102 protein-coding genes, 1 tRNA gene and 3 pseudogenes (1 of these 106 running past the window's edge) are annotated in these 114,917 nt (G+C 60.6%); 29 read left to right on the top strand and 77 right to left on the bottom strand.

The window, feature by feature from the left end; genetic code table 11:
- Positions 1-646: the final stretch of a CshA/CshB family fibrillar adhesin-related protein gene (locus MNBBLIKP_RS17685; RefSeq protein WP_140420491.1), read on the top strand. 1,217 nt of this gene lie to the left of the window's left edge; only the last 646 of its 1,863 coding nucleotides appear in the window; the start codon falls outside the window, past its left edge; the stop codon is at positions 644-646.
- Between the two features lie 587 nt (positions 647-1,233).
- Here MNBBLIKP_RS17685 and MNBBLIKP_RS00750 read toward each other — a convergent pair.
- Entirely contained in the window at positions 1,234-1,803 is a 570-nt protein-coding gene (locus MNBBLIKP_RS00750; RefSeq protein ID WP_176399595.1) for a DUF4402 domain-containing protein, read from the bottom strand.
- 77 nt (positions 1,804-1,880) lie between these two features.
- On the opposite strand from MNBBLIKP_RS00750, the gene MNBBLIKP_RS00745 reads away from it, so the two are divergent.
- Both MNBBLIKP_RS00745 and MNBBLIKP_RS00740 read left to right on the top strand, forming a co-directional pair.
- On the top strand, positions 1,881-3,785 hold the full coding sequence (locus MNBBLIKP_RS00745) for a sensor histidine kinase (RefSeq protein ID WP_176399594.1): 1,905 nt from the start codon (positions 1,881-1,883) through the stop codon (positions 3,783-3,785).
- Positions 3,778-4,401, top strand: a complete 624-nt coding sequence (locus tag MNBBLIKP_RS00740) for a response regulator (RefSeq protein ID WP_088306603.1) — start codon at positions 3,778-3,780, stop codon at positions 4,399-4,401. Before MNBBLIKP_RS00745 ends, MNBBLIKP_RS00740 begins: the two co-directional genes overlap by 8 nt.
- A 21-nt stretch (positions 4,402-4,422) precedes the next feature.
- On the opposite strand, the gene MNBBLIKP_RS00735 is transcribed toward MNBBLIKP_RS00740, so the two are convergent.
- Genes MNBBLIKP_RS00735 through MNBBLIKP_RS00715 form a run of 5 tightly spaced genes read right to left on the bottom strand, consistent with a single transcriptional unit; the run spans position 4,423 to position 8,510 of the window.
- Positions 4,423-5,046, bottom strand: a complete 624-nt coding sequence (locus MNBBLIKP_RS00735) for a hypothetical protein (RefSeq protein WP_088306602.1) — start codon at positions 5,044-5,046, stop codon at positions 4,423-4,425.
- Complete coding sequence (locus MNBBLIKP_RS00730) at positions 5,043-5,315, bottom strand: hypothetical protein (RefSeq protein ID WP_088306601.1); 273 nt, start codon at positions 5,313-5,315, stop codon at positions 5,043-5,045. Before MNBBLIKP_RS00730 ends, MNBBLIKP_RS00735 begins: the two co-directional genes overlap by 4 nt.
- On the bottom strand, positions 5,306-5,986 hold the full coding sequence (locus tag MNBBLIKP_RS00725) for a TadE/TadG family type IV pilus assembly protein (protein WP_088306600.1): 681 nt from the start codon (positions 5,984-5,986) through the stop codon (positions 5,306-5,308). Before MNBBLIKP_RS00725 ends, MNBBLIKP_RS00730 begins: the two co-directional genes overlap by 10 nt.
- Complete coding sequence (locus MNBBLIKP_RS00720; RefSeq protein ID WP_088306599.1) at positions 5,986-6,576, bottom strand: TadE/TadG family type IV pilus assembly protein; 591 nt, start codon at positions 6,574-6,576, stop codon at positions 5,986-5,988. The genes MNBBLIKP_RS00725 and MNBBLIKP_RS00720 overlap by 1 nt, the downstream gene beginning before the upstream one ends.
- On the bottom strand, positions 6,573-8,510 hold the full coding sequence (locus MNBBLIKP_RS00715) for a TadE/TadG family type IV pilus assembly protein (RefSeq protein ID WP_088306598.1): 1,938 nt from the start codon (positions 8,508-8,510) through the stop codon (positions 6,573-6,575). The genes MNBBLIKP_RS00720 and MNBBLIKP_RS00715 overlap by 4 nt, the downstream gene beginning before the upstream one ends.
- Before the next feature lie 330 nt (positions 8,511-8,840).
- Between MNBBLIKP_RS00715 and MNBBLIKP_RS00710 the strand changes: the two genes are divergently transcribed.
- A complete protein-coding gene (locus MNBBLIKP_RS00710; protein WP_088306597.1) occupies positions 8,841-9,152 on the top strand; it encodes a PilZ domain-containing protein in 312 nt (103 codons plus the stop codon).
- Positions 9,153-9,917: 765 nt separating this feature from the next.
- Here MNBBLIKP_RS00710 and MNBBLIKP_RS00705 read toward each other — a convergent pair.
- Positions 9,918-10,193: an HU family DNA-binding protein gene (locus tag MNBBLIKP_RS00705; RefSeq protein ID WP_088306596.1), complete on the bottom strand. Its 276-nt coding sequence runs from the start codon at positions 10,191-10,193 to the stop codon at positions 9,918-9,920.
- Positions 10,194-10,833: 640 nt separating this feature from the next.
- Between MNBBLIKP_RS00705 and MNBBLIKP_RS00700 the strand changes: the two genes are divergently transcribed.
- Complete coding sequence (locus MNBBLIKP_RS00700) at positions 10,834-11,220, top strand: single-stranded DNA-binding protein (protein WP_088306595.1); 387 nt, start codon at positions 10,834-10,836, stop codon at positions 11,218-11,220.
- Between the two features lie 109 nt (positions 11,221-11,329).
- On the opposite strand, the gene MNBBLIKP_RS00695 is transcribed toward MNBBLIKP_RS00700, so the two are convergent.
- The gene (locus MNBBLIKP_RS00695) at positions 11,330-11,557 is read right to left on the bottom strand and encodes a DUF6437 family protein (protein ID WP_254912866.1); all 228 of its coding nucleotides are present in this window, start codon (positions 11,555-11,557) and stop codon (positions 11,330-11,332) included.
- Between the two features lie 340 nt (positions 11,558-11,897).
- Between MNBBLIKP_RS00695 and MNBBLIKP_RS00690 the strand changes: the two genes are divergently transcribed.
- Positions 11,898-12,134, top strand: coding sequence for a hypothetical protein (locus tag MNBBLIKP_RS00690; protein ID WP_088306593.1), 237 nt, complete (start codon positions 11,898-11,900; stop codon positions 12,132-12,134).
- 27 nt (positions 12,135-12,161) lie between these two features.
- On the opposite strand, the pseudogene MNBBLIKP_RS00685 reads toward MNBBLIKP_RS00690, so the two are convergent.
- The 3 genes and pseudogenes from MNBBLIKP_RS00685 to MNBBLIKP_RS00675 all read right to left on the bottom strand — a co-directional run bounded on the left by MNBBLIKP_RS00685 (position 12,162) and on the right by MNBBLIKP_RS00675 (position 13,957).
- Positions 12,162-12,915: pseudogene (locus MNBBLIKP_RS00685) on the bottom strand (IS5 family transposase).
- Between the two features lie 74 nt (positions 12,916-12,989).
- Positions 12,990-13,211 carry a hypothetical protein gene (locus MNBBLIKP_RS17680; protein ID WP_140420490.1) on the bottom strand — a complete coding sequence of 74 codons (222 nt, stop codon included), beginning with the start codon at positions 13,209-13,211 and terminating at the stop codon, positions 12,990-12,992.
- A 74-nt stretch (positions 13,212-13,285) separates the two neighbouring features.
- Positions 13,286-13,957, bottom strand: a complete 672-nt coding sequence (locus tag MNBBLIKP_RS00675; protein ID WP_176399593.1) for an XRE family transcriptional regulator — start codon at positions 13,955-13,957, stop codon at positions 13,286-13,288.
- Positions 13,958-14,434: 477 nt separating this feature from the next.
- On the opposite strand from MNBBLIKP_RS00675, the gene MNBBLIKP_RS00670 reads away from it, so the two are divergent.
- Complete coding sequence (locus MNBBLIKP_RS00670) at positions 14,435-14,944, top strand: DUF4402 domain-containing protein (RefSeq protein ID WP_176399592.1); 510 nt, start codon at positions 14,435-14,437, stop codon at positions 14,942-14,944.
- A 569-nt stretch (positions 14,945-15,513) separates the two neighbouring features.
- On the opposite strand, the gene MNBBLIKP_RS00665 is transcribed toward MNBBLIKP_RS00670, so the two are convergent.
- From MNBBLIKP_RS00665 to MNBBLIKP_RS00650, 5 genes are all read right to left on the bottom strand, one after another.
- Complete coding sequence (locus tag MNBBLIKP_RS00665) at positions 15,514-16,218, bottom strand: hypothetical protein (protein ID WP_140420489.1); 705 nt, start codon at positions 16,216-16,218, stop codon at positions 15,514-15,516.
- 35 nt (positions 16,219-16,253) lie between these two features.
- Positions 16,254-18,635, bottom strand: a complete 2,382-nt coding sequence (locus MNBBLIKP_RS00660; RefSeq protein ID WP_176399591.1) for a TcfC E-set like domain-containing protein — start codon at positions 18,633-18,635, stop codon at positions 16,254-16,256.
- A 173-nt stretch (positions 18,636-18,808) separates the two neighbouring features.
- Positions 18,809-19,300: a hypothetical protein gene (locus tag MNBBLIKP_RS17875; RefSeq protein WP_176399590.1), complete on the bottom strand. Its 492-nt coding sequence runs from the start codon at positions 19,298-19,300 to the stop codon at positions 18,809-18,811.
- A gap of 128 nt (positions 19,301-19,428) precedes the next feature.
- Positions 19,429-20,016, bottom strand: a complete 588-nt coding sequence (locus MNBBLIKP_RS00655) for a hypothetical protein (RefSeq protein ID WP_140420488.1) — start codon at positions 20,014-20,016, stop codon at positions 19,429-19,431.
- 175 nt (positions 20,017-20,191) lie between these two features.
- On the bottom strand, positions 20,192-20,446 hold the full coding sequence (locus MNBBLIKP_RS00650; RefSeq protein WP_140420487.1) for a hypothetical protein: 255 nt from the start codon (positions 20,444-20,446) through the stop codon (positions 20,192-20,194).
- 516 nt (positions 20,447-20,962) lie between these two features.
- Here MNBBLIKP_RS00650 and MNBBLIKP_RS00645 point away from each other — a divergent pair.
- Both MNBBLIKP_RS00645 and MNBBLIKP_RS17870 read left to right on the top strand, forming a co-directional pair.
- Complete coding sequence (locus tag MNBBLIKP_RS00645) at positions 20,963-21,511, top strand: hypothetical protein (protein ID WP_088306585.1); 549 nt, start codon at positions 20,963-20,965, stop codon at positions 21,509-21,511.
- A 557-nt stretch (positions 21,512-22,068) separates the two neighbouring features.
- Positions 22,069-22,233 carry a hypothetical protein gene (locus MNBBLIKP_RS17870; RefSeq protein WP_176399589.1) on the top strand — a complete coding sequence of 55 codons (165 nt, stop codon included), beginning with the start codon at positions 22,069-22,071 and terminating at the stop codon, positions 22,231-22,233.
- 34 nt (positions 22,234-22,267) lie between these two features.
- Here MNBBLIKP_RS17870 and MNBBLIKP_RS00635 read toward each other — a convergent pair whose 3' ends face one another.
- Entirely contained in the window at positions 22,268-23,290 is a 1,023-nt protein-coding gene (locus MNBBLIKP_RS00635) for an AraC family transcriptional regulator (RefSeq protein ID WP_140420486.1), read from the bottom strand.
- A 150-nt stretch (positions 23,291-23,440) separates the two neighbouring features.
- Between MNBBLIKP_RS00635 and MNBBLIKP_RS00630 the strand changes: the two genes are divergently transcribed.
- The 5 genes from MNBBLIKP_RS00630 to mobF all read left to right on the top strand — a co-directional run bounded on the left by MNBBLIKP_RS00630 (position 23,441) and on the right by mobF (position 33,059).
- Positions 23,441-25,714 (top strand): penicillin acylase family protein, encoded by a 2,274-nt coding sequence (locus MNBBLIKP_RS00630; RefSeq protein ID WP_088306582.1) that lies wholly within the window; start codon positions 23,441-23,443, stop codon positions 25,712-25,714.
- 739 nt (positions 25,715-26,453) lie between these two features.
- Positions 26,454-26,816 (top strand): single-stranded DNA-binding protein, encoded by a 363-nt coding sequence (locus MNBBLIKP_RS00625; protein ID WP_088306581.1) that lies wholly within the window; start codon positions 26,454-26,456, stop codon positions 26,814-26,816.
- Between the two features lie 556 nt (positions 26,817-27,372).
- Entirely contained in the window at positions 27,373-27,699 is a 327-nt protein-coding gene (locus MNBBLIKP_RS00620; protein ID WP_140420485.1) for a hypothetical protein, read from the top strand.
- Positions 27,696-30,044 carry a type IV secretion system DNA-binding domain-containing protein gene (locus tag MNBBLIKP_RS00615; protein ID WP_088306579.1) on the top strand — a complete coding sequence of 783 codons (2,349 nt, stop codon included), beginning with the start codon at positions 27,696-27,698 and terminating at the stop codon, positions 30,042-30,044. The genes MNBBLIKP_RS00620 and MNBBLIKP_RS00615 overlap by 4 nt, the downstream gene beginning before the upstream one ends.
- A gap of 36 nt (positions 30,045-30,080) precedes the next feature.
- Positions 30,081-33,059, top strand: coding sequence for a MobF family relaxase (gene mobF / locus MNBBLIKP_RS00610; protein ID WP_088306578.1), 2,979 nt, complete (start codon positions 30,081-30,083; stop codon positions 33,057-33,059).
- Between the two features lie 15 nt (positions 33,060-33,074).
- Here the strand turns inward: mobF and MNBBLIKP_RS00605 are convergent, their stop codons facing one another.
- The 3 genes from MNBBLIKP_RS00605 to MNBBLIKP_RS00595 are packed head-to-tail and all read right to left on the bottom strand — an operon-like array spanning position 33,075 to position 33,903.
- The gene (locus tag MNBBLIKP_RS00605; protein WP_254912865.1) at positions 33,075-33,275 is read right to left on the bottom strand and encodes a DUF6961 family protein; all 201 of its coding nucleotides are present in this window, start codon (positions 33,273-33,275) and stop codon (positions 33,075-33,077) included.
- The gene (locus tag MNBBLIKP_RS00600; protein ID WP_088306637.1) at positions 33,266-33,691 is read right to left on the bottom strand and encodes a hypothetical protein; all 426 of its coding nucleotides are present in this window, start codon (positions 33,689-33,691) and stop codon (positions 33,266-33,268) included. Before MNBBLIKP_RS00600 ends, MNBBLIKP_RS00605 begins: the two co-directional genes overlap by 10 nt.
- Before the next feature lie 14 nt (positions 33,692-33,705).
- Positions 33,706-33,903, bottom strand: coding sequence for a S24 family peptidase (locus MNBBLIKP_RS00595; protein ID WP_176399588.1), 198 nt, complete (start codon positions 33,901-33,903; stop codon positions 33,706-33,708).
- 689 nt (positions 33,904-34,592) lie between these two features.
- On the opposite strand from MNBBLIKP_RS00595, the gene MNBBLIKP_RS17675 reads away from it, so the two are divergent.
- Both MNBBLIKP_RS17675 and MNBBLIKP_RS00590 read left to right on the top strand, forming a co-directional pair.
- A complete protein-coding gene (locus tag MNBBLIKP_RS17675) occupies positions 34,593-34,772 on the top strand; it encodes a hypothetical protein (protein WP_140420484.1) in 180 nt (59 codons plus the stop codon).
- A 522-nt stretch (positions 34,773-35,294) separates the two neighbouring features.
- Positions 35,295-35,891: a response regulator transcription factor gene (locus tag MNBBLIKP_RS00590; RefSeq protein WP_088306576.1), complete on the top strand. Its 597-nt coding sequence runs from the start codon at positions 35,295-35,297 to the stop codon at positions 35,889-35,891.
- A gap of 204 nt (positions 35,892-36,095) precedes the next feature.
- Here MNBBLIKP_RS00590 and MNBBLIKP_RS00585 read toward each other — a convergent pair.
- A protein-coding gene (locus MNBBLIKP_RS00585; RefSeq protein WP_088306575.1) for an IS5 family transposase occupies positions 36,096-36,862 on the bottom strand; the annotation gives its coding sequence in 2 pieces (ribosomal slippage) (positions 36,096-36,550 and positions 36,550-36,862; 768 coding nt in all).
- Positions 36,863-36,898: 36 nt separating this feature from the next.
- On the opposite strand from MNBBLIKP_RS00585, the gene MNBBLIKP_RS00580 reads away from it, so the two are divergent.
- Positions 36,899-37,195, top strand: coding sequence for a hypothetical protein (locus MNBBLIKP_RS00580; protein WP_088306574.1), 297 nt, complete (start codon positions 36,899-36,901; stop codon positions 37,193-37,195).
- Between the two features lie 96 nt (positions 37,196-37,291).
- Here MNBBLIKP_RS00580 and MNBBLIKP_RS00575 read toward each other — a convergent pair.
- From MNBBLIKP_RS00575 to MNBBLIKP_RS00565, 3 genes and pseudogenes are all read right to left on the bottom strand, one after another.
- Positions 37,292-38,043, bottom strand: a pseudogene (locus MNBBLIKP_RS00575) (IS5 family transposase).
- Positions 38,044-38,380: 337 nt separating this feature from the next.
- On the bottom strand, positions 38,381-38,746 hold the full coding sequence (locus MNBBLIKP_RS00570) for a VanZ family protein (protein WP_254912864.1): 366 nt from the start codon (positions 38,744-38,746) through the stop codon (positions 38,381-38,383).
- A 223-nt stretch (positions 38,747-38,969) separates the two neighbouring features.
- The gene (locus MNBBLIKP_RS00565; protein WP_088306573.1) at positions 38,970-40,007 is read right to left on the bottom strand and encodes a peptidase M48 family protein; all 1,038 of its coding nucleotides are present in this window, start codon (positions 40,005-40,007) and stop codon (positions 38,970-38,972) included.
- Between the two features lie 986 nt (positions 40,008-40,993).
- Between MNBBLIKP_RS00565 and MNBBLIKP_RS00555 the strand changes: the two genes are divergently transcribed.
- Both MNBBLIKP_RS00555 and MNBBLIKP_RS00550 read left to right on the top strand, forming a co-directional pair.
- Complete coding sequence (locus MNBBLIKP_RS00555) at positions 40,994-41,674, top strand: hypothetical protein (RefSeq protein WP_088306571.1); 681 nt, start codon at positions 40,994-40,996, stop codon at positions 41,672-41,674.
- A 505-nt stretch (positions 41,675-42,179) separates the two neighbouring features.
- Entirely contained in the window at positions 42,180-42,413 is a 234-nt protein-coding gene (locus MNBBLIKP_RS00550; protein ID WP_088306570.1) for a hypothetical protein, read from the top strand.
- Here MNBBLIKP_RS00550 and MNBBLIKP_RS00545 read toward each other — a convergent pair.
- Genes MNBBLIKP_RS00545 through MNBBLIKP_RS00460 form a run of 18 tightly spaced genes read right to left on the bottom strand, consistent with a single transcriptional unit; the run spans position 42,400 to position 60,384 of the window.
- Complete coding sequence (locus MNBBLIKP_RS00545; protein ID WP_088306569.1) at positions 42,400-45,120, bottom strand: conjugal transfer protein TraG N-terminal domain-containing protein; 2,721 nt, start codon at positions 45,118-45,120, stop codon at positions 42,400-42,402. The two genes, MNBBLIKP_RS00550 and MNBBLIKP_RS00545, sit on opposite strands and share 14 nt — an antisense overlap.
- A gap of 33 nt (positions 45,121-45,153) precedes the next feature.
- A complete protein-coding gene (locus MNBBLIKP_RS00540) occupies positions 45,154-46,584 on the bottom strand; it encodes a conjugal transfer protein TraH (protein WP_088306568.1) in 1,431 nt (476 codons plus the stop codon).
- A 10-nt stretch (positions 46,585-46,594) separates the two neighbouring features.
- A complete protein-coding gene (locus MNBBLIKP_RS00535) occupies positions 46,595-47,404 on the bottom strand; it encodes a conjugal transfer protein TraF (protein WP_441339258.1) in 810 nt (269 codons plus the stop codon).
- Between the two features lies 1 nt (position 47,405).
- Entirely contained in the window at positions 47,406-49,118 is a 1,713-nt protein-coding gene (locus MNBBLIKP_RS00530) for a conjugal transfer protein TraN (RefSeq protein ID WP_088306566.1), read from the bottom strand.
- On the bottom strand, positions 49,115-49,855 hold the full coding sequence (trbC, locus tag MNBBLIKP_RS00525) for a type-F conjugative transfer system pilin assembly protein TrbC (protein ID WP_254912863.1): 741 nt from the start codon (positions 49,853-49,855) through the stop codon (positions 49,115-49,117). Before trbC ends, MNBBLIKP_RS00530 begins: the two co-directional genes overlap by 4 nt.
- 14 nt (positions 49,856-49,869) lie before the next feature.
- A complete protein-coding gene (gene traU, locus MNBBLIKP_RS00520) occupies positions 49,870-50,895 on the bottom strand; it encodes a conjugal transfer pilus assembly protein TraU (RefSeq protein WP_088306564.1) in 1,026 nt (341 codons plus the stop codon).
- Positions 50,892-51,497: a type-F conjugative transfer system protein TraW gene (traW, locus tag MNBBLIKP_RS00515; RefSeq protein ID WP_088306635.1), complete on the bottom strand. Its 606-nt coding sequence runs from the start codon at positions 51,495-51,497 to the stop codon at positions 50,892-50,894. Before traW ends, traU begins: the two co-directional genes overlap by 4 nt.
- A gap of 32 nt (positions 51,498-51,529) precedes the next feature.
- Positions 51,530-52,096 (bottom strand): S26 family signal peptidase, encoded by a 567-nt coding sequence (locus MNBBLIKP_RS00510; RefSeq protein ID WP_254912862.1) that lies wholly within the window; start codon positions 52,094-52,096, stop codon positions 51,530-51,532.
- Complete coding sequence (locus MNBBLIKP_RS00505; protein WP_088306634.1) at positions 52,056-52,475, bottom strand: TrbI F-type domain-containing protein; 420 nt, start codon at positions 52,473-52,475, stop codon at positions 52,056-52,058. Before MNBBLIKP_RS00505 ends, MNBBLIKP_RS00510 begins: the two co-directional genes overlap by 41 nt.
- A complete protein-coding gene (locus tag MNBBLIKP_RS00500) occupies positions 52,472-52,864 on the bottom strand; it encodes a hypothetical protein (protein WP_088306562.1) in 393 nt (130 codons plus the stop codon). The genes MNBBLIKP_RS00505 and MNBBLIKP_RS00500 overlap by 4 nt, the downstream gene beginning before the upstream one ends.
- Before the next feature lie 28 nt (positions 52,865-52,892).
- Entirely contained in the window at positions 52,893-55,439 is a 2,547-nt protein-coding gene (gene traC / locus MNBBLIKP_RS00495) for a type IV secretion system protein TraC (protein ID WP_088306561.1), read from the bottom strand.
- Entirely contained in the window at positions 55,439-56,185 is a 747-nt protein-coding gene (locus MNBBLIKP_RS00490) for a conjugal transfer protein TraV (RefSeq protein ID WP_254912861.1), read from the bottom strand. The genes traC and MNBBLIKP_RS00490 overlap by 1 nt, the downstream gene beginning before the upstream one ends.
- A gap of 5 nt (positions 56,186-56,190) precedes the next feature.
- Positions 56,191-57,057: a DsbC family protein gene (locus MNBBLIKP_RS00485; RefSeq protein WP_088306559.1), complete on the bottom strand. Its 867-nt coding sequence runs from the start codon at positions 57,055-57,057 to the stop codon at positions 56,191-56,193.
- On the bottom strand, positions 57,054-58,409 hold the full coding sequence (locus MNBBLIKP_RS00480) for a TrbI/VirB10 family protein (RefSeq protein WP_088306558.1): 1,356 nt from the start codon (positions 58,407-58,409) through the stop codon (positions 57,054-57,056). Before MNBBLIKP_RS00480 ends, MNBBLIKP_RS00485 begins: the two co-directional genes overlap by 4 nt.
- Complete coding sequence (locus MNBBLIKP_RS00475; protein ID WP_088306557.1) at positions 58,402-59,151, bottom strand: type-F conjugative transfer system secretin TraK; 750 nt, start codon at positions 59,149-59,151, stop codon at positions 58,402-58,404. Before MNBBLIKP_RS00475 ends, MNBBLIKP_RS00480 begins: the two co-directional genes overlap by 8 nt.
- Entirely contained in the window at positions 59,148-59,723 is a 576-nt protein-coding gene (locus tag MNBBLIKP_RS00470) for a type IV conjugative transfer system protein TraE (RefSeq protein ID WP_088306556.1), read from the bottom strand. Before MNBBLIKP_RS00470 ends, MNBBLIKP_RS00475 begins: the two co-directional genes overlap by 4 nt.
- Positions 59,724-59,736: 13 nt before the next feature.
- Complete coding sequence (gene traL, locus MNBBLIKP_RS00465; protein WP_088306555.1) at positions 59,737-60,024, bottom strand: type IV conjugative transfer system protein TraL; 288 nt, start codon at positions 60,022-60,024, stop codon at positions 59,737-59,739.
- 30 nt (positions 60,025-60,054) lie between these two features.
- The gene (locus tag MNBBLIKP_RS00460) at positions 60,055-60,384 is read right to left on the bottom strand and encodes a hypothetical protein (protein ID WP_088306554.1); all 330 of its coding nucleotides are present in this window, start codon (positions 60,382-60,384) and stop codon (positions 60,055-60,057) included.
- Positions 60,385-60,744: 360 nt separating this feature from the next.
- On the opposite strand from MNBBLIKP_RS00460, the gene MNBBLIKP_RS00455 reads away from it, so the two are divergent.
- Positions 60,745-61,191 carry a helix-turn-helix domain-containing protein gene (locus MNBBLIKP_RS00455; RefSeq protein WP_140420483.1) on the top strand — a complete coding sequence of 149 codons (447 nt, stop codon included), beginning with the start codon at positions 60,745-60,747 and terminating at the stop codon, positions 61,189-61,191.
- A gap of 435 nt (positions 61,192-61,626) precedes the next feature.
- Here MNBBLIKP_RS00455 and MNBBLIKP_RS17865 read toward each other — a convergent pair whose 3' ends face one another.
- From MNBBLIKP_RS17865 to MNBBLIKP_RS17670, 4 genes are all read right to left on the bottom strand, one after another.
- Positions 61,627-61,794 carry a hypothetical protein gene (locus MNBBLIKP_RS17865; protein WP_176399587.1) on the bottom strand — a complete coding sequence of 56 codons (168 nt, stop codon included), beginning with the start codon at positions 61,792-61,794 and terminating at the stop codon, positions 61,627-61,629.
- 96 nt (positions 61,795-61,890) lie between these two features.
- Positions 61,891-62,760: a 3-hydroxyacyl-CoA dehydrogenase NAD-binding domain-containing protein gene (locus MNBBLIKP_RS00450; RefSeq protein ID WP_088306552.1), complete on the bottom strand. Its 870-nt coding sequence runs from the start codon at positions 62,758-62,760 to the stop codon at positions 61,891-61,893.
- Between the two features lie 72 nt (positions 62,761-62,832).
- Entirely contained in the window at positions 62,833-63,774 is a 942-nt protein-coding gene (locus MNBBLIKP_RS00445; RefSeq protein ID WP_088306551.1) for an IS1595 family transposase, read from the bottom strand.
- An 8-nt stretch (positions 63,775-63,782) separates the two neighbouring features.
- A complete protein-coding gene (locus MNBBLIKP_RS17670; protein WP_140420482.1) occupies positions 63,783-64,268 on the bottom strand; it encodes a hypothetical protein in 486 nt (161 codons plus the stop codon).
- 90 nt (positions 64,269-64,358) lie between these two features.
- On the opposite strand from MNBBLIKP_RS17670, the gene MNBBLIKP_RS17665 reads away from it, so the two are divergent.
- Complete coding sequence (locus MNBBLIKP_RS17665) at positions 64,359-64,700, top strand: hypothetical protein (RefSeq protein WP_140420481.1); 342 nt, start codon at positions 64,359-64,361, stop codon at positions 64,698-64,700.
- Between the two features lie 535 nt (positions 64,701-65,235).
- Here the strand turns inward: MNBBLIKP_RS17665 and MNBBLIKP_RS00440 are convergent.
- Complete coding sequence (locus tag MNBBLIKP_RS00440; RefSeq protein ID WP_088306550.1) at positions 65,236-65,442, bottom strand: hypothetical protein; 207 nt, start codon at positions 65,440-65,442, stop codon at positions 65,236-65,238.
- Positions 65,443-65,826: 384 nt separating this feature from the next.
- Between MNBBLIKP_RS00440 and MNBBLIKP_RS00435 the strand changes: the two genes are divergently transcribed.
- Together MNBBLIKP_RS00435 and MNBBLIKP_RS00430 are read left to right on the top strand one after the other, a co-directional pair.
- Complete coding sequence (locus tag MNBBLIKP_RS00435; RefSeq protein ID WP_088306549.1) at positions 65,827-66,453, top strand: hypothetical protein; 627 nt, start codon at positions 65,827-65,829, stop codon at positions 66,451-66,453.
- 887 nt (positions 66,454-67,340) lie between these two features.
- Positions 67,341-67,760 (top strand): hypothetical protein, encoded by a 420-nt coding sequence (locus MNBBLIKP_RS00430; RefSeq protein ID WP_088306548.1) that lies wholly within the window; start codon positions 67,341-67,343, stop codon positions 67,758-67,760.
- Positions 67,761-67,792: 32 nt separating this feature from the next.
- Here MNBBLIKP_RS00430 and MNBBLIKP_RS00425 read toward each other — a convergent pair whose 3' ends face one another.
- The 13 genes and pseudogenes from MNBBLIKP_RS00425 to MNBBLIKP_RS00375 form a co-directional block, all read right to left on the bottom strand.
- A complete protein-coding gene (locus MNBBLIKP_RS00425; protein WP_140420480.1) occupies positions 67,793-68,062 on the bottom strand; it encodes a hypothetical protein in 270 nt (89 codons plus the stop codon).
- A 138-nt stretch (positions 68,063-68,200) separates the two neighbouring features.
- Positions 68,201-68,713, bottom strand: a complete 513-nt coding sequence (locus tag MNBBLIKP_RS18195) for a hypothetical protein (RefSeq protein ID WP_254912860.1) — start codon at positions 68,711-68,713, stop codon at positions 68,201-68,203.
- Complete coding sequence (locus tag MNBBLIKP_RS00415) at positions 68,710-69,228, bottom strand: JAB domain-containing protein (RefSeq protein ID WP_254912870.1); 519 nt, start codon at positions 69,226-69,228, stop codon at positions 68,710-68,712. The genes MNBBLIKP_RS18195 and MNBBLIKP_RS00415 overlap by 4 nt, the downstream gene beginning before the upstream one ends.
- Before the next feature lie 50 nt (positions 69,229-69,278).
- Positions 69,279-69,746: a hypothetical protein gene (locus MNBBLIKP_RS17860; RefSeq protein ID WP_176399585.1), complete on the bottom strand. Its 468-nt coding sequence runs from the start codon at positions 69,744-69,746 to the stop codon at positions 69,279-69,281.
- A gap of 39 nt (positions 69,747-69,785) precedes the next feature.
- Positions 69,786-70,118 carry a hypothetical protein gene (locus tag MNBBLIKP_RS00410; protein ID WP_088306545.1) on the bottom strand — a complete coding sequence of 111 codons (333 nt, stop codon included), beginning with the start codon at positions 70,116-70,118 and terminating at the stop codon, positions 69,786-69,788.
- A gap of 35 nt (positions 70,119-70,153) precedes the next feature.
- Positions 70,154-70,672 (bottom strand): LuxR C-terminal-related transcriptional regulator, encoded by a 519-nt coding sequence (locus MNBBLIKP_RS00405; RefSeq protein ID WP_176399584.1) that lies wholly within the window; start codon positions 70,670-70,672, stop codon positions 70,154-70,156.
- Positions 70,673-72,027: 1,355 nt separating this feature from the next.
- Positions 72,028-72,242, bottom strand: a pseudogene (locus tag MNBBLIKP_RS18190) (IS5/IS1182 family transposase); the annotation flags it as partial.
- 423 nt (positions 72,243-72,665) lie between these two features.
- Complete coding sequence (locus MNBBLIKP_RS00400; protein ID WP_088306543.1) at positions 72,666-73,964, bottom strand: spinster family MFS transporter; 1,299 nt, start codon at positions 73,962-73,964, stop codon at positions 72,666-72,668.
- Entirely contained in the window at positions 73,961-74,869 is a 909-nt protein-coding gene (locus MNBBLIKP_RS00395) for a TauD/TfdA family dioxygenase (protein WP_140420478.1), read from the bottom strand. The genes MNBBLIKP_RS00400 and MNBBLIKP_RS00395 overlap by 4 nt, the downstream gene beginning before the upstream one ends.
- Positions 74,866-76,494 (bottom strand): thiamine pyrophosphate-requiring protein, encoded by a 1,629-nt coding sequence (locus MNBBLIKP_RS00390; protein WP_088306541.1) that lies wholly within the window; start codon positions 76,492-76,494, stop codon positions 74,866-74,868. Before MNBBLIKP_RS00390 ends, MNBBLIKP_RS00395 begins: the two co-directional genes overlap by 4 nt.
- Before the next feature lie 15 nt (positions 76,495-76,509).
- The gene (locus MNBBLIKP_RS00385) at positions 76,510-77,457 is read right to left on the bottom strand and encodes a TauD/TfdA dioxygenase family protein (RefSeq protein WP_088306540.1); all 948 of its coding nucleotides are present in this window, start codon (positions 77,455-77,457) and stop codon (positions 76,510-76,512) included.
- A gap of 71 nt (positions 77,458-77,528) precedes the next feature.
- Complete coding sequence (locus tag MNBBLIKP_RS00380) at positions 77,529-79,976, bottom strand: TonB-dependent receptor (protein WP_088306539.1); 2,448 nt, start codon at positions 79,974-79,976, stop codon at positions 77,529-77,531.
- 140 nt (positions 79,977-80,116) lie between these two features.
- Complete coding sequence (locus MNBBLIKP_RS00375; protein ID WP_176399583.1) at positions 80,117-80,884, bottom strand: IclR family transcriptional regulator; 768 nt, start codon at positions 80,882-80,884, stop codon at positions 80,117-80,119.
- A gap of 79 nt (positions 80,885-80,963) precedes the next feature.
- On the opposite strand from MNBBLIKP_RS00375, the gene MNBBLIKP_RS00370 reads away from it, so the two are divergent.
- A complete protein-coding gene (locus tag MNBBLIKP_RS00370) occupies positions 80,964-81,374 on the top strand; it encodes a nuclear transport factor 2 family protein (RefSeq protein ID WP_088306632.1) in 411 nt (136 codons plus the stop codon).
- On the top strand, positions 81,371-82,750 hold the full coding sequence (locus MNBBLIKP_RS00365; RefSeq protein ID WP_088306537.1) for an MFS transporter: 1,380 nt from the start codon (positions 81,371-81,373) through the stop codon (positions 82,748-82,750). The genes MNBBLIKP_RS00370 and MNBBLIKP_RS00365 overlap by 4 nt, the downstream gene beginning before the upstream one ends.
- Here MNBBLIKP_RS00365 and MNBBLIKP_RS00360 read toward each other — a convergent pair.
- Genes MNBBLIKP_RS00360 through MNBBLIKP_RS00350 form a run of 3 tightly spaced genes read right to left on the bottom strand, consistent with a single transcriptional unit; the run spans position 82,735 to position 85,334 of the window.
- Positions 82,735-83,193 carry a DUF3237 domain-containing protein gene (locus MNBBLIKP_RS00360; RefSeq protein ID WP_088306536.1) on the bottom strand — a complete coding sequence of 153 codons (459 nt, stop codon included), beginning with the start codon at positions 83,191-83,193 and terminating at the stop codon, positions 82,735-82,737. The two genes, MNBBLIKP_RS00365 and MNBBLIKP_RS00360, sit on opposite strands and share 16 nt — an antisense overlap.
- A 5-nt stretch (positions 83,194-83,198) precedes the next feature.
- Positions 83,199-84,851, bottom strand: a complete 1,653-nt coding sequence (locus MNBBLIKP_RS00355; RefSeq protein WP_088306535.1) for a CocE/NonD family hydrolase — start codon at positions 84,849-84,851, stop codon at positions 83,199-83,201.
- Entirely contained in the window at positions 84,852-85,334 is a 483-nt protein-coding gene (locus MNBBLIKP_RS00350) for a DUF3237 family protein (protein ID WP_088306534.1), read from the bottom strand.
- 82 nt (positions 85,335-85,416) lie between these two features.
- On the opposite strand from MNBBLIKP_RS00350, the gene MNBBLIKP_RS00345 reads away from it, so the two are divergent.
- On the top strand, positions 85,417-85,872 hold the full coding sequence (locus MNBBLIKP_RS00345; protein WP_140420477.1) for a MarR family winged helix-turn-helix transcriptional regulator: 456 nt from the start codon (positions 85,417-85,419) through the stop codon (positions 85,870-85,872).
- A 462-nt stretch (positions 85,873-86,334) separates the two neighbouring features.
- Here the strand turns inward: MNBBLIKP_RS00345 and MNBBLIKP_RS00340 are convergent, their stop codons facing one another.
- Positions 86,335-86,814: an IS110 family transposase gene (locus MNBBLIKP_RS00340; RefSeq protein ID WP_088306532.1), complete on the bottom strand. Its 480-nt coding sequence runs from the start codon at positions 86,812-86,814 to the stop codon at positions 86,335-86,337.
- 130 nt (positions 86,815-86,944) lie between these two features.
- The gene (locus MNBBLIKP_RS00335; protein ID WP_088306531.1) at positions 86,945-88,096 is read right to left on the bottom strand and encodes a hypothetical protein; all 1,152 of its coding nucleotides are present in this window, start codon (positions 88,094-88,096) and stop codon (positions 86,945-86,947) included.
- 29 nt (positions 88,097-88,125) lie between these two features.
- On the opposite strand from MNBBLIKP_RS00335, the gene MNBBLIKP_RS00330 reads away from it, so the two are divergent.
- Entirely contained in the window at positions 88,126-88,557 is a 432-nt protein-coding gene (locus MNBBLIKP_RS00330) for a TonB-dependent receptor (protein WP_176399582.1), read from the top strand.
- A gap of 4 nt (positions 88,558-88,561) precedes the next feature.
- Here the strand turns inward: MNBBLIKP_RS00330 and MNBBLIKP_RS00325 are convergent, their stop codons facing one another.
- The 9 genes from MNBBLIKP_RS00325 to MNBBLIKP_RS00285 form a co-directional block, all read right to left on the bottom strand.
- Positions 88,562-91,012 carry a TonB-dependent receptor gene (locus tag MNBBLIKP_RS00325; RefSeq protein WP_254912859.1) on the bottom strand — a complete coding sequence of 817 codons (2,451 nt, stop codon included), beginning with the start codon at positions 91,010-91,012 and terminating at the stop codon, positions 88,562-88,564.
- 73 nt (positions 91,013-91,085) lie between these two features.
- On the bottom strand, positions 91,086-91,781 hold the full coding sequence (locus MNBBLIKP_RS00320; protein WP_088306530.1) for a response regulator transcription factor: 696 nt from the start codon (positions 91,779-91,781) through the stop codon (positions 91,086-91,088).
- Positions 91,778-93,049: a sensor histidine kinase gene (locus tag MNBBLIKP_RS00315; protein ID WP_088306529.1), complete on the bottom strand. Its 1,272-nt coding sequence runs from the start codon at positions 93,047-93,049 to the stop codon at positions 91,778-91,780. Before MNBBLIKP_RS00315 ends, MNBBLIKP_RS00320 begins: the two co-directional genes overlap by 4 nt.
- A 528-nt stretch (positions 93,050-93,577) precedes the next feature.
- Entirely contained in the window at positions 93,578-94,942 is a 1,365-nt protein-coding gene (locus MNBBLIKP_RS00310; RefSeq protein WP_254912858.1) for a M24 family metallopeptidase, read from the bottom strand.
- Positions 94,943-95,586: 644 nt separating this feature from the next.
- Positions 95,587-95,790 carry a hypothetical protein gene (locus tag MNBBLIKP_RS17655; RefSeq protein WP_140420475.1) on the bottom strand — a complete coding sequence of 68 codons (204 nt, stop codon included), beginning with the start codon at positions 95,788-95,790 and terminating at the stop codon, positions 95,587-95,589.
- A 113-nt stretch (positions 95,791-95,903) separates the two neighbouring features.
- On the bottom strand, positions 95,904-97,259 hold the full coding sequence (locus tag MNBBLIKP_RS00300; RefSeq protein WP_088306527.1) for a sensor histidine kinase: 1,356 nt from the start codon (positions 97,257-97,259) through the stop codon (positions 95,904-95,906).
- Entirely contained in the window at positions 97,259-97,909 is a 651-nt protein-coding gene (locus MNBBLIKP_RS00295) for a response regulator transcription factor (protein WP_088306526.1), read from the bottom strand. The genes MNBBLIKP_RS00300 and MNBBLIKP_RS00295 overlap by 1 nt, the downstream gene beginning before the upstream one ends.
- 224 nt (positions 97,910-98,133) lie before the next feature.
- Complete coding sequence (locus tag MNBBLIKP_RS00290) at positions 98,134-105,843, bottom strand: beta strand repeat-containing protein (RefSeq protein WP_176399580.1); 7,710 nt, start codon at positions 105,841-105,843, stop codon at positions 98,134-98,136.
- Positions 105,844-105,863: 20 nt separating this feature from the next.
- Positions 105,864-107,567 carry a ShlB/FhaC/HecB family hemolysin secretion/activation protein gene (locus MNBBLIKP_RS00285; RefSeq protein WP_217896636.1) on the bottom strand — a complete coding sequence of 568 codons (1,704 nt, stop codon included), beginning with the start codon at positions 107,565-107,567 and terminating at the stop codon, positions 105,864-105,866.
- A gap of 576 nt (positions 107,568-108,143) precedes the next feature.
- On the opposite strand from MNBBLIKP_RS00285, the gene MNBBLIKP_RS00280 reads away from it, so the two are divergent.
- Positions 108,144-109,904: an alpha/beta fold hydrolase gene (locus tag MNBBLIKP_RS00280; protein WP_088306523.1), complete on the top strand. Its 1,761-nt coding sequence runs from the start codon at positions 108,144-108,146 to the stop codon at positions 109,902-109,904.
- A gap of 624 nt (positions 109,905-110,528) precedes the next feature.
- Here the strand turns inward: MNBBLIKP_RS00280 and MNBBLIKP_RS00275 are convergent.
- The 3 genes from MNBBLIKP_RS00275 to yghU form a co-directional block, all read right to left on the bottom strand.
- Positions 110,529-111,824, bottom strand: coding sequence for a tyrosine-type recombinase/integrase (locus MNBBLIKP_RS00275; protein ID WP_176399578.1), 1,296 nt, complete (start codon positions 111,822-111,824; stop codon positions 110,529-110,531).
- Positions 111,825-111,985: 161 nt separating this feature from the next.
- A tRNA-Gln gene (locus tag MNBBLIKP_RS00270) sits at positions 111,986-112,060 on the bottom strand.
- A gap of 174 nt (positions 112,061-112,234) precedes the next feature.
- On the bottom strand, positions 112,235-113,077 hold the full coding sequence (yghU, locus tag MNBBLIKP_RS00265) for a glutathione-dependent disulfide-bond oxidoreductase (RefSeq protein ID WP_088306521.1): 843 nt from the start codon (positions 113,075-113,077) through the stop codon (positions 112,235-112,237).
- A gap of 123 nt (positions 113,078-113,200) precedes the next feature.
- Here yghU and MNBBLIKP_RS00260 point away from each other — a divergent pair, with 123 nt between their 5' ends.
- Entirely contained in the window at positions 113,201-114,847 is a 1,647-nt protein-coding gene (locus MNBBLIKP_RS00260; protein ID WP_088306520.1) for a M20/M25/M40 family metallo-hydrolase, read from the top strand.
- The last annotated feature ends 70 nt before the right edge of the window (positions 114,848-114,917 follow it).

The following is a 114,917-nucleotide window of genomic DNA, read 5'->3' as shown; positions in this document are numbered from 1 at the left end:
ACCTCAATTTCAAGGCACGCCTGGCGTTATATACTCGTTTTCGGAAGCCGGGGCGGGCTCGACAAGCCTCACCCAGTATACGTCGACCATGAGTTGTTCCAATGCAGCTGCATCCTCTACAACCTCTCTACCAGCCGCCCCTGGGGGTGTCGTCACGCCGCAGATGGGCGACGTGATAAACTGCACGATCCTCAATACCAAACGGGCCACGAATGCGACGCTTGTTGCGAGCAAGGCATCACTCGCGTCGTCAGATCCTGTGAACGGAACCACCAATCCAAAGGCCATTCCCGGAGCAGTGATTCTCTATTCGATTACTGTGCAAAACACCGGGCCAAATCCAGTCGATACTAACAGCGTGTTCATTATCGACTCCTTGCCACCGCAAATCGCCGTCGGATCGGCGGCGGCACCAAGTTTGACGCAAGGAACAACCTCGAGCGGGTTGACGTTCACACCCAGTACCGATGTCCGCTACTCCAATGCTGGCAGCGCACCTTCAAATTTTACGAGCTGCACATACTCCCCGGTTGCGGCCTACGATCCTGCGATCAAATATGTCTGCATCAATCCGAAGGGCGCGATGGCCGGCTCCTCGGGATCGCCACCTAGCTTTACCGTCTCGTTCCGGACCCAGATTCAGTAGGTTGGCCTGTACCCTGCCGAACCGGCGCTGTAGTTTCGATTTCGTACATGGCCAGATGGCGTCGGCGCGGCGGTTCCTCAGGCCCAACGTAGCCGTTGACGTGCCTGGGTGTGCCCGGCAGCGGCGCCAGACACCTCAATCTCGGGTCGCCTGATCGTGCGGGAGCGGACCGAGCCGATTGCCCAGCTTGGCAGACCAGTTATCATCGTCGAGACCGTTACCGACGGCATGCCCGACGATCTACTCAAAGTGACGCTGCCCTTCAGCCTCGCCCATGCTCGGGTCTGGATCGCAGCCTGGGCCGAGAACCGCAACCGGGAAAGACGCACACATCCCTTCGCAAAGTAACACTGGCGGCGCTCGGCGTTCGCTTCAGGACCGATTAGACATGGGGCAACTTCGCTGCGCTCTGCGGGTTCCGCTACACGGTCCACTGCTCATACAACGCTCATGCGCAGCAAAGCGGCTCGGCGCTAAATCCCAGCTGGAGAAATGCTGGAGGTCACGCCTGTCGACCGTCAGTTTTGATCAGGGATGTCCTTGCTCGGTCATTGCCGAAAGCTACCCTATCCAAAGGGAGCCAGATTCTACTGGTAGTTGAGCGTCACGCTGAAGCTGCCTGTGTAAAGGCCAGGCGTTTGCCGGGCTTTGACCCGTAAGGTGGCACCGACTGGGAATGCGAACATTCCGGTTTTTGAGCCAATCCGGAACGCCAGAGGAGCCGTTGTCAATTGGGCGGTCGGGGTGCTGCCAATGATAAAGGTGTCAAACTGCATAGTCTCTGATCCGCCAACGCGCCGAACGACAGGCGTGTTGCTGTTGACCGAGATTGAGACGGTCTGGTTTAGAAATCCGTATCCCGAAAACGCAGCTGGTTGCGCCCCTGTCCCAGCAAGGCGAACGCCGCCCGTTGCCGACCGCGAGCCTGCAGGAGTAACCGTGACAGTCCCCGCCGCGGTGCCGGCAACAATCTTCCCGAAATTGAGGTCATCGGTTTTAACCAGGCTAAGCCGGGTTACGATTATGGCTTCGGCCCTGCCTGTGACAGAAACGCGTTCGGCGTGGGCGGCAGTAGAGGATCCGAGGACAAACAACGCTGCAGTGGATGCGCGGAGCGCCCGGAGGAACGAGCCCAGGTTGGCAATGCGAGTCATCATCGACCAGATGTGCAACAAAGCGTGTCCCCGAACATTCGGGATGGTATATATCGTTCCATAGTAAAAGAACTGTTCACATGGCCGACACCGCAACTCGCAGTCAGCCCCCTGGAATCTCATTGCGTCCCGGATCGGCAGATTGGCAGGCAATTTCTAGGGTCGCCTCGCACAAAGGTCGGACTGTTCGAGATTATCTTCCTGATCTAAAGTTATATATCGTTTGGAATTTCAACAGATTGCGAAACCCCGACGTTCAAACCATCAGCCTTGACGAAAAATCGGCACCACGAAAGATCGCCTCCGATGCGCGTGATTTAGGGAATGTGCTCAGTATGATTGATAGCAATCTGGCGCAAAAAACCGGATGGTTGATAGCGCTTAGCCGAGTCCTGATTGCGGTTCTGGTTGCGTTGCTGTCCATCACCGACCCGACCGATGAAACCATGCATATTCAATGGGACAAGCCGGACGACATTTGGGCGTTTGCCTATTTAGGTGTCGCTATCTCTATACTGTTTGTATTCCATCTTGATCGGAAACTGAGCTTCCGGCTCAGGAAGATGATCCTGGCGATCGACATTGTCTATTATCTAGGCGCCATGGTGGTAATCGAGCCGATGGAATCCGGCTACTTCGCCGCCACTTTTGCTATCCTCGCCTTCCTGATTTTGTCGGCAAACCTGAGTTGGAGTTGGCGACACGGCTTATCGATCCTGGCTTTCGCGAACATTGTTTGCCTTTTGATGATCGCGGAAATGCATTTCTCGGGTATGATTGTGGACGAGCGGAGCCTGATCAGGCGGCAGGCCTATCTTATTGGCCTCTCGCTATTTCTCCTGTTGACCTCGGTTCGGTTCCGGAATGTAAATGTGCCGCGTTTCGAATATCCAGGTGGCGCAAGTTGGGCGTCACAAATGGACGCAGCAATCAGATATGCAATGCAGCAGATCGGAGCCAGGGGCGGAGCAATTTGCTGGGTGAACTTCGGTCAGCCTTCCTGCGCTGTCCGAACAGCTGGATCATTGCACAACGCCTGCAATGCTTGTGAGGATTGTAGCGGAGGCTTCTCTCATTCGGTCGATCAAGCGACCCTGTTCGACCTACATCGCGAGTTCGCCGTGACAACCATGGAGAATCGAGCACTGACAGAATTGCCATGTGATCGACTGGACGGAGAATTTCTCACCCGATTTGGTGTCCGGACCGGAATATTTATCCCCTTGCAGGGAGTTACGGGTCGGGGGCGTATTCTCCTCGCCGACATTAGCGTGCTTGCAGCCGAACAACTCAGTCTCGCCGCAGCGATTGGTCAGGAACTCCAGCAGTTTTTCGATGTAGTTGGATTTCACCGGTCGTCAGAGGAGTTGGCGCTGTTGAAATTGCGTCAGTCAGTGGCACACGATCTTCATGATTCCGTCGCGCAATCGCTTGCTGGGGTTCGGTATTGGCTGCAATCGATCAGGCCCGGATCGGTCAACACCGAACTCGCTGCTGACCAAATAAGCCAAATTGCCGAGGCTCTGGGTGAAGAGCAAAACGGTATCAAGCTGATGATGGATCGCCTGCAATCGGCAGAGACAGACCACCAACACGTCGATTTGATTGAACGACTTTCAGTGACAGCTCACATTCTTGGCAGGCTATGGCAAATAAAGGTTGAGATCCAGTCCGATGGTACGGGGATTCGGGTGCCGGAATCAGTTGGATTCGATCTGACACAATTCTTGCGTGAAGCCGTGGCTAACGCTGCCAAGCACGGGCGTGCAAACGCATTTGAAGTGCTGGTCGAGAGAACAACAGCTGGCTTTGAGTTCCGGTTCATCGACAATGGCAACGGCTTCAAGGGACTCACTTTGATCGATCAGCCTTGGTCACTTTCACAAAGGGCAAAGGATATGGGCGCGACAATTGAAGTGCGAAGCGATCCGGGGCATACGGCAATTACCTTACGGCTTCCAAACACCAGGATGGGCAATGGCTAGAATTCTAATCGTCGATGACCATGCTTTTTTCCGGCGAGGACTTGAAGCAGCACTGGTCAGCCGTGGTCATCAGATCGTTGGATCGATCGCGGCTGGGGAAGACGCACTTGAAGCGCTCTCGACCGTTGAAACCGATATGATCTTGCTGGATTTGAAGATGCGGAGTCTGGACGGAGTCGCTGTTCTGCAAGCGATGCGAGCCCGCCAGGATACGAGACCAGTCATTGTCCTGACCGCGCAATTGACAGATGAGGCGCTCGTGGGCCTGATGCGATCCAGCGTTAACGGAATCGTGTTTAAACACTGTTCGGAAGAGCGACTGTTTGAGGCGATCGAAGCCGTTTCGAAGGGATTGCGCTTTGTGGATGGCAGTCTCGTCGACAAGGCATTTGCGTTGAACGCCAAAGGTTCTTCACTTCGAGCGGGCGCGGCGCTCAGTCAGCGTGAGCAACAGGTGGCTGATTTGGCAGTGCTGGGTCTGCGGAACAAGGAAATCGCTGATCGGCTGAAAATGTCCGAGGCGATGGTCAAATTGTACCTACACAAGGTCTTTCAAAAGCTAGGCGCCAGCAACCGAACTGAGCTGGCGGCATTGCGGAACAACACCCTATCCTGATTTTCTGCGATCCCGAACCGTTCAAGCTGCGAGCCCGTCACGACATTGTATGGCCTGACCTGTGGCCCATTCATGGCACCATTCGATCGCCGCGGCTGCCCGTTCTGCTTCGGCCCGAAGCTGCGGATCGAGCAGGACGTGGTCATTGCGTAAGACTGCCTGGGCCAACGCATTTTCCTTGCGAATGCGCTCGAAATAGTCAGCCAGAGTGATCTCTGTTGCGAGATAGGCCTGAAAGAATTCTTCAAGCCGGGCCTCAATCTCGGCATAGTAGTTTTCGGGAAACTCCGCTGCGGCCCGATTGCTGGCCGATTCCAGCTCGCTTAGCGTCAACAGTTTACGGCTGCGGCCTAACTTCGCCTTGTCAGTGATCTGGTCCTGAACGAATTTTTCCGCTGGTTCAGTCCGATCGCGTTTGTGTGGCAAGGGAAGTCTGAATGAAACGATGCGCTCCCCATCCGCCTCACGGGGACCTGATTGTTTCGACGGCACCGCTTTCGGCTGGGCGGCTGGCCGCTTGAACGGGTTTTGCATGCTGATCAGCGGGGCACCGGCGTTAATCATGCCAACAAGCTTCGAAACCAGGAAGATCAGGCAGATCACCAGACCAATCTGGAAGGCCGCAAGGGCGATCAAGCCGCTCAATTTCGTGCTCCTGGAATCAAATGCATCGCGGCATTGGCTTCATCTTTCGCCCGGTTGCATAGTCTCTCCGCTGCGAATTTGGCACGATCAGGAACCTGCGAATACTCCTGCACGATCAAGGCTGCATGTAGCTCGCCTACACAAGCACTGTGCGATCCAAACTGTGAAGCATAGGCCCAGCCAGCGCATCCCACGCTGGACAGGGCCAGCCCGGCCATCACCAGCCGCGCGATAGGCATCTTCCTGTCCTTCCATGGAATCAGGCGCATGTTGATTTCCCCCCACCGCCGGTCACGCCGGTTACATTGGATGCACGCAGGTCGCGAATATCACGCACCAAGTAGGCCGCTTCCTGCTTGAAGCGCATCTTCTTGATGAACATGGTGCCAAACAGGCCTTTGTAATCGTAGAACACTTCAACGAACATCACGGCCTGGTTGGTTGTGGGTGATGTGACCTTGTTGACGCCGCTGCCCATGCTGACGAGGGCAGGGCCGTTCAGTCCGTTGTTGCTTGAATCGTTACCATAGTCCGAATTGACTTTGAGGTCCCCGAAACACCGCTGCCAGTGGATGAACTGCTTACCTGTGGCTGGATCCTTTTCGAGGCTGGATAGGATAACCCTGCCGTTTTCTTTCAGGTTGAAGCGATCGCCCATCTTGTCAGCACCAACCATAACTGAATCGATGTCGGCCTCAGTCACAGTCGGGGCAACCGAATTGTTGTTGGTTTGCTCGAGCCGAGAACCGGCATCCGCTACTGCAAGCGAAACCTGGCTGATCTGCAGATTGACCATGGCCATGTAGCCGATTTCAGTTCCCATCATACCCACGGCTGTCATGATCGGCAGGATGAGCGCAAATTCGATGGCGGCAGCCCCCGACGCGTCGGAAGAAAGTTTGCGTACCAGCGATTTCACCTGACTTGACTTGACGCGCATCAGCAAATTCCCGCCGTCGAGCCATAGCCAGTCTGATTGGCAAAGGGCTGGTTCTTCTTGATGGCAGAGGCTGTCAGGCTGCGCTCGTTCCAATGGCCTGGCATAAGCGGCACTTTGAACGTCGGCTCATAGTTGACGGTCACTTCATAGACGACAACGTCGTCAGCGCCGCCGTTGCCATCTTTGCCGATATCTGATTCCCATTCTCCGCTTCCGTTTTCATCGACATAGGATTCGCCCGAACTGCAGGTGCCGTCATTGTTGGCATCGTTCCATTTCTCGGGGCGGCCAATGTCCGCATAATCGTTGTAGCTGGTCCGTTTGGACTCGAATGTGGCACCGGGCAGGATCGGGCCGATCTGTTTTTCGACCATTGCATCTGCATAGCCAAGATCCGTCACTTCCAGCGATGAATCTCGTGCGGCTTTCTGTACTGCGCCGTTCAGCACCGAGATCGCGTAAGCTTCCTGGCCTGCGTCGAAAATGCCGATCAGCAGAGTCAAAAAGACGGGCGCAATCAGTGCGAACTCGGTCGCGGAAACGCCAGCCTTGTCCCGGGCCAGTGCGGTTGCTGCGTTGCGCCATTTCATGACAGCACCCGCAGTTCACCGACTTGCTTCGCAATGGTCTGAAACGCCGAATTCAGTTCGGTGGCAGTGTTGGCGGTGAACGAACTGTTCGGCGATGCGCAATAGGCCAGGTCTGACGTGAGGCCGGAGGTGAATCCGATTGCCCAAACCCGGATTCCCTTTGCCTTCGCCGCGTCGCAGATTGCCCTGAACCGCAAACTATGACGACTGGTTGCCTGGGATAAGGAGCCGTCGCTGGTCACCCGTCGATCGAGGAATTCAATTCCATACGACTGATAGGTGGTGTTGGCCGGCTCAAGCAGCCCGTCGGTCATAAAGATGATATGCCGCGTCACATTGCCGCCATTGGCCGGTTCGGCGTTGACGGTGTCCTGGAAGATCCCGTCTGGCGAGCTTAAGCGAGCGCCCCACAACATGCCAATGTCCAGGTAAGTGTTACCCTGTGCGGTTAGCGAATCAGCGTAGCTGTTGAACTGCGATTGCTCCATCGTCTGCAGGACCTTAGCGGCCGGCACGCAGTAGGAGGTGGCAGTATTGCTGTTGGTCGTGGAACTGACGACGTTCGTGGTGTTTCGGTTATAGGCAACCTGACGCCAAAGTGGTGCCCATTTCGTCGATTCATCGCTCGTCGGGGCGGAATCAATGTCCAGGTCCAGCGCATCACTGGGATTCATGCCGTTAAGTACGGAATAGCTGATGCTCGATGCAGCAGATGTCTGCCGCTCCTCGATGCAACCTTCCCAGGTCGATGTTACGTTCGTGCCGTTGGAACCTGTCTGCGTCACGACCGGCTGAAACGTCTTCAGGGTGCTGGTGTCGTACTGGACCGGCTTATATTCCCAACGATCAAACACCACGCTGGTCACAGTCGTATAGATAGGATCGCTTGTTTCATATGAATAACTATTAAACGTACGGTTCGAATAATAGTAAAATACGCGATACCGGCTGCCGCTTCGTTGGCAGATGTAGGTGGTCATACGCTGTGGCTGACGGGTTACACGGGTTACGACCTGTTGTCCCGCACCATTGGTGATGGTTGTGGTACTGGTCGTGGCAGAGCCATTGTTTGCCCAAGGGACATCGGCGGGTCGCGCACTGTTACAGGAATTCAATGATGTATAGTTCGTGCTGCTATACTGGCTCGTCGAGGAATTCGCTTGCGACGTGTAGTCACTCGGTGCGCTGGTAACGACCGCCGTATCCCAGCCATTGAACACCTGCGAGGTGATGGTTTTGGTGATCGGTGCACGCGACTGGATTGTCCAGTGGTCGGTAATGTAATCCGGGTCGAGGTCATACAACAATCGACCGGTGTTGACCGTGGTACTGAACGGGACAAACGAATAACGGACCCGAGCATTGCTACCCTGCACCGCCGTATCAACGGTCGTGTAGAAATTCTTCATCGCGGTTTTCAAGGCGCTTAGCCGGGTCCCTGTCCCGAGCGAAGTGCCCATTGAGCCAGTGACGTCGAGAACCATCGTGATGTCGCTGTTGCCAACCCCCATCGTCGAAGCGCAGTTCGCGCGCAACGTCATGTCTTCGACACCGAACAATTGCATCATGAGCATCGGCATCCGGGTGCTGGCTTGGCCGCCAATCGAGTTTCCGGCCGTATCGCCCTCGCTCAAAAAAGTGGTATGCGTTGTGCCCTGTTGAGCGGGATCAAAGTTGATATCGAAATAGGTCTGCGCCTGGGCTTTCGCGGTGGAGTCATAACCATTGGTCGTAACAGCCTTGCGCCCAGCCAGGACGGCAGAATCGCAAGCATTTTGAAGCCGGTTCTGGACCTTGTAGCCTCTGCTGAGATCCACGCCGCCGCCGACGATAGCCGACATCACAATGATGCCGGCAACGGCGATCGGCAACACATTTCCAGATTCGTCCCGGAGCAAGGTATGCAAGAGGGCTTTTGCCCGATATGCGCTCATCCCTCATCACTCCGTGGCTTACCAGCTGCACAGCCGGTATCTCGAATGCCAAGTTGCTGGGGGTGGGCCCGGCAAATGGCTATATCGGGCGATATAATTTACTTCGCTTAACGATACGTAAATCGATGGAGTCGCAGGGGAGCTTCCGCAATCCTGGCGAAAGCCTCGACGCACGAGCCGGGTTAGACAGCGCCTTATCTGGTCGGCTTGGAATTCAGGATCATTCGCGCAAATTAGGGTAAAATATATCATTTTGCCCTAAATTGCGATCACGCATGTTTGCGGATTACCTTTAACCAAAGATATATAAATCAAGGCTAAAATCGAAGAATGTTACCGCGTCATGAACTGCGATCTCAGATATGTTGGCAAGTCCAAATCCGCGCCGAAAGCGGGTTGAGGAGCTTTGGCATGATGGTCGATCTTTCGGCCAATGGCTGCTGCATCCAAGTTCAGGGTAAGCCTCCCAGGGTCAACTCCAAGATCATTGTCAGGCCTGATGGGCTCGACGGGCTGAAGGCGAACGTCAAATGGGTGTCGAACTATCAGTGCGGAGTAGTGTTCGAGCGACCAATCTATGGCCCGGTGCTGGAGCATTTCCTCCGCAAGCACGCGGCCTTTGCAGCATTGGTTACGCTCTGAAGAGAAGGGCTCGAGTAGTCTGGTGAATGTTCCAACTGGCTGCATCGCGGCGTTGATGCCAAGCGACCCAGCCGCAGTTCAACCTTCGCTGTCCGTTGGCTGAATTTCTCTATGAGCGCATCATTTTATATCGGGCCCAAACTCCGAGTCTCAGCAATCTCGAAAAGCCACCCAGCTTCTTTCATCCTGGGGGAGCGGTTCACGGCAAACCCTCCAGGCCAACGCCCTGGCAGGGCGGAGGTCGGTGTGTTCCCAAGACGCCAGAGCGCGCAGGCTGCCGATCGAGGAGCGCAATTTACCTGCGGAAGCTGCGCACATGCGACATCGTCATGCTGGCCAGGCGCTTGATGCCGTGCTCGATTTGGAACGCGGCATACCGCTTAACCAAAAACGCCTCGACCGTTCTGCGATCCGGTCGAGGCGAAGTTGATCATATGCGGCCACCGCCAGACGGGCTCTGCAGTGGTGTACAGATCATGGCCAAAACTACCTAATATCGGGTAAATGCCCCTCGAGTAGTTTGAAACGGGGCTGGGTGTTAGTGTACGCGCGGATCCGGATGGCCTGACCAGCGAGGCACAGGTCAGCTGTAGCATGGTGCGGCTACCCGAGAGGCCGATATCCAGGTTCGGCGATGAGCGCGATTCGCTAGACGCAAAGACCCCATCCGCGGCCAAGTTGGAATACCTACAAGGGGCGGTGGTTTTGGTCTGGCCCGCTTCGAACTGAGCGTTCAAGGCGCTACAAGCAGCGCGTCTTGGAGCGTCAACCGTTGAGTTTGTCTTTGACAGCATTGGCCGCTGCGAAAGTCAGCTTTCTTGCGGCAGCAATCTGAATGGCAGCGCCGGTTGAAGGTTTGCGGCCTTCACGGGCCGGCGTCGCCTTGACCTTGAACTTGCCAAATCCATTGAGCGCGACCTCTTCGCCATTGGCTGCAGCGTCCGCAATCGCTGCGAACACGGCGTCAACCTGCTTGCGCGCTTCGGCCTTGGTAAGGCCGTTGTCAGCGGCACGCTTGTCGGCAAGATCACTGTTGTTCATGAAAATGTCCCTCAGGTTTATGAAGCGCTGAGACCTGGCCATTCGCCCGGGCGCAGGTCCAATGATTGCCGGGAACGTCTGCACATATCAGCGGCGTCTTCTGCCCGTTCTAGTCGAGTGACTTGCCTCAGGCGATTCTGCATTGACCCTCACGGACAACGCTCGTGTGAGCGCAGGAGTGGGCCGCCATTCCTAGGAGAGATGGTCTGCTGGGGCCGCTATTGGCTATGCTCCCTGCCAAACATTGCCAGAACGACCTCCGCTCGGTGTCGTCGTAAGCCACTCCATTGCCTCAGTCCCGGTCTTGAGCACTTGGCCGGTCTGGCACCGAGCCTGTTGCATGAACTGCGCACCGTTGATGAGGGGAGCATTGGCGATGCCGAGCCGCAGAACGGAGCGAGTCAGCACCCCGGCTCAACTATCCAGCTGCAACCCGGCTTCATGCGACCCTGCTCTTGAAACAACCCCCGGTCGAGCCGCAACCCGGATCAGGTCCGGCCGTGTTGCCGCCCTTAAGGGCGGCTGCCCGCACCACCCGGACCATATCCAGGTTCCCCTTCGGTGCGTTCGCCCGGGGGCCGCTTCTTCACTTGGGTTCGCAGCCGGGATCACCCCGGATTGCTCGATCAGGAGAAGTGCAATGACCAATCTCGTTATTCTCGTCGGCCGTATCGCCCGCGATCCCGAAACCCGCACCACCGGCGGCGGTACCAACATCACCTCGATCTCGCTCGTTACCGACCGGCCTGCCCGCAAAGAGGGCAAGACCTTCAAGGATGAAAACGGCTACACCGCCAAAGATAGCGAATTTCACCGCGTCACCTGCTTCAATGGTCTCGGTCAGAACGTCGCCAAATACTGCACCAAAGGCCAGCTGGTAACCGTCGAAGGGCGCATCCACTACACCCAGTGGGAAGACCAGAGCGGCACCAAGCGCTACGGCTGCGAGATCATCGCAGACAAAGTCGACTTCCTCACCAAGGGGCGCCCGGGTGACCACGAAGGTGCCCCCGACATCGAAGACTGAAGCGCAGTCCATCGATCGGAGTGAGGCCCCGGCGGTGCGAGCCGCCGGGGCCTTTGCCTGTCCAGGGGCCATGGCGGGCGCGCGGGGCATCGAACCCCGCGTGCCCGCCTCAGGACGCTTTGGACGGGGAGGCTAGGCGTTTGAGGCTCTCGTCGATCCCCAGAGTCGCCAACTGACGCATCAACTGCCTGAACTGCGCTGGCTCAAACGTCTCTGCACCGCATTCGAGCAGTACCCTGCCGAGTTCGGTCGCTGCACTTTCACGCAACCTCGTCTCCTCGGCCGCGAGCTCTTCGCGTTGGCGCTGCACCTTCAACAGCGCATCGCGTGCGCTCACTTTGGACCGGGCCATAGACTTACCTTTCGTTGGCCGTTGGTCCCCTCCTGCTGGGCGTTTTTGCAGGTCGGGCGCTTGTAGGAAAACGGTTTGTTGGAAAAGTGCGTGCGATCCGGAGAGGGGGAGGGCTCTCTCGCGAGAAGGCCGAGTGTGATGGCGGCTTGGGGGCCGCATCAAGGACGACGGGGCCCCACCATTTTTATCGCGGCTGCGCCGCGAGAAAAATCGTTGCCCCCTTCGCCGCTAACGCGGCCGCGTGTCCCACACGGTCCCTGACCCGTCCCGTCGCCACCATCGCAAACGCCCCTGATGCGAAGCATCGAACATCAGGAGACTTGCCATGATCGTAGTTACTGTCCATTCGTCCATGCCGCCAGAATTTGACCAGGCAGCGTACCTGGCCGCGCTGGATCGGGCCCATGCCCGGTCCTACCACAGCTACTTTACTCAATACGTTCTGACCGACGATGAAGCGGGGTTCGTCGCAGTCGACGAGGGTGACTACGGGGCACTGGCACCCAGGTTGTATGACCGGGTCATCGAGGCCGTACAGAGCAAACTCTGCGATGAAGACTAGGCTGCCGCCAGACTCAGGAATCATGGATTACAACAAGGAGCAGATGGTAGCGGCGCTGGAGATTGCCAACAGGAAGGTGTGTGGGCAGCGGTCGTATCGGGTGGCTATGCGCCTCCAGTCCTTGATGCGGCCGAAGACGTTTTCGATCTTGTGGCGCTGCGTGTAGAGGGTCTTGTCGTAGTCGATCTGGACCTTGCAGTTGGCGCGCGGCGGGATGCAGGGCGTGATGCCGCGCTCGGTCAGGGCGGCGCTGAACCAGTTGCTGTCGCAGCCCTTGTCGCGGAGCAGATGCTTGGTCCTGGGCAGCGCGTCGAGCAGCAGAAAAGCGCCCTTGCGGTCGCTCATCAGCCCTTCGGTGATCAGCCGGATGATTTGCCGCCCTTCGCCGTCGCAAACGGCGTGGAGCTTGGAAGTCAGCTCGCCTTTGGTGCGCCCGATACGTCTGGGAAAAGCCCCCCCTTTAGGAGACTTGGCGCGGTGCGGTGCGCCTTCAAATGGGTGGCGTCGATCATGATCCGGTCGGGTTCGCCGGCCTTGCCCTCCAGCTCGGCGAAGATGCGGCTGAACACGCCCAGCCGGCTCCAACGGACAAAGCGGTTGTAGATCGTCTTGTGCGGCCCGTAGCTTTTGGGCGCATCGCGCCACATCACCGGTGCTTGATCACGTTGGCGATGCCCGAAACGGTCCGGCGGTCATCGACCCTCGGAATGCCATGCGCAAGCGGGAAAAACGGCTCGATCCTGCGCATCTGCGCCTCGCTCAACACAAACGGAACATCCATCGCCAGCAGCTCCTTGACGCTGGCGTTGAATCAACCAATCATGCCTCATGCAAGCGGTCTAAGAGGTCCTGAGCCTAGCGATGGCTGGCCAGAAAGAAACGAGCAGGCTCTTGCGCCAGCTGCACGCCGACTTGATCGCTTGTGCCGAGGGGCTGCGCTATCCGGCCCGTCTGCAGAAAAGCGTGGGTACGGCAAACCTGCATATCGCTGCCGAACATATCGATCGGGCGGTTGAGGCGATTCATTGCCGGATCGAGGAGGTTGGCCCTCCAAATTGATGGTGCGGGAACGGACATTCCGCCGCGCTTGACCGCGCCTTGCAAGCCGATCGCCAGCCGTGAAGCGGCTGTGCAGCGGACAGGGAACCCTATCAAAGTGCCCGAAAGTGCGCGATCACCCGGCCGATGATCCGAACCGCCGCGCGCGGAGCCAGTTCATCGGCGATCGCCGGATTGTCGCAGGACAGCCGGATGCCCGCCTCGGGCATATGGCGCAGGCGGGCAAGGAAGGGGGTGCTGCCCGATATGCAGGCCCAGACCTGTCCCCCTCGCTTCACATGGATCTGGGCCGTATCGATCAGCACCAGGTCCGCGGATTGGATCGTGGGGGACATCGTCTCCCCCAGGTTATCCATGTAATAGATCAGATTGGTCGGTGCCTTGGAGTACCTGTGCAGTTGCGAGCGCATGATGACAATCGGATCCGGGATTTCCTCCCGCTGGACTATTAGCGATTTCGAGACCAGCATTGCCTCGATCGGATCGATCTTGACGAGATCATTCGGGGATTGGGCGCTGTCCTGCAGGACTGCCGGTGAATCATAGCGCATTCCGGCCGGATCCGGGTCGTCAGTCTGCCCCATCAGGTAGTCCGTGGTCGTGGAGAGAACACGGGCAATCTTTGCCAGACTCTGCGTGCTCCTGGTTTCCTGCTGGAGCAAGCGCCAGATACTGGTTGGCGTCACGCCGACCCGCCGAGCCATTTCACTTTGCGAGATGCGTTGCGCTTCCATGAGTGCGCGCATGCGGTCACGTCTGAACATCTGGACTCCTTCAGCCAGCGGGCAACCCGAACTGGCATTCGCAGACAAGCTTAACATGATCAGCCGGTTCGTCGAGCCGGTCGGCAAAGCCGGGCAGGCATTATACGGGCTTCCTCCCTGGATCGCTGCGGCCCGGAACTATTCCCTCAATCACAGCGCGTTACGCGGCGGTCCGGGACGGCATAAGTGAATGCCTTTGGCCGCGGCGCGATGGCTGCGAAGCAAAGGTGTACTGGTAGCTAGCTTGCCTTGTGGGCCGCCAGTTCGGCGGAGCCGCGACCCCGTGCACCAGACCTGACAAGAGCGGAGCCAAGCGGGAAAGTTAACACTGAGCCTTGCTGTGTAAACCATACCGGGCAGTAAAGTTTGAACACCGTGGTTCTACATAGGGTCCTGCGAATGGGGGCAAGCCGTCCATTCCAGTGGCGCTTTACGGCGCTGCATCGATTGAGAATGCTTGGAAGGGACCTAATTATCATGCGTAATTCGCTTCGTCTTGCTGTTGTCGGCGCCGCTCTGGGCGTGCTGTCGTTTGCTTCGGCCGCTAACGCTGCCACGACTGCAACTGCGACCGCAACCGCGGAAGTGCTCAGCACCCTGTCGGTGAGCGCCGACACCGCGCTCGACTTTGGCCAGATCGCTGCCAACACCGGCGGCACCGTCACCGTCAACGCTGACTCGTCCGTTTCCAAGACCGGCGCGCTGGTTTCGACCGGCACCCGTGCTCCCGCCACTTTCACCGTGGTTGGCAGCAAGGGCGCGATCGTTGCGCTGACCCTGCCGAGCTCGGCCGCTACGCTGACCCGTTCGGGCGGCACCGAAACGATGAGCCTGTCGGGCTGGAACAGCAACCCGAATGGCGCTTTCCAGCTGGATGCGACCACCGGTTCGTCGACCTTCTCGGTTGGCGGCACGCTGACCGTGGCGAGCGCCCAGGTAGCTGGCGTTTACAGCGGCACCTTCGACGTTTCGGTCGAATACCAGTAACGTGCACCCGTCTTCGGACGGATGAACAGCAAGGGCCGCATCCGCAGCGCGGGTGCGGCCCTTTCGCTTGCACTGCCTTTGCGCTGCCCTTGCACCGGCAAGGACTTGAGCACCTGAATGACAATCCTGGCGCTCGTATCATTGCGGGCAGGTACTCAGATTGAAGGCAATCGCGGTCGAGGCGATGCAGGTCGGGCCCGGCAGCATGAGCGGTCACCTGGAGCAGCTCGTGCCTGCTGCCAATGCGGCCGGCTCTGACGGTAAGCCTCAATGTGGCCCTACCGGTTAATGCCCTGCCATTTGCCTGCCACCCCAAACAGTGAGGATGTGCTCTCAGCACTGGTCGAGATGCTCGCCCCCATGGTCCGTCGGCGCGCATAGGGTAAGACTATGGCACGGAAACAATGGTAATTTCAGTGCAGCCATGGCTGGCGAAGATCGGTGTGGCTGCGTTTTGCATCACACCCGGCAGCCCTCTGGCACAGCTAGGCTTCACCTAAAGACGATCATGGCGCCCGAGCCGGGATGGCATCCATAGCCAACACGGACCGCGCAGTGGGCGCCGGTCGCTAATAGGAACGCCGGACGACTGATTTTCCGTCCGAAAGGCTGTATTCGACCTGACCTGAGCCGGGCAGGGCAACGCTCCAGCGGGCGTGCGGATAGAGCCGGGTCGAAGGAAGATCGGTGCACTGGTTGGTGGACGGCGCGCATTGTTTGCCGTCGAAGATCTCCTGGGCTGCGTTGCTGAAATTTTCGAACACCAGCGTTTGCCTGTCGCGGGTGGCCTTGACCTCCCCGCTCTTGGTATCGGCTCTGACCAGCACAAGCATATCATAGCCGAGCAGGACTTTGAGGCCAGTCGGGCGCTCGCCCAGATCTCCGGCGACAGGCTTGACCGCTACCCTGTAAATGCGCTCGGCATGATCGCGCGGAGCAATGGCCGCAATCCGGATAATCCGGCGCTGCTCCGGTTCGAGAACAAGCCGCTGCGGGCTTACCAGGATGCCGGCCTTTTCCGGGTCCGGCTCATGTACGCGCCGCTCATCGGGGAGACCTGGCTCGAGGATCTGGTCCGCCTCGACCGTGACATAGGCGCGCAAGGTGCCAGCATTCCAGATCTCGATATCACGGTAGTCCTGCTCGCCTGCCTGAAAGTCGACGATGACCTGGCTCAGGACAATATCAGCCGAGGCCATGCCAGGAAGCAAGGCACCGGACAAAGTGAGCGCCAGGCACAAGCGTTTCACACCAGACCCGTTTTGCTTCATCATCTACTCGCTCTGTCTATCGTCCCGCTCAAGCGGACCTATTCAACAGCGGCAATGACCGCCGGTCGTTGCCGCACTGTGAGATCGGGACCGCAAATTCGGGTACCCAGTCTTACGTAAGGCCCCTTATCGAATTCGCGCGGAAGAACAACCTTGCAGTTCGATCGGCCTGCCATGCTGACGTTCAGTTCGGCACCAGGCTCCGCTTCGATCTGGAAATAGCCCCTGTCGTCAGTCTGGACCGCGAGGGAGCCGAGCCGGACAATTGCATTGGCGAGCGGATGGCCATCGCTGCCCGTCAAGCGGCCAAATACCGGGGTGACCGCGCTCGCTTGCCATTTGAGGCTGGATACGGTGCCAGGGAAAATCGTCACTTCGTAACTGTTGGCGTCGGCCTGGACCCTTACGGTTCCAGTCGGCCTCAGTCGGACGTCGTAGGCGCGATAGGCCGGCAGCACGATCAGTTTGCGCGCACCTGCGCTCACCAAGCCTGAGGGAATCTCATTGACGAGAACTTCGAACTGACCGGTTTTGCTCCGCTCGCTGATGGCAACCATCAGCGCGCCGTCGCCGCTCGCTGCGTTGCTGAGGCCGACGCTTCGCCCGGCCATGGCCAGGACCGATTGCAGGCCGAGGCTGTATTGCAAGGGTGCGCCTGCCCCACCGAAGCCCTTTATCATTTGCGCATCCACGGTAACCGGCTTGGTTTGCAGCTTGGCATTGAGAGCAAGGGCGACCTGCTGATCGTTCCGCTCCAGCGAGCCGCCCAGTTCGAGCTCCCGCTCATCGCTGACAAGTGTGCTTGAGCCTGAGATCCCAGCAACCAGGCGCGCGGCATCGCTTGCCGAAGCACTGGTCCCACGGCCGCCGACCCAGCCTTGAACCGACGAATTGCGCGAAAAGAGCTGGAGAGTGAAGCCCGCGTAGAGCGAACGCCGGCTGCGCGAGATATGGCCGTCCGTCTGGAAGGTCAGCTGCATTCCGCTGCGTTTCACAATGTCCCACCGCAGGCTTGGTCCGAGGTCAAAATCGACCGGGCTGTTGGCGTCCTTGCGCAGGTTCGCAGCAAGGCGGAACTGGCCGAGTCCGAGATTGTAAGTCAGGGTGCTGTTTGCCTGCACAAACGAATGGGTCGAAAAACTGAGCCACGGATCGGCACTCGAGGAAGTGATGCTGACCCCGGATGCCAGTGCAGCTGGCGGGGCGATTGCCGGAGCAGGCGACTGGCCCGAGCGCTTGACGGCTCTTAGGTCGAAATTGAAGTTCAGCTTGCTGCTGCCGTAGGAAGAGATCTGCAGAAACGCACCGGCATCGCGCCGCGAGCTGAGCGCGCCGCCTGCGCGTGCGACCAGGAATTTTCCATAGTGCACGATCCCCAGCTCTGCGGTCGAGGTCTTGTTTGTTGCTGACAAAGACAGATCGACCCATGTCCGGCGCGACAGGGCCCAGGCACCGCCAGTCTGGGCGAAAGGCACCTTGCGCACGGTGAAGGGCGTGCCATGCTGATCATCGGCAAGGAGGCCTGCGAGCGCGTAAAGTGATGTGCCCGAATCTGCCCTGCGATTACCCATCTTCGTGAAAAATCGCTGCTCGGTTTTGACGCTGCCATTGGCTCCCGTGATGCGAAGCTCCAGCTCATAAGCCCCTTCTGCGAAGGTGCTGGTGTCAAGAACCTGATTGCCCGCTTCGAAAATCCGGGTGGCGATGATCCGGCCGTCACGGCTCACATCGACCCGCGAGCGCTGTTCGAGGAAGACAGCCAGTGGGGTGCCGATCAATTGATCGCGGTCCGCGCGAGTATCGATCTGGGTCGTAACGGCCGCGCCAAGCACCCGACGCCGACCGATCATAAGTCCCGGGTGGCTGGCAAACAGGCCGGCGGTGTAGCGCCAGCCAGGCCGGTCGAGCTCTGCAGCCAGAGTCTCGGCTTTCCAGCCATACCGGCTCGACAAGGTCATTTCACTGCGCAGCCGCGCGGCACCGAACCCGGCCAGCATCCGGCTGTCGAGATTGATCGTCTGCGGGCCGCCCGACATGCCCGAGAGATAGGCGCTCGTATTCGCCAAGAGGCCTAGCCTGCGCTCCGGATCTTTCAGGAATGTCCGCGAAGCGCTGCGCTCTTCGGCCAGTAGCTCCGGACTGATATAGACCCGCAGAATGAAGTGATCGCGATCGAAGATCACGCCGATCTCGGCGGGCCGGAGCTGTTCGCAGCTGGTGCGGTCGGCCCCTGGAGTGCAGACAAGCTGGCTGTTGGCGGGAAACTGCCGACCAGAAAGCAACTCCAGCACTCTGGCCGGATCTCGCAGCTTGGGGAGCAACGCGAGCACGGCCTGCGGCTGCTCGAATGAGAGCGCGCCATTGAAGCTCGTTATTTGCGCCGTACCAAGTCGCCGATCTGCGAGATAGAGGTCGACCACAGCCTGTTCGGGACCTGCCAGGGCCTCAAAGCCAGGTGGCGGTGCCGCAAAGGCCGGCCGGCCGGCGAGGATAAGCAGAGCAAGAACCCAGCTCCAGGCGGCGGCGCGGCATTCGCGCCGCGCTGGACGTTGCCCTGCGCCGCCAAACAGGGTTGTCCGGACACGTCGCATGGTCAGTTCGGCGCAACCATCAACGAGACTGATCCGGTATATGCTCCGGCACGAGCCTTGCTGGTTTCGCTTGCGCGCAGGACGACGATCAGACTCGCACTGCGAAGCAGGCCAAGGAAACAACCGCTGAGCACGGCGTTCGCGGTGTTGCTGGGCAGCGGCACGCCGGGCTGCAGGTTCTGGCCCGATATCTGATTGGCACTGCCAGCCCATTGCACTTCGATGGGCAGCTGAATGCCTCCAGCGCCCAGCGCAAAGGCTCCGCCTGCACCTGACCCGGTTGCGGTTACGGTGTAACCACCGTTCAGGCTGGAGCTGAACAGGCACACCGTCTGGCTAAGACTCTGGTCGTTGAGAAAATTGGCGACCTGTCCGAAGTTGACATCGGACATGCCGGAAATCCGCACGGATTGGGCCTGCGCCTGAACGGGCAGGGTAAGCGCCAGCGCGGCGCAGGCAGTCCTGATCAGTTTGGAGATGAGAGACTTGGCCATGCTGCCAAATCTTGCAAAACTTGGTTAACAACCGGTTAGGGACATTCCCTGGCGCGGCGCAGTCGCAAGCCGGCCATGCAGCGGCGCGATGAGCCTGCCGGTCTGATGTTATCCGGGGCCAGAATGACCTACTGAGGGGTCATGAGAAGCGTCAGCGTGCCGCTGTACGTAGTATTTGCCTGCATTGTCAGCAGTGCAGCCGAAGTGATGGTGACGACGAGCGATGCCGATGCCGTCGGGCCAGTCAGGCACTGCTGGTGCGTGGCAGTTGACGTAAAAGTTGTCGAGGCGGTGCCCGGCGTGAGGGCAGTGCCGCTCGTTTGTCCCGAGGCCTGATTCCATTGAACTGTGTAGGGAACCGTCAGACTGGCATTGGCCAGCGTGAATGCGCTGGCGGCGCCGCTGCCCGAAGCGGTGATCCTGTAGCCCTTGCTTGAGGTATTGCTCCAGGCACAAAGGTTTCGGCTCGCCACGGCATTGCTGGCCGGGTTGACCCCGGCAAGCGCAATGTCGGCGAGGCCGGACAGGCGGGCCCGGGCGGGAACCGAAGCGGAAATTGCGACACTGGCGTTTGAAGTCGCGCCGAGATTGCCTTGCGTGGCAGCCTGGGCCGGTGCTGTGAAAAGCAGCTGCGAGCCGATAAACAGCATTGCAGCGCTCAGCCTTGTTGCCGCCTTGTGCAAAGGGCGTGGATGTACCGGGGTGTCGTTGTTCATTGCCTGCTCGGGAAGCGAATAGTTCCCGTTTGGTAGCCGGCAATGGTTAACATTCCCCTCACGGCTTCGACCTAGGCGCACGCAAGACTGCGGCAATCTCGCTCCTGCATGCCCGGCAAAGGAGCCAATCCCTGCATGTGGTGCCATTTGGGGCCAGCGCACAAAAGGAGCGATCTCATCGCGGCGCTATGATCAGGGTCAGGTCTGCACCAGTCTGCGCCGATGAGGTCATGCCGATGGCGGCCGGTGCGAGAGTGTCGGCATTGAGGCAATCGCCCGCAAGCAGGAACTCAGGGGTCTGCACAGCCGCCAAGGCCAGGCGTTCGCCGACCGAAGCAGAGGTTTGCGGCGCGCTCAGCGTGGCCAGCGCATCGAACCCGAGCGGGGCCTCGCGAGCCGCATCGCGGCCACACTCGGCTGAAACGCGCAATGTGCCGTTCCGACCGCTCGTGACCATCGCTACGCTGACTCGAGTCAGGACCGGGCTAGGACGGACCGAAACGCTGATCGCAATGGTCGCGGATGAAGTGGCGGCGATTAGCCCTTCGTTGGCAGCCAGGGCGGGTGCATTCAGCGCGCTCGCGCAAAGCAGAGCGACCGGGAACCGCAGGTAGAGTGATCGCGAGAACCGGGGGAGAGTGCGGGGTGGTCGTCGAGCGGCGGACACTCTGGAGCTCCAGTATTGGGATACCATGCGTTCCGCGCTTGGCGCTCGGCTGTCCATGCGTCTGACGAGGGTGTCCCGTTCTAGAACGATCAGGTTTGCCAGCCTTGCCAGGCGCTTCTTTGCGGCTCGCGAACCCGGCTGCGGCCCCACCGGACATGGTCAACCAGATGTTTACCTTTCCTAGGTACATTTTCGGAAGTGCGAGCTGCCAGGCAGGTTTTCCGAACGGCCGCTGACACTTTGCAATCGACCAGAGTCAATCGTGTGAGGACAAGACCAATGCTGAGCAAACCGAATGCCATGCTGGCCGCAGTAGCGGCGCTGTCGGCTATGCTACCTTCGCCTGTACTGGCAGCAACCCAGGGTTCGCTGGGCGCAACTTCGACCGGGACGATTTCGATTTCGGCATCGGTTCCGGCCCGCGCGCGACTTTCCGGCCTTGCCGATGTGGCCTTCACCAGCGTCGATCCGACGACCGCCGCGTCCAATGCCCAGTCTGTCTGTGCTTGGAGCAACACCGCGACCAAAGGGTATACGATCACCGCCAGCGGCAGCGGCGCCGCCAACGCATTCACGCTGGCCAATGCCAGCCTGACGGTTCCCTATTCGGTGCAGTGGAATGCGACTGCCGGCCAAACCTCCGGCACTGGCCTGACTGCGGGAACCGCATCGGCCGGTTTCGTGTCGACGGCGACCAACCAGAACTGCGCCTCTGGCCCGGCCTCGTCGGCAAGCCTGATCATCGGGATCGCGGCAAGCGACCTGCAGACCATGCAGGCAGCGACGAGCTACACCGGAACCCTTACTCTGCTGATGACGCCGCAATAACAACAGGGCTTCATCAGCGGGCGAGTACGCGCTCTGTGCGCAACGAACGCAGGACCTCCCACCTGCGGCGGCGCCTGCCGCGAAGCTGCTAGAACCGGGCCTCCCGCCCGCGCAATCGCTACCCCGGCATGCCTCACGGCTTGCCGGGGCTTTGCGCTGCCGGTTCGGTCAGAAAGGCTTTGCGTCCCGAAGGGAGCAACCCTTGCGCCAATAAGGCGGCTTACGGACCGCGAAGCCCGGTTAGCGGTATTCTGATGTTCAAAGCCAACGGGGCTAACGGCCAACTTACGCCGTTCCGACGCTGCACGGGGAACGTCGGGTAACACCAAAACCTGCCGTTCCGCGCGCCGCGATCCGTTGATCGCTGTCGCTGACAAAGCCGACGATTAGCGCCTTATCTAGTTAGGCCGAAAGCTGCCCTCTGCTCATACTGCGATCGAACTAAGGTGAACGCCCGACATTGCGGACGAACCGGAACGGCAGCTTGCGAAGTGTAAACGACGGTAAGCTGCCGTTCCGTCGGTTTGCCGGCGACGTCAGCTTGCGACCAGATCTTCGTGAAACTCGGCGATGCGGGCAAAGCGCAGCTGCGGGCGGAGGGCTTCGCGTTCTATGATTGGGGCAGCGCGGACAGCGGCGAGGCGAGGCTTGTCACCAGTTGGCAAACCACGGCCGAGGAGGCGGAGCGAATGGCGACAGCCTTGCGGTTGCTGAAGGGCTAGTGCGCCAGCAGGCGAAGCCAGCGTCAATCCGGCGCTATTCTGCCGAAGCCGACCCGCGTTCTGCGCGCGGGGATTGCCCCTTGTTGCGGCTGTAGGCACGCGCGAAGGAGCTCGCGTGGCTGTATCCGGCGAGCGTTGTGACCGCGGCCAACTGCAGCCTGGTGGATTGCAGCAGCTGTTTGGCGATCTGCATTCTGGTGTATTTGACAAGCGTGCGGAAGGCGGCCCCTTCGGCGGCGAGCGCCCGTTGCAAGGTGCGCGGGTGCATGGCGAGGAGACTGGCGATGTCTTCCAGCCCGCAAGGCGCATTGCCGATGCGGGTGCGCAGGATCTGCTGCACCTGTGCGGCAATTTGCCCCCGCTGCGCCAGATCAGGCAGAAGCTGGTCAAAATATGCCGTCAGCACTGCCAGCATTTCGGGATTGCCGGTGGGGATCGGCGTGGCAAGGTCAGCTTCCGGAAAGGCAATCTCGTCAAGCGGCGAACCCATGAACACCGGCGCATCGAAGTATCCGCGCATCGCGGGCGTCAGGGCGATGTTATCGGCAACGAGATAGATGCCGATCGGACTCCACTCCGGCCCCATCAGCGCCCGCACGGCCTGCACGGACTTGGTGATGTTGAACATGACGATCTGCACCCCGTCGCGGTGGTCCGAACCCTTCGAAAACCGCCGCAGTTGGACGATCCCGTCTTGGCGTTTCAGCTCCCAATGCGATGACTGGCTGTAGAGCGCGCGGTATTTAAGGAACGTCTCCAAGGCGTCGCCCACGGTTGGCGCAAAGGCGATGGTCTGGCTGATCATCCCGAACTGGAGCGGGCGTTGTGCCCGGGCAAGACGGAAGCCGAAATTGGGACAGTTCTCGCCCACTGCAACATCTTCAAGCAGGCCGTTGAGATCGGCATAGTCGATCAGGCCCTGTTCGCCTGCAATCAGATCGGGATCGATCCCTCGGCGGGCGAGATAGGGGCGGATGTCGAACCCCGCGTCGGCGGCGACTTCGATGCAGTTGGCAAGTGCATCGATACTGACGAGCGTGGGCGGGCGGCTTGTCACCGCGCTTTCCCCGCATTGGCGCAAGATTGTCGCCTTTTGCTCATTGGGTGTCGGCTAATGCTAAACAATCAAGCTGGCAAGCCGATATGAGGAAGGATGCGGAGAAATGCCGGGACCTCGCGCAGGCGCCTGGCGCGAGGGAGAGGGGCGATGATGAGGTTTTCGGTCTGGGCGGCAAGTTGCGCAGCATTGATGCTCTCTCCGGCGCTGGAAGCAAAGCCGCTATATGACGCCACCATCACGCGCACGACTTTCGGCGTCCCCCACATCGAAGCCCGCGACTGGCGCAGTGTCGGTTATGGCGTTGCCTATGCCTATGCCGAAGACAACCTTTGCCTGCTGGCCGAAGAGTTCATGACCGTCGCGGGCGAACGCTCGCAGTATTTCGGGCCGGATGCCAAGGCAGTGCTGGGGTTTCAGGAGGTCGATAACCTGTCCTCCGACCTGTTCTTTCGTGCCGTGATCGATCTGCCGGCCTTGCGCGATGGCGCGGCACGCAAGGCGCGCGAGTCCCGGTTGCTGACCGAAGGCTATGTTGCCGGGTACAACCGCTATCTCCGGGATATCGGCCCCGATGGCGTGCCGGCCGAATGCCGCGGCAAGGGCTGGGTGAGGCCCATCACCTTCGACGATATGCTGCGGCTTACCGAAAAGCAGATGCTACTGGCCGGATCGCTGGCGCTGGCCCCGGCGCTGGCCAATGCCGCCCCGCCGGGCGCGCCGGAGGCCGGGACTGCTGCGGCCAAGGCTGCGGCCCTGCCGCGTCCGGACGAGCCCGGAATGGGCAGCAATGGCTGGGCCTTCGGCAGCGAGACGACCACCGACGGGCGCGGACTGCTGATCGGCAATCCGCATTTCCCCTGGAAAGGCCCGAACCGCTTGTGGCAGATGCATATCATCGGCCCGGATGGATATGATGCCATGGGCGTCGGCTTGCCGGGCTTTTCGATCCCGGCGATGGGTTTCAACCGCGATATCGCCTGGACCCACACCGTCACCGCGGCGCGGCATTACACGCTCTGGCAACTGACACTCGATCCGGCTGATCCGACCCGCTACATGCTCGACGGGCAGAGCGTGGCGATGGAGCCGCGCGTCATCACGGTGCCGATGCCCGAAGGCGCCGCGCCCGTCACCCGCACGCTCTACCGCACCCGTTTCGGCCCGGTGGTGGCCGCGCCGCAGAACGGACTGTTGTGGACTGCCGCCTCGGCCTTCACGGTAGGCGACGCCAACAGCGGCAATCAGCGCGGGATCGAAACGTGGCTTGCCATCGGCAAGGCCAGCAGCGTGCGCGAGATCAAGGCGGCGGTCAGCCAGACACTCGGCATTCCCTGGGTGAACACCATCGCTGCCGATCGCGGTGGCCATGCGCTGATCGCCGATGTCACAGCGGTCCCCAACGTCTCGGCGGCCAAGATCGCAGCATGCTCCACGCCGCTGACACGCCAGCTCGCGCAACTTGCCCCGCTGCTTGATGGCGCGCGCAGCGAATGTGCGTGGGACGTGGCCGCTGGCACCCCCGAACCCGGCCTGATGCCAGCAAGCGATCAGGCCGCCACCCTGCGGCGCGATTATCTGACCAACTCCAATGACAGTTACTGGCTGGCAAATGCCCGCATCCCGCATCCGCCGCTCTCGCCGATCTTGGGCAGGCACGCTGCAGAGCTTACCGTGCGCACCCGTTCGAACTTTACCGAGACCGAAGCGTTGATTGCCCAGGGCAAGGTCGATCATGCGCGGGCCAAGGCGCTGGTCTTTGCCAACAAGAGCTATGCTGCCGATCTGACTGTCAAGCCGATGCTGGCCCTGTGCGCGCGCCTGCCCGAGCCGCGGCGCGGGTGCGATGCGCTGGCCGGATGGGACCGGCGCTTTGAAGCCGACAGCCGCGGCGCTGCCCTGTTCCGCGCCTTTTGGGCAAGGGCTGCACATATCCCGGGCCTGTGGGCGGTGCCCTTCGATCCCGCCGACCCGATCGCCACCCCGCGAGAGCCAGACACCGCAGGTGCGGGCGACAAACTGCTCTTCGCGCTTGATCAGGCGGTGGCCGAACTCGATGCCGCCAACATCCCGCTCGATGCCGAGTGGGGGAGTATCCACAACTGGCCTGCGGGCGATGAGCGCATCCCGGTGCATGGGGGGCCAGGCACCGCCGGCGTGCTCAACTTCCAGGACTCTCGTCCCGCTCCGGGCGGCGGCCTGATGCCAGTCCACGGTTCGAGCTACATCCAGATCGTCGGCTTTGATGCGGCGGGTCCCATCGCCGAGGCGATCCTGAGCTACAGTCAATCGACCAACCCTGCTTCGCCCCACTATGCCGATCAGACCCGAGCTTACGCTGCCAAGGCGTGGCACAGGCTGCCATTCAGCAAAGCGGAGATTGCCGCAGCGGCGATCAGCAAGCCCAAGCGGATTGCAGAGTAGGGAAAAGAAGCATCTGCGCTGCCGAGCGGGGTTGTGCCAGCTTCTGGCATTTCCAGTCATAAGGCATGCCGTTTAAATACGGCGGCATTGTCCCAGACTCCGTTATCTAGCAGTGCTGTCACCAGTGTGAACGTACGACTGGTTTCGATGCCACTACAATGGGCCGCGAACGTCGGCAATGTTAGCGTGAACGGACATCGAAATTCGCCATAGTTCGAACGTCCGTTTTCGCCCCCTTCCGATCAATAGCTGCCTTTCCGGACACGATAACATTGCGGACATTCGCTACTGACTGCATCATGCTTAAGTGAATGCTTCGTTTCGCCCTTGCTGTTGTCCAAGTCAGAACTAACTGACCCCTATCGACATCGCCAAGCGCTTCACCCGCAGGCGAATTGGGCTGACAAGGCAGGACAGCGGTGAGCATTTGCTGATTGTTGGATAAGGCGAAGGCTCGAAAGCGAACGTCGTTCAATTCACGCGACCAAAGCGCCTTCGTTCATCCAAGGCACAATCCCCTTTCATGACTAATCCACGCCCCTGACCGAACCCGGGCAGGCCATGCAACGCGCGCTCATGCGGACCGTGTTGTCATGCTGCGCATGCCTGCCCGCACCACTCCTTCGAGCGGCGTTTCCCTCTCTGCGTTCGGTGCAGACCTGACCGTGCCCGGCCTTTTCGGGGCTCAGTCAAAGGGATGGTCCCTTGGACGGAAGAACAGCTTCGAAAGGTCAGCATCATGAAGAACACCGTCACTCTCGTCGGCTTCGTCGGCAACACTCCGGAAGTCCGCACCGCCCAGTCGGGCGCCGCCATCACCAACCTCTCACTCGCCACCACCCGCTGCTTCAAGGATAGCGAAGGCAACCGCCAGACCGAGACCGAGTGGCACAGGATCACCTGCTTCAACGGCGTCGGCAAATGCGTCGCCGAGCACGTCACCAAGGGCGCGATGGTTATGGTCACTGGCCGGATCCATTACTCGCGCTGGACCGACAGCGAAGGCCAGACCCGTTATGGCTGCGAGATCATCGCCGAGCAGGTCGACTTCCTCGCCAAGGCCAAGGAATCCAGCAGCGAGGAACCGAAGAAACGGCGCTAGAAGTAGCGCCGCAGCGATCGGATATCGTCATTCAAAGGCCCGGATCAGCACCTGCTGATCCGGGCCTTCCGCGTGCTAATCAGGCCATCGAAACTCGCTCCGAAAGCGCGAAATTGAGCGACCTCCGCAAGGCGGAGATCGCGCGTCCAAAATGGCTATTTGCTTCCGTAAAGCGGAGCATCGGTCAACTTTGCCAACCGCTTGGGGTTTCACTCAAGCGCCATACGGGCTAGGTATAGTGCGGGATTGAGGCTCATTTTTCCTGAAAACACGAGCAGCAGATTCTAGAACAATACGGAGCCAAGTTAGGAGCAGATTCGGGCACACCGTACCCGGCGTGGCCGGAAAGTTTCTGGCGGAAATGTGCCGATCCATAGGTGTGTCAATTCTCATGCGCCGGCAATGCGCCAGGATTTGACAATGCGCTCGCCATGCAAATCCAGCTAAATAATTGAGCTAAAGCCTTAAATTTTTGCGTTGACAGCGCATTGGAACAAATATAGAACATTCTCACTTTCGCAGTGTGGACCAGGCTCCCGGACCCTAGGAGTCGTCCATGAATCGCCTTGTTCCCGTTCAGTCCTGGCTGCCGCAAGAGATCGCGGTGCAGGTCAAATCCCACTGCCAGCAGAGTTGCATGCCGGTGAGCGAATTCATTCGCACGCTGGTGCTCGAAGCCTGCGCCACCGGCCTCGCGGCCAACCGAATCGAGCGCCATCTCGAGTGGATTTCAGCCGACCTCAACTTTGCTGCGGTGGCGCTCGATGCACTGCTCGCCGGACATGCCGACCCCGATCTTCGCGCACGTGTCCATGAGTCCTTTGCGCGCAAGGAAGAGCGTCGACGCAGCGCGCTCGAAGGCGTGGAAGGAGCGGTGCAATGAAACGCAAGATCATCGACTTCAACACCGGCAGCCAGCTCATCGCGCACTTCACCCAGATGTTCGCAGTGGGCTTCAAGTTCCCCATGCTGTGCGGCCTGGTGCTCTATTCCTGGCTGACCTGGTACCAGCTCCAGACCACCTTGACCGACGATCAGGTGACCTTGATCCTGATGAAGATCTACGCCTCTGGCTGGCGCTTCTTGGAGTTCGATCCGCACAAGCTGGTGACCCTCAAATCGGCTTTCGGCGGCACGTTCCTGATCGCGATTTCGCGGGTTGAAGACTTTCCGTCAGTCGTCCGGGCCTGGAGTTCATTTACCGCCATCCTCGTTCGCTCGGCTTGGCTCAGCGTGCTGATCGCAGTACCCGCAACTGCGGCGTTCGTGTGGATCGCGGCGCGCTTTGGCCGCCGATCCAAGGAACGCAAGCACCAACGCGGGCGGCGGCTTGTCTCCACCCGGGAACTGCTGCGCATGGTGAAAGCGGTCAACGCTGCGCGCCGCGCCGAGGAGCTGCGCATGGTGCTCGGCAAGGCCTGGCGATTTGCCAGGCGCAGGGAACTCGTGGACGCCGGCCTCGATTTCCGCCCCTTCTCGCTCGCCGGGATACCCTGGCCGTGGCGCGAAGAGCAGACCCATGCGATGCTGGTGGGATCGACCGGAACCGGCAAGACCGTGGCGCTGATGGACCTGCTCGATCAGGTCCGCGACCGGGACCATCGCTCGGTCGTGTTCGACCTTACCGGTGCCTATGTCGCGGCCTATTATGATCCCGCGTGCGACACCATCCTGCACCCGCTCGATGCGCGCTGCCCGCGCTGGTCGATCTTCGACGAGTGCAGCAATCCGGCTGAGTTCATGGCCGCATCCGAAGCGCTAATCCCGAGCGATGGCGGCGGGGAGGGGCAGTTCTGGGTGCAGGGCGCGCGCATGCTGTTCACCAACATGTGCAACTCGCTGGTCGAGCACGACATGGCGACCAACGAGAATCTTGCGACCAAGCTGATGACCGCCGACGTCGAGACCGTCTATCAGTTCGTCAAGGATACGCCGGCTGCGGCGATGTCCTCGCCCGACTCCCCCAAGCTCGCGGACTCGGTCCGCGCGGTGTTCAACGCCAACGCCCAGGCGCTGCTTTACCTGCCCAAGGAGGGACCGCAGTTTTCGATCCGGAATTGGGTCCGGGAAGGCAAACAGGACGGCGCGATCCTGTTCATCTCGTCGCGCTATGTCGACCTGCCGGTTTGCCGCCAATTGCTGACTCTGTGGCTCAACAGCGCAGTCAATACGCTGATGGCGGAAGAACCTTCGCGCGCGCTGAAGATGTGGTTCCTGATCGACGAGCTTGGGGCTTTGCACCGGATGCCTGCGCTCGAATCCGGAATGCGCACTGCGCGCAATTTTGGCGGAGCCTTTGTTACCGGTGTGCACACCCAGGCCAAGCTGCGCGAGGTTTATGGCATCGAAGCAGCGCACGAGCTGTCTTCGCTCGCCAAGACCAAGCTGATCCTCGGCAATCCCGATCCCGACACCGCCAAATGGTGCTCGGAAGTGATGGGCAATAGCGAGGTTCAGGACATGAACACCGGTTACAGCTTTGGCTACAGCAAGTCGCGGGATTCGGTGAACCTCAGTCCCGAACAGCGCGAAGTTCGGATCGTCATGCCCGAGGAGATCGGTGATCTCGATCCGCTCCACGGCTACATCTGCCTGCCCGGAAGCCTGCCTCCGGCCCCGATCCATTTGACGTACAAAATGCGATCGAGGATCGCGCCTGGCTTTGTTGCACGGGGTGACTTCGAACTGGTTCGGGGCATCAAGACGCTTCCGGGTCGGCATGAAGCAGATGCCCAAGACTGGGACGATGCGAACGATGATTTGGACACCGACGGCGGCGACGGGGCGGTGAGCGATGAAAGCGGCAAGGGCGCGGAGGCACGACTGGCCGGCCCAAAGGAGCGAGCTCTCGACCGTCCACGAAAGCCGCGTCAGGCTGGCCCCAGTGAACGAGGCAGCCAGGCTATGCTCGATCTCGGCCAGGGACTGCCATTACCTTCCGAAAGTTCGGCGATCGGTTCCACGGCAACCGCACAGAACCCGTCTGGTGACCAGGCTCGCAGCGACCCCGGACTGCCCTCGGCCGAGTCAGACAAGGCAGGCGATGCGGCCAGACAAGCCGGCGAAGGGCAGGGCAGGGCGCATGCGCAGTCTGAAGGCCAGAAGCGCAGTGCGGCGGCATCGAAGCGCTCCGGTCAGCGCCGCGCCATGATCCAGCGTGAAGCCGACGGTCCGTCCGAACCGCAGAAGGATCGCGGCCCCGATCTTGGTGATTTCGGGCCGGGCTAAGGGCGGGCCTGAGGCAGCAAAGGAACCGTTCCTTCCATGTTGTCGGTCGCGCTTGTCAGGTCAGCCGGTGGCGCCGCGAACTACTTTGCGGCCGACAACTATTACACGCGTGCCGATGCCGACCGATCGGGCCAATGGCTCGGCAAGGCCGCCGAAAAGCTTGGCCTGGTAGGGAAGATCGATCCGAAGGTCTTCGAGGCGCTGCTGCGCGGAGAACTACCCGACGGCACCACGGTTGGACGCCCGGGGCAGCCTCACCGCGCCGGGCTCGACCTGACCTTTTCGCTCCCCAAGAGCTGGTCCCTGCTGGCCCTTGTCGGCGGCGATACCCGGATCCTCGCTGCCTACAAGGCCGCTATCACCGAAACCCTCGAATGGGCTGAGAGAAATGGCGCGCAGGCCCGGGTCGAGCGGGCAGGGCTCGAGCGCCTCGTGCAGACCGGAAACCTCGCGATTGCCCTGTTCCAGCACGACACCAACCGCAACCAGGAGCCGGGCGCGCACTTCCACGCGGTCGTCGCCAATGTCACCCAGCTCCCCGACGGCACCTGGCGCGCACTCCGCAATGACAAGCTCTGGAGCACCAATACCCTGCTCAATTCGATGGCGATGGCGCGTTTCCGCGAGCGGGTCAGCTTGCTGGGTTACGAACCGGGGCCAACGCTCAAACACGGCAATTTCGAAGCTCTCGGTGTATCACGCGAAGCTGTCATGACATTCAGTACCCGCCGCGAAGAAGTGCTCGCTGCGAGAACCAGGCTCGATCATGGCGGGCTCCAGGCCGGGGTGACAGCGGCACTCATGTCACGGGCCAAGAAGGCTGTAATCGAAGACCGGGCAGCGCTAACCGAACAGTGGCAAGCTCAAGCTGGCGCGCGAGGAATTGATCTCACTTCGGTAATCGAGCGGGCCAACGCGCGGGCGTCCCAAAATCTCGGACTTGTCGGATCGATCGGGACCAAGCTTGGCGAAACTCGAGAGCAGTTACGAGGCTGGTTTTCCTCGCTCGCCGAACAGCTCAATCTGGTGCCGAGCGATCCGCTCCTGCCGCCGCGTCCCGAGCGCGTCGAACGTGAGGACAATGCTGCAGCTTTGGCGGTCGCATCGGCCATCCGGCATCTGTCGGAGCGCGAAGCGGCGTTCGAACGGACGGAGGTCTTGAAGGCTGCGCTCGACTTTGGCTTGCCCACCACGATTGCGCCGATCGAGCGGCAGATCGACCGGCTGCTGGCGAAGAAGGTCCTGCTCAAAGGCAGGAGCGTGGCGAGCGGGATGCTGACCACGCTCGATGCACTGCAGATGGAACAACGGATCCTTGGCGAGGTCAGGGAAGGGCGCGACAGTGCCGCGCCGATCATCCCGGCCGACCGGGCCGCAGAACAGCTTCAGGCTCTGTCCGAGGCGCAATCGGGGATCACTCTCAATGGCGGACAAGAAGCTGCAGGACGGATGATACTAGGGTCATCGCACCGCATCGTCGGGGTCCAGGGGATTGCCGGTTCGGGCAAATCAACCCTGCTGCGCCCTGTCGCTGAATTGCTGCGCAGCGAGGGACGCAAGGTCATTGGGCTCGCGGTACAGAATACCCTGGTCCAGATGCTCGAACGCGACACCGGGATTTCGTCGATGACCGTGTCTCGGTTCCTGCGCGAACATCGGGAACTGCTCGGTGCTGCTGCTGACTCCCGGATTCTTGGCAAGGCGCGCGAAGAATGGCGCGGCAGCGTGATCCTGCTCGACGAAGCCTCGATGGTTGGCAACGTTGATCTCGAAAAGCTGGTTCGGCTCGCCAACCGCCTTGAGGTCCAACGCTTCGTCCTGGTCGGTGATCGCAAGCAGCTTGGCGCGGTCGATGCGGGCAGACCCTTCGACGTGCTGCAGAAATTCGGCATGCAAACAGCGGCGATGAACCTCAATACCCGCGCCCGCGATGAAACCTTGCGCCATGCTCAGTATGCCGCGCAGTCGGGCGAAGTCGATCGCGCTCTGGCGCTGCTCAAACCCCATACCATCGAAACGCAGGGCAACCTCGCAAAGACAGCCGCCGAGCACTGGCTGGCCTTGCCCGAAGCCGAGCGTTCCCAAACCGCGATCTTCGTAGCCGGGCGGCGGCTGCGCGGTGAAGTCAATGCCGCCGTTCAGGAGGGACGCAAGGCGCGTGGGGAGATCGGCGCAGATGGACTTTCCCTCGAGACGTTGGTGCGGGTTCAGGCGACACGTGAAGAGCTTCGTCACGCTGATACCTATCGTGCGGGGCAGGTTCTTCAGCTCTCGAAGCCGCTACGGACACAGGGGCTCAAGCGCGGCGAACATCAAGTTGACGCGGTCGATAGGCGCCGCGGGGTTGTAACCATTCGCGATGCGCGTGGGGTAACCCACAAGTTCCGTCCCGCGCGGCTCCGGCCGGGCGAAGAGCGCAGCCCGCTCGAACTCTACGACAAGCAGCAGCTCGAAGTGCATAGCGGTGATCCGGTCCGCTGGACAGCAAGCGATCTTCGCCGCGGCCTGTTCAATGCCGATCGCGCCGAGGTTCTCAATATTGGTGAGAATGGCGTGACCGTCAGGACCAGTGCCGGGGTCAAGGTCATGCTCAAGCCCCGCGATCCGATGCTGCGGCGGCTCGATCTCGCCTACGCGCTCAACGCGCACATGGCGCAGGGGCTGACCAGCAATCGGGGAATCGGGGTGATCGATAGCAGCGAACGCAAGCTGGTCAGCGAGCAGAACTTTCTTGTGACAGTGACAAGGCTGCGCGATGCCCTGACCTTGATCGTCGACAGCGGCGACAAGGTTCGGCAAGCGGCCGAGCGCAATCCGGGAACCAAGACCTCGGCGCTCGAAGCGGTCCAGCGCCTCGACAAGGCGGTGCCAATCGAGCTGCCGGTTGCCGTCCCGGTTAAACCGGCCAATGTCGAGACCGCGAAATCCGAGACGGCGCGGACCAAGGTTCAGCGGAGCCGCAAGGATCGGGAACTGCAGAAGTCGCGGACGCGCTCGTTCGACTACGGCTTGTGACTGGGTCCTGCGAGGTCAGTTGCGTTGCGAAGGTCGAGGGTTGGCCTGGAGTTGTTCGATCCGCCGGGCGATCTCCTGCCAGGCGGCGATCCCTTCAGCATCTTGTCTGAGGGCGAGGGCGCCCAGCTGCTCGGCAACGTGAAGGGCGGCCTTGTCGCCATGCGCCCTGAGCACCTGGTTGGCACAGGCCCACAGCTCCCATTCGCTCAGCGGCACCGGTGGCCACGCCAATAGCGGTCCCATTTGAGCACGGTGCCGGTTGCGACCATCGTGCAGGACAGGTCCTGGCCCGAGGGGAGGGTACACCAGGCAGCCGTGCGCGAGCCGCCCGCAGAGCCTTCCGAGAGGCACGTCATGGTCGGCCCGCGTACGATGACATGCCCGGTTGAAATCGTACCGCGCGCGCCGCCGAACAGGCTGACCAGCGCGTCGCGCGCCTGCAGCGCCGATGCTGCCGGGCAGGGCTGGTTGTCGCGGCAGGTGCCGTCCATCTCGCGCGCGGCGATCCCAGCGATCCGGACATGGGGTCCTTCGGCGCACCACACCGGTCCGTCGCCGTCATAGGCGTGGGTCGGTGTGCAGGTGAACGTTTCGCCGGCGGTGACGACCGCGGCGGCCAAGGCAAGAAGCATCATCGGCCGGTTTGCTAATGCATCTTGCACCCGAACCAAAGCACCCGGCCGACGATGTGCACTGCTCTGCGCTTGCGGTTGTTCCAACTTGCGTGGAAAGGATTGTCGCTCGCCACCGAAATCTTGCGACCTTGCGGTTCGATCGCGATCCGCTTGACGTTGAGGCTGTCTTCCATCCTGAGGACATAAGTGCCGTCGCGCCGGCGACTCACCAACCAGGGCCACGAGAACCTCGAAGCGCTCACCGCCGACCAGAAATCGACATGAGCTAAATCCCTCGGGGCCTTCGCCGTGTGGCTAGTCCTCAACTCGCATGATTTTCTTGACCGGTGTTGAGCCGGCAAAGTGCCGCAATGACTCATGGCAGTAAGCGGCCTCTGCCCTGCCACAGCGCCGCGTCAGGTTCGTTGCTCGTGAGCCTGATCCATCGATTCAGAAGAGAGCGCAAATCAGGCGGGAAGAGCAGGGATACATTCCTGCAATTGAAAACTGCGGGCGTCCGATTTCGACTATGGCCTAAAGCATGGCCACTTGGCTCCCGGCTTGCACATCGCTCGGAGACGGCAAATCGAGTCCACGACTCGGCTGCCTCTCCTCCCGTCAGGTTTCCCCCCGCGGGATGTTCCGCGCCGGGCAGGTTGCGTTACCTCGCGAGGGCAAATTACAACGGGGGTGGGCCAGGCTCCGATGGTCAAGTGTTCACCAGCATGGGCAGACACTTTGTCACGCAATTTACAGGCTCAATGTCCATGCCCTCCACGGTTGGTCCGATCCGATTGATGCGCCGCACCTAAAATCCTTCATAACTCTATAAATTTGTGATTTTGATCACAGACAATGCGGCTGCAATCTACATGTCGAATTGGACGCAGACGGTGTTTGTTGAAGTTGGGGCGCACACATGGAACGACAAACTGCTGAAGCTGGCGATGTGGATCGCAAGCAGCGCTGCTTGGTTATGGTTGAGGTGCTGCACCGGATGGCCAAACTACTCACTCAAGACGGCTGGCTGGTGCCGAAAGCTCATGTCGAAGCTGCAATTGCCGCATTGACCGAGGGATACGATACGCGACGCGCTTGATTTCTTCAGAGCCATCGGGTCGGCACAGTGCCGCAAAAGCTCATTGCTGTTAGCAGCTACTGCCTTGTCATTATGCTGGACCAAGTTCGTTAGTCGTTCACTTGATCCGTCGAATGAGGAAAGAGCCAGAGTCAGGCGGGACGGGCGCGGTTATGCTCCCGCAATTGAAAACTGAAGGCGCCTCGGCAGAGCCTAAGCGAGCGACCCTTCGTTAGGCAATTCCGAAGCGCCTTCACAGGTCATATCCAGCATGTGCCCTAAGATATGGTTAATCAGATGTAACCGGATGGATACCTTGCCGTGCTCGCAGCTTGAAGCTGGCAGCGAGGTTTGGACGGAGTGCGTGGTCTCGAGCCCTTGCCCACCGTGTCGGAAGGTGCCGCATCGATGCCGGGAAGCATGGCCGCTCACCTGATTGATCCAATACTGTGTGAATTAGGTACAATAACGGATCAGGTTCATGGTAAACTCATAAGGCTATTCCATTAGGCATATCCCCCGAGGCAACCATTGGGGGCAAACATGATGACCAAGATTTTCCTGATCGATAGCGACACCCGCCGCCGGGCCGCAATCTGTCATAGCCTGCACAGTGACAACTTCCATGTAGAACCGTTTGAGAGCGAAGCGGAGATCGATGCCAATCTGCCGCGGGTCGGTGCCTTGGTGATCCATGACGACGGAGAGCGCATCGCCAAAACGGTGGAGCGCATGTCCGACATCGGGAAGTGGCTGCCGATAATCGGTTTTGCTGAGCAGACCGATGTGCGCAAAGTCGTTGCCGCCATGCAGAATGGTGCAAGCGACTACCTGGCCTGGCCATTCTCGGCGCGTGATATCGTCACGTCGCTCGATATTACCGCTGAATACTCGGACGGGGTGTGCGGAGCGCGGCTGCGCGAAGTCAAGGCGCGCAGCATGATCAAGAAGTTGACCCAGCGGGAACGCGAGGTTCTGACTGGTGTCGCCGATGGCCTCTCCAATCGGCTCATCGCTGAACGCCTTTCGATCTCTCCGCGAACCGTCGAAATTCATCGGGCAAACATGCTGGGGAAAATTGGCGCAAGCCACAGCAGTGAAGCAATCCGGATTGCAATCGAGGCTTCGCTGTCAGTTTGATCAAGGCTCTGCCTGCGGCTCATATTGACACTCGGTTGCTCTCTGCGCAGGCGCGATTTCCATTGGCGCTTGCGCTAAGCCTAGCAACGCATTGCAACGTATCTTTCGGATGGCGCGGCGCTGCCAGGGCTTTCGAAACATTGCGATCCCGGGGCGGATACGTTCCTCTGGCCGCGCGTCTGAGCTTGCGATCACCAGCAAAGACTAGGCCGTAGACTCATAAACGCGGAGCCACAGCCGCATTGAGGCGAGTTGGACCATGGCCAGGAAGTTCTCGGCCAGCTTGTCGTAGCGGGTTGCAACCCGACGGAAGTGCATGAGTTTGGAAAAGAAGCGCTCGATCAGGTTCCGCTCGCGGTACAGCCATGTGCTGAAGTACGGTTTTGACTTCCGGTTCTCCTTAGGCGGAATATTGGCAAACGATCCCTTCTCACGGAGAACCGCACGGATGCGGTTGGCATCGTAGGCCTTGTCCGCAAGCACGATTGTTCCGGCTCCAATGTGATCGAGTAGTTGGTCAGCAGCTGGCCCGTCATGACTTTGCCCAGCGGTCAGGCTCAGTCGGATCGGTAGGCCTTGCCCGTCGACCACCGCGTGGATTTTGGTCGTGAGTCCACCTCGGGAGCGACCGAGACAATGATCTCGATCCCCCTTTTTGCCGTCGCAGCCTGTTGGTGCGCCCGGATGGAAGTGCTGTCGATCATTTGGATGTCGCCATCATGTGCGGCGGTGATGGCGTCCATCATCCGATCCCACACGCCTGCTTTCCGCCATCGCACGAAGCGATTGTAGCAGGTGGTGCGCGGGCCATACCGCTCGGGCAGGTCGCGCCACGGGGCACCGGAGCGCAGCACCCAAAAGATGCCGTTCAGTACGCGGCGATCATCAACGCGCGGGACGCCTCGCGGCTTGTTGGGTAGCATTGGCTCTATCACACGCCACTCAAAATCGGTTAAATCATATCGGCTCATGCTGCCCCAGAATCAGAATAGAAGACCGGAAGCAAGATGTTGGAACGCGCGATTTTACCGAAACTGCTTGAAGTGAATATTGAGCGCCTCATAGCGGCGCTGCAGACATCCCTGACCGCTGAAGAAGCCAATGCTGGTTGGAATCAATCTTTGAAAGCGCGCTGGGCTGATTGGTTCGTGAATCTTCGGGCCGAACTCGAAAGCGGGAACGCAACCCCGCCGGGGTGGGGCATTCTACGCGCCATGGACTTCGACGGGGTCTCCGACAGCGCACTGGCAAAACAGGCCAGCGCTGTCGGTCGCCTTATCGATGAGTGGAAGCCACCAGCCTGACATTTATGGGTTCACAACCTAGAATGCCTTGCGGAATGTTGTTATCGTGTCATTTCTGGATTCTGGTCTCAGCGGCCGTTAAGCAAGGTTCATGAGTCATTGATTGAGCCAGAAGATGGCGATTGCGGCAATGCTAGTGCGGAACAGGAAGGTGTGAGCATAGCGGTCGTAACCTGTTTGGATCTTGCACCTGTCCTTGAGTTTGCCGAACATAATCTCGATCCTATGGCGCCGTCCGTAAAGCACGGTGTCGTGGGGGATCGGCACCTTGCGGTTGGCCTTTTATGGGATGCAGGCGGCGATGCCACGTGGATCCAGGGCGGCGCGCAACCAGTCGGCATTGTCGCCACGGTCGGCCAGCAACGCCGCGCCCTAGCAATCGCTCATCTTGCCCTCGCTGAGCAGAACCACCAGCGGTCGGTCCTTACCATCGCAGGCGACATGCCGATTTGAGTTCAGGCCGTCTTAGGTGCGCCCCACACGTCGGGGTACAGCCCCTTTTGAGGATGCTCGCCGCCGTGTGTTGCGCTTTGAGGTGGGGCGCATCGATCATCAGTTGATTCGGTTTTCCACCCTTTGCGGCCAACACGGCGAAGATCTTGTTGAACACGCCCATGCGGCGCCAGCGGATGAACCTAATGTAGATCGTCTTGGCGGGGCCGTACTCGGCGGGTGCGCCGTACCAACGCAGGCCAGTGGGGATCGCGAAAATAATGCGGCCAATGATCCGACGATCATCAACTCGCGGCACCCCCGTGCGATAACGTAAAATAGGACTCAATTCGGTGCATCTGCGCCTCCGACAGCCAGATCAGATCGCTCTTGGTTACGCCTTCTCGCGTTGCCATTGAATCAATCTGAAAGCCAAGCCGCAAACGACATAATTGGTCCTGAGCCTTGGTGACGCTCGAGACCATATCCTCTCGCAACGGCAATCTCATTGTCATGCTCTCTGCAGCACCCGCAAACATGACTACCCCAAACCCATCCGGAAATTACGGAGGTCGCTTCGGCCCCCTAACCACACCATGCTGTGGAGCATCATCACAATACTCGCCTTTGGCATTTATCGAAATTTGACCGAAGCAGTTAAAGCAATGCCGGGTCCTGGCATTATAATCGTGCCCGGAGTGATGGGACAATCATTAAAGTTCAATATTTTAAGATCATCCGCGCAAGAACCATTCAAGCAAGCCGATCAGTCCCGGTTCGTCGGCCAAGGCCAGCAATGCCCATCACAAGTGCAATCGCGAAGCAATCCGCAAGCCAGTCGGCAAATTCGGCATCGCGGTGCAGGACAGGGATCATCTGAAGTATTTCGATTGCCCCTCCAAGACTGGCTAGGCTAACAAAAAGTGTCCGGAGTCTTTGACCGGGAAAGGCGAAACAGGCCAGCAGGCTTAGCGCGGCAAAGGCCACCATGTGCTGAACTTTGTCGCTCGACTTGAACGGGACCGACGGTGACTGCGGCAGCAATGCCATCACCAGAGTGAAAGCCATCGCCAGCCAAAACACGACGACCAGAGTTCGCAGCAGAGTTACAGGCTTCACGATAACTTCCTATTTTGATGCGCCGTTGAGCCGAATTAGATCTGATCGCATCCCGAGGACGGATGTACCCTTGGCGCAGGCATGGCAATGCAGAAAGTGGGGACCCGAATGACGATCCACAAAGGCTGGCAGTCACGGATCGAAAACTTGCGGTCCTCGCACCCCAAAAAAAACTGGCTCGTAGCGTAGCGCCTTGGCGCAAGCAGCTCCCTTCCGCTCTGGTTCACCTGGCCGAGCTGATTTGCCTGTCGGCTAGCATCGGCTCGGCCCGTGTTCGCCACAGTGCGTCATTCATCACCGGACCGCAACAGGGCATGATCCGGTTCCCTTCGTGCCGCATTACAGCGGCACGCGCAGAGGGCGAGCGGTAGTCTCGGCGCCTGAATATCCCCGGATCCCAACTACGCCCCAAACCTTCCCAGAACTGGGGGGCCGCATTCCAGTCATAGCCAGCATTGGCAAGCAGATAGAGACTCATGCGGTCAGCCTCGTCCTCGGCCCGCCGATTGAGCCTGCGGTTGCGGCCAAATTCGGCGAGCAGGCCTTGGCTAATACCGGCCTCGGCAAGCCGTCGGGTGTGGTTCAAAATCGTGTGGGCGAGTTCATGGGCCACGATGACGGCAAGGTCCGCATCGCTTGCCTTGGTGATGAAGTCCTGCCCGATCTGGATTGTCTGACCGTCAGACTGACCCAGCAGGCTGGAGCCGGAAACAACTTCCCATCTCGCCCGGCAGGCCTGCACCGGCTGCACCGCCACCTCGAATTGGGCGGTGTCGCGAACCAGAGTCAGGGCGATGGGGCGGTCCAGCGGGAGCTGTGTCAGAATCTGCTCGGCGCGGTCACGGTTCGCGGCCGAGGCACGCGCGGCAAGGATAGGCGAGAGTTTCATGTCGTTTATTGCAATGAGGCCATCGCCAGGAGCAATCCCGGCAACCTGGGCCGGACTTTCTGCCACAATGAGCTCGATCGCGATCGGCGAAGGGAAGCCAAAGTATTTTCTCGCCGCGTCGCGTAAGTCGGGATCGAACATGTCGAGTGCATGAAGCACAAGTCCGCTTGCGGGCATATGCCTGTCGCAATAGCGGTCGTTGGCGTTCAGCAGTCGCGTGATGGTCTGCGCGAGGCGTTCGTCTTCGCCGCGCAGGTGCGCAAAGGTCCGCTCGATTGTCGCTCGCGGAAGGGGCTCGGCGCAGAGGATCGCTGGAGAGGCGGCCGTCAGCAATACAAGCGCTACGACGGCCAGGCGGCGAATCGCGGTCAAGCTCTAGATCCTGCGATAAAGAACATACCATTCCTCACTCGTTTGCGTGCTTGGCAGCCGTTGAATCTAGCCTCACCAGTTCCCTGGGGCAATCAAGTTGAACCGCGAGACATATGGCATTGCTCATGGTCGCAATGAAGGTTGCCCGTCATACATTTGCGGCGGCAAGGCACTTTCTCCAAGGCAATAGCGGTCGGGCGATACTCAGGGCGGTACGTCGAGAGACCTGTCCGCTGCACATTGGAGATAAGAACGTGCGGGATTGACCGGGGAGACACAGTTAATGCTTGAAACGGTAGGGTAAGAACGCTATCCAATATCGGAATACAGGAGACTAATGATGATTCGTGCACGGACTATCGTCGCTTCATTGGCCGCATGCGGGCTCGCGTTCAGCGTCGCTGCGGAGGCCAAGCCTAAGTCGGGAGGCCAAGTTCGGGCGGCGTCCACTGTCAAGGGTGGTAAGGGCGCTGGTTCCACTGCGCGGATCGTTGCGCCCGTTGTTGTGATGGCTGGGATTGCAACTGCGATCATTGTGGGCAGCGCCGAGAAGAAGCCCGCTAGTCCGTGATTTCTGGTTGCTGATGATTTGAACAATCGTTGTGCAAGCTTTCTCTATCTGCCCGGCCTGAGAGCCGGGCGGTTATAGTCTTTGAGTGTGTTGAGGCTGAAGCGGTAGAGTGAAGATATAGAGTGCCCTTTTGCACCTGATTGAGTTCTGTTCTCAGGGCAGGTTTAGCTTTGGCGATTTTCATGTGGCGAGCGAATCGATATAGAGTTCGCTGAAGATCATGTGAGCTGCGAACATGTCCGTTTAAGAGAACCTGGTGCCTCCAATGCCAACTCGCTAAAGATAGCGTATGCTTGAACTTCTGGGCGTGATGAGATGAGCGGGCGCGGCGCAGGTGCCTGGCATTCGCCGTGGTGATCGCGAACATAACGCCGATACAATTTGAACGTCAGGTTCCTGGAGAAGACGAACCTCGATGCTCTGCCGTCCGCCAATTTTCTTCCTGATGGGTGTGGTGTTGCTTGCGGGCACTCAGAGCAGGGCGGCGCAAGCTGTGGCCGAGACAACGCTAGCCTACGCGAATAGCAATCTCCTGAACGACCTGAGCGGCTACCATACGCTCTCTTCTTATGCGATATCGGCTGCGCGGACGAAGTCCGGCCCGCTCAGGCAATCGGTGATGATCGATCCGGCGACTCTTTCTACTTGGCCACTCCGCGAACCCTGTAAAACTGATCACATCGCGGTTGCGATCGATCTCGATCCCGGTTCCCAGGTATTTGATCCGAACGATCCGCCATTTCCCGCGGATGGACTGGCGAACGAGTTGGAGCGGCTGCGGAGCTCCGAAATCTCGATCATCTGGTCAACCGACCTTCCGGAAATTCATGAAGATGCTGTCAGAACGATCCTTGCAGCAACGGAGCTCGACAAGGATCGCAGCGATACTCTGATCATGGCGACTAACCGAAGCACGAAGCATGACCAGCTACTCAAATTGAGCTCCGATTTCTGTATTATCGCTATGGGTGGTGATCGGATCGGAGATTTCGAGCCGGCTTATGACTATTTAAGAGATCCTAATGGACCGGTTGCGACGACACTTGCGGCAAATGTCGGAGATGGTTGGTTCATCATCTCGCTTCCGATCAGTTAAATCCGCCCGGCGAGAAGGTACCGGCTGGGTTGGATGTGTAAGCAGAAGTGTGTTGCATTCTGCCGGAAACGGCTGCTCTCTCGATGGTTCTTCCCGTTTTGCGATCCTGGTGCAGCGTTCCGAACCATCCGATAGAGCTGTCGATGTGCTGAGCGGGAGTTCTCTCGAGGACGCACTCTGGTCTCGCATGCTCGCCCAGGGTGCAGCGCTTTGGTGCTGACCCGCAGGCACTCTTACGGCTCTCCTTGCCTCACGCCGGCTGGCGCCCAGTCCCGCGCGCCTGGCGCTCATCTGCGTCGAGCCTTGCAAGGGTGCCGTTCCTTGTTGGCCCGCTCTGCGAGCGAGCAATCCCCAGGTGGTCTGGCCGCTCGAAGAATTCCTGAATCCGTCAGCCATAAGGAGGTGAGGAGAGGGGGCATTTTGGAGGTCGAAGGGATTAGACCGTTGTCGAGCCTTTTCGATTCCTAGCCTGATTAGTTGCTGTTATGTTCCAAAGAGAGCGACTATGAATGCCATCATGACCGACTTCGATTTCAAGAACGGTAGCGAGCCTGTTCCACAGAAGTGGGAAGGACTGGCTGAGCTTGATCGCGCTCTGGCGGAGAATCGGTTGACCGAATACCGGTTCAAGAAGGCCTGGGCGGATCCGTGGGCTCGAGCCTTTGGAATTGGCGTGATCACCCTGCTTGTTGCCTTTGGTATTTTCGTAATCGTCAACGATCTGATCATTGGCCACTAGGCTTCCATTCTTTCACGTCGTCGGCAGCTTCGGCACTCGCGCCGTTTGCTGGACCGGTCAGCTGGCCTAGCCTTCGTCGTTGTGCATCAATCTGCTGACGCCCAGCTCCTTGCTGGCGCGTCACTTCGTCATGCACTGTTGACGGATCAGGAGCAGAAAGCAGGTCCGGAACGGTTGGCACTGCACTAAGAGGGGCTGCCGCGCGGATCCCCGCTTGCGATGTTACAGCCGGATGCGGGATGGCAGGACCTTGCGACGGCACAAGCTCGCTCTCAACCTCGGATTTGATCCCGCCAGCATAGGATTCAACGAACTTGCGCTGGAGTGCCTGACCTTTCGGGCTGAGCTGGAACGTCGTGTCGTCGAACCGCACATCGCCATAGTAGTCGCGATTGTTCTCGATCTCCGCCATGCCCCACTCGCGATAGGCCTGGCTAAGGTTGAGGTTCCCGGCCGCATTGCTGCCCGAGTAGTAGGAGGCTTGCTGCTCCAGGCGTTGACCGACCTCGTCGGACCGCCGCGCTTCGAGAGTTGCTGTCTTGGTCTCAGTCAACGAGGCATTGAGACCGCTGGCGGTCGAACGAATGCGGCTGTTGCTCGACGTGCTGACCGTTCGCATGAACCCGTCGCGGCTGCTGGTCCAATTCTCGCTGTCGGAGATCTGGTGAAGTGTGCCTGAGATCTTGTCGCGGTCTTCCGACGCGATCCCGATATCGCTGTCGGTCCATGACTGGTTGCGGCCACCCTTTACGTTAGCGCTTGCGTTGAACACGCCAGCGTTTCCTCCAACGCCGGCTCCCGCTTCTCCATTAAAAAACCAGGATACGGTGATGTCGTCAGCAGCACGCCGTGAGAGCCCGAATTTTTGCTGCAGCACGTTGGATGCCTGATCGACTTGGCTGAACGCGGTCTGGACGCTGTCCGAGCTAGAGGTGCCTTGAGCTGTCTCGATGCCTTGGCCACTGGAATACTGGTCACGCAGTTCACGGAACTGCGCGATCGAACTGGAGGTCGCCTGGCTGGCGATCTGCGCGTTGGCCTCGCTTTTGGCGTGGTAGCCGCTGGCCATGGTCGAGAGCCGTGAGGAGAAGTCGCGTCCGAGGCTCGGGGTGAACGGATAGCTCGAGTTGGGAAGCTGGTCATAGGCAGCCTCGGGATAACTGGTAGTCTGCGCACCGCTCTCGCTGATCGTGCGGACCTGCGGGGCGCCATAGGTGAAGCTCGGCGCGCTAGTCCCTTGCGCGAACTGCTTGGTGAGCACGGTCGAGTTCTCGATGCTCGAATTGCCGAGCGCGACATTGCCTGTGCTCGCCTCGCGGGCCGCTTCCTCGGCGGCATTCTGGCTCGGATTGAGGTAGCTCGTCGCCTGATGCGAGATCGCCATGGCGCCCTTGGCGACGCCGCCCGCGAGGAACGGCACCGAGGCGATCAGGTAGCCGGCGAGCAGGCCGATGTCGGAATTCACATCGGCCATGCCGGTGAAAGTCGCAAGGCTGAGCCCGTTGGTTCCGGCGACCGCGGTCATGTCCGCGGCGCCTTTGAACATCAGCATCATGTGGAGGATTACGAACAGCGGCCCCCAGGCGGCGAGGTAGAAGAAGCCGGTGACATAGCCCTTGAGCGCGGTGGGGCCGGTCTTGGGGAGCAGGAACAGCGGGAACAGCACCGGGAACAGCGCGTAGAACAGCACGGTCAGGACGACATTCAATAGCGGGACCCATTTCATCGCGGCATTGGCGATCGAGCTGTAGGTCCGCTCGGTCTGGATGTCGGCTCGGGTCTGGGCATAGGTGTCGACGCTGCCGGTGCCGCTGGCCGCGCTCATCCCGTGCATGGCCTGGGTCATCGCGTTGATCGTCAGGGTCTGTTTGAAAATCTCAGCAGCATTCGAGGAAACCCCGGTGAGATACTGGTAGGCGACCGGGAGATCGGCAAACAGCTTGGCCTTGGCGAGCGCCGCGGTCTGGTTCGGGTAAAGTTGTCGGCCGAATACAGTGCCCATGGCGTCGATCAGTAAAGTCCACTGCGCGTTCATCGCATCATAGGCCTCGCGGCAAGTGATAATCGTGGAGGTGACCTGGCCACCGGTGTCGCGGGTAAGGAAGCGCTGGGCGCGCGCCTGGCTGCCCGGTGCGATCGTGGTCCAGATATCGCTGCTCTCGGCGAGCTGCTTCATCGAATAGCGCCCCAAGAGCACGTCGTAGAACACGCATTGGCGGAAATGCTCGTCAAGGTTGGCGGCAAATTCGGGGTCGGAAATGCGCAAGGACCGCGTGGCATCGTAAAGCCGCGCCCCGTAGATCATCCCGTTTTTGGAATAGTTGAGATCACCGGGGAGGCCGAACACGACCTCGGCCGAGCCGGTGAGATAGTCGCCGACCTGGCTGGTAAAGCTCGCCATGAGGCCGAGCCCGAGTGGCACATCGCTGACATTGGCGGGAGCGAGGTTCGGATTGAGCCGGTCGGTGATATGCACGTCGGTGCGCGGCACCATTAGGCAGGTGTACATCAAGGTCGCGCCAAGGAACCAGTTGATCCAGGCGCGCCAGTCCTGATTGAACGCCAGTGTGATCGCCGAGAGCGCCAGTCCCATGACCATCACGACCTGAAGCAAGCTTTTGTAGCCGCCATTACCGGTCCAGGCGGCGACCGCCTGGAATACATTGACGAGATAGTCGCCGCCACCAACCGTGAAGATCTCGAGCATGGGATTAGGAGCCTTCTTTGGCTTGAAGGGAAATCAGTGGGTGAGCGCGCGGCTCTGCAAGCCCCGCGACCAGTCGAGCGCGGCAGCCATGCCGGGCGACATCTGCGTCGCGAGCACGTTCTCGATGAACGCGGTCTTCTCGATGATCTGGAGAACCGCGTTGACCTTGAGGTGGGTATTGGCCTGGCGGTCGGCGAGCGCGGTACGGACCGTGTTCACCTGGTTCTGCCACATCGCGATCTTGGCTTCGTCGGCACCGATGAAGCTCGACATCGAGCGTCCCGCTTCGCTGACGATCCGGTCGAGCACCGCGAACAGCAGGTCGACCGAGGCCAGTTCGGCGAGCGTCTCGCGGTCGTCGGTCGGCATGCCGCGCCCGTAAGCGGCCTGGACGGTGAGGATCTTGTAAAGCGGCACGCTCGAGACCTGGAGCAGCTCCTTTTGCGCCGCAGTGATCGGGCTGTCGTCGCGGATCGCCTGGACCATCCCGTCGATCAATACCGAAACCCGGTGGCGCAGCGATTTGGAGACGGGGAGATTGAGGGAGCGGAACCCCGGGTCGAGACATTTGTCGGTCTCGTCGCAGTGGAAGATCAGGACATTGCCATTGCTGGTCCCGTCGAGCAGCGAGGTGACGAGGGTCGAGGAGCTTTCACCGACGATCGGCACGAATTTGCCCGGCTCGTCGTCCCCCGGCGGCATGTAGATGATCGTGCCGAGCATGGTCATCGCATATTCGGCAAGCTCCTGGTCGAGCGTGCCGTTCGGCGAGAAAAACGCGGACTTCTTGAGGATCGTCCAGGTGTAGTTGCGCGGCACGCCGGGATTGACGTCGTCGTATTTGCCTGCGCCCGCCTGAGTGGTGCTGGTCCGCTGGCCGCGGGTGCCGCAGCCGTGTTTGGCCGCAGCATAGTCGGTGAAGATCCCCTCGCTGTTACCGATCGCCTCACAGATCGCCTTGTCGGCAAGGTCGCCCTTGGGCCAGATCCCGCCGACCAGGCCCTGCGCCAATTCGCACGAGTTGATGTTGAGGTTGTTCATGAGCTGCGCTTTCTGCGCGAACTCCTGCATGATCTTCGAGCACTCGGGGCAGACCGTGTCGATCGCGAGGCTGAAGGCGAACCCGACCGCGTTGTTGGCGACGGCCTTGAGCATCGCGACGATCTCGCTCGCATTGATGAAGCTGAACGAGCCGGCGAATAGGTCGATCCCGCCGCAGCCGGCGCGTGCGCGCGGCAACTGCAGATTGGCGATGTTGGTCGTCTTCTGCGGGAACCGGGTCCAGACATTGCCGAGGCTGTAGTAGCCAGCGGATTGACCCTGGAACGCGGTCGGGCCGTTGACCTGCGCCGCACCGCCGACATCGTTTAGGAACGAGTCCATCGAGCTGCCGACATCGGCCCTGGCCGGAGAGAGCGGAAGCGTGGTGAGGGGGAGGGTGACCGCAAGCAGTGCGGTCACCATGCGCTTGAACCTAGTAGTCACGGCCGGCGTCCTTGGTGGTGAGGAGGTAGATGCGATCCTGGAGCTCGTCGGCGCTCATCACGCCGTAGCCGATCGGGATCGCGCGGGATTGGGCGGCATCCCAGAGCACGACCGCCGGGGTCACCCCGGGGTCGAGTCCCATCTTGGCGCGTTGGTTGGTCTCGACGGTGTATCTGGGGAAGGTTCGAGAGGGGCCGCCGTCGGTCGAGATCGCGCGGACCTTGATGTGCCAGGTCTGGGCAACGCTTTGAACGATTGGCGACATCACCTCGCACGCGCCGCAAGACTGGGCAAAGAAGTAGAACAGCCCGTAGCGCTGCGAGAGCCCGGCCATCACACTGTCGCGCTCGGCCTTGCGGTTGTCCTGCCAGGCGCGCTTGCCGAGCGTCGAGACCGGGCGTTGGAGGGTGTAGTCGAGGTCAGGCTCCTGCCAGATCGCGCGCTGCCAGACATCGCTGAACAGCGAGGCCTGGTCGAGCTGACGGCGCTGGAAGCGGATATAGGCCGTGACGTTATCAGGGCTGGGATCAAGTATTGCCTTGGCCTTGAGCTCGCGCAGCTCGGCCGTGATTGCATCAAGCCGAACGCTGGCGCTTGCTGCCTCGGCGGGGGCCGGTTCCTGCCTTTCGGGCGGCTTGGACTTGGAGCAATAGAACCAGTATCCAAGCTGCCGTTCGGCGCAGTAGAACGGATCGCCCACATCCCTGGTCGCGGCGGTTGGTCCATCGCCGGCCGCAGCGGGCTCGGGCAGGGCGAACAGGCAGATAGCGGCAAGGCAGGCGGCGACAAGCCGCCGCATGCTATTGGCGGGCACGGGCATAGTAGTCCTCGATTTTTCCCTGGATATCGGTGGCGGCCTGAAGCTCGTCGGGGAGCCGCGCAGCGTCAGTGAACTCGGCGTAGACTTCGCTGAAATCCATCCGGCTGAGGTCGAGCCGCGCGAACTCGTCAATGGTGAACCCGGCGCATTGCTCGGTCTTGGGGCTGGCCCAGGGCTTGGGCAGCTGTGCGCGGCCCTGCTCCTGGAGGATTCGGCTGAGCTTCGATTCAAAGCAGCAGTAAACCTTGCGCTTGGTCAGGCAGACCCCGAGGAACGATGACGAGCAGTAGGTCCCGACATAGGCGCAGAGACCCTGCGCATCCTTGTGGTGGAGCAGCAACTCCTCGCGGCTGCAGCCGAGTGCCACCAGCAGCTGGATGCCCGGGATCAGCGGGAAACCCTTACCCTTGCAACAATTGAGGATCCCGAAGACCTTGGACGAGCAGCTCTCACGCGTGCCCTTGAACAGGGTGAGATTGTCGGGATCGAACTCGCGGCGGGCCTGGTCCATTGCATTCAGCGCCACCACCGCGTCCTTGAACTCGGTATTGGGCTGGCGCTGGATCGTCTCGCAGCTCCCGTCGATGCAATAGACGTCGCCGTCGCAGATGAACTGGTTCGGGTTCCGCGGCTGCTCCGGGACCGGGCAATCGTAGACCCGCTCGAAGGTCCGGCACGGGACCTCATCGGTCAGGCAATATTCTTGCTCGAGATTGCAGCCCGGGGTCTGCTCGAGCGTGGTGCAGTCCTGCGCGGGGGTGAACCTGTTGCACTGGTAGTCGCGGCGCCAGGCCCAGCAGGGTTGGGTGACAGAGTAGCCGTCGATCGTGCGGGTCACCGGATCGCTGTCGGTGCAGGTCTCTTGCCCGCCGGTGCAATTGGTGTCGGCGGCAAAGCTCGTACACTGGCTTTCATCGCGCCGCGTCGTGACGCTGCTCGAGCTTGCGGTACTTATCGGAGACAAGCCACCGACGGGAGCGCTGCAGGTATATTCGTCGATTGGCTCGCCCGGCTCTGCGCAGTAGCGCACGCCGTTATCAATCCCCCACTGCAGGCACGGGCCGTCGTGGCTGCCAGTCTGCGTGCAGGTATCTCCTGGCAGTAGATTGCAGGCCGGTTCCCGTCCCAGTCCGATCGAAGTGCAGTAGTACAGGTAGCTGGTCGTTGTGGTTACCGTCGCAATGAGCGGGATGGTGCAACTCACCGTGCCGCTATCGAGCGTATAGCCAGTGTTGCAGCTCGCCTTGTAGCGCGCGGCGGTGCCGGTGCTCGGCGGAAGCTGCACGCAGCGGCCTTCTGTGCCGGTGATGCCCATCCCGCTGGCGTAAGACAGCGGATCCTGGTTGACCGCCTTTGAGCGCGCGATCGTCGCATCGAGATCGATCGCGTCGAATCGGGCACGGCTGTCCATCGACTGCCGCATTGCCTGGTAGCCGGTGCTCGAGCTCGCCTCGCTCGCTGCCTGGCGCTCCATCGCCTTTGGGTCGTCGAACCAGGTCGACTGGCTCGGCGTGCCCGAGAAGCCGGGAACCCGGTCGGCATTGGGCTGGGTGGTTGCAGCGCTTTGCGCGGCGCCTGCCTGCTGTTGGCCGAATGCTTTGCCATCGGTCTTGGCGTCAGCGATGCTGGTCTGGGCTTGCGCTGCTGCGGGCAGGGCGAACACAAGGAGCAGGCTCAAGCTAACATGTTTCATGGCTGCTCCTCCTGGAGGAGGGCGAGGTGCTGCGCGGCGATTTTGGCGCCAGGACCGCCACCTGCAGCAAAGGTGCGCAGCGCGTATTCGGCGGTGAGGTTGCCGGTCATCCGGTCGAAGGGTGGAACCGACGTGGTGCACTCGAGCCCGCTGCAGAGATCGAAGTCGCTGGCGGTGACGACATAGGCCGGCACTTCGTTCACGGCGAAGGCACGGAACAGGCGCGGGTCGATCCCGACCCCGTCCATGCGCTCGCCGGGCTTCAGGACTTTGGTCAGGGCATCGGTCATCAGCTTGGCCGAGCCTTTTGTGAGGCCGCGAAATACCACCACGCCTCCGGCGCGGGTGACATCCTCCATCATCTGGCGCAGCGCCTGAGCGGGCATCGACAGCGAGGCAAAAGCGATGAACCGCGGTGCCTTGCCCATGCCCTCTTTCGCCATGTCACCGGCATCGGTGACCATCTGGTCGAAATCGAAAGTGCTGTCGGTCGCTGTCGCGCGGGACACCTGACTGGCGTAAGTCCGGCCGTTGATCTTGGCGGCTTCGGCGTTGCTTGCCGCTTCGCGGTCAAGCCCCTTGGCTCTCTCGCGAGCGTTCGCGGCGAGCGCTTCGGCTTCGCCGGACTGGTCGGCGGCGCGCTGGCGGATCGCTTCGAGATCGATCCCCGGATCGCTTGGGGATGCTAGCGCACCGCCGAGTGCAGAACTAGCGGCAAGCACAGTGATTGCAAGCATTTGGAGGCGGGTTTTCATAGCGCGCAGCAGTTTCTTTTGCGCCAGACCAGGTAGCCCATGTCTTCCCCGATCGCGGGGTAGACCTGGCCGGCTGACATGAAGGTGGTGGAGGCCCCGATTGGCGCGCAGGCATGGCGCCCGCTGGTCTGGGGGTTGGGGTTGGTGGCCTGAAAACGGTATTGCTGCTTGCGCATCACTGGCATCAGGTATTTGCCGCAAAGCCCCTTGCCGCCCATCGTCCCCCAGGCGACCAGCTCGCGGTGGAGCTTGTAGGCGAAGCGCGACAGCGCGAGCTTTGATGCCTGGACATGGCCGATCGTCGCCGAGACATTGCCGTTCAAGGGGTACATCGAGCCCTGGCAGCCGGCGCACCAGAACAGGGCGTCGGACGGCAGCTTGGTGGTCGCGAGTACACAGTCAGCAGCGCAGGCGGCGAGCGCGAGCGGGTTGGCGAACAGCACGGCTTCTGGATTGATGATCGCGGTGAGCTCGCTGTCCTGCCACAGCGGGTCGATCTCGGTGATGTAGAGGATATCGACCGAGCCTGATTCCAGGCAGAGGAAGTCGGCGACAAGCTCCATCCAGTAGATCAGCGGATAGGCGTACCAGTGAATGTTCCACTGCGAATTGTACTGGCTTGCGCCGCCGACCGCCGAGGGACCGGCCATGGTCTTGTGGCCGATGTTGAACCCCGGATCGAGCTTGAGCCCGCCGAGGTTGACGAAGCACCACGGCTTCATCGAGACGTCGGCCAGCCGGACCGGCTCCCAGAACCCCAGCGCGATCCCGGGCCTGAGACCGCACAGGCACACTGGCAGGTCGGGGTTGTCGGGATCGGGGCGGTTCGACGGCCAGATCTTCAATCCTCCGATCGAGATCGGAAACAGACACGACCAGCAGATGTCGGTGATCGGGTTGACGAAGTGACCGGTGCAGCGCCCCGGACCCGCGGCGGCGCGCGCAGACCCGCTGCCTGCTGCGGTCAGAAAGAACGCTGCAAACAGCGTCCACCAAAGTTTTGGGAGCTTGCGCTTGATCATGACCGCCTCGCGGTTCTGGGTGGCTGTTCGGTGACAAGGAGCGCGCGGCCCTGCTGCTCGACCACGGCAGGGACAGCACGGATCGAAAAATGCTGGGTGAGTTTGCCGCCCTGGTCGAAATAGAACCGGCGCTGGCGGGCCTTCATCAGCTCGAGCGGTGCGCCGCCGACAAGGATGAATTTGGCCTGGGTGGCTCCGAAGCGCGCCATCGCCCAATCGACCTGGGCCCTGTCGTCGCCGTCGAGGAAGACGAGGGGGCCGCGCAGCGGCACGGTATCGAGCGGATTGACGCGGGTGCCGCGGGTGATGATCGTGCGGCCCTTGTCGTCCGTGATGTCGGCATCGACCGTGATCGTGGGATCGAACGACCACCGGCGCAGCGTCGCGGCGAGTGTCAGTCCGGCGACCGGCGCGGGGCGATTGACCCTGGCGATGGTCCGGCGCTTCAGTTCGTCGTTGAGCCGCGCGGTCTCGCCGCTCGCCTCGAGATAGGTCAGCCGCGCCTTGATCTGCTGGAGCAAGTCAGGCTCGATCACCGGCCAGACCGCGCCGTGCTGGCCGTAGTCGCGGGCCTCGGCGCCAGTGGTGACCAGCAGCGCCATCGCGGTCACACAGAGCGGGTAGGAAAGGCGCCTCACAGGATTGGTCTCCCCACCCCGAGCACGCGGCCGCGGCAAATCCACCCGATCGCGGCGTAGCGGCTGTCGAACCCGTCCTTGTGCTCGGTGCCGACGAAGTAGCAGCCGCTCGGGATGATCCCGGTCGGGCCGAGCGCGAGCGGCTCGCCCCAGCGGGAGGCGGGCTTGGCGAGCGCGACCACGGCGCCGTTGACGAAGAAGGTTCGGTTCCGCTCTGTCACCGCATCGCCGGCAACGCCGTAAATCCGCTTGCCGAACGGATGTGGGCGTGCGCCGAAATGGCGAACGAGCAGGTCCGAAGCGGGCGGATCGAACAGGATCAGGTCGCCGCGCGCCGGCACCGCGGTCCGGTCGAGCCAGAGAGCCCAATAGGGTAGCGACGGGCTTGCGTTGATCAAGAGCGCGTGGTCCCGCGCGAAACCGCTGAGCGAGGTCAGCGCGATCGCCGCGGCGCCGCCAGCGGTGAGCAAAACCAGTCGCGGCGCGCGACCGAGCGTCCGCGTGAACCAGGTGGGAGTGGAGTTATCGGGCGCCACGGCCGGGTACTCCAGGCTGAAGGTCAAGCCGCTTGGCGACATCGGCGCGGACCTGTTCGGTGAGATCGGGAACGCCGCCGGAGACCACCGCTTCGGCGACGAGCACAGTCCGGCCCTCGCGGCCAAGGCCTTGGACCGATGCTTCGACCGCCTTGAGATAGGCTGCGACCCGGGCTTGCGTTTCTTCGGCCGACCGGCCCGAACGGGCCTCGCTTTCGACAAAGCCGCCCATAATCCGCGAGAGCTGGACCGTGACCACTTCGCGGCGACCGAGCTCGATTAGCTTGTGGGTCGCCCAGACACCCCACAGCGCCGAGGCCACCATCGATCCCGCAAGCACAAGCGCGGTCAGCGAGAGGCCAGCGAAACGGCATTCACCGTTCGATGTTGCCAATATGTTCTTCACAGTTCTTTCCTCCGGTCAGCGAGGGTTTCGGCGACCTGGCTCGCAAAGCGCGGCAGGCGCCAGATGACGACCAGAGTGGCCACGCCGAGCAGCCCGTACGCCGCAGCCTGCACGAAACGGGCCTGGGCAGCGTGATCCGCAGCGAGATAGTGCGCTGACAAGTTGCCAAGCTGAGTGAACAGCAGCGCCGGGTTGCCGCCAACGAGCAGAAGGAAGTACGCAAGCGGCAGGCCGAGCACGGCCAGGTAGATCGAGCCAAGGAAAGCTCCGGCCTTGACGAGGATATAGCACAGGTCGGCGAAAATCCGGCGCTTCGGGGAAGGCTTGGCATCGAGTTCGCCCGGCGTTTCTGGGGCGCGATCAAACGGGGTGACGAGATGGAGCGGCATGAGGCTTTAGTCCTTTTTGTAGTTCGGGTTATTGGGGGTTTGGGAAGGCGATGCGCTCGATCGCATCGGCGAGTTGAACCCCTCGCGCGATCTCGGCATCGATTGCAGCGAAGGTTGCGGGCGAGCTCGAGAATAGCGTTGCCGAATAGTCGTCGAGCACGAGCCGCCCGATTGCCTCGGTTTCCGGGCCCTTGATGAAGACCTCGGAATAGGCTGAGCCCGAGCGCTTGAGACTGCGGATCAGTGTTTCGGTGCGCTCGTCCATGTCGAGGCGCTTGCTGGCCTTGAAGTCGGCAATGGTCTCGCCCTTCTGCTGAAGGATCAGCATCCAATCGCTGTTTTCGAGCGCAGCGGTCGCACCGTCCGACTTGTAATAGTCGTTGAGGCTCTGTGTGGCGGTGGCGAGCGCACCGCCGTATTTGCGGCAGGTGCGGGCATAGGTCTCGACGAACTCACCCATCGAACCGCCTTTGAGCATCGACCAGGCTTCGTCGATCAACAGCAGCTTGCGGACCGAACGCGGGCTGCGGGTCATCGCCTGGCTGGTCATGAACATGATGGCCGAGAGCACCACCGAGCGCAGCTCTTCGCGGGTGGCGAGATCGGACATTTCGAACACGGTGAAGTCCGCCTCGAGATCGAGGCTCGCCTGGCCCTCAAAGAACTGCGCGTAGGTGCCCCCAGCGGTGAACGGTCCCAGCGAGGTCGCAAGGTCCGCGGCGGTCTCGTTCTCCATGGCGGCGAGGCACGCGCCGACCTGGGTGACGCTGGCCCTGGACTGGTGCTCTGACCAGACCAGGTTAACGGCCCGATCGATCAGTCCGCGCTCGGTATCTGTGAGCTTGGCGGAATGCCGCGCCATCTGTCCGACAATGGCTTTGACCATCGCGAAGCAGTCGAGCCGGTAATCCTCGTCTTCCGCAGCGCGGGATGCGTCGATCATCGAGAAGGGATTGAGGCAGAACCCCGAGGCGAGGGTGAACTCGATGAACCGTCCGCCCTGGAGTTTGACCGAATGCTCGAAGCTGCGCCCGTCGTCGATCACCACGACCTTGGCCCCGGCGCCTCGCAGCGCGGCGCACATTTCCTGCAGCAGCACTGACTTACCCGAACCCGACTTGCCGCAGATCGCGACGTTGTGGTTGCCCGCTTCGTTCTCGAACGGCGACCAGTAGAAGGGCTGGCCGCGCCGCCCGACGAACAGCAGGTGCGGCACCGGCCCGCCGAGATACTCGCCCTGCAGCGGCGCGATGTTTGCCGCAGTGGTCGAGAGCAGGGTCTTGAAGCGCTTCAGCCGCTCCATGTCGGCGCCGAGCCCGTCGGCAAGGGTGAGCGGCATGGCCGCCAGGAGCCCCTGGATCTGGAGGTAACGTTCGTCCGACAGATCCCAGCCTGCGGCCTTGTAGATCGACTTGACCGCGCGCTCATGGCGGTCGCCCTGGCCCAGCGGCGACCAGGTGGTGATCCCGTAGAACACCCGGACCAGGCGGCGACCTTCCTGGAGCTCGGCCTGGACGTGTTGCCACTCGGCCGATTGTTCGGCGATCCGCGGCAGGAACCGCGCGCTGCGGGTCTGCGACAGGCTAGTGGTGCGCATGAACTTGAACCCGGCCTTCGCGGCAGCCGCTTCCTGATCGGGATAGACGAGGCAGAGCATGGTCGCCGCTGGGCAGGGGAACCGGAGCTTGTCGGTGAAGAGGTCGCCGATCAGCCGCGCGCACTCGTGCGGCGCCCAGCGCGGCGGCATGTTACGCACCGCGAAATGGCGTAGGTCGAAGCGGTCGGGATAGACCGCGCCGATCTCGGGCACGCCCTGGTTGTGAAACCCGGTGGGCCGAAACCTTTCGGTCCCGAGCTCAATCCGGTCTTCGTGGACCAGGAGCTCGATGTCCCGGCGGATCGCCTGATTGGCGATGGGGTCATTGGGGTTGTAGGGTACCGCATCGTCCTGCGGTGCGGTGGTTGGCGAGGTCAGATCGTCGAGCAGCGCGATGAGGTGCTGCGGCTCGTATTCGATCACGCCGAGGTTCAAGGACTTCAGCATGCCAATCAGCCCTTCGCGGGCGTGGCTCAGTTCCTCGTTGCTGATCGCCTTGGACGCTGGCACGCCCAATGAGATCACCACCTGGTGCGCGCGGGCGTGGAACGGCGCATCGCTGGCGCCCGATTTCCAGACCATCGAATAGAGCTTCTTCGCCCGGTGGCGCGCGATCGCCTCGTAGACCCCGCCCTGTTCGTAGCGCGGGGCAAACCACGGCGCGACGATCCGGCTGATCCGGGGGCTTGCGAGATGGAGGATCTGGAGGCAGGCGCCTGCAGGCAGGCCTTCGGAAAAGAACGCCCCGAGGATCTCGCCGGTGCGTTCATCGGCGCCGATCAGCGGAGTGACCCCGAGCACGAACCCCTTTGAGCGGGCGTTGACATAGAGCCGGCTCGCCGGATCGTAGACCCGGTAAGGCAGCCAGTCCGAGAGCATGTCGAGCATCAGCATCGGACGCCCAGCCTCGGCCTGCTCGGCATCACCAAGCAAACCGGCAAGCAACCGGTCACGCAGCGCTCCGAATGACAGCGCCATCACTTGGGCTCCTTGTTCGGGGCTACCTCGGCCTTGGCCTTGAGCGCTTTGGCAGTTTCGATCGCGGCCGCGCTCGGCCAGATGTGCCTGATTTCCTCCAAAGGCCGAGGGGCCCGAACATGCGGGGTGGGGGACATGTCGGACCCCTCGGCTGCCGACGCGGCCTGAACAGGCATGGCCGCGTCGGCCTGGGCCTCGCCGCCCGGGGAGGGGAGGACAGGCGGCGAGGAAGGGGTGAAGGGGTCGGAAGTGACTACAGGGGCACTGTCTTCAGGAGGCAGGGGCTGGAGACTCGCCTGAGCGTCGCCTTTGCGCACTGGATCGGCAGCGCGGCGGGCCTGATCTTTGAGCCCCTGGCGCAGCGCGCGGATTGTGCCTTTGGCTTCAGCGGCATTGCCGCCGCGCAGCTCGCCCGCCCAGCGCGCCGCCTCGACCACGGTCCAGGCTGCCGATTGCTCGTGCAGCGTGCCTGAGGCGTCGACATGTGCGGGAAACACAATCTTCAAGGTGCGCTCGCCGGTGCGGGCGGTATCGGCCGCGCTCACAGAGATCCGCTGACGGGGATCGGCGGCATCGCTGGCTTCGGTCTTGACCAGCTCGCGAACCGCCTTGGCATCAACTTCACTCAAAGGCTGACAGTCAGCCTTGGGCGGTCGGCACGAAAAATCGCCCGAAATATTGGTGCCGAGGTGCGTGCATCCGGAGAGGCTGAGGGCAAGCGCGGCGAGCGGGATTGAGCGGTCCATGGGCATCATCCTTGAGGCTGGGTGGAAGAGAGGAAGGCGCGCAGCGCAGCGGCATCGCGGTATCCCTCGATCACCGCGCCATCCGATGGGCGGACAAGCACCGGAGTGCCGATGAAGCCGTGGGCCTTGGCAAAGGCCTCGTTGGCATCGAGCCCGCGGGTGTCGCAGGGCTTGGGATTAGCCAGAGCAAGACCCGAATAGGTAGCGTGAAGGCTGGTTTCGGGATCTGGCGAGCACAGCACCCGTTCGGCATCCTTGCGCGCTTCGGGCCCGAAGATCGAAATCGGGCGTTCTTCGACCCGCGCGCCGATCGCCTTCAGTTCGGCCGAGAGCTTCTTGCAGTAGCCGCAGTGGAAATCGGAGAACACCGTGACCCTTGGTCCGTTCGCCGGACCCCAAAGAATCGCACCGTTCGCGGGCAGGCCGGCGAGGGAAACCTTTTGCGGCACACTTTTGGATTGGGGCTGCGAAGTCTCGTCAGCCCCATTTCCGCGCCGCGCCGCGCCCGCCGCGAGCAGATCGGGATTGAGCGCGAGGAGCCGCGCCGCGGTCAAGTCCTGGCGCGCTTCCATGTCGTAGACCCGGCCGATCACCAGGTACTTGGCGCGGACGTCCACATAGAACAGCGTGGTTTTCGAGGCGACCTCGCACAGGCCGCCGAGCCCCTCGCAGTTGATCGCATCGATCGGCGTCTTGGGCAGGCGCAGCCTGAGCGCCGCCTTGACCTTGGCCAGATCAGGTGCGCCGATGTGCTTGGCCGCGAGCTGGGCAGCGCCCCATCCGGTAGCGCCCGACAGCGCGACCAGCGCAGCCACGCCAAGCGCGACTTTGGGCCAGCGGCGTATTGCCGGTGTGTTCAGTCCTTCGATCATTTGCTGTTCCTTACGTAGACCCCGTCGAGGAACACGACCTCGACCTCGATGCCGGTCGGCATCTCGACAACGGGCTGGTACTGTTCGGCGCGTTCGATGAGGTATTTGCTCACCGTATCGGCCGCATCGGCTGCGCCCTGGCCAAGCCCGCCGCCGAGGATGTCGCCCGGCGAAAGCTTGGCTTTCGAGCCGTCGGGATTGGTACGAGTGGTTGAGAACACCGAGTTTGAATTGGCGGAGAAGCCGCGTCCGAACCCACCGACGATCCCGGCGAGCAGGGCCTGGGTCACGAGATTGCCTTCGCGGCTGACCACGCGGCCGCGCACCCCGGACTTGCCGGCGAACGAGATGAAGCCTTTGACTTCGGATACTGCGACGCGGCCGCCAGGCTGGTCGCAGGTCATCCGGGCGAGCTTGACGTAAACCTTCTCGCTCGAGAGATCGCCGCGCGCCGCACCATTGATCACGCAGCCTTCAATCCGGGTGGTCAGGACCCGCCCGCTCTGCAGCACCGATCGCGCCGGGCCGGTGATGCGCAGCACCACGGGGAGCGGATCGGTCTGGCTCGCGACCCCGGCTGAAGCATCGACCCCGACGATCACCCGGGCCCGCGCATAGGAATTGGGCGGCAGGTAATCGGGCGAATCCTCGACCACCAGGGGCGGCACCTCGGCGCGCGCCAGTTTGACGCCCGTGCTTGGGCCCTTATCACCGCTGAAGTTCATTAGCTTGACCTCGGCCGGCGGCGGCGTCCCGTCAGCTCCAGTCCCGCCGGGAACCATGGATCCGGCTTGCGGCAGAGTGGCTGCAGGTCCCCGCGCGTCATAACTGCCAGCGCGGGGGCCATAGGCAGGCATCGCAGCGGCATTGGGAGCTGGTGCGCTTTGCTGGTTCTGCAGCTGGTTCTTGAGCTGGGTGTTTTCGGCCGAGATTGCGTCGATCGCCGCCTGGCCGTCGGTGCGCATCGCCTGGTTCTCGGCTTTCAGCGCGGCAAGTTCGGCTTCCATTTCCGGCCGCGCGACCGCGCTGTCCTTCAGCGCCTTCTGGTCGCGTGCTACCGCGTCGAGCCGGTTGCCGTAAACGGTGGTGAACTCGCGCTGTGACAGGTTGCGGTTGACCAGGCTGGCAGTCTCGATCGTCTCGGCTTGGCCTTCATCATGGGCCTTCCTGGAGCGATCGGTGCCCAGAATCAGATAGATGGTCCCGGCGAGGAGCACCGCTCCAATCCCCGCAAGCAGCATCCGCTGCCGCTTTGCGGTGCGCTTGTTGAGCTGTCCGACGCTGCTCGGCTCACGGGACTCCGCCGCCACCTGCCTTGCGGCATCGGCCTGCTTGTTAGTCTGATCAGTCATGGCTCTGCTCCCCGTTTGCGCCAACGAGGTAGGCGGTGGTGGCCGCACCGGGTTCGAGCGTGGCCCGCACGATCGCGACCGCCAGAGCGCCGCCCGCAGCGAGATCCTGCTCGCTGACCGTCAGAACCTTGGTGCCGCGATTGGCTAGACGCACGACCTTGCCCGCGAGCGCTGCACCGCGATATTCTGCGATCAACTGGACTTCGAGCGCACCGATCCGGCTTGGTGATGCAGCGGGCAGGCTGACCTCGAAGCCCGGAATGGTCTGCTGCCCGGCCATGGCCTGAATCAGGCGTACAGCAGCGTCTTCACTTGTCGTCTGGTTCTCCCAGCGGTCCGCCTCGCCCTTGGAAATCGCCGGGTTGGAGACGAACACCTGGGCGGCCTCGATCTTGTCGATCGAGCAGGAGAACTTGTAGACATAGCCCGCCTTGCTGGTGGCAAAAAAGCTGATCCGGGCAGCGGCAAAGGTCTCGGGCACCGAGACATAGATGTCGCCGCGCACGGGTTCGTGGGTCACCGCAAAGTCGTTGTAGGGATAGCCGCTCGAGATCTTCGAGACCGAAGCGAACTGGTCGCCGATGAGCGCGAACCGGGTGAGTTCGCGGGCAGAAACTGAGCATGCGATCATGCCGCCATCGGCGCTTTGCTTGAACTGATCGGCCAGCGCGGGACCGGGCAAGACCAGCAGCGACATGGCAAGCGCGATCATTGGCGCGCGTTTGGGAAGCGGGAGCGTCATTGTTTGGGTTCCTCGGTCTTTTCTTCGGTGGAGAGCTGGGCGAACCCGGCGAGCGCGAGGCGCAGGCCCTGGTAAGTCCAGTTGAAGCGAAACCGCCGCTCGTCGCTGCCGATCACGGCCGCGCCAACAAAGGTCTTGAGCGTGCCTTTGACCTCGGAAGTCAGGCCGGCAGGGTCGACTTTCAGTTCCTTGATTACGAAGGCCTGGGTCACGTCCGAGCCACGCTGCTCCTCGACGATCCGCAGCAACTCGCCCTTGAGCGTGCCATTGGCAGCCGGATCGGCGAGCTCCAGGATCTGGCTCATCCAGTAATCGAGCCCCTCAGGGCTACGATTGAGCAGCATCAGCGCGGCGTCGCGGGTGATGAACTCCATGTATTGCGCGGACACGCCGGCACTTGAAAGAGTGAGCGGTGCCCGGACGGTCGGGACCAGCACAACCTCGCGGTTGCGGGTTGCGGCCAGCCCCCCGGCGACGACCAGGGCAATCGCAAGCCCGGCGCTGACGAGCGCGAACAGGTTGCGCTGGCGCAGCAGTGCCTGGCTGCGTTCATGGGAAATCTGGACAAGCATGGTGTATCTCCCCTCAGCCAGCCAGCAGCCGGCAATAGGAGGGCGGCGTCATCTTGAGCCCCGTGAGACCCGACGGCAGATGCCAGTAGGCTGCATGGATTACCCACGCCCAGCTGCGGCCTGCTTTCGCCTTTCGCAGTGCGAACCAGGATGCCGCCGCAAGGGCTATGCCGATAAAGACATGCTGTCCGAGGATTCCCCAGGTGAACGGGACGATCATCCCGGCGAACTCGTCAAGGGTCCAGAAGCCGATTAGCTCCGGATCGTCGAGCCGCCGTGGTACGATGTAGCGTTCGCTCATGATGACGCGCGCCCTCCAGTGACACCCGGTTCAGATGACCGCGGTGACAACCGAAGTGACGATCGGCACGCCAGTGCCGACGCCGATGCCGACCCCGACCGGAACGGCAATCTGCGCCAGGGTGAAGCGCCCCGAGGCAAGCCCGATCAGACCGCCCGCGAGGCTGAGGACAGTGATGATCTTGCCGCCCGAGCCTTCCAGGAAATCAGTGAACTTCGCGAGCGCGGGGGCGAACGTGTTGTCGGCACCAGCATAGGCTGCGCTCGCGGCGAGCGCGCCGATCGCGACTGGCAGGGCGAGACCGGCGAGCTTGCCGAAACGGTTGCCATGGCGGATGGGGGAGAGGGCCAAAGTATTCATTGGGGAAGGTACTCCGCTTGAGGTTTTACAGCAGATGTTCGCTGTACGTTCTCGATGCAGAGGTTTCCGGATGTAGGAAATGGTAATGAGCACATTTGCTTGGAATTCGGCGTCGGGTGCTCGGCCTCGTGACTGAAAATCCTGTTTTTGCGCGATCGCATAGCCAAATTGCGTGAGGCAGTGAGCCAATCTGCTCGCCAGTCACGCGGATTGGCTCATGCATTGCGCAAATGGGGACCGCGCGTGATTCGGTGGTCGGCAGCGGTTTTCCTATTAGTTCGCTATATGTTCTTTTCGCTTTCCTACAACGAACACAGAGTCCTAGTGTGGCCGGCAATCGAAGAATCATGAGAGTGTGAAGTGACCGCAATTGCCGACATGATGCATGCGAAAGTCGTTGGACTTTTGCTCCGGGCAGTGAGTGCTTCAGGCCGATCCCTCACTGAAATTGCGCGGGAATCGCACTTGAAACGGGATAGCTTGCGCAGGATCCTGGCGGGCTCGCGCTCTCCGACCCTCGCAGATACCGTCAGGGTGCTGCAAGTTTGCAACCTGCCGGCTGAAGCCACTCTCTTGCTTTCGCTGCTGGTCGATGAGGAGTTTGCCATCTCGCAGGGCAACTCAAACTCTGCCCGTTTTTTCGGAGAACTGTTCAAGCAAGCGCCTACAGCCATCGTCAATGCCCTAGGAGATGATCTCGAAGAACTTCGGCCCCGATGGGCGGGCGGCACAGCCAAACTGCTCGCGCGTACCTTGAACCAGCATGTGACAGACCTTGCCCGGCGCGGCGAAGTCATCGGTATATAGGGCCCCTCGACCTGGGCCGCCCTGTGGATCGACACAGAGGGCATTTCCTGACGGACAATTCAGTCCGAAACGACATCTGGTCTGAAAAGGGTCCATCGGGCTACCACGTTGCCGCGACTGCAGGTCCGGAGATAGCGGCATTCTGCAACAAGTCAGAGATGTCTGTGGCGCTCAAGCGGGGAATGTGCGCGCAGGCTGGCTGTGGAAAGAAGCCACGGCTCGCTCAATCCTGCGCAAGTGCCATGCGCCATCGATGCGGCGCCACGATGCCGATTCCCGTACCTCAATCACCCAGCGAGTACAGGATCTCTCGCAGTTCTCTTGCAGCAGGCGTCGCATGACATCGCGGCGCTGCTCAAGGCTAGCCGGGACGGCCTGGCGGACGCGCCTGATGATCCGGGCCAGTTGCTCCGGCCAAGCGAAACGGACCGCGAGTTAGTTGCCGCTTGCGGGCAATGAGCGCACCGGTTCAGCGTTTATGCCGATGTCAGCATGATTGCTCTTGTGCGAAACGATCACCCAGACGCCGTTGGCAATGGAGAGCGCGAATACCAGAGCAATCACCCAGAACTCAATCGGAAGACGGTCCTGCGATCGCTTCATCCCATTGCTCCCTGCTTACGAAGTGACTACCGGCAAATGAACCCGGACTGATCGGGGGTCAAGGTCAGCTCGCGCGGCAATCCAATAGCAAGCGGATTAGCGTGTCGGTTGCGGTGTATCGCCTGAATAGTCGTAAAAGCCTCGACCAGTCTTACGACCGAGCCAGCCAGCCTCGACATATTTGACGAGCAAGGGAGCTGGCCGATATTTACTGTCTCCCGTCGTGTTATAGAGTACCTTGACGATGTCGAGACAGGTGTCGAGGCCCACGAAATCCGCCAGTTCCAGCGGTCCCATCGGGTGGTTGAGGCCAAGGCGGCAACCCTTGTCGATATCGGCGATATTGGCGGTGCCCTGACCCAGCACGAACACCGCTTCATTGATCATCGGCAGCAGGATGCGGTTGACGACGAAGCCCGGCTCGTCCTCGGCCTGCACCACCTGCTTGCCCAGGCTTTCGGCGAAAGCACGGGTGCGGGCGACGGTTTCGGCGCTGGTGGCCAGGCCCGGGATCACCTCGATCAGGCCCATCACCGGAACCGGATTGAAGAAGTGCAGCCCGATGAAGCGCTTGGGATCGGGCGAGCTGGTCGCCATGCGGGTGATCGGGATCGAGCTGGTGTTCGATGCCATGATCGCATCTTCGCGCAGCACCTTACCGGCCGCTTCGAAGATCTTGCGCTTGACCTCTTCCTTTTCGGTCGCGGCCTCGATGATCAGGTCGGCCTCGGTAAAGCTGGCATAGTCGCCCACCGGGGTGATCCGGGCGAGCGCGGCTTCGGCTTCGGCCGGGGTTAGCTTTTCACGCCCGACCAGGCGGGTCAGCGCCTTGTCAATGTTGGCTTTTGCTTTCTCTGCCAGGGCAACGTCGATGTCGGCCAGCAACACCTTGATACCGCACTGGGCAACCTGCTGCGAAATGCCGGAACCCATCTGGCCCGCGCCGATAACCGCCACTGTCCGCATTTCAACATTCCTTCGCAAGCGCAGCAAACCCGGGCTGACTAGCGAGGGAATTGTCTCTTGGCTAGCTGCAAGTCACTGCATTTTGGCCCGGCCGTTCCGGACACTCTGCTTTGGATTTGCGCCAAGTGGCAGTTTGGCTTGATCAATCATAGGGAATGTCTGGATTAGCTTTTGAAAAGGGCAGGTTCCATCAATGCGGGCATCATGACGGAAAGCATGCTCCGCCAGATAGAGCGGCAAGATAGCTTCCTTGACCACACGATTTTGACTGCGCAGGAAATACTTCAGGCTATTCCAGTAGCTTTCTATCCATACGTTTGAAAATCCGTTCTTTTTCCACTCTCCATTGCTGTGATTGAGGGCGATGTGCTGGAATCCACGCTTTGTGAGTGAATGATAGGAGCGATGCGAGTCGGTGACGATCGTTGACCCTGGGGAAACCCAGGCATCGATCAAAGCCATGAATGTGGAAGCGCTCCTGTCAGGTATGACGCAGGTCTGCACACCAAGCCGATCGTGCATGCCAAATACGATCGCACCTTTGCCAGCACGCTGGCTGGATTCGATTACGTTTGGCAGCCAGGTTTCGTCGATCTGGACGATTTCGCCTTGGCCGCCGAGCCGGCGCATCTGCCGCAGTTCAGTAATATGGAGTCTCGCCAGGCAAAGCATGCGGTATGCAGCCAACCTGGATACCCCGAGATGTCGCGTCAGATGATCTACCGTTATGCCTGAGGTGCGGTTCGCAAGCAGCAGCAGAAAATAAAACCACTCCCAAGCCGAGATTCTCGAATGTCCCATTAGCGTGCCAGCAGTCGGTGAGAGCGAAATATTGCACCGATAACAATAAAATTGTCGTAGTCTTCCGGTCGAGTTTAGCCGATGACTACCTTCACATCGAGGGCACGCCAGTTCAATGCCATATTTCGTGACGGCGATGTGCCGAAAACAGGCCGCAGAGTCGGGAAACTGCTTTAAAAATTCAAAAAAATTAGTCGATGCGGCCGTCGTCATTTCCAGTCTCAACGCGCTCGATCAATGCTCGGGAAGGAGCCAATGGCATCAAGGAAGGTAATTCGTCCGGTTTTATTTCGGCGATAGACAAATTCGAATGAAGAAATATATTGGTTGATATTTCTCGACATTATCCATACGTGATTGCTTATCACAAATAATTTTAATCTAATTAGTGTGACAGAAAGTTCCATAAATGCAGAATCGTATGGATCTGGTCCAACCTCTCGGGGAAAAGTTTTGGTAAATAAAGGATTTCGATAGGAAAATACTTTACGAGACGTGGCCGCATCCCGGAACACGAGAACTGACCCTGGGTGCACTCTTTCTTCCAGCAGTGCTCTCGCTGAGCGGAAGTCTCCCTTTGGAATGGCCAGAATGCAAAAATCCCTAGCGTCTCCGGCGATCAGCAATCGCATCGAATGGCGTGACCCAACCACAGGATCGATTACATTTTTCATTGTTGTTTCAACAATATAAACGCGTTCACCCACGCCTCCTAGGCGTATTTGGCTGTCAATTCTCCGAAAGTGCGCACGAATTCGATCAGCCATTCTCACGGCCGCTGCGTGGGAGATGCCCAAGTGCCTGGAGATGAATACCGCACCGACGCCAGTGCCGGTGTTGCAGAAGTGCAGGATGGCATAGAACCATTTATGCAACGGGATCCCCGTTTTGGCGAAGAGCGTGTTCGTAAGGGGATGAATGCGGGCCCCAAAGCAGCAGCTAGGGGCAAAACTTTGGGTCTTGCCGACCCGGTGCCAACGACTACTTTTGCCGCACCGCGGGCAGGCGGGCTGGTCTCCGTATTTGACATGCAAAATGTGCCGCAGGCAGGCATCAGAATCCGGAAACAGGTGCAGAAACTCAGTTATGGACAAGCCAGTGAGGTTCCGGGCCAAGACTGGATTGTGCGGCATGGTTGATGCTGCTCTATCGAGGCCGATGTTTGACAAGTTCAATTTGAACGGGACCCGGACTGTGGTTTAGCTGCACCGGCCTCAGTCAGACCTGGCGTGAAGATCGCAGCCGAATCAACAATCACGCGAGTCGTTAACGATTTGTTTACCATATTTCAGTATGTCTACTGAGGTCAGCCCGATGACGCTACGGCTTTACCGAACTGCATCGCGGCTCCGGTTCTGCCGAATGTCAGCGGGCTGACACCTACCTTTCCTGATCCAACCGACAGACACGTGGGACCTTGGCCGGGTCGAACCCGGACTAGTCCTGGGACGGCAAACGGCAGCCGAGCAGGAAGGCTGCGGGCGCAGACCATAAGCGCCAGCTCGCCTGTAACGCCCAAGTTGCCGTCATTGCAGCGCTATGCCCGCAGGCCGAGCCGCATGAATGCAAGCTGCAGCTTGCAAGTGAGCCATTCTGAAATCAGTGCGGAAGACCCCTTCAGCTTTCAGCGAACGCACGGTGTTTCAATGAGCCAAGGCTATGCGCATGGTTCCGTTACTGATGCGGCAATATGCCATGCAAGTTTCGATCTCTGCGCTCATCGATATCGTTAGCTAGGATCGCCAATGCATGCTCAACGTAAGCGGCGGCGAGCCGCTCTTCAACCGAATCCAAGCCAATCAGTGCTGTTTCAAGTAGAGCCACGGCTCCTTCGAGCTGCGTTGCGTTGGAAAATGCGACAATCGAAAGGGCGGACTTCATATTTCCCACTCCGGTAATAAAGTTACGCCATTTGATGACTTGGTGGTTTCACCAGGCTGAATATTGAATGCAGCGATTGTTCAGAAATTTCAGGGCAGGGATGAATGGAATCTGCTTGCTGTGGGCCACCATGATGCGACCACGCGACCCTGCAAATGCCGCTAAATTCTAGCCGGTTACGGCGGTATGTCCTTACCAAATTCGGTCTACCGTAGGCCTCGAGTTGAACGGAAACTCAGCCCTTTCGCCGCTCATTCTTCCCTGGACCGTCGCGGCCTTGCTCCCGTTCCTCCCGCACGGACGGGCTTGTGTGGCTGCGGCTAAGGCAGTCTGATCGCAGTCCTCTTGGTTGCCGAGGCGTCGGCAGCGGCTTAAGAGGCTTCGATGAAGCACATCGCCATGGTTGCCGTCCTGTTTGGAACATCTCCGCTTGCTGCCGCCGAGGACCAGGACCCGGACCTCACAATGGTGAGCGAAGCCGACGCGATCAATTGTCACCTGGATGCACCGACTTACCAAGGTTTTGCCCTATCCATTTCCGGTGAAGACGGCCTCGCGATCAAGCGTCAATGGCGCAAGGTCGAAACCGAAAATCCGTTCCTCGATGAATACGAACTTCCGACGCCGATCTTGGTGACGGCCACTTATCAGACCCGCCGCATCGCGTTTTCCTCGAGCGGTGTCATGGCAATCCTCGATTTGGCTGACCCAAACATCCTCGCGCGTGATGAAGCGATCGCCAACGCAATGGATCCCGAGCCACTCATCGCCGAGTTGATCGCTTCGGGCAGGGCATCCCGCGCCGAAATCGAAGCCGAAATGCCATTTAGAAAGTTCCTCGGTGAACGGGTTTTGGCCGATGTGACCGAACTGCCCACCGGCGACGAGAGTTTCGGCACTCACACGATCGTTGCGCGAACCCTATCCAATGCCACGTCTCACCCAGGCAAGACGCTTTATGGCTGCTCCTACCGGATCGAATTGATCGGCAAAGACGGCAAGCCGCTTTGATTTTGGCCGTGTGCAGGTTTTTTTCGCATCAGGCCTACCGTGTTTGCTGTCGCCGCCATCGCGCTGGGCCTTGTGGGCCTACCGTTCAGTTCCCGCGACCCTAATGAACGCGTCGATGCATTGACGGACGCGGCGACTGGGAACGCCAGCCCTGATCAAGTCACTTAGCCAGACGCGCGCCGCTAGGCTCGCAGGAGAGCAGGCGGCCTTTGCCGATCTTTGGGAGTCACCACTGCCGCCTCGCCGGTTTGAATGTCAGGACCGACCAAACGGCAAAGTGACCGCTTGGTGCTTGAGCGATTGATGTCAGGCGAGCGAACCCATGGCAATTGGCGGATTCTATGCTCCCGGTTGACGCAAGCTCGCAATTCGGCTCGCAACCTCTAAAATGGCAAGATTGAGGTGCTCTGCGGCTATCAGTAGATTTGCTGCGTCTTCCGGCTTGCGCGCGCGCGCTTGCTCTAGGACTGCATCTACACAGTCTCTCAAATCGACTTCAATCTGTTCAAGTAAGGTCAGTTGACCGCCGCCTCCTGCCATGATTTCCCCCGATCATGCGACACTCGTTGTCTACGCGGGAATCAAGGCTTGAAGTCCTAACGAACGAGGTAAAAATTCGCCCAAGATTGCTCGCACGATTCATATCTTCTGCGGGAATTCGCGGATCTGGATCTTCGAATTTTGTCAGGCCTGCCAAAGAGTTCATGCCTTTGCGCAGCCATGGTACGGGCTGTGACAAACTGACGTGCAGTCACTGTGCCATGTTTGTAGGACTGCAAATTGGCGCATACAGCAGCCAGATCGGAAAACCGATTCTGCCCACGAATCCCAACTCTCCCAAACCGGGCTAAGGTTGGATGCTTCGGTGCCCACGTGAGAACGGATTGATGCAAACCAGCGGAACTGAAAATGCCGAACTGCTTAGCTGGCTGTCCCGGCTTTCAGATCTCGCCACCTTTGCGCAGATCGCAAAGAAAGAAGAAGATGGCCGTTACGTCGAGGCTCTCGCAGAACTGCTTCAGACCATGCCAGCCAGAGCTGAGCCTCACGGCTTTTTCGCTACGCCTTCAAACCGCATCAAGGAATTGCTGAGCACTCATGCATTTGATGCGCTGGCTATCGTCTTGATCCCTGAGGCTATTGATTACACGCTGTCCTACTCGAAGAAGGAGGGGCACATCGCATTGTTCCGCCGGCGTGACTCACAGATCGAGGTGATCTTACGGGGGAAAAGCCTGACATTGTTGCTCGTGGCCGGGATTGCCCAGATGATCTATGAATGCCGATTTGAGATCATCAACTCTTAGCCCGCATCGATAAAATCGTTTGATCGGAAATCCTAGACGGTGACGCCGTCCGTTCTTAGGCGGCCAAGAATCTGCTGCCAGTTTTCTTCTGCGCTATCGAGCAGGGCGCACCTTATGGTGCTGTCCGGGATTGCGTCCAATGCTGCCTGCAAGCGATGAATGTGTCGTTCGCGATGAGCAAGCGCTTTGGCAGCCGGGTCATTTTGCTCAAGCAGGTAAAGGCCCCACAGATCGAGAATCATAAATTTGATGATCTCAATGTTTGCCAATTGCTCTGCGGCAAGTTTGTCCGTTTCGTTCACAGGTTCCCCGAGACAGCCAAATGTGAGCATGCTGGCCTGTTGAGAAAGCCAGATATATCAGACGATATATATCGCACGGGCTGGAATCAAGGAATCGGCGAATACTGAATGCAATTTAACGTGGAGAAACTGCGCCAATCAGGTCGCGGTGAGCCGCTCTTTCAGGAGTTGCTCCATTCTTGTCCGACCAGTCTGGGTAAGCTGCACCCACATCCTGCGTCCATCTGAAGGGTCAACTGTTCGCTCAATCAGTGCTTGGCCTTCGAGCAATTTTACCCACCGCAATGCCGTAGTGGAGGGCACCCGCGCGGCAACGCAGGCCGAAGAAACGGATACACGCTTTCGATCAACATCGGCGACAAACAGGTCGAGCAAGATGTCCCAGGCGGGCTCACCAAACAGATCCCGTTCCAGCATCGACGTGCGGCGCGAGCGTTGCTTGTACTCTCGCTCCGCCAGCATTCTGAGCTGTTTGCGTTCATCCTCACTGACTAGAACGTCGGCTGACGGCGCAAAAGAGAAGGCCCTAGGCTCAGTAGTGTCTGCGCTGTTTGCAAGATAGTCGGCCAGACTCCCAACAGTTTGCTGAAGCTCCGCAACGACTGCTCTGAGAGCGCCGAGGTCCATGGCAGGGCCGGAATGCTTGCTCACAGCAGCCCCAGTCGCTTCATGCTGGATACTGACTGGCCCGCGATGATCAGGTGATCGATCAGGCGAACGCCGATGGCCGCGATCGTTTCGGCCACTCGTTGCGTTGATCTAACGTCCTCGACGCTTGGGCCGGGATTCCGGGAAGGATGATTATGAAACAGGATTAAGCCCGCAGCGCCTAGTTCCATTGTCCGGCGCAAGATGTGGCTTAGGTTAGCGTTCACAAAGCTAGTGCCGCCTGCCGCAATGATCTCCTCGGCGATGAACCCATCGCCGTCATCGACGAAAATCGCATGAAGCTCCTCGACCGGCCGGCCATTGAATTTGAGCGCCAGATAGCGCTCGAGCGCGACATCGTTGCAATCAACCGGGGCGCGTGTGACTGATGCACAAAGGCCAGCTTCCACCAATCTGCGGGCTGCCGCGATGAGTAGGCCGATGTCGCGGTCTTCCCCGCAAGCAGCGACGATTTGCTGATCGGAAGCCGTCATCGTCCGGTCGAGACTGCCAAACACCTCGAGCAAGCGCTGCGCCGTGCGCTGTGAACGCCGGCCGCCGAAGGGCTCTAGAAGCTCTCCCAGGAACGGGGCGGGGGCGCTTGCCTGACGCGTCGCAAATGGCACCATGTCCCGATCGTGAAAGCCAGAATCTCGAAATACGATGGAGTAATCATCAGGATCGCCAGAGCACTCTGGCTGATCGAAGGATACAGCGCGCGCACAAAGTGTGCGATTGTCGAAATCAACTGGAGGCTTGCAATCCATAAGGGATAAACTCGGTTTGCAACGAGCGCGATGCCAACGAATGCGCCGGAAGCCAAAAGATCAATCACCAGATGGCCTGTCGGTACGATTATCGTGCTGCTCAGGGCCTGGGCTGCTGCGTGCAGTACCAAGTCGAAGAGCCACATACCGGCGAAGGTCGCCGCAATCGCCTTTTCAGGACCACCACCTTTCCAAATGGCGAGCACGCACAAAATGACCGTCAGCAGCGCTTCAATTTCGACCCTGGCGCTGATGATCGCAGAGAGCATAGCTCCCTGATAGATGCGCGTGCTCGCCTTCCGTCAAGCCTATGCGGCTACGGAATCGGAAATTCCGCCGATTGAACCCAGGACTGGCGTTGAACCTTCTTCATCCATGATGCCCATCTCGCGCCCGATCTTCGACATATGGTCGTGCACCCGGAAAATATCGGTGCTGCCATCGATCAGTGCGGTCTGTGCCCGGGCCAGCCGAATGAGGGCCTCCTGGCCAGTATGACCGACGACATCGGACGCAGCGCGCGCTTCGACCAAAGTTTTCATCAGCGAGGCGGCAGCCAGAATTGCCTCATCAGCCTTGGCTTCCGCGTTTTTGAGTTCACGGGCGATCCGCACGCTTGCAAGCGAATTGGTCATCTTCATGGTAGGTCTCCCGCCCACCACGCTCCATGGCGAGCTTAGATATGCGTGGGGGGAGCAGTGGGCAGACCAGACAAGGCTGCGTTAATGCCTTGCCCGACACCTAGACCCAGCATAACCAATGCGAGGATACCCATTGCGATCAGCACAATCACTGCCGCGCGGTTCCATTTTGCATTGATGCCCCTGAGCACCCCAGGGACGATTTCCGGTCGGAGATTTTCCCAAGGCGCCTGCTGATGGAAAACCATCGGCTCGGCAAAGGTCAAAACTCGACTTTCGTCGCCGTCCTGACGCTCTCGTGGAGGAATTGGGCGCTGATCAGCTAGTCCAGAATTTCTACATGCAGAAATTCTATATCCATCAGTCTTGTCTATATCATTGAAATTGCGCCAAAGTTCAGCAAGCTCGGATAAGCTGTTGACTGTGAGTTGCTGCTTCAAGGCTTTGATATGGGAGTTCACAGCCGATTCGCTGATCTCTAGCCGACCGGCTGTCTCCTTGAGCGTCAATCGATTGGCAACGCATTCGAGCACCTCGGCCTGACGCTTAGTCAAGGCTGCCGCCCTTTGGTTACCACCTGTGCATACTTGTGTCATCGCGGTATTGCCTGCCTACCTCATGACCAGATCAACTACTCGTCGAAATTATCACTAAAACCAATCGTCTAGGCTAGACTCATCGGGTCCGGCGCTTAACATGTCGAGTGCCTGCTGTACATAGGCACCGCACGGGCCAAGTTTTGCTTCATCGATCAGCGCCAGCACTTCCTTCAAGCGCTGTGCGATCAGCTCGATCGAATCCGATGTCTGACTTTTCGTCATTGGGGAGGCATTTCGGTTGCGACGCACTGGTTGTTGTTGCTTGCTGTTAGGCAGCTATCCTGGCGATTGAAATAGCAATAATCGCGACAAACACAACTATCCCAAGTAGCAGCTTCAGGATCGTCATGGTCCGCTCATACAGTGCCCGGCGGCTGCTGGAGTAGTGGCCGCACCATTCGAGGGCCTGTGTCACGGGCCAGCCTGTCAAGCTGGGTGCTGGGAATCGGCAGAATCCCAGATCCGCTTCAGCCGGCTCTTGAAGCTCCCAGAACGCGCAATCGCGGCATTTCACCACTGTGTTTCTTCCCACCCTAGTTCCTGCGCCCAATCCCTGATGCATCAAATCTCATTTTGACCATCACCGCGTCAATTGGTTTAAGTCTTTGCCTCGAGCAACTGGCTCATCCCTGATGCGCGCTACCCAAAGTGTTTCAGAATGAGGCACCCGCGCGCAAAGTAATGCGTCCTTCGATTGCGCCCGTTGGTGAGGATTGGGGACCTGGCCGCCACCTTTTTTGACGGTCTTCCCCGAGCCATGCTGCGATGTGTCGTAAATCGAATTTCGACGAGCAGGCTTCAAAAAAAGGCGGCGTCACAAAAGGACGCAGCCGCTATAGTCCTTAAACTCCACTCTGGAGTCCTTCTCGATCAAGTCGCTGATGTTGATTTAGGCTTGATTCGTCGATCACGTCAAAAGAAAAACGAAAAAGTCTCCGGAACTGAGCGATCACGTAACCGAAAATCCTGATTTCACTGCTCGAGATGATCTCCGAGGGAATGTTTGATCGCCCCAGGACAGCTTCCAGCAATCGCAGGGTGCGTGGCGAATTCGTGCGAGAAAAGGAACCTCGCCAAGCGCGCAAGCCCAAATTTTGCTGGACTTGAGAATCGTAGATTGGCTCGTGTTGATCAAGGCGCGGCTATTGTCACTCATCGTCGGTGTAGTGGATTTTCCAAAATCGTCCATGAAGTAGATCGAGCCCACTATGGGCTTGGTTTGCAGCCCGAGAGCCTGACTTAAATTATCCGGCGTAAATTCATAGCCTTGCGAAGCTTCGCACGAAGAGTTGGGCCGAGGTGACGAAGTGTCATCCTGTTGCCCATGCGATGGTATGCTCGAAGTGCTCGGCGAGGCGGCGGTGGTGATTGAGACAAGCGAGTGTGCGTTCGCCCCCCAGCGGCGCGGCAACACGATAAATCCCTTTGCGGTATCGGCTCGTCTGACGATCTCGACGGTCCATTTCACGATTCGGTGGGGGGCTTCCTTGAGTTTCTCATCGGCATAGCCACTTTCGGCAAAGACAAGTGCAGGGCGTCACCTGCCACTTCCTGGAGGCCAGCGCCCCGCCGATCAGGAGCCACAAGGCTTGCTTTATATCGTGGCGTCCTTGACTGGCCGAACTAACGACAGCTTTCGAGAAGCCCTGCGGTTGCGCGGATTGGTGGATCTTGCGGACAATCCGGAACGTCAGGTGCCGAGCCGAGTCAAGTCAAAGCTGCCATGCGCTCAATTGGATGCGGCTTGTTTTCGGAATAGCAAGTTTGAATATTCGACATGTGTTGGTCGGGTTTGTAAACCGGGAGTGAGCGCAGCTAGCGCGCCAATAATGCAGGAGAAGTCCAGGCCTCGAAATGCGATCACCGCCTGTTGCGACGAAATTCTAATTAAATCGAATGAGGTATTGAAGAGTTATTTATGTCCGGAGAAACTGGCAGCATTTCAGCGTCAAGACTTGTATTCTGACTGACGTAGTGCGTATTCTTCATACTTCATCGCGGCAACAACCATGCACAAGCCGGCCAGCATAGGTGTTAACGCAATCAGCAGCATCGAGTAGCGCACCGCCTCATTGCCAAGTTCCGGTTGCAGGGCATCGTTGAGCAACCCAACCGCCGTTGGTCCGATGGCATTGCCCAGAAAGCTCGCGCCAAGGAGAATCATGGCGATAGCCAGCGCGCGCTCGTCCTTGCGGACAATGTTTGTGATCGCAGCATAGATTGGCCCCTGATGGATTAATGTGAAAAAGCTCGCAGCGGCAAGCCCCGCGAACCAGGCCGGGCGACTCTCGCCGAGCAGCAGTAATGCTTCGGATGGACCCGCAGCAATGCACGCGAAAGCCGGGATCAGGACTCGCCATGCCAGCCGGTCTGGCGCGATCCGATCGATCAGCAGTCCGCCTGCCAAAATGCCTGCGGCGGAAACTACACCGCGAACCGGGCCGACGATACTTGCCACCTGGGCCAGCCCCATGCCGTGTACGCGCGTAAAGAACGTCGGCGTCCAGGCACCGGCCGCCCAAACGTTGGCTCCCATGAGTGTGACCCCGACGAAAATCCAGACGTAGCACCGATTGCGGAACAACTCCGCAATTCCGCGCAGCACCGCCATGGCGGACCCTTTCAATCGCGGCGGATTGGCGATCTGACGCACTGGTTCGCGGACGGTGAGCACGAGCAGCGGCACGAGGATCAACCCCGGCAGCCCCATCGCGATGAACATGGCTCGCCAGCCGTGGTGCTGAGCCACCCAGCCAGCGATTGGAAAGAACACGATGAAAGCCAGCGAATTGGCGGTCCCGAAGATCGCCAGTGCAAGCGGTCGGCGCGCCTTGGGAAACAGGTCGGCAATGATCGAGTTGGCTGGCGGCAGCGCCGCAGCCTCGCCCGCGCCGAGCAGCAGCCGTGCCGCCGCAAGCTGCAGAATTGAGCTGACATAACCGGTCGCGACGGTCATCAGGCTCCAGAACGCCAGACCGACTGCGATGATATTGCGCCGGTTCGCCCGGTCAGCCAGCCAGGCAATCGGCAGGCCCACTAGCGAGTAGAGAAACACGAAGGCCAGGCCCGAAACAAGCCCGAGCACCGTGTCTGACGAACCGAACTCCTGCTTGATCAGCGGCAGGGCAAGCCCGAGCAACGAGCGGTCGAGGTAGTTGAATACCGAAATCAATGTCAGGATAGCCAGCGGCCAGCTCGCGCGCCACGGCCAGCGCTGGTCGTCCTGGGTTGGGAAAGGCTCGGTCATGGCAGGCGGTATCCCAGGCTTTGCGTCAGCCGATGATCGGCGTCGATCCGCGCCCCGCGCTGCGCAAGGATCGGGGGGCGGTCAATCAGGTCGGTTCGCAGCCACAGGCGCAGCAGCCTTCGTCGCTGGTTGCTCTGGTCCTGGAAGGCGGTGCGGCCATGGAGCCACGACCAGTTATGCCAGAACAGGATGTCGCCCTCCCGAAGCATGAACGTTCGGCGCTCGCTCAGGTTCATAGCCGCCGCGCGTAAGTGATCGAGCCCCCGTGCAAGGGCGTCAGGCAGTTGCTCGCCCCGGCTTTGCGCGGCCATGCGCATGAAATAGCCATTCCAGCAGACCAGCTTGCGCTCACCGTCGAACAACACAGGGACCTTGTCCTCGCTCACCGGATGATCCGATTGGAGCACCGGGTTGGTGCCGAAGTAATAGCCCTCGCGCAGCGTAGCCATGCCCTCGCCGTGGTTTGCGAGCAGGCAGTCGTGGAGTTCGTGGGCAGGGACCAGAAAGCTCTCTCCGCCCCGCTCGGCCGGGCGCACGCATGCGAGGGCGAGGATATCGTGCAGGTCCGTGTGGCCCTGCAATTCATCGTGCGAATGGGTACCGCGCGCCTGCACATCGTCGGGGTTGTGCTCTACGCGTGCGATTAGTTCCCCATTTGGTGACTGGATCGAGGGGACCCCAAGCCATTTGCCAAGTACCAGCAGCGCGCGCTCAAATGCCGCTTCACCAATTCTGTCGGGATAGAGACCGCGCAGCAGAATCGCGCGCGAACCGGCGATAAAACAAGTGATCAAATCGGCGTGCAATTCGTTGGAAGCAGCGCCATCGGGTTCATCCGACAACAAAGCTGCGGCTTCGTCCGGCAAAACAGCGCGGCGCACAATTTCGCCCATAATGTCAGTCAAAGCCGCGAAGCCCGCGTTTCGGTGGTGGTGATGAATTCGAGCAGGGCAGGCTGCCCGGCCTCGGTTGCGGCGATCCCGCGGGCGATGGCCGCGCGGATCTCGTCCGGTCTGGTCACACGTTCGCCATATCCGCCCAGCGCGCGAGCCAAATCGGCATAGTTTCCGGAAATGTCGGTTGCGCGGAACCGTTCGGTTGCAACCGGCATCTGGTCAAGCTCGATCGCCATGGCCGAATTGTTGAGCAGGATCGACAGGATCGGCAAGCGTTCGCGTGCGGCGGTTTCGAAATCCATGCCCGTAAAGCCAATCGCCGCATCGCCCCACACGTTAATGCACAGGCGGTCTGGACAGGCTAGCTTGGCGCCCATTGCCAGCCCGAGACCATAGCCAAGCTGAGTGGTCTTGCCCCAGCCGATGTAGGAAAGCGGGGTGGTGCTTTTCCAGAACGGGCTCAGCTGATCGCGCGGAGAACCGGCATCATGGGTGATGATGGTCCGGTCAATGTCGACGGCCTGCTGAAGTTCCCACAGCACTCGGTAGGGGCTAAGCGGAGTGGAACTGGATTCGAGCAACGGCAGCCACTGCTGCAGCCACTCGGCCTCTACTGCCGCGATCTCGGCAATCACCGGCTGCATGTTGCGGGCGGTGGTAATCCGTTCTCGGCAGGCAGCAATCAGGGCGGCCAGAGTCAGCTTTGCGTCCCCGGCCAGCGCCATTTCGCACGGCGCACCGCGGTTGAAATCGGCGGGATCCAGCGTTGAATGGATCAGCGGCACGTGGCGCGGCATGGCAACGCCAAAGGCGGTATCGGCCAGGCTGCAGCCGACGGCCAGGATCAGATCGGCATTATCGAGGAAATGGCGCAGCTGCCCCGGTATCGCCGCCCCGCCCGAACCAAGCGAGAGTGGGTGTCGCTCATTGAAGGCACTCTTGCCTTCAAGGCTGGTCGAAACTGGCGCCGCGAGTAATTCGGCGAGTTCGCGAAGTTCGTCGTAGGCGTTGGCCCAGTGAATGCCCTGTCCGGCGTGGATCACCAGCCGCCGGGCAGTGACAAGCCGATCGGCGACTGCGCCAATCGCATCAGGATCGGGGCCAACGCGGGTGGAGACGACCGGGCGATAGTCGAGCTCTACGGGAAGGTCTTCACCTAGTACGTCCCAAGGCATTTCGACGAGCGCCGGGCGGAACCGGCCGTTGCGCAGCGCCGTGAACGCCCGCCGCAGCACAGCTGCGGTATCCTGCGCGCGCAGGATCGGTTCGGCGGTCTTGGTGATGTCGCGCATCGAGACGGTAGCGTTGTAATTGCCCGGCACGTGGGCGAGGTGGCGGGCGTAGCCCTGCGGCAAGACCAGCACCGGCACGCTTTCGGACCAGGCCTGCGCCACGGCCCCATAGGCATTTTCGGTGCCCGGGCCGTGCTGCATGGCGAACACACCCAGCCGCTTTCCCCGGCTGAGGCGGGAATAGGCATCGGCCATGTGCAGCCCGGTGCGTTCCTGCCGGATGATGATCGTGCGGATCCCTTCGGCCGCAGCGGTTTCCAGCACCGCATTGCGGGGATAGCCGAAGATCACGTCGATCCCCTCAAGCTTGAGGATCCGGGCAATCGCCTCGCTGACTTTCACTGTGATCTGCCCGCGTCAGTCGTGCCAGTCAGCCACGCCGAGCGGCTTTTCGCCGATCACCGTGGTGCGGATCAGGTGGCGGCGTTCGTGCTTGAAATCGTGAACCCCGCGATGCAGCGTAAAGCGGTTGTCCCACACGATCAGCGTGTTCTGCCGCCACTTGACCCGGCAATGATAGTGCAGCTGCTGGGCAAGGCTCTGCAAGTAATCGAGCAGGGCGCGGCTTTCCGCTTCGGTCCAGCCGACGAAGCCCTTGAAATAGGCCGTATTGGCAAAGATCGCGCGGCGTCCGGTTTCGGGATGGACGCGTACTGCCGGGTGGATGCTTTGCAGCTGCTCCTCGGTGAACGAATGGCCTTCGCGCAGCCGCAGGCGCTTTTCCGGGGCCAGCGCCTCGTTCTTGGCCCAGATGTCGCGGCCCGAATAGATGATCTGCAGATCATCGACCACGGCCTTCAGACCGGGCGAGAGGTGCTCGTAAACCAGGTAGGCGTTCGAAAACGCGGTGTCGCCGCCCCACTGCGGGCAGTCGATCGCCCGCATCACGATGCATTTGGGCGGCTGCGGTAGGAACGGGCTGTCCGTGTGGAAATGCTCGAACGAGGGCACGACATTGACCGGCTCCCACGCCTCGCGCCGCACTTCCTGCATGTCGCTGTGCCCGCCATAGGTCGGGGCCTGCGGCAGTTCGGTCAGTTCGCCGAAATAGCGCGAGAAGGCCTTGTGCTGCTCGGGCGTCAGGTCCTGATCGCGGAACACGATGACCAAGAACTGCTGGAAGGCCAGCATGATCTCGGCCAGCGTTTCCGGATCGAGCGGCTCGCGCAGATCGACCCCGCTGATCTCGCAGCCGCAGGCACCGCTGATCGGTTCCACCCCGATCCTGCGGAACTCGGGCATGGGCAGCCCGGCGACGATGGGCGTGCCGACTTCGGGATGGGGAGTAGAGGCAGCAGTGGCCATCGGCAGTTCCTTTGCGACCGAACAGGGTGCGGTCCGGGCAGGGAAGATCGCCCGGACCGCTGGGTAGACCGTCAGAACCGGCGCTTGATCGTGACCGCCCAGGTCCGCGGCTCGGCCGGGGTGCCCTGGATCGAGTTGGTCGAACCGCGGTTGTCGAACAGGTCGGTATAGTAGAGCTTGTCGGTCAGGTTGCGGACTTCGAGTGCCAGCTCCCACTCGCGTTCGGGCGTCGCATAGGTCAGGCGGGCATTGACCAGGGTGTAACCCGGCACCTGGCCGAAGATGTCCTTGCCGCCGCTAGCTGCATCGACGTTGTTGGCGTTGCGGTTGAAACTGTCGATATGCGAGACATCGACGCGCGGGGTCAGCGTGCCGAGCGACCCCAGCGGCAGGTCATACTGCGCCGAAATGCTCCACTGCCAGGGCGAGATGTACTGGCCCTTGTCTTCGGTGCCGATCCCCGAATTGGCCGCGGCTGCGCTGATCGAATCGTAGTGGAAGTTGAGGTAGGCCAGCGAACCGTCGATCGACAGCCCCGGCACCGGACGCCACGACAGTTCGGTCTCGAACCCCTTGATCGTCGCGTCGCCGGCGTTGAGCGGCAGCGAGCACGGCGCGGCCGGAGCCCCGGTCAGCGGGCAGCTCGCCACGGTCACCAGAATGTCGTTGTACTTGTTGATGAAGGCTGAAGTGTTGAACCGCAGGGTGCGGTCCAGCAGATCGGTCTTCAGGCCAATTTCGTACGCCTTGAGCGATTCCGGGTTATGCGGCAGCGCCTGCTGCGGGAAGAACGGACGCGGATTGATGCCGCCGCCGCGGAAGCCGGTGGAGAACTGGCCATAGAACATCGCCTCGGGTGAAATGCGGTACTGTGCACCGACGCGGTAGTCGACGCGGTCGCCCGAGAACTTGCCGACCAGGCCGTTGAGCGGCGCGAGCGATGCCGGAACCACCCCGCCGGACGAGGAGCCCGGCACGCCGAACCGCCCATAGGTAAAGGTCTTGGACTGATCGGTGTAGCGGATCCCGCCAAGAATGGTGAAATTCTCGGCCGGATTGACTTCAAGGTTGGCAAAGGCGGCCTTGTTGGTCGCGGGGATGGTGTCATCCTCGTTGAAAGCCAGCGTCGTCAGCGTGATGCGCGCGGCATAGCGGCTGCGCTTGTGGAAATAGTATCCGCCGACCGTCAGGTTGGCCATTTCACCCAGCTTGGCCGAAAGGCGGACTTCCTGGCTGAACTGGTGGTTGTAGACCCGGTTGGCCTGCATCGTCGGAGTGAACGGCGAACCGTCGCCCGAGGAATAGTTGCCGTCGAATTCGCGGTAGGCCGTGATCGAGGTCAGCTTCAGCGCGTCGGACAGATCGACATTCAGTGTGCCCGAAATGCCCCAGGTGTTGAGCGCGCTTTTGAGCGGAGCGCTCCATGGCGCCGAACCGTCGCGCGGGGCAATGTCGATGTAGTTTTCATAGCTGGTGAAGGGGCTGTTGCTGAAAGTGTCCTGCGCATAGGCGCCATAGGGCGAATAGCTGATGTAAGGCGATCCGGTGGCGGTGCCATAGACGTTGCCGGCCAGCAGATAGGCCGCCGCAGTCGGCGTGGCGACGCCGGTCAGCGTCGATCCCGGGTTGGCCGCCCGGCCGACATAGAGCAGCGTCGAAGGCGCAACTTCGCTGTTGTCGCGGGTGACATCGACCGCAATGTCGAGCGTGGCGCGCGACGAGGGGATCCAGCGCAACGCCATGCGGCCCGCGACGTATTCCTTGCCCCCTTCGGTGCCGAGCTTGCAATCGTTGCCAGTGGCGGAGCCGGGGATGGTGCTGCTGGGATGGGTGCAGCGATAATCATAGCGGGTTACGTAGCCGTCTTTGCGCACTCCGGCACCGGTCAGACGCACGAACAACTGGTCAGGAACCAGCGTGAAATTGGTCCCGCCGCGCAACTCGACCCGGTTGTACGAGCCGTAGGTGGCCGAAAGGTAGGCGTCGGGGCTGGCGCTGGGCTTTTTCGAATAGAGCTTGATCGCGCCGCCGATCGAGTTCTGACCTGCCAACGTACCTTGCGGCCCGCGCAGGATTTCCACCCGATCAAGGTCAACCAGGTTAAGCAGCGAGCCGTGCATGGTCGGCAAATAGACGTCGTCGATATAGAGACCGACGCCCGGTTCGAGCCCGAAATTGGTATCACGCTGTCCGACACCGCGGATGTAGGCGACGACCGAAGGGCCGAAAGTTGCCGCGCTTTGGCGCAAGGTGACGTTCGGGGCGTTGTTACCGACATCGGCGAGCGAGGTCTGGCCGCGGCGCTCCAGCGTTTCGCCGGTCACGGCGGTGATCGCCAGCGGTACGTCCTGCAGCTTCTGGCTGCGGAACTGCGCGGTCACGACGATTTCCTGCTTCTCCGCGCTCTTGGCGTCAGACTCTTCGGCATTTTGCGCAAAAGCGGGCGTCGCCACCAGCATCGCGCCGGCGACGGCCAGCATGGACGTTTGGGCGGCCAGGGTATGGCTGAATTTCGACATCGTTCACTCCCCCATCTGGCCCGAGTCCGGCACAGCCCGGGTCCACCGGAAAGAGACGTGTTGACTTGTCAACTGTCAAGCCGGTTCCGTGTGGCGAAAATCAAAATTCCATATGGCGGAAATTGACCGAAGCCCGATTTCTACGCTGGTGAGACAGCGGCAAGCCCGGAAAGGTGGCGTCCAGCAGCGCAGACGGCGTCGACCAAATCGTCCTCAAGGTGATTGCGATAACGGCTCGACGGCATGGTCACCCCGACGCAGCCGAGCACTTCGCCTTCGGGGCCAAAGACCGGTGCGGCGATCCCGGCGATCTCCATCTGCGGTTCGTAATAACGCGAGAAACCCTGTTCGCGGATCGCATCAAGCTCCTCGAGCAGGTCGTCGCGCGGCATCCGGGGGCGCCCGGTTAGCGGCCCGACCGAGGGATCGCGCAGGACCAACTCGATCTCGCCGGGGGGCAGGAAAGCCAGCACGGCCCGGCCGAGCGAACCCCAGACCAGGCCGATCTCCATCCCGTTCTCGATCGCGAAACGCAAGGGATGCGGGGTGCAGACTGATTCGGCAATCACCACGCGCCGCTCGATCGGGCTATAGGTGCACAGCACGGCAGTCTCATGCCAGTTGCCGACCAGTTCGGCGAGCAGCGGCTGGGCTGCGCGCACCAAATCGAAACGTTGCAGCAGCCGCGAGGCGATGCGCTGCAATTCCCGTCCGATCCGGTAGGACTGGCTGCCGCTTCGCTCGACCAACCCGAACTCGATCAGCGCCTGCAGATTGCGGTGGACCGTGCTTTGCGGCAGCCCCGCCCGCGCCGCGAGATCGCCCAGCGCGAACCGCGGTGGACCATCGCCGATCAGCTTGAGCAGGAAGGCCAGCCGGCGCGCCGCGCCGTTCGGCGGATTGGTCAAGGCAGTCTCCCACATGATTTCAGTTGATCTATCAACATAAGCTGCAATTGTAACCTCGGTAGAACGGAGAGGAACACCAATGGGCGGCCACGCCGACATGTTGCGACGCTACATCGCCGAATTCAATCGCGGTGACAGTGCCGGTTACGCCGCTTGTTATGCACCGGACGTGGTGCTGACCAATGGCGGCGGGCGCGAACTGCGCGGTCGCGACGCAATCGTGGCCTTTTACACCGCTTTTCGCGAGCAAGCCGACCGGACAATGGAACTGCGCGGAGTGGCGGAAGGCGAGCATGCGCTGGCTGCTGCGCTCTGCTCTCGGTTCGTCGCCCGGGTCGACGGGGTCGAACTGGGGGGCGCGACGCTGAACGCCGGGGATGTGTTCGAACTGCAATCGATGGCGCTCTACGAACTGGCTGACGGCCTGTTCCGCAGCATCCGCGCCACCACAATCGAAAGCCGGGTAATCCGGCAGGGAGACATGCAATGAACGTCCGTTACGCCACCTCTGCTGACAACGGCGGGACCGCACGCACCGCCTGGCTGATGACCGTGCTGTTCCTGGCATCCTTGCTCAACTTTGCTGACCGCGCGGTGTTTTCGGTGCTGGCCCAGACGATCAAGGTCGATCTCAGGCTCAGCGACCTTGAGCTTGGTCTGCTGCAAGGACTGCTGTTTGCTCTGTTCTATGGGCTGGCCGGGCTGCCGGTGGGGATGCTGGCAGAGCGGGTGCGGCGCACGTCCCTCATCGCGGCAGCAACCGCGTTCTGGTCGCTGGCAACCGCGGCAACCGGTCTCGCCACCGGGTTCGTTCAACTCGCCGCAGCGCGCCTCGCCGTCGGGTTCGGCGAGGCAGGGTTCACTCCGGCGGCAGCCTCGCTGGTTGCCGACGTCACCCCGCCGCGGCGGCGCAGTTCGATGATCGCGCTGGTCCAGCTTGGCAGCCCAGCCGGTGCATTTCTGGGCGCAACGATCGCCGGGGCGATCGCGGCCGCGAGTTCGTGGCGGACGTCGTTCATCGTCTTTGCCGTACCCGGGATTGTCGTGGCAGCTCTGCTCCACTGGCTGGTTGCAGAACCGTTGCGCGGGCAGCAGGACGGTGCGGCGGCGCAGACGCAGCAGGCGCCTTCGCTCGCCGAATTCTTTGCCACCCTGCGCGCCTCGCCGACGCTGTGCTGGGTGATCGCCGGGGGCAGCCTTGCGGGGTTTGGGATGACCTCGATCTCGCAGTTCCTCGCGGTGTTCCTGGCCCGGACCTATTCCCTGAAGGTTGGTGAGGCGGCGGCGCTGTTTGGGACCATTTCAGGCATTGCGCTCAGCATCGGCCTGCTGGCCGGCAGCTTCGGCACCGACCGGCTGAGCGCCCGCGATCCGCGCTGGCCGGCCTGGGGCGCAGCGATTGGCCTGTCGCTGGCGCCGCCGCTCTACTGGATCGCCTTTTCCGCGCCGGCTCTGCCAGTGGCGACGGGCGTGCTGCTGGCGGCCGGGGCGATGCTTCTGGTGTTCTATGGCCCGACCTCAGGCCTGATCCAGAACCTGCTTCCCACGAGGATGCGCGCCACCGGGATCGCATTGTTCACACTGCTCTACACCCTGATCGGCTCCGGTCTGGGCCCGGTTTTCGTAGGCGGGCTCAGCGATCACTTCGCGGCGCGGGCCTATGCCGGCAATTTTCACCTCGATTGCCCCAAAGGGCTGCCAGCACCGGGTGCCGGTGCCGACGTGATCGAAGCCTGCCGGTCTGCTTCTGCCGGCGGCCTGCAAGTCGCCATGTCAGCCGCAGTCGGGGTGCTGTTCCTTGCTGCGCTATGCTTCCTCCGTGCTTCGCGCGGACTGAAAGCGCGCGCGGATCAGACCAGCGCGTAATAGCGGAACAGCGTGCGGTCGGGATCGCTTCGCCGTTCCCCCCCGCCGACGATGACCGTGCGCGACAGCCAGTCATGCGGCCCTTCCGGCACGCGAAAGTAGGGTGTAAGTTTGAAATAGGCCGGCTGGGCCGCGCCAGCCTCCGGCCGGACGAGGTAACCGCGGTTGTGGATGTAAATCGGGGTGCCGTCGTCTGCCTGGAGCAGATAGTGGGCCTCCAGTTCAATGGTCCCATCCGGGCGTACTCGGGCATAGTCTGCCCCGGTTTGCGGCATGACGGTGCCATTGAGCCGCGGCCCGCTGATCGTGCCGCCGGTCGCCGGGGTGTAACCCTGGCTGTGGCCGCCGGGCAAAGGACCGAAGATCATTCGATCCGCCCCGAACAAAACCTCGATGTCGAAAACGTGTTCAAGCCGGCAATCGGCAGCAGTCAGATCCAACATCACAGTCACTCCCTGGCGACGATTGGCAGGCGTAGCAGCGAATCCTGCTCGCCGCCCATGTGCAACACGTGGGTACCGGCGTTTCGGGTCTGCTCGTGTAGCGCGAAGGGTAGCATTGCCCCTTCTTCCTTCGGGTAGATGTCGTGGCCAGCGACCACCAATCGCAGGCTTTCTCCGGCGCGGAACAGGGTTGAAGAGGGCCAGATCTCGATCTCGACCGGGACCCGCTCGCCCGGTTGGAGCACCTGTTCGACATCGTGGCTATGCCAGGGCCGATCAGGCCGCGACCGTTCCTGATCGAGCGCGCGGTGACTCGCTCGGAGCCAGCCGAGGGCGACCGGACCGTTCTCGAAGAAGGCATAGAAGGTGAACCCGACCGGTTGCCCGGCGTTGTCCAGTTTCTGCAAGGCCACGAACAGGTCCATGTCGCTGGCGCCCTCGGCCTCAACCCACAGCCGCAGGCTGGCATGGCCGGTGATCTCTGTATCCTGGTCGAAGCGATAGTCGAAGGTGGCCTGGCCGGTGCAGGCGTCATAGCGCACCACGCCTTCGGTCGGGGCAGCCCGCGCAAGCTGACCGTCAGTGGTCAAGTGAAATGAGGTCAGTGTGGCCGATTCGAGCGGAAACGCCGTCTCGGCACGTTCCTGTGCGGCGCCATGCTGCTCTCGCACTTCGATCCGCACCGGCGGCCAGGCGGCGAGGGCAGTGGGCCGATCGAACAGGTAGTGCTCGAAGAAAGCACGCTGGCGTTCGCGGCTTTCGGGGCGGTAATAGTGCGCCCATTTCTTCTGGCCGTGCACCTCCAGCCACTTGTCCTTGCTTGCCATCCTCCGCCAGGCCTCGATCGTGCCGCGCAGGTGCAGCCCTTGGTCGGACCAGCTCGCCACCACATAGGCCGGCTGGACGATCCCTTCGAGATCAAGTTCCTTCGAGCGCCAGAACCCGTCCATCAGAGGATGCGCCAGCGCATTGGCCCAGGTGTCTTCGGTGCGATTCAGCGAAAAGCGAATATTGTCAGAGGCACGAGGGAGGAAATTGGTTTCGAGGATGCCTCCGTGATAGGCAAATTCCCGGTACCAGTCTGAAAAGCCCTCCCATGGATTAAGCGCGGCCAGCGCTGGCGGGCGCAGCGGCGCGACGAGGTACTGGATGCAGGCGAGATAGGACACACCGGTCATCCCGATCCGGCCATTGCACCACGGCCGCCCCGCCAGCCATTCGATCGCGTCGGCGCAGTCTTCTGCCTCCTGTCGGCCGTTGTGGTGAAAGTCTCCGCCTGACAGCCAGGCACCGCGCGGATCTACTACCGCGACGCCGACGCCGTGCTGCGCCCAGAAAACCGGATCGGGTGCTTCAAAGGCGGTCAGGTCGGACAACCAGGCAGGATCAACTCCCGAACGCGGCCAGAACACCTGGTTGGTCAGCGCATGCTTACCATAGGGCCCCCATGCTAGCAGCAGCGGTGCGGCGCTCGCCCCTTCGGGGCGATAGAGATCGGCAAAGATTTCGGTGCCATCGCGAAGTGGAATCACGCAATTGCGCTCGATCACCAGTCCGCGCTCACGGCGCAGATCGTAGTGGGGCGGCGGCAACGTAGGCTTGTGGCTGGCGCTGTAGGGATCGACCCCGGGCCGCGTCAGGGGCAGATCCGTGTCCACCTAGCGCACCACGAAATAGTGGATCCGGTTCGCTCCCGGAATCTTCTCTGCCACCCCGATGAAGACATGCCGGGCCATCCAGGCATGGGGGCCTTCGGGCGCGTCGAAGCGCGGGGTCACGCGCATATAGTAGCTGTCATGCGATACCGGCTGGTTCTGCCGCATCAACTCGGCGATTTCATCGCTCCTGGCCCAGCGATAGCCGCGGTTCTCGAGATAGATGATCGCTCCGTCATCGGCCTCGAGCACATAGCGCGCGTCGAAGTCGATTACCCCGTTGGGCCGACTCAGCGGAAAGTCTCCGCCCGACATGGGTATCACCCGGCCATTGAGCAGCGGTCCTTCGATCGAGCCTTCGGCGGCATAGATCGCGGCCCTCATGTCACCGCGTGCCGGTGGTGTTACCCAGTAAGGCTTGCTGAGGTTGATCGAGATCGTGAAGGCGAACTCAAGCTGCGGGGTAAAAGGATGCGCTGCGGTCATAACCGGAGATCAGCGCTACCATTGTTGATTTGTCAACTTGAAATTGACCTTGTCAGGCGGCCGCACTAAGCGCGATCCCATCATGGCACTGCCGCCAACCTGGACCCTGTTTGGTGACGATCACCTGCCACACCGGCTGCAATTGCTGGCTAAGATGATTGACCGCGAATCCGCCAGGCAGTTGCAAGCGCAATCGGGTCTGAGCCTGGCGGAATGGAGAGTGCTAGCGTTCGTCGGAACTACTGGCCAAACTACTGCCGCCGATATTTGCGCCGCATTCGAAGTCGACCGGGCCGAAGTAAGTCGCGCGATAGCCAAGCTTGGCGATGACGGGCTGATCGTACGCCAGCCCGACGACCGCAACCGCAAACGCCTGATCCTTCGACTGACCGAGCCGGGTATTGCGCTGTTTCGGAGCACGCGCGACGAGAGGGTTTTATACTTCCGGCAAATCACGGCTAGCCTCTCTTCATCCGAGCGAACGTTGTTGGAAGATTTGATCGGCAAGGTCGCATTGTCGGTTGATTCAAACAGATAAACATAGACGCGGGTCCATTTGATCTTGGTTGAATGCAGCCAGCGGACAGTTGACCAAGCATCGCACACTCCGATGTCCTTCCTAACGCGTCACCGTTCCTCGCTAATTTGCTCCGGGCTCTCTAGCCAGAGCAAGCTGATTGCATGCCAAAGACCTGCGGAAGGCGACGCGGCTCGCCAATCACAACACAATTGCCTATTCAACCACGTGAACGAATGGCAAACTTGAGTATACCCTCGCGAGCGATCGCACGTCTGCTATCGCCAACAAAGCCGCCACTGCACTTGATAGATTACCCTCTCGATACCCGCCTTCGATTCATGTCGTGAGATTGCAGTTTGACGCACTGCTGAAAGTTATGTGCCTGGCTGATAAGCAGTAGGAGCCGACTTTGTGTCATTGGCGCTTTGCGCTCCAATCTAGAACCGTAGCCGAGCTCAGACTACACATGTTGCAGGTGCTTTAGGGGGCGATCACACCGATTTCAGCGAGATGCCAGCGCAAGCCGCTGAGCAACTGGGTGCGCCGCACGACCAGCATCTCGCGGGCATTGTCTAGCATCAGCAAGGCCTTGTTGGCGATCGAACGCACCCTGACGAAGCGCAGCCTCGGGCGGCCAAGCGTCTCGTGGATCGCGGCGACATTGTTCTTGTCGTTCTTCTGACGCTTGACGAACGGCTTAACATAGGCCGGCGGCATCACCTTCACATCGTCCCCCAGCGCCATCAGCTCGCGGCCCCAGTGGTGGGCGCTGCCGCATGATTCCATGCCGACGATGCAGGGTGGCAAGAAAGCGGAGAACGCCAGCAACTCGGGGCGGCGCAGCGCTTTGGCGACAACAACAGTGCCGCTCGCATCGGCGCAACGAAGCTGAAAGACGTGCTTGGCCAGATCAAGGCCAACACAGGTGCCAGCCGACAAATCGGCGACTAACTTACTCATGTGGATGGCCCTCCTATGGTGGTCCTTTGTCGAACATACCGTGGAGATCGGATCACTCCGAATCAAACCCGCAACAGAGCGCCGTCCACACCATCACTTCAATTGGTAGGCTTCTAGGAGGGCAGTCGGTTCAGCGCCCCAACGCGGTGGCCACAGCCTCGCCCAGCACTTTGTCCATGCCTTTCGTCAGATCGGCCTTGTAAGCGACAGTATCGCGCAAGGTCGCGCCGAAATTGAGGTGCTGGGTGCCGCCCAGCGAGGCACGGAGTTTCTGGCCGCCAGTCTCACCAGCGTTCGTCACGGTATAGTACTGGTCGCCAATCAGCATCGGCTTTTTCAGCGCCACCACCAGATCGCCATCCTTGGCTGCCCACGATTTCGGGACATTCCGGGTCTTGTTGACGCTGGTCGGCAGGCGGAACGACAGTCTGGTCTTTTGCGCGACGATCCGCACGGTTGAATCCGCACTGGCGCTGTAATTGACGACCGCGCCTCCGACGCCGCCGGCCCAGCCTTCCTGATTGACTCCTGCCGAAACCTTGGCGAAATCGACATAGAGCCAGGCCTTGACCACGACTGCGTCCAGCGCCTTGGCCAGATCGATCTCAAACCCAGGAACATAATAAATCTTGCTGGATGGAAAGCCCTTGATCACGTTGCAGCATCGGCCCCCTTCGAACAGCGAATGGGAATAGGGGGTCAGGCCGCGCGCACTGACCACTCTGGCCGCAGCGTAAACGTCGTCACCAATCGAATTCTTGTTGTATGCGGCCTCGGAAATATTGACGATGTTGTAGTCTTCCAGGTTCTTGAGGCCGGCCGCGGCCAGAATGCTGGCATAGGCGGGCTGCGTAGACAGGGTGGATTCGTCCAGCACCTCAAGCCCTTTGGCCTTGAAATCGGCCTTGAGACTGGCCAGCCCGGCATCGGCAATGTCCTGCATCAAGGTCGTATCCGGCGCTTGCCAAGCCATCTTGGCGGCAACGTCTTTGGTGTTGCCGCCAAACAATGTCAGATTGCCGACCTTGGTGCCATTGTCATTGCGGACCATGCTATCAAGTTGAAACACCACCACAAAGTCGCTGATGACAACGCGCTTGCTGCTGCCCAACAGTGCCGAACTGCCCTCATCGAAGGCATAGTCCGGACCTGCCGCGGCCGGCAGGGCCGGGGCCTCTTTCGCCCAGGCCTGCCCCGCGATCAGCAGGAGACCCGCGGCGGCCACCCCGGTTAACAGGCGCCGGCGCGTGCGACCCGGCCGGTGCTGCTGATCCGTGGTCATAAGGCCTGTCTCTCCCTGGCTGATGCGTGGTGCATCACGTCTGTTGTTATGATCGGGTTCGGAATGGTCGTGCGATCGATCACTTGCGGGGGGCAGGATACCCAGCCGCAGCGGACTGGCATTGGAATATCGCGACACCCCAAGCGCGGCGCTCGCTCGCTCGGCTCGCTCCGCAGCTGACCGCGACCACCCGCATTCGCCACTTCGCCAGTGCACCGCTGCTCGAGGATGAGTCTCAGCGCTCGCAGGCCACCACCTTGGTCAATCTCGGCGGCTACTGGGAAATGGTGAGGGTAAGGTTTGGCGTCGACGTGCTTAACCTGTTTGATGCCAAGGACCCCGACATTACCTATTGGTACGCGTCGCGGCTGCCGGGCGAACCGGTCGAGGGCGTCGAGGATCGGCACACCCACCCGGTCGAGCCGAGGCAAGTGCGGGTCAGCCTCAGGTACGCATTGTAAATGGTCAAAACCGCAACCGCGCCCCAACCTGGACTGAACGTGGCGCTCCCGGCGCTTGGAATGTCGAAGACAGCAAGGGCCGCTCACCATCGATAACCGGGGCCGCGAAAGGGCGTGCGACAAAGTTGCCTTTGGCATCAAATGCGGTCGGCCCCAGCTGAGCTGCGGTGCTGTAATTTTTGTCGAACAAGTTCCGCACGCTGGCGAACAGAGTGACCGCGCTCGCGGGCCTGACCGCGACCCCAAGGTTGAACAGCGCATAGCCATCGGTCTTGCCGGCACCGAGGAAATAGACCCCGTCTGCCTGGTGCAGGTTGTTCTCGTTGCCTCGCGCATAGACGCCGGATGCTGCGGTCATGTCGAAACCAAACCTGACTTGCGGGATGGGGCTCCACTCAGCCGCAACCTTGAACAGGTGGCGCGGGATCAGCGGGATGCGATCACCCGGCGCAATGGCAATACTGCCGTCAAAGCCCGGCGCGACGGCAGAATTGGCTGAGTTGGCAGAGCCGCCTACCACTTCCGGCGAGCGATAGGTCGCATCGAGGAAGGTGTAACTTGCGGTGAGTGAAAGAGTGCCGAACTTGGCCGATCCTTCGACCTCGAAGCCTTGCCGCCGAGTCTTGCCGAAGTTGCGGAAATACCCGAATCCCGAGGGATCGTCGGTGACGAACAGAATATCATCGCTGGTATCTGTACGGAACGCACTTGCGCCAAGCGACCAGATCTCTCCGCGCAGCGCAAAGCGTGCCTCAAACGTCCGTGCAACGACTAACGTGAGCGGCGGATCGCCCGCGAGTGCGTTGGGCAAGCGGCAAGGACTGGCAGGGTCCGAACAGCCCAGTTCGATAGCCGAAGGCGCGCGCGAGGCCTGCGACCAGGACAGCGTCAGATCAGCCCCCTTGGCAGGCTGCCAGGTCAGCGCCGCCGAAGGGTTGAAGTGATCGTAGACCGGGTCGCTATCGAGCGACCCTGTGCCGCCACCGGGTGTTATCCGGTCGCGATTGTGGATCGAGGTGCGATCATAGCGCCCGCCGAGATCCAGCCGCAGGGTCTGCGCAAGCTGCGCACTTTCGAGCGCGTAGATGCCAAGGCTTGCGGTGCGGCTGTGCAAATCGACCCGCGCATCGAACGCGCCTTCGGAATTCTGGGTGCCATCGGCAAAAGCGCCAGGCCCACCGACCGCGAAAACGGTCCGATCAGGCTGCAAGTAGCCGAACTGCGTGCTCTGCCTAAAGTCGGCATGGGCGTTCACGTAAGAAATGCCCAGCGTCAGGCTCTGCTCGATCCCTGCCAGGGGTTCGCGCACCACCAGTTCGCCGCCAAAACCCCATTCGCTCTGGGTCGTGAGCGAGCGGTTGGCAAGGCCGTTGCACTTCTCGTTAGGTTCTTCGTTGAGCAAGGCATTGGCGATGCAACGCCATTTGGGAAATGGCGTATTGGACTGGCTCTCGCCCGACAACGCAAACCCTGTGTAACCAGCGCCGGTCAGCGCGTTCCGCTCAGCGAGGTTGGGCTGATAGAGGCTCTGGCCCAAGGAATCGTCGTTGACATCGCCATTGTAAGTCGCCGCGCGGGCGCGCCGCCAAAAGACGTTGCCGGTGAAGCTGACCTTGTCTGACAAAGCATGGCTGCCTTTGAGATTGATCAGCCAGGCTCGGCTGCGGGTATTGTCGGGCGCGGTGTAAATGCTCGACCGGTCGGCAGCGAGCAGGCGCATCTCCTGAAGGCCGTTGCCGTTCAGGTCGGTGTCGGCGAACATGCCCGACAGCGACACCTGGCTTTGCGCATCGCTCCAGCCCAGCTTGCCGAAGGCACGCGTTGCACGCGATGGCGAGAAGTCGCGCCAACCGTCCTCGCGAAAGTGGTCGGCGGTCACGAACCAGTCGAGGCCATTGTCGGCATGGCCACCCCACTGGGCATTGGCGGTGAGACGATTGAACGAGCCGTAGCTGGTTTCAAGCCCTATGCCTGGATCGCTCTTGCCGTCTTTGGTTCGCACCGCTAGCGCCCCGCCGAGTGAATTGCGCCCAAACTGGGGCGCGGTGCCAGATACGAGGTCGATGCGGGCTATGGCCGAAGTCGGAATCAGGTCCCAGTTGACCACTTCGCCGAAGGGCTGGTTGATCCGCACCCCATCTAGATAGACAGACAGCCCCTGCGGCGTTCCGAGCAGCGGCGAGGCGGTGAAGCCGCGATAGTTGATGTCCGGCTGCAGCGGATTGCCCTGCATTTCGTTGATACTAACCCCTGGCGTGGTGCGGGCAAGTTGATCCGCGACGCTCACTGCGCCCGAGGCCTCAAGCGCCTTGCTGTCAGCGGCCTTGTTCCCTTCGTCGCCAAGCGGGCTTGCAATGACCACGATCTCGCGCTGATCGGCATCCCCGGCCCAGGCCGCACCAGGCAGTACGGTCAAGGCGGCGGAACCCAGCAGAAATACGCGCAATGCAGTCACGAAAATGTCCCTCTTGAACAAATGTCGGGAGGGTTCCGTAGCAGGCTCGTGGCCGATGATCCTGAGAACAGCCTCAGGTTGGAGGCAAATCCGCCGCTTGCCTCAAGCCAAGAGCAAAGCCTTGCCCGCGCAGCGCAAGCACCCGGAGCCGTGGAGCGCTGGTTCCAAGGCGGCGGCGCAGCGCGCTAGCGCAGACATCGAGCGCATTGTCGGTAATGTCGGTATCGCCGCCCCAAATGTTCTCGATCAGGGTTAGGCGTTGCACAACTTCGCCCCCGGCTCTTGCAAGCGCCAACAGGAGCGCAAAGCCGCGCGGGTCGAGATCGATGACTTGCCCATCCCAGGTGGCGTCCTGCGTTGCGGGGTCGAGCCGTAGCGCAGCGAACCGCACCGGGTCGGGCTTGCGGTCCCGGTCCCGGCGCAACAGCACATCGACCCGCGCCGCCAGCTCCTCGAACGCGAAAGGCTTGGCGAGGTAGTCATCAGCTCCGGCTGCGAATCCGTCGAGTCGATCGTCGAGCGAGCCGCGCGCGGTCAGCATCAACACCGGGACGCCAATTTCCATTGCTCTGATTGCCGCGCAGAGGTCGAGGCCATCGGCGTCGGGCAGCCCCAGGTCGAGAATCACAAGGTTGATGGCACCAGCAGCAACCAGTCCCGTGACTTCGCGCCCGCTGCGCTCCCAGCGCACGCTGAGGCCGCGTGCCGCGAGGCCCTGGCTGACGAACCGCCCGATCCCGACATCATCTTCTACTAGCAGCACGGTCATGCTGCTGCGCCCTGCGGTAGCGTGATGGTAATACAGCAGCCCCCTTCGCGGCGGTTGGCGGCGGAAATTGTGCCACCGTGCTGTTCGATAACCCAGCGTGCCAGCGCCAGGCCAAGCCCGTTGCCGCCGCGTTGGCGACCCGGTTCGGATTGGTAATAGGCATCGAAGATGCGCGGGAGATCATCGGGCACGATGCCGGGACCATAGTCGGATACCGTGATCACGGCTTCTTCGCCCCCGATCGCAAGTCCAATGACGAGTTCGCCGCCCATCGCCGAGAACTTGAGGCCATTGTCGATGACCGTAAGCAGCGCCTGACGAAGCCACCGAGCATCACCAAGCAGGCGGATCGACCCATCCGGACCGCTCCGCACAATGACGACTTCAACCGAGTGCGCGAAGGCCTCTGCCTCGGCGACCGCTTCGCTGACGATCTGCCCAAGCTCGAGGGCCTTGCGCTCAAGCTGCAGCCTGCCATCGTCTGCACTGGCAAGGCCCAGCAGTTCGTCGATGCGGTGGCCAAGATAGGCAGCGTTAGCGCGTATATGCGACATCGATTGGCGCAGGTCTTGCGCGGAAGCCTTTGGGGCCAACAGTGCAACTTCAGCCTCACCCTGCATCGCTGTGACAGGTGTGCGCAATTCGTGGCTGGCTTTCGCGAAAAACAGGCGGCGCGACCGGTCCACCTCTTCTAACTGGACGGTGCGGGCCTGAACCATCGATTCAAGCGAACGGTTCCGGCGCGCCAACAGCCAGGCAGCGCTCAGGGCGCAAAGAAATGCCGTTGCTGCCAGGGCGACCGCGAGTGTTAAGGTTCGAGTACGCAACCGCTCCAGCTCACGGCGAGAGGCAGCAACTTCGTCTGCCTCCTGGCGCGCTATTTGCGCGGTCAACGCGCGAAGGGCAGGGGCGTCCGCCGCTAAATGCGACAGCTTGTCCAACTGCTCTGCCTGAGCAACTTCTCGGCTCTGCTGTTGTACAAGCAAGAGTTGCTTAGGGAGGAGCGCTGTCTCTTCTTTGATCAATGCCCGGTAGTTTGCCAAGGCATCGTCCAGCGATTGGCGCCTGACATGCGCCTGGGTCAACTCCGCGAGAACGCCTACCGCCATCGCCTGCCGCTCGGACAGCATCTCCAGCCGATACTGGCGATCTGCGAGGCGCAGGCTGATAGTGAAGGCAACAATCAGGCTACCGAGCGCAACGACCAAACCGGCAAGAAGGGCCGAGGATGCCCACAATTGCCAATGCTTGACCGAGAGTGAGTTCATGGGCCGATTGAATACCGGGCAATTGGGCCCAAGCAACCTCGTTCGACTAGGTAGGACCGATCTAGGGAGCCACCCATAGCTAGGCAGGAAGGTTGGGTGATTGGCGGGCGGCTTGTAGGTCGTCAGTTTGTTAGGGCAGACCACCCCAGAATGGTCAACATCGCCGCTTTTCGGAATCTGACCGACTGACGTCCGATTTTGTTCGCCCCAGCCGCTCGAAGGCTAATTTGGGAGTAGCAGAAAAGTCCCAGTGTCGGGCTTCTAGGCCGGTGGACGGAGGGCCGCCTTCAAGATGCTTCGATGGCACGCGGAACAATTGCTATGTCAACGTTTCCGGCCAATCCCTGCGGCAAAGATCTTGGCACCGCGATGGCGCTAGAACAAGCTGCCGATGTTCGCCGCCGAGAAGCGACCATTGCATGTCTCACCAGTCTCAAACACTGAACGCTTGGCTAGGACGAGGTCCACAGTTCCTTGATCCTGCAGTTGTGGCAGTCCGGATGGTTCGGTTAGAGCATTGCAGATCGCTCAAACTCCCGACGGGATCAGCGAAAGTTTGGTCTGGCGTCCATCAATGAAGCGCACGTTTTTGCCGTCGAAGAATGCGTTTTCTTCAGCTCGAAAATCGACCCGCTGGCCACCCCATTCGGGCACATTGGAGTATGATGTCAGTTCGATCGACCAAGCGGTATCTGGACCGATCAGCCTGTTGCCGCGCGGGTCCGCGTTCTGGTTATCCCAGAAGCCAATCGAAGGCCCCGCACCATGACCATGCAGACCGATCGGATGCGAATAAATTGCCGGATCGAGACCGAATGACTGAGCTTCTGCCCGTGCCAAGGCCAATACCTCGTTGCCGCTGCGACCGACGGCGAATTGCCGCGTGAGGATATCCTGGACCCGGTTGCTGTTTGCCAGCCCCTGCCGCAGCCCCATCGGCGCATCGCGCTCACCCGGCCTTAGAACATATGCGAGGTGCTGCGTGTCGGTGTTCAGCCGCAGGTACGTGATCCCAAAATCGGTCCAAACCAGATCTCCGGGCCGGATGACTTCGGCCCCTTCAAGCATTCCCTTTACGCCTCGGCGCTGGATTCCCACCGAAGGATGGAACCAGGCATGGAGACCAAGCTGAAGCAGTCGGTCGCGGTACCACCATTGCACTTGCTCGGCTGTCGTCACGCCCGGCTTGATGACTGCTGCAGAAAAGGCCTCTCCGATCACGGCGTGAGCGGTCCGTACGATGGAAGGGTACAGTTCCATTTCGGCCGGAGTGCGGGTTTCCAGCCAGCGGATCGCTAGCCCTTCACCGCTGACAATCCGCTGGTGAAGCTTCTGCGGCAAGGCAGCCAGGAACCCGCCATTCTGGCTGACCGTCATACCGTCAGCGAACGGGTAAAGATTGGATGTATTGACCGCAATTCTGGACGGGTTGCGCGCGGCAATCAGTTTGGCAACCGCTTGCCATTGATCTGGCTGCTTTGCCGGGTCCCAAGCGGGAGCGAATAGGCCGCCGAGGCCATATCGGCTGACCGTGAGCCGCTCGATCGGCCTGTCGCCGCCCGGGTCGTGGAAAATCAGGATTGTCCGGCGCCTTGCGTGCATATTCTCGGCGTCAAGCATCGAGGCAACCACCGGCTCTTCAAAATACTCGCGCGCCACGAGCAGCCACAGATCGATCCCTTCCGCGCGCATGATTGCAGGGATGACCGTATCGAGACGCGCCGCCAGGATGCGATTCTCGGTTTCCGCCCGCTCGCGCGCCGTCAGGATCGGCGGCAAAGCAGGTGCTTGCTCTTCTGTCTCACTCATCATGATCGAGGCCGACACGGTTGCACTTGGCTGCGCGAAACAGGCGGCAGCCAACATTGCTTGAAATAGGCTGCGCTTGTTCATTTCGTCCTCATTCGCTGATGTGCTCCCCTGATTGTAAACGGTCAGAGGCAGAGTCTCGCACCTTCATGATGGTTGTTTGATGGGATGGCAATGTACCTGGGGCTGATCCCAGACCGGTTGGTTGGCAAGCGCGGCGGGGGTCGTCTCGACCAATTTCTAATGAGGTATGACCGTGTTGAAATCCTGCAGTTCATCGCGCATCCGGCCATGTAGGCTCACGATGAAGGACTTTTCTAACCTTCCACTGACGCAGAGCTCCTGATCGCAGCGCTGACAGCGTCAATTTGGCACGGTCAAGCCGTACAGCGCTTTGAGGTTCCACCCACCGGGCCCGAAAACAACGAAACCGAAATGTCTGGGCTTCGGTTTGGTCGCTTTCGACCCGCGGCCAACCATGGCGGGGGAAGGCGCAATCGCATTAACAATCAAGGAGGACAACTCAGGGAGGGCTGGTCTGCTCGTCGAGATCCAACGCAACGCTATGTGGATCCTACCCCGCTCTGAGCACCGCGGCTGATCGGGTCAAATCGGAGATCTCTAGACTTCAGGATGGCGGCCAACCGGCGATGGCACCGCTAAAGCGCGGTAGTACCCTCAAATGCCCTGTCATTCTCAAAGCCCAACGCGATCAGGCAATGCAGACCTTACTTGAGGGCACAAATCGCTGCATCGACGTGGACTGCCGCGAGGGAAAGACCCAAAGCGTCCAAATCCTCGAGCATCTGGCTCAGGTCGGCCAGCAATTTTTCCTTCGGGTCACTAAGGACCGTTTCAGCGGCGCATTCGTGCTTCAAATCGTGAATGACGGCCAGAGCCAGGTTCGATCGACGATGCACGCCAGGTTCCACAGCCGTATTCCTACCGGTCAAAGCAAACGAAATGTTACTCTTGGCTCAGAGCGCCAGCAATTCCCAAAACTCCAGATTGCCTAAGCAAATCAGCAAATGCCTAAACGAAACGCTTAGGCTTTGGCTGGGTCGATGGCTATCCTAAGCGTTGCGGTCACGCCGCCGTTGGAATTTGCGGTTAAGGACATCGAGCCAGAGTGATGCTCGGCCACCTCCTGGCAGATTGAAAGACCGATCCCGACACCAGTTTCCTTGCTGGTCTGGAACGCGCCGAAAGCGGTCTGGACCTCCTCCGGAGAGAGGCCTTGGCCATTGTCGACGACATGGATTTCAATCCAATCAGTGCCCGAGCGGCGACAGTGCACCGATACGAGCGCGTCCTGCACAGATGCGTCAAATGCCTCCATTGCATTGCGTAGCAAGTTGATGGTCGCAAGTGCAATTTCTGACGCGCAGACCAGGGCAGTGGTCTCCCCCGTCGATGGTTGGAGCCGAAGCCTGATGTGGCGACGTTCAAATTCACTTTGAATCAGATCGACCTGATCACTGACCACCTCACGGATGTCGGCCATGGCATATTTGCGGTCTTTTTGAGTCGTGAGGAGCCGAATGTTTTCGATCAGTCGTGCGGCACGGGCGACGTTGCTTTCCACGCCGACGAGCGCACAAAGCGTTTCCGGCGCGTTTTGGTACTCGACAACGGACCAGTTCCGGACCGCTTGGCAATAGGTCAAAGCGGCTGCGATTGGTTGGTTGACTTCGTGGGCGATGCTAGCACCGAGAGCTTCGACAATTGATATGCGATTGAGCTGAATCGTCTTCTCGCGCGCTTCCTTCTTGGCTTTTTCAATCTCCATTTCAGCCTTTAGGGCGGCCATCTGCAACGTGACCGCGCCAAGCTTTTCGATGAGCATCGCCCGCACAGACAGGACCAGATGCTGCAGCAGGAAGCCGGCAGCGCTCAGGATGAGCGCATTGAGTATCAACGATGGCGATGCACTTGATGCTGCATCCTCGGCGGAGACGGTCCGCGCGGCGCACAATGCGACCGCAACAAAAACTCCAAAATTTAGTATAAGTACTGATTTAAGATTGAAAATTATTGCATTTATAATAAAATACATCACAGAATAACAAACTGTAATGGCGTTTATGGATTTGTTTAAAATAAATGTGTGATACAATATTGTTAATATAAACACTAAGTCGAAGCAAAGCACTGCAATAGGTATGGCATAAAATCTCTTGCGATATATGCCGATTGCCAAATTTGTGAGGACAGAAAGAATTATTATTGCATAGACGGATTTTAGGCTAAGTTCGCCTGTTGCTAAATCTGGACCGTCATTGATAATGCAAAGTACGAATCCAATGAAGATGCAGATATAGGCCGCAATATTAAACTTCCGGTTCGAAAAAAGTTCGCCCCATTCCGGTTGGGACATGAGCAGAAATCGATCCAGAAACATCAGGTATTTCGACCATACTTGTTGTGCAAAATCAATAAATTGCTCAAGCTCGTCGATTTAATTTTGAAATTTATATTTCTCCGATGAACTCGGACGGTGGATGTGCTCAAGGCACGTTTGCACGCAACCTCCTTGATATGGAGTCCGGACGACAGGTCGTCCAGAATTTCGCGCTCCTTTGGAGACAAGGCGGTCATGTTTTCTTGATAGGTGCTGCGGATGCGGCCATCTTCCTCGGCGCGCACAGACTGTTCCATGGCTTCCGACACCGCGTCAATTAGCTGCTGTTCGCGAAATGGCTTTGGCAAAAATTCGACGGCACCTGCCTTCATCGCGGACACGGCCATCTGGATATCGCCGTGACCCGTAAGGAAGACAATTGGAATGGTTTGTTGTGCCTGGGCCAGACGCCGTTGTATTTCCAAGCCACTGATCCCAGGAATCCGAACGTCCAGTAACACGCATCCGGAAACGCCTTCTTCGACACGATCGAGGAAGCTTTGCGAACTTGTGAACGCCTCGACCTGATAGCCCAACGAACGAAGCAGCGATTCCAGCGACTGACTAATCTCGGCATCGTCATCGACGATGAAGACCGTGTTGCCCTTGGTAGTCGCCCCCCAGTTTTTGTCCGTGGCTTGCGCTGTCATTTCCGGTCACCAGGTTTAGCGTCCAAAGAGGACTTCGAAAGCTTCCAACTGCAAGTCAGCGACGCTAACTCGCTCGCTTGCGATCTTCAAGCAGGGAAGTGTTGACATGGACTCTGGACAAGCAGCGGGCAGCGTCTTGAAATGCCAGCAACCGATAGGTTGCTAGACAGCAACCAAGCGTTATCGCAGGCAGTTGTTCCTATCGTCGTGGCGCTGGTTTGCGGTCAGTGTCGCCGTTTATTCCGTTTTTTCTGTTTGTCATGGCCGCGCCCGCCGTGATCCCCGTGCCCGTGCCCGTGCCCGCCATGATCGCCGTCACAATGGTCGTCGTCGTGATCATCGTCGTCATCATGCGGTGGCGGCGTACCCGTGCCAGTGATGGTCAGCGCGGTGGCGTTCCCGGGTGCTTGTGTAAAGGCATAGCTATAGTTGCCGCTGCTGCCGCTCAGGCCCGAGCCATTGATCGGATAACTACCTGCAGCACTGGTTGTCGTCGCGGTTGTCGTGAAGACTGCCGTACCAGTCGTGGTAGTTGCCATCGTATCGCCGTTGACCAGGCCATTGGCCGACGTCGTTCCCGTGAAAACGGGGTTGGCCACGCCAGTTGCTCGGCTGTATGGATTGGCGGTGTAGGTGATGGTCAACGAGCGGGGTGTGATCGACAGACTGGCACCGGTGAAGCTGAGCGCGTAGTTAGGCGTGGCCGCCAGCGTCCCCTGAGTGATCGCGTAGGTCCCGACATTCGAAGCCGCTGTCGCTCCTGTTGCCAGTGCGCCGGACAGGGTGTCACCGCCCACGAGGCCCATACCGCCGATCGTGTAGGTCAGGGTTGGATTGGCATTGCCATAAATCCGGCTTTGGCCATTCGCGGTAATCGACAAGGAACGCGGGGTGACCGAAAGGGCCGTGGCATTGCCCGCCGCCTGGACAAAGCTGTAGCTGTAGTTGCCGCTGGTTCCGGACAGTCCCGAACCGGTGATGGCATAGTTACCAACGTTTGACACTGCATTGGCGGTGCTCGCAAACACCGCCGAACCGGCGAGGGTTCCAGCAGAGGTATCCGTGCCGACCAGTCCGCTCACGCTCACGCTCCCGCCGAACGCCGGATTGGCGTTGCCATAGATCCGGGACAGCAGGTTGGCGAGGTAGGTAACCGTAAGCGGCGCTTTGGTGATCGTGCCGATTGCGCCAGAGGCCGATGTGGGCAGGATGTAGTTGCCAAGATCGGTCCCGGCATTCGCCACGAAGTTGCTCCGCGCAAGTGCTGCCGTCACCACGATCCCGGTTCCGGCGTTGGCCGAAGCATAGCTGCCCACCGTCTGATTGACGCTCGCCCCATCACCGTTGACGAAGCCGGTCAGCAGGAAGTTTGAGGCCACAAGGTTGGCAAGCAGCGATCCGTCGTAAGTCTTGCTTGCCGAACCGGTCAGGCTTGCGGTGATGATGTTGAGCAGGGCCGGTGTGATTGTCAGCGCCGTCGCGTTGCCAGGGGCCTGCTCGAAGAAATAGATGTAGTTCGCGCTGCTTCCCGACAGGCCGCTGCCAATGATCGCATAGTTGCCGACGCCAGAGGTGGCGTTCGCCAAGCTGGAATAGCTGGCACTGCCCGCCGTAACCCCGCTCAACGTATCACCATTGACCAGACCTGATGCCGCCTGCGTTCCGGAAAAGACTGGATCGGCTGCGCCGTAAGTCCGGCTGGCCAGATTGGCGGTATAGGTGATGGTCAGCGGTGCCGGGGTGATCGTCAGGCCGTTCGCATTGGACGCATAGGTGATCGAATAGTTGCTCGACAACCCGTTGCTGAACACGGCATTGGAACTGCCCAATACATAGCTGCCAACGCCCGACAGTGCCGTTGCTGCGCTGGCGAGATCGACCGCTGACACCGTGTCTCCATTCACAAGCCCCGTGGTTGCATCAGACGCAGCGGCAATTGCGGTGCCGCTTGCGGGCGTGATGCCGCCATAGATCCGCGAAACCGGGTTCGCCATCAGCGTCAGCAGGCGCGGGGTGATCGTCAATGCGGTGGCATTGCCCGCCGCTTGCTCAACCGCGTTCAGCACGTAGTTGGGGCTACTGACAGACAGGCCATTGCCAATCAGGGCATAGCTGCCGACGTTGGAATAGGTGGAGGCCGGCGTGCCGAAGGCCAGACTACCGTTGGTGACCCCGGCCAAGGTATCGCCATTGACCAGTCCGATCGCTGAAACTGATCCTCCATAGGCGCCAAATGGATCCACAACGCCATAAGCCCGGCTATAGGGATTGGCGGTATAGATCAGCCGCAGCGCTGCCGGATCGATGGTCAATGTACCATCGACATAGGTCAGATCGTAATTTGTGGCGCTGCCGCCCGATCCAGTGATGGCATAACTGCCGACATTGCTGGCCAGGGTGCCGGCGGTGCCAAAGACCAGGCCGGAAACCACATCGCTGCCATCGCCGTTGCGCAGGCCGCTGAACGTGCCGGTGAACAGCGGATTGGCCTGGCCGTAGATCCGGCTGAAGCTGTTCGCCGTGATGGTCAGCGGCGCTCTGGTGATGGTCAGCACGCCGGGTGCCACGGCAAACCCATAGCCGATGTCTGACAGCAGCGAGGCACTGTCGAGCGTGATCGCATAGTCCCCCACGCCCGAACCCGGCGTGGCCGAAGTGGTGAACAGCGGGGTGCCGGTGAAGGCTTCCCATGCCGCATCGCCGTTGACCAGCCCGCCGGTAACCGAGCCGGTAAATTGCGGATTGGCCAGGCCGTATTCGCGGCTGACCGCATCAGGTGTTACGGTGATGATCGGCTGGCGGGTATAGACAAACCGCGATCCGGCCTGGGTGACCGATCCTGGCGGGGTGCTGGAATAGCTGCGGTTATAGAGGTTTGAGGCCACGATCCCGCCCCGCAGATCGGCGTCCCAGTCATTCGAATAGACCAGGAATCGCCCGTCGCCGGTCAGGTTCAGCGCCGCTGCACTGCTGTTGTTGGTAAAGCTGCGCCCGGCCAGCACGATCGCATTGCCCGCACCGCTGGCGCTGAGCTGGGCGCCGCTGCTCAGGGCAATCCCGCCGCTCGCCGCCGCACCGCTGTTGAGCACCGAGATGGCCGAACCGCTGAGCGAGCCGAGCGTGATCGCTCCGCTACCACTGTTGGTCTTGCCCGCGCCGCTGCGCAGGTCGATCGCAATGCTGCCGGTCCCGGCATCGATCGATCCGCTCGCGCCAAAGGCAATCACCGCATCGCCCGCCGCGCGCTGGGCATCGACTACGCCGTTTGCCAGCAGATCGTTGGCATAGAGCGCAATATTGCCGTTGTCGGTGGTGATCTCGGCATTGACAAAAATCGACCGCCCCGCCGCCAAAGTCAGCGCCCCGCCGTTGCCGGTGGGATTATTGACGGTGATCGCTGAGTTGACCGTGATGTCATTGTTGGCCTGCAAGGTCAGCGCCGTCCCGCTATCCAGCACCCGCCGCACCGCCGCCGATGAAATCGTCATGTCCTGCGCCTGCGCGCGGGCATAAGTGAGGGCATTGAGATCGCTGAGGCCGACGTAGATGCGCGATTGGTTGGGGGAACCACCAGTCTCGCCGACCAGGAAAGCTGATCCGCTGCTGCCCAGATATTGCAATGGATGGGCTGAGCCGGTGCTGATGAAACTGTTTTCCAAGCTGACCGGACCGGTGGATGGGATGGTTCCGGACATCCATGTCACAATGCCGCGATTTGTCGCAGACTTGGAATTCTGCAACAGGATGTTGCCGCCACCAAGCTCGATCAGGAAGCGGCCAGGCGCCTCCCAGTCGGCACTTAGCCCCCCGATGGTATCTTCTACTGCTGTGCCAACCAGGCTGTTGCTTGCAGAAACAGCTCCGACTGTGCCGCCCGTTCCTGATCCCAAGGTCGCCAACCCAGCGGCAACTATGCCGCCATTCTTCCAAAGAGGTGTTCTTGCAACATAATTCCCGTTGGACAGCGCGAATGCGCTGTAATAGCCAAAATAATCGCCCGGATTTGCACCCACCAGACTGTTCGCGGCGGAAATTGTTCCGGATATTCCAGTGATACCCGAAGCCCAGGTCACAGCGCCTGTGCCATTGTTCCAGCCCGGATTGCTCACGACGTAATTTCCGTTCGTCAGCGCCGTAATGCCGGTAGTCCCGCCAACAAATTGATCATTGGCTTCGCCGAGGTATTGGTCGGCCTGCGTTCCGACCAGACTGTTGGAGGCACTCACGACACCGGCAATGCCGCTGACGCCTGATCCAAAAGTTACGGCCCCTGCATTGTCAGCACCCGTTGCTGTATTATTCCAGCCGGGGCTGGAAACGACATAGTTGCCGTTGGTCAGAACGGTCACGGAAGCCCCTACAGCATCACCCGGGTTGCTGCCTGCCAGGCCGGTTGATCCGACCAGACTGTTGGCTGACGAAACCACGCCGACTGTCGGGCTTGCCGCCGAGCTCCAGGTGACCGCACCGGCGCTATTCGACCAAGTTGGGCTGACAACAACAAAATTTCCGCTCGGCAAGACTGTAATGGCTGGTATCGGGATAGGATTGAACTGCGGGTCATAGTGCACTTCACCAGAGCCAATCCGGTCATTGGCTTGCGATCCGATCAGGCTGTTTGCAGAAGTAATTGCGCCAACCGTGCCGCCGGTGCCGCCAAGCACCGTGACCGCACCCATTGCCAGCGCGCTGCCATCGGTCCAATTGGGCTGGGCAACAACAAGGTTGCCGTTGGCCAGTTCTGCAGAGCTGGTAACATTGCCGACCCGGGCATTGACGGCGGTTCCCACCAGGCTGTTGCTGGCCGTAATGCTTCCAACCGTGCCGCCCGTGCCGTTGCCCCAGGTCAGCGCACCCGCCCCGGCGATTACTCCGTTGTGCCAGTTGGTGCTCAGGACATAATAGTTGCCATTCGAAAGCGCGATCGGGCTGATCGAGCTGACCTGATCGCCCGCTGTCGTGCCGACCAGGCTGTTGCTGACTGAAACCGCCCCACCGGTGCCGCCGGTCCCGGATCCCCAGGTTGCCGCCCCGGCATCGACCACGCCGGCATTGTCCCACAGCGAACTGCTGACGACATAGTTGCCATTGGTCAGCGCCAGAACGCCTTTGTTCCCAACCTGATCGCTGGCCACGGAACCCACGATACTGTTGGCCGCGCTGACCGCGCCGACCGTGCCACCAGTCCCCGAACCCCAGGTTGCTGCCCCGGCATTGACGACTGCGCCATTATCCCAGTTCGGCGTGACGAGAACGTAATTGCCGTTGGTCAGTTCGGTTATGCTGGCCTGATTGGCTGCCACGCCATCATTGGCGGTCGAACCGACCAGACTGTTGGCAGAGGACACGGCTCCGGCAACTCCGGTCAGCCCTGATCCCCAGGTCAGCGCCCCGGCATTGACCACCGCACCATTGTCCCAATTCGGACTGCCAACCAGATAATTGCCGTTGGACAGGGCGGTAACGAAGGTGCCGACCTGATCGCTCGCCTTGGTTCCGACCAGACTGTTTGCTGAAGATACGGCACCCGTAACGCCAGTCAGACCCGATCCCCAGGTTACCGCACCCGCATTGAGAGCCGCGCCGTTGCGCCAGAAGGTATTGCTGACCAGATAGTTGCCGTTACTGAGTACCGTGATCGGAGAAAGTCCGACCCGGTCATTCGCCGACGTGCCCACCAGGCTGTTGAGCGCAGAAATGGTGCCGGTGATGCCGCTGGTGCCCGAAGCCCAGGTTACAGCACCCGCATCAACAACCGCACCATTGTCCCAGGTCGGGCTGGAAACGAGATAGTTGCCGCCGGGCAGGATTGTTACCCGCGTGCCGACACTGTCGTTCGCCTTGCTGCCCACAAGGCTGTTGCTCGCGGAAACGACGCCGCTGATGCCTGTGCTGGCCGATCCCCAGGTAACCGCACCGGCATTGGCCAGCGCACCGTTGTCCCAGACGGAATTGCGGATGACGAAATTGCCATTGGTCAGAACCGAGATTCGATCTTCGTAAGGTGTGATGCTGTGTGCACCGAGCGCATCATTCGCGCGTGACCCCGTCAAAGTGCTTACCAGGGCACCAGTAACAATGTCATAAACATAGACCGCGCCAGCATTCAGCGCGGCAAAATCATCACCTTCCGAACTTACCACGACCTTGCCTGTTGGCAGAATCAGCGTGGTAAAACCAAACGAATTCCCCGCCGCCGGATGTGGATCGAGCAGTTCATATTGCGGAAAGCGGGCGGTGGCATCGTCGATGGTCAGGTTGCGGGGGTCGAGCAGCAGGCTGCCTTTCACGCCCAGCGGCGCGCTGGCATCGGCACTGCCGCCGAACACGACATCGCCCTTGGATGACAGCTCGATCGCACCGCCATCACCCCCACTCGCGCCGCCGCGCGCATTGGTGGTGCCCCAGGCGCGGGTCAGGTCGGTGGACCAGACGTCAATCGTCCCGCCTTTGCCACCGCCCAGTGCCGATGCGCTTAGCGTGGTTGCGGGCGACAGCTCGACGCTGGCGGCATCGATGGCAAGACTGCCATCGGCCTGCACCGAATTGCCGATCCGGATCGCCCCGCCGCCGCTCTGGCCATCGACGTTACCCGTCGCCGCAACCAGCGTGATTGCCTGCCCGTGCAGATCGAGCGAGCCGCCACCCTGTGCGCTGCCCTGCGCCAGCATCGTGCTGGACGAGAACAGGCCTGCGCCCCCGCTCAGCGAAATCGAGCCGCCCGCCGCGCCGCTGGCGTCGATCAGGGACGATGTGGTGGCGATGGTGTGATCGTCCGCCGCCAGCGCAATCTTGCCGCCGGTGCCGCTCGTGCTGCTGGCGCTGAGGCGGGCCGTGCTGGCGATATTGGCCGCGCCAACATCGATCGAACCACCGCCCGTGCCGCCATCGGCACTGACGGCGCCGTTCAGGAAGGCCAGCCCGGTGGTGCCGATCCGCACGGTGCCGCCACTGCCTGCGCCATCGGCGATGATCGCGCCATCGTGGCTGAGCAGCGCGCCCGCAATCGCCACGTTGCCACCGGCGCTGCCTGACGCGTCGATCAGCGCGTTTTTGCCGAGTTCGACATCGCCGGTCGCGGCAATCGCGATCCGACCGGCAGTGCCGGTCAGGCTGACGGTGCCGTCGGCATTGCGGCTCGCACCGCTGGCCGAAACCATCCCGTCCACCCGCACCGATCCGTTCACCGCATCGCGCGCGGCGTTCGCGGTCAGCAGGATGGTTCCGCCCTGCGCGCTGATCGCTCCGGTCGATTCCACGCCGCCGCCGCCATCGACGCGGGCAAAGCCGTCACCCGGCGCAAAGCTGATCAGCCCGTCGCCCGCAAGATCCAGCGTGAAGCGATCGCTCGCCCCTATTGCTATCCGCCCCAGCCTGGCCTGGATCAGCCCGCTGTTGACTACGTGCGGCGCGACAAAGGCAGCAATCCCCGCATCGCGCGCACTGATCGATCCCTGTACCACGATCTCGGCATTTTCAGCCCCGGCCGCATCGAAGCGGTACTGGCCAGTGGAGCGCAGGAAGGCGCGGTTGTCGGTATCGGCGGTGCTGACCACCAGCCCGCCGACATGGACCTTTGCATCCTTGCCGAACACGACACCGCTACCGTTGATGACGAACACGTTGCCATTGGCAGTCAGGCTGCCCAGAATCTGGGTCGGCGCGCCGTTGGTAACCCGGTTGAGGGTGATCGATTCCGCTCTAGGCTGCTGAAAGCGGATGCTTTCATCCTGACCCACATCGAACGACTGCCAGTTGATGATCGCCCGGTCAGTGCTTTGCGATACCGTGACATCGCCGCTGCCCTGGCCACTAACCCTTGCCCCGCCCGCCACGATCTGCGCGCCGTCCGGGCCGGCCCAGGCCGGCGTTGCCGACACTGCGCACAGGGTGGTGGTGATCAACAGGAGCCGACGCAAGGTGGTGGTGGCCATGGTATTCCTCCAGTTCCGATTCATAGCGTCATGCCGATTGACCCAAACAGGCGCAGGCCCCTGTCCGGATTGGTCATCGACGAGATCAGCGGCTTGGCAAGCGAAGCCGAAATAGTGAGATTGTTCGGGAGCGAACCCCGCAGGCCAATGCCCAGCGATGCGCCTTCCTCATGGCGCAGTTCACCAACGTCTAGGCCACCACGTTGCCGCATCAGGCCAAAATCGCCAAATGCGTAGGGTGTGAGTCGGGCCCCGCCGTTCAGCTCGAACGTGCGGGAAGCCTCGATGCTGCCAAGCAGGCAATGATCGCCGCCAATGGCTCCGGGGAAATAGGCTTGGCCTGCGTGCTGGCCGCCATAGGCGCATTCAACCGGGGCGAGTTTTGCCCCGGCAAGCGTCGCTTCGCCTTCAAGATTGATCCGCAGGTTGACCGGCCCCGTCGGCCTTTCGCTGTAGAGCCGGGCCGAAAGCGTGGTGGTCGCTGGCGTCGCAAAAATCCGGCTGGCAAGCGGATTGAACCACGGCGTCGCGCCAAGTCCGGCCACCCCCTTGGCAATGCCCAGATGCGCGATCGACCTGCCGCCTTTGCGATCCGCCCAGTCATAGCTGACCCCGGCCGAAAATGTCCTGATCCGGTCGCGCACCTGGATGCTGCCGAGCAGTGCCGACTGACTGTTGACTGCCTCGAACGCGGCATCCAGGGAAAGATTGCGGCTGCGCGACCTGATCAGCGGATAGCTGAGCCCCATATTCCAGCCAGCTTCGCGTCCGCGAAAATCCAGAGCGGCCAGCAAGCCAGTGCGAGCGCGGGTCCGTGCCAGCGAACCGCCCAGCGACACCATCAATCCTTGTCCACCAAACGGGACCGAATATGTGGCCGAAACAGACTTCAACGCGGCATGGTCGAGTCCGGTCCTGGAGCTGGCTGCCAATGTATCGCCCGCCAGGAGGACGGAGTTCAATGTGACGCCCAAACTGGCCGTATAGCGTCCGAATTCCGGGCGTAGCCGGTTGTCGATGGTCAGTCGCGCCTGCGCCGGATCTGCATCGATCGTGACGATCAGATCCGAAGCGCTGTTGCTTGCCGATGCCGGGACCACCGTGACCCGGGCGGAGATTCCGCCTAGATCATTAAGCAGCAGCAGCGCCCGTTCAAGTGCGCCGGAGCTCAGCGGCCCCGTTCCACGGAGGTGAGCCAACCTTGCTTCGGCCAGCCGCTGCAGGGCGGCTTGCCCTACAAATACGCCCTTTCCGCTCGTCCGCACTTCAATCTTGCCGAGCCGGGCTTCGATCGCGGTAATCCGGACGACCCCATCGGTAATTGTTTGTTCGGGTGCGTAGGCAAATGAGAAGCCGTATCCCTTGTTGGCGTAGAGCTGAGTGAGCTCGCGCGCGACACGCCTCACATCGGAAAGCGTGGCGTCCTTGCCGACGACCGCTGCCGCAAGCGCTTCAAGTTCAGTCGGCCCGAATATCGTGACGCCATCAAAACGGATCCGGCGCAATTCAAAGCTGACGTCGTTCGCTGACTTCTGCGGCGCCTCATCCAACGCTACGTCCGGCGCCGAGCGCGGTTGAGATTTTGGCATCGGCTCTGGACGATCCGCATCTCTTATCGTGCCAGACCGCCCCCCGGTGACGGTTTGAGCGACCGCATCCACGCTTGCCGCGCAGTACAGGACCATTCCAGCGATGATAAGGATATGCCGCCCAGGGTTCATCATGGCTCTGGTCATTGCAATCGCAGGTTGATCATTGGGGGTGTGCCCAGAACCGCGCATGTAATCCTGGGCTGCGCTGCTGCTGCAAGCCGACAGAAGCAAAAGCGAAACGGAGGGTAACCCGCGAACTCAGCCATCGTCTTGCCCCCGTTGATTCAGTTCAATGCCATCAATAACGAGGTTCCCAAGAAGATTGGGAGCGCGCATCTATCAAATGATAGATGCGCGCTATGAGGTCCGAAAATAACGCCCAAAAGGTGATTGGTCCAAGCTGACGATCCGAGCGATTTGTTCTCGCGAAAGTCCAGAGGGGATGCGTATGAGCAATGCGAAACGGCGCAATTGCAGACCTAATTTTCACTTTTGTTGCGTGTAACCGTTAATCCAAACTAATCGCGCGACTTTCGGGAAATGGTTGCCAGAGCATGCCCTCTCTGTGCCAAAATGGCGCGACAGTTGGCAACTTTGTGTTCGAATCTCCGCACTTGACCGATCTGCGAAATCTACGCAGAGCTTGGCTTGTCGGACAAAAATGAAATTTCAGAGGTACTTCGGAACAAGCCAGAAGATGGGGACGCAATGAGCGAGCAGGAACTGGGCAGATCGCTGATCGCTGGCGATGTGCGGGATGCTGACCTGATCGCCAGCCTCTATGACATTGCCCTTGAACCTGAGCGGCTGGATGAACTTGTCTCTCACTGGACCAATCGGATCGATACGTCCGTTGGCTCCCAACGACCGGAATCCAGCCCGCTTGCCGATCTCGGGGTCCTGTCTGACGAAAGGATCATGCCGCACCTCTCACGGGTTGAGGGGATCCTGCAATCCATGATGATCTCTTCGGAAGCCGTGTTCAGTTCGATCGACGACTGGGTGAGGATGAAGAACCATGCTGCGATCGTCTTTGATCGTAACGCCAGGGTCGTCACTATGAATGCCGCTGCCGATCAGGCATTCAGGATTAGCCCCGGTGCAGGTATCGCAGAGCTTGGTCTCGAAGAGGCTGACGCTGAATTTCTGCGCCAGTGTCTCGTCCGGCAAGTTAATTCCTCCCCGCGCCAGCGCTTGCTTCGCTTACGGCAGCGCGGCGACTCGCCGCCACTGGTGGCACTGGTGGTCGATCCGCTTCTGGAAAACAGAGACTATGTCGGCGTGATCACGAGCGCAGTCTCCTGGCCCGGCAAGCTGTCCGGTCTGCTCGAAGCCTCGTTCGGACTGACCGGTGCGGAATGCGACGTCCTCAAAGACCTTACGCTGGGACGAAATGTCAGAGAAATGGCCATCGAAACCGGACGTTCCGAAGGGACGATCCGGACCCACATCCATGCGCTCCTGTCCAAAACAGAAACCCGCACTCAAGTCGAGGTGGTGCGGCTCGCGCTGGGCCTGTTTGACGTGGCGAGCGCATTCGGCACCGATGACGCGGGCAGACCCGACGCGCGAAGCTTGAACAACATCTACCAGACTATGATGCTGAGCGATGGGAGGCGTTTCAACTATCTCGACCTGTGCGACAAAGGAGGAAAACCGTTTCTGCTGCTGCCCGGAAATATCAGCCTGACCCGGCTGCCGGCTGATGCTGAATTCAAGCTGGCACAGTCCGGCTATCGAATGATCGTTCCGATCCGCGCGGGATATGGTTTTTCTTCGCCATTGCCGGCGGGACAGGACGCAGCCGATACCGGCGTAGCCGATATCGTCGAGCTGCTGCGGTTTCTGAAAATCGGACCCGTCCCGATCGTCTGTATGGTCAGTGATATGCGGATTGCGACACAGCTGGCGGTTCGCGAGGAAGGCCTAGTTACAGCCATCATCGGTGCCAGCGCAATGCTTCCGCTAGTCGAGCCCGGCCATTTCGCCCGCCTCGATAAATTCACTAGATTTGTCATGGCAAACGGCCGCGCCGCGCCGCGAACGCTCGGCTTCATTGCGATGATCTTTTTCATTTTTGCCTATCGGCAAGGGGTCAAACGCTTCCTCGAACTGGTGCTCGATGGTTCAGAAGCTGATCGCCTTGCGCTCAATAACCCTGACATTCTGGATGCGCTCATTCGCGGCTCACATGCCATTCTACGCCCTCATTTCAAAGCTCATGTCGCCTGGGCGCAAGACATCGTCGCCTTCACTACGGATTGGCGGGACAGCCTACTGCGTTGCACGGTACCCATTACCTTGCTGGTCGGCGATCAATCGCCATGGGTTCCGATCGAAACAGTCCGCGAATTCGCTGCGCGCGCGTCCAATATCGATGTCATTGAATTTGCGGACACAGGGCAACTGCTTGCATACCAGTATCCTGAGGCAATTCTGCACCAGCTTCGGCGATATTCAACGCCATAGCGCTACTTTGGTGGATTTTTGCTGGGTGACCCGATGGGTTTGCAGCCGCAGTGTGGGCATAGGTTGTCCAGCGGCCTGGTTAGGCGACTAATGATAGCCTGCCTGATTGCCAGACAAGCCATGCCCTCACTGCCGGCTTCGGCCTGCCGACCCTCCAATCCCAAGTCTGCCTCAGCACTGCTAGTAAGGACAGACCAGCAATCCTGAGTTGGGTTTCCATCTGACCCCAACCCCGCCCCCGACATCGCATCGCACCCCTCCGCGATATCGCTCCCGCTCGACATATAAGTTCTTCATATGTTCTTTTTTGATTTCCTACAGGATGGATCCCTGCAATCACATTGGCAGGAGGAGAAAAACGCGTAGCTCAAGGTTTGAGTCGTGCTGCAAGATTCTGGACGTAAGCGTTGCGATGGCAATGATTTGCCATCGGAAAGAGTGCCAATCAATTTCATAACCGTTGAAGAGTTCGCGCTGGCGGCCCGGCTCTCCCGAAGGCAAATTGATCGACTGCGAAAGTCCCGGCCCGCAGGCTTTCCAAGGGAATATGAGCTTGGCAGTGGGAGAAGCAAACACCGCAACTGCCCGAGATTCAAACTTTCCGACGTGCAGAAATGGCTTGATTCACGCGCACTTTGGTAGCTCTTCGAGCGGTCCAACAGCCGGTAATGGGATTGATCTCTCGTTCGGGGGCACGCCGAGTTCCTCAGCCACCCCCACACGCTCCGCAATCGCAGCCACTTCGCGCTCCCATTTGAGGAACCAAGCGCGCTTCTCTTCTTCCATCTCGTAGAGATCGTAAGTGCGCTCGAGACCCTTCTTAACGTGATTGAGCATCGCTTCGGCCGTATCGAAGTCGACGTTGAGACGTTTCGTGTTCGACCGAGCCGTCCTTCGGAAATCGTGCGGCGTAAAACGTTCGATCTGCTGTCCAGAAGCCTCGATCATTCGAGCGTGGACCCGGTCTCTGGCTTTGTACCAGACCGAACGATTGCGCGGTCCCTTGATCTTATCGCCTGGGAAGACCCATTCACTGCCACTTTCCATCAACGAAAGTCCCCAGGGGCCGAGCGCGATCCTGTGTTCAGTCGAATTTTTCGAGCGCTCGCTCGGGATGGTCCAGATTCCATCTTCGATCTCATCGGTCCGGGCATTGGCGACTTCGGATATCCGTGCGGCAGTGAGCAGCCACAGCAACATGCCGCGCTGAAAGTGCTTCTGCTCCTCGACCAATGCTGCAAGGAACCATTCAATCTCCTGCATGCTGAGCTTCCTGGAGCGAGGCGTTTCTGGAAACCGCAGGTCACCAAGGCGGCGGGATGGATCAGTTTCTAAGCCAACGGCAAGTCCTCTCAGCGAGGCTGCCCAGCCGAAGAAAACCTTGAGTTCGGCTGCGAGGCGATTTGCCCGGATTTTGGCTTTCCGGCCCTTCTTTTCGACCAGGTTGATCAGGTCGCGCTCGGTCACCTCGTAGACGCAACGCGTGCCAAGAACTGGCTTGATGTCCAGTTCGAAGATGTCGATCTTGTCTTTGACCGTCCGAGGCTTGTTGGGCCGTTTGGCGCGAGAGGATCGCCCTTCGTTGACTGCCACCATATAAAGCTCGTGTGCCTTGGACACAGTCATAATGTCCCGGCGCTTTTCTTCGCGCAGAACCACCCGCGGATCGATGCCGGCGTCAATCTGTTCGTTGATTTTTTCGGCCCACTCGCGCGCATCTGCGATCGTGACGCTTGGGTAGAATCCAGCCAACATAGTCACGATTACGGACGTTTTTGGTATTCTTCTCCGTAACTTCCAGCGCTTTCTTCCAGTTCGCGCGATGATTTCGACAGCCAATCCTGGTGACACAGGATCGACCAACACTCCCTTGCGCAGAGAATCGATAGATGCAGGCGAAAACAATAACTTCTTCGACATGAGCCCAACTCCGGACGGTCTCCGGGGCAGTAAGATCATGGCACAAATCGTGGCACAATATGGGTCAAACTCGGGCCAACAGGGGCAAACCGAGTCTAACTGATTTTTGCCAGGAGTTGTCCGTAAATCACTGTACCGTAACCGAATCACGAGGATTCAGTTGGCTGGGGCGGCAGGATTCGAACCTGCGAATGCCGGTACCAAAAACCGGTGCCTTACCACTTGGCGACGCCCCACCATGCCGGAGCGCGGCCTATAGGCAGGCCGCGCCCGGTTGGAAAGGGGGTTTAGAGTCTGATCCACTTCCATGGAAAGATCACCGGCCCACGCCCCCTCCCGGCCATCCGCGACTGGTGGCCGGCACGGGGCGCAGGTCGGTGGTGCCTGCTTCAGCTCAGCTGAAACAGAGTCTATACAACCAGTTCCACACCTTCGAAGTCGGCAGCAGAATGGCGTTCAGGCATCCGCTGGGTGTTGACCACGCGGCCGCGCTGCACGGCGGGACGGGCGGCGATCTCGGTCACCCAGCGACCGACCGCTTCGTATTGTTCCAGTTCCAGGAATTCGCGGGTGTTGCCATAGGCCAGGCCGGTGTAGAGGTTGCCGAGCCAGGTGAAGGCCGCGATGTCCGCGATCGAATAGTCTTCGCCCGCCAGGAACCGGGTTTCCTTCAGCCGGTTGTTCGCAACGTCGAACAAGCGCTTGGTTTCCATGGCATATCGGTTGATCGGATATTCAAGCTTAACCGGGGCATAGTGGTAGAAATGACCATAGCCGCCACCGATGAACGGCGCGCTGCCCATTTGCCACATCAGCCAGCACAGGCATTCGGTGCGCCCGGCCAGATCCTGCGGAATAAAGGCTTTGAACTTGTCTGCCAGGTGCAGCAGCATCGCGCCACTTTCGAACAGGCGCAGCGGTTCTGCCCCGCTGCGGTCGCACATCGCCGGGATCTTGCTGTTGGGGTTAAGATCGACAAAGCCCGATCCGAACTGGTCACCCTGACCGATGTTGATGATCCACGCATCATATTCCGCGCCGGCATGTCCAGCGGCGATCAGCTCTTCCAGCAGGATCGTCACTTTCTGGCCGTTGGGCGTGCCCAGCGAATAGAGCTGAAACGGGTGGTCCCCCACCGGCAGCTCCTTGTCTTGTTGCGCGCCTGCGGTGGGGCGGTTGATATTGGCGAATTGTCCGCCATTGGCCTTGTCCCAGACCCAGACTGGCGGCGGGGTATATTCGGCATCGGCCATGGGGAGCTCCTCTCAAAGATTGTAAGTAACTATGCCTGAATGGCTACAGTGCGAGCCATTCGCAAGGGGGGATAATGCGCAACTTGCCTTGCCTTGGCCAGCCATGGTTCTAATTCATGGGCGATGACCCGCAGACTTCTGACCGCACTCGCGGCTTTTGCCCTTTCCGCTCCGCTCTCTGCGCAGGAGGCGATCGATCCCGACAACCTGACCGCTACGGTCCGCACCATGGCGGGCGACTGGTTCCAGGGCCGCGCGCCGGGGACTTTGGGGGAGGAACGGACGGTCGGCTATCTGATCGGGCGGTTGCAGGCACTTGGGTTGCAGCCCGGCGGGCCGGACGGCGCATGGACCCAGCAGGTGCCCTTGCTCCACACCCGGCTGGGCACGCCGCAGAGCATTGAACTGGCAACGCCGCAAGGCACTTTGCCGCTGGGGCTGGGAACTGACGTGTACCTTTCCACGCTGCGCGGGGATGATGTGGCGAAAGTGGCCAATGCGCCGTTGGTCTTCGTCGGCTACGGCGTGACCGCGCCCGAACGCAAATGGGACGATTTCAAGGGCCAGGACCTGAAGGGCAAGGTCGCGGTGTTCCTGATCAACGACCCTGATTTCAGCGCCTCCCATGACGAGAAGGTCTGGGGCAAGTTCGGCGGCAAGACCATGACCTATTACGGCCGCTGGACCTACAAGTTCGAGGAAGCCGCGCGGCGCGGGGCCGTGGCGGCCTTGATCGTGCATGACGCCGAAGGGGTCGGTTATGGCTGGAACGTGATCACCAGCCCCGGCGGAGAGAATTACGGACTGGTGCGCAAGGACGGGGCGCAGACCAGTCTGGCCGTGCAGGGCTGGCTGGCGCATGACCTGTCGGACAAGCTGTTCGCCATGGCCGGGCAGGATCTGGCCAAGCTGCGCATCGCCGCACGCTCGGCTAAATTCAAGCCGGTGCCACTGGACGGGGTGACGCTATCGGCTGCGATTCCTTCCACCCACGAAGTCGTCACCAGCCAGAACGTGCTGGCGCGGCTGCCGGGGAGCAAGCGCCCGGACGAAGTCGTGATGCTGGGCGCGCACTGGGACGCTTACGGGCAGGGTAAGCCCGACGCGCAGGGCCGGATCTACCGCGCCGGGGCCAATGATGATGCGCTGGGCGTGGCCGGGGTGCTCGAAGTGGCGCGGCGCATGGTCGCCGCCCCGACGCCGCAGCGCTCGGTCGTGTTCGGGTTCTGGACGGCGGAGGAACGCGGCCTGCTGGGCAGCGAGGCCTATGCGCAGGATCCGGTCTATCCGATGGCCAAGACGGTCGCCAATCTGACCATCGACGTGCTGCAAACCGCTGGCCGTGCGCGCGACGTGGTGCTGATCGGCAAGGGCCAGTCGAGCATGGAGGACGAATTGCTCTCCGCCGCGACCAAGCAGGGCCGTACCGTCACCGATGAAAGCCTGCCCGAACGCGGCCTGTTCTACCGCGCCGATCACTTCCCGATGGCCAAGCGCGGGGTGCCGGTGTTGCTGATGATGGGGCTGGCGGGCGCATCGGACATCGTCGAAGGCGGCAAGGCGGCCGGGCAGGCGTGGATCGATGACTATACCGGGCGCTGCTATCACCAGGCCTGTGACGCCTGGGATGCGAAGTGGAACCTGGACGGCGCAGTGCAGGACATCGAACTGGTCGATACCATCGCCACCGATCTCGCCAATTCAACGCGCTGGCCTGCGTGGAAACCGGGCAGCGAATTTGCGGCGGCGCGGGGCAAAGTGGGGAAGTAGACTTTCCTCCCAAATCCTCCCCCTTTGGGGGAGGTGGCCCGCCAAAGGCGGGTCAGAGGGGGCATGTGGG

The organism is Novosphingobium sp. B 225 (assembly GCF_002198665.1).
Lineage (GTDB): Bacteria > Pseudomonadota > Alphaproteobacteria > Sphingomonadales > Sphingomonadaceae > Novosphingobium.
The sequence above is the reverse complement of the archived record's forward strand: the minus strand, read 5'-3'. Positions and strand labels throughout refer to the sequence as shown.

Coding starts and splice junctions, on each gene's coding strand:
- MNBBLIKP_RS00750 (WP_176399595.1), bottom strand. CDS start 1,803: ATGATGACTCGCATTGCCAACCTGGGCTCGTTCCTCCGGGCGCTCCGC.
- MNBBLIKP_RS00745 (WP_176399594.1), top strand. CDS start 1,881: ATGGCCGACACCGCAACTCGCAGTCAGCCCCCTGGAATCTCATTGCGT.
- MNBBLIKP_RS00740 (WP_088306603.1), top strand. CDS start 3,778: ATGGCTAGAATTCTAATCGTCGATGACCATGCTTTTTTCCGGCGAGGA.
- MNBBLIKP_RS00730 (WP_088306601.1), bottom strand. CDS start 5,315: ATGCGCCTGATTCCATGGAAGGACAGGAAGATGCCTATCGCGCGGCTG.
- MNBBLIKP_RS00725 (WP_088306600.1), bottom strand. CDS start 5,986: ATGCGCGTCAAGTCAAGTCAGGTGAAATCGCTGGTACGCAAACTTTCT.
- MNBBLIKP_RS00720 (WP_088306599.1), bottom strand. CDS start 6,576: ATGAAATGGCGCAACGCAGCAACCGCACTGGCCCGGGACAAGGCTGGC.
- MNBBLIKP_RS00715 (WP_088306598.1), bottom strand. CDS start 8,510: ATGAGCGCATATCGGGCAAAAGCCCTCTTGCATACCTTGCTCCGGGAC.
- MNBBLIKP_RS00710 (WP_088306597.1), top strand. CDS start 8,841: ATGTTACCGCGTCATGAACTGCGATCTCAGATATGTTGGCAAGTCCAA.
- MNBBLIKP_RS00705 (WP_088306596.1), bottom strand. CDS start 10,193: ATGAACAACAGTGATCTTGCCGACAAGCGTGCCGCTGACAACGGCCTT.
- MNBBLIKP_RS00700 (WP_088306595.1), top strand. CDS start 10,834: ATGACCAATCTCGTTATTCTCGTCGGCCGTATCGCCCGCGATCCCGAA.
- MNBBLIKP_RS00690 (WP_088306593.1), top strand. CDS start 11,898: ATGATCGTAGTTACTGTCCATTCGTCCATGCCGCCAGAATTTGACCAG.
- MNBBLIKP_RS17680 (WP_140420490.1), bottom strand. CDS start 13,211: ATGTCCGTTCCCGCACCATCAATTTGGAGGGCCAACCTCCTCGATCCG.
- MNBBLIKP_RS00675 (WP_176399593.1), bottom strand. CDS start 13,957: ATGTTCAGACGTGACCGCATGCGCGCACTCATGGAAGCGCAACGCATC.
- MNBBLIKP_RS00670 (WP_176399592.1), top strand. CDS start 14,435: ATGCGTAATTCGCTTCGTCTTGCTGTTGTCGGCGCCGCTCTGGGCGTG.
- MNBBLIKP_RS00665 (WP_140420489.1), bottom strand. CDS start 16,218: ATGATGAAGCAAAACGGGTCTGGTGTGAAACGCTTGTGCCTGGCGCTC.
- MNBBLIKP_RS17875 (WP_176399590.1), bottom strand. CDS start 19,300: ATGGCCAAGTCTCTCATCTCCAAACTGATCAGGACTGCCTGCGCCGCG.
- MNBBLIKP_RS00655 (WP_140420488.1), bottom strand. CDS start 20,016: ATGAACAACGACACCCCGGTACATCCACGCCCTTTGCACAAGGCGGCA.
- MNBBLIKP_RS00645 (WP_088306585.1), top strand. CDS start 20,963: ATGCTGAGCAAACCGAATGCCATGCTGGCCGCAGTAGCGGCGCTGTCG.
- MNBBLIKP_RS00630 (WP_088306582.1), top strand. CDS start 23,441: ATGATGAGGTTTTCGGTCTGGGCGGCAAGTTGCGCAGCATTGATGCTC.
- MNBBLIKP_RS00625 (WP_088306581.1), top strand. CDS start 26,454: ATGAAGAACACCGTCACTCTCGTCGGCTTCGTCGGCAACACTCCGGAA.
- MNBBLIKP_RS00620 (WP_140420485.1), top strand. CDS start 27,373: ATGAATCGCCTTGTTCCCGTTCAGTCCTGGCTGCCGCAAGAGATCGCG.
- MNBBLIKP_RS00615 (WP_088306579.1), top strand. CDS start 27,696: ATGAAACGCAAGATCATCGACTTCAACACCGGCAGCCAGCTCATCGCG.
- mobF (WP_088306578.1), top strand. CDS start 30,081: ATGTTGTCGGTCGCGCTTGTCAGGTCAGCCGGTGGCGCCGCGAACTAC.
- MNBBLIKP_RS00600 (WP_088306637.1), bottom strand. CDS start 33,691: ATGCTTCTTGCCTTGGCCGCCGCGGTCGTCACCGCCGGCGAAACGTTC.
- MNBBLIKP_RS17675 (WP_140420484.1), top strand. CDS start 34,593: ATGGAACGACAAACTGCTGAAGCTGGCGATGTGGATCGCAAGCAGCGC.
- MNBBLIKP_RS00590 (WP_088306576.1), top strand. CDS start 35,295: ATGATGACCAAGATTTTCCTGATCGATAGCGACACCCGCCGCCGGGCC.
- MNBBLIKP_RS00580 (WP_088306574.1), top strand. CDS start 36,899: ATGTTGGAACGCGCGATTTTACCGAAACTGCTTGAAGTGAATATTGAG.
- MNBBLIKP_RS00555 (WP_088306571.1), top strand. CDS start 40,994: ATGCTCTGCCGTCCGCCAATTTTCTTCCTGATGGGTGTGGTGTTGCTT.
- MNBBLIKP_RS00550 (WP_088306570.1), top strand. CDS start 42,180: ATGAATGCCATCATGACCGACTTCGATTTCAAGAACGGTAGCGAGCCT.
- MNBBLIKP_RS00545 (WP_088306569.1), bottom strand. CDS start 45,120: ATGCTCGAGATCTTCACGGTTGGTGGCGGCGACTATCTCGTCAATGTA.
- MNBBLIKP_RS00540 (WP_088306568.1), bottom strand. CDS start 46,584: ATGGTGACCGCACTGCTTGCGGTCACCCTCCCCCTCACCACGCTTCCG.
- MNBBLIKP_RS00535 (WP_441339258.1), bottom strand. CDS start 47,404: ATGCGGCGGCTTGTCGCCGCCTGCCTTGCCGCTATCTGCCTGTTCGCC.
- MNBBLIKP_RS00530 (WP_088306566.1), bottom strand. CDS start 49,118: ATGAAACATGTTAGCTTGAGCCTGCTCCTTGTGTTCGCCCTGCCCGCA.
- trbC (WP_254912863.1), bottom strand. CDS start 49,855: ATGCTTGCAATCACTGTGCTTGCCGCTAGTTCTGCACTCGGCGGTGCG.
- traU (WP_088306564.1), bottom strand. CDS start 50,895: ATGATCAAGCGCAAGCTCCCAAAACTTTGGTGGACGCTGTTTGCAGCG.
- traW (WP_088306635.1), bottom strand. CDS start 51,497: ATGGCGCTGCTGGTCACCACTGGCGCCGAGGCCCGCGACTACGGCCAG.
- MNBBLIKP_RS00500 (WP_088306562.1), bottom strand. CDS start 52,864: ATGCCGCTCCATCTCGTCACCCCGTTTGATCGCGCCCCAGAAACGCCG.
- traC (WP_088306561.1), bottom strand. CDS start 55,439: ATGGCGCTGTCATTCGGAGCGCTGCGTGACCGGTTGCTTGCCGGTTTG.
- MNBBLIKP_RS00490 (WP_254912861.1), bottom strand. CDS start 56,185: ATGGACCGCTCAATCCCGCTCGCCGCGCTTGCCCTCAGCCTCTCCGGA.
- MNBBLIKP_RS00485 (WP_088306559.1), bottom strand. CDS start 57,057: ATGATCGAAGGACTGAACACACCGGCAATACGCCGCTGGCCCAAAGTC.
- MNBBLIKP_RS00480 (WP_088306558.1), bottom strand. CDS start 58,409: ATGACTGATCAGACTAACAAGCAGGCCGATGCCGCAAGGCAGGTGGCG.
- MNBBLIKP_RS00475 (WP_088306557.1), bottom strand. CDS start 59,151: ATGACGCTCCCGCTTCCCAAACGCGCGCCAATGATCGCGCTTGCCATG.
- MNBBLIKP_RS00470 (WP_088306556.1), bottom strand. CDS start 59,723: ATGCTTGTCCAGATTTCCCATGAACGCAGCCAGGCACTGCTGCGCCAG.
- traL (WP_088306555.1), bottom strand. CDS start 60,024: ATGAGCGAACGCTACATCGTACCACGGCGGCTCGACGATCCGGAGCTA.
- MNBBLIKP_RS00460 (WP_088306554.1), bottom strand. CDS start 60,384: ATGAATACTTTGGCCCTCTCCCCCATCCGCCATGGCAACCGTTTCGGC.
- MNBBLIKP_RS17865 (WP_176399587.1), bottom strand. CDS start 61,794: ATGAAGCGATCGCAGGACCGTCTTCCGATTGAGTTCTGGGTGATTGCT.
- MNBBLIKP_RS00450 (WP_088306552.1), bottom strand. CDS start 62,760: ATGCGGACAGTGGCGGTTATCGGCGCGGGCCAGATGGGTTCCGGCATT.
- MNBBLIKP_RS00445 (WP_088306551.1), bottom strand. CDS start 63,774: ATGACGACGGCCGCATCGACTAATTTTTTTGAATTTTTAAAGCAGTTT.
- MNBBLIKP_RS00440 (WP_088306550.1), bottom strand. CDS start 65,442: ATGAAGTCCGCCCTTTCGATTGTCGCATTTTCCAACGCAACGCAGCTC.
- MNBBLIKP_RS00435 (WP_088306549.1), top strand. CDS start 65,827: ATGAAGCACATCGCCATGGTTGCCGTCCTGTTTGGAACATCTCCGCTT.
- MNBBLIKP_RS00430 (WP_088306548.1), top strand. CDS start 67,341: ATGCAAACCAGCGGAACTGAAAATGCCGAACTGCTTAGCTGGCTGTCC.
- MNBBLIKP_RS17860 (WP_176399585.1), bottom strand. CDS start 69,746: ATGCTCTCTGCGATCATCAGCGCCAGGGTCGAAATTGAAGCGCTGCTG.
- MNBBLIKP_RS00410 (WP_088306545.1), bottom strand. CDS start 70,118: ATGAAGATGACCAATTCGCTTGCAAGCGTGCGGATCGCCCGTGAACTC.
- MNBBLIKP_RS00400 (WP_088306543.1), bottom strand. CDS start 73,964: ATGACCGAGCCTTTCCCAACCCAGGACGACCAGCGCTGGCCGTGGCGC.
- MNBBLIKP_RS00385 (WP_088306540.1), bottom strand. CDS start 77,457: ATGGCCACTGCTGCCTCTACTCCCCATCCCGAAGTCGGCACGCCCATC.
- MNBBLIKP_RS00380 (WP_088306539.1), bottom strand. CDS start 79,976: ATGTCGAAATTCAGCCATACCCTGGCCGCCCAAACGTCCATGCTGGCC.
- MNBBLIKP_RS00370 (WP_088306632.1), top strand. CDS start 80,964: ATGGGCGGCCACGCCGACATGTTGCGACGCTACATCGCCGAATTCAAT.
- MNBBLIKP_RS00365 (WP_088306537.1), top strand. CDS start 81,371: ATGAACGTCCGTTACGCCACCTCTGCTGACAACGGCGGGACCGCACGC.
- MNBBLIKP_RS00360 (WP_088306536.1), bottom strand. CDS start 83,193: ATGTTGGATCTGACTGCTGCCGATTGCCGGCTTGAACACGTTTTCGAC.
- MNBBLIKP_RS00350 (WP_088306534.1), bottom strand. CDS start 85,334: ATGACCGCAGCGCATCCTTTTACCCCGCAGCTTGAGTTCGCCTTCACG.
- MNBBLIKP_RS00345 (WP_140420477.1), top strand. CDS start 85,417: ATGGCACTGCCGCCAACCTGGACCCTGTTTGGTGACGATCACCTGCCA.
- MNBBLIKP_RS00340 (WP_088306532.1), bottom strand. CDS start 86,814: ATGAGTAAGTTAGTCGCCGATTTGTCGGCTGGCACCTGTGTTGGCCTT.
- MNBBLIKP_RS00335 (WP_088306531.1), bottom strand. CDS start 88,096: ATGACCACGGATCAGCAGCACCGGCCGGGTCGCACGCGCCGGCGCCTG.
- MNBBLIKP_RS00320 (WP_088306530.1), bottom strand. CDS start 91,781: ATGACCGTGCTGCTAGTAGAAGATGATGTCGGGATCGGGCGGTTCGTC.
- MNBBLIKP_RS00315 (WP_088306529.1), bottom strand. CDS start 93,049: ATGAACTCACTCTCGGTCAAGCATTGGCAATTGTGGGCATCCTCGGCC.
- MNBBLIKP_RS00310 (WP_254912858.1), bottom strand. CDS start 94,942: ATGAACAAGCGCAGCCTATTTCAAGCAATGTTGGCTGCCGCCTGTTTC.
- MNBBLIKP_RS00300 (WP_088306527.1), bottom strand. CDS start 97,259: ATGTTTCTGGATCGATTTCTGCTCATGTCCCAACCGGAATGGGGCGAA.
- MNBBLIKP_RS00295 (WP_088306526.1), bottom strand. CDS start 97,909: ATGACAGCGCAAGCCACGGACAAAAACTGGGGGGCGACTACCAAGGGC.
- MNBBLIKP_RS00290 (WP_176399580.1), bottom strand. CDS start 105,843: ATGGCCACCACCACCTTGCGTCGGCTCCTGTTGATCACCACCACCCTG.
- MNBBLIKP_RS00285 (WP_217896636.1), bottom strand. CDS start 107,567: ATGATGAACCCTGGGCGGCATATCCTTATCATCGCTGGAATGGTCCTG.
- MNBBLIKP_RS00280 (WP_088306523.1), top strand. CDS start 108,144: ATGAGCGAGCAGGAACTGGGCAGATCGCTGATCGCTGGCGATGTGCGG.
- MNBBLIKP_RS00275 (WP_176399578.1), bottom strand. CDS start 111,824: ATGTCGAAGAAGTTATTGTTTTCGCCTGCATCTATCGATTCTCTGCGC.
- yghU (WP_088306521.1), bottom strand. CDS start 113,077: ATGGCCGATGCCGAATATACCCCGCCGCCAGTCTGGGTCTGGGACAAG.
- MNBBLIKP_RS00260 (WP_088306520.1), top strand. CDS start 113,201: ATGACCCGCAGACTTCTGACCGCACTCGCGGCTTTTGCCCTTTCCGCT.